Source organism: Phycisphaeraceae bacterium (assembly GCA_015709595.1).
Lineage (GTDB): Bacteria > Planctomycetota > Phycisphaerae > Phycisphaerales > SM1A02 > CAADGA01.
In genome coordinates, this window is the sequence record CP054178.1 from 2,073,384 (window position 1) to 2,187,346 (window position 113,963).

Sequence of the window (113,963 nt, forward strand, 5' to 3'; positions counted from 1 at the left end):
CGGTTGCCGCCAGCAGCAGCATGGGCCACGGTTCGCGGTCGTAGAGGTCGTAGCGATAGACCAGCAGCGCCGCCAGCAGGCCCGTCACGATGAGGGTCGAATAAAGAACCACGCCGGGTCAGATATCGGCCCAAGCCACGACACTCGCGCAGGCAAAGCGACAGGATCGCGGGAATTGTTCTATCGCAGTGGTCGTCCGTGCAGGGTGATCCGCTGAGGTCGGGACTTGGCGGGCCTTCCGCCCGAGCCATGACACCCGCCGTGTCCAGCGGCCCACGAGCGCCACCAACGCCGCGCCAGGTACGTCGCGGCGGTCAGGACGATCAGGATGACCAGCGCGGCTTCCAGCATGGGTGGGCGTCATGGAATTGAAAGACCGGCGCAGGAAAGCGCTTGGAATGAGTGTATCTCCATACCGCGCTGGTGCGAGGCGATGCGCTGAACCCGTGCCGACGGGCCGTCGTAGCACTCCTAGGATTGCCGCATCCGGGAGCCCCCCATGCTCTGGCAGCCCGCCCTTCCCGAACGCTACCGCACCATGTCCGATGACGATCTCGCCCGCGCCATCCAGGCGCGAAAGCGGGAACTGGGAAACGACCTGCTCATCCTCGGCCACCACTACCAGCAGGACGACGTGATTCAGCACGCCGACCTGACGGGCGACTCGCTGAAACTCAGCCAGCTGGCCGCCGAGGAGTCCGTGAAGCGGGGCACGAAGTACCTCGTGTTCTGCGGCGTTCATTTCATGGCGGAGACCGCCGACATTCTGACGGACGAATCGGTGCGCGTGATTCTGCCCGATCTGTCCGCCGGCTGCTCGATGGCCGACATGGCCGAGTACGACGACGCGGTGGAGGCATGGGAGACGATCGAGCGGGTGGTGGGGGAAGGCCGTCAGCCGTCAGCCGCCGGCCGGAAGCCGCGTGCCGGCGGTCCGCGCGCCCGGCTCATTCCCATCACCTACGTCAACTCCTCCGCGGCGGTGAAGGCCTTCGTGGGCCGGCATGGCGGGGCGTGCTGCACCAGTTCCAACGCGAAGCGCGTCTTCGAGTGGGCGCTGAAAGGCGGTGAGGCGGATGATGGTGCGGAGAACATCAAGATTCTCTTTCTCCCCGATCAGCACCTGGGGCGCAACACCGCCTCGTCGTTCGGCCTGCTGACCGAAGTGGACGAGGCCGCGGGGCGCGGGCGCTCGCAGACGCGCGTGTGGAACCCGAAGAAGCCGGGCGGCGGGTTGACGGATGACGAGATCCGCGAGGCGAAGGTGCTGCTCTGGGCGGGGCACTGCTCCGTCCACAAGCTCTTCCGGCCCGAGCATGTTGACCAGATTCGCGCCGCCTACGCCGAGAGGGGCGGCATCACCGTGCTGGTGCATCCCGAGTGCTGCAAGGAAGTGGTGGACAAGGCCGATCTTTCCGGTTCAACCGAGTACATCATCCGACAAATCGAGAAGGCGAAACCCGGCTCCAACTGGGCGGTGGGCACCGAGTTTCACCTGGTGAACCGTCTGGCCGCCGCCGCGAAGCAGCGCGGCGTCAACGTGCGCATTCTCAGCGAGTGTCAGTGCCTCTGCACCACGATGTACCGCATCGACCAGCCCCACCTGCTGTGGACGCTTGACAATCTCGCGGAAGGGCGCGTGGTCAACGAGGTGCGCGTGCATCCCGAGGCCCGTGAGTGGGCGCGGGCGGCGCTGGAACGGATGCTCTCGCTGGTGGGCGAGCGCCTGGCGTCTCCCGCATTGGTGGACTGACGGGGGACTTCGGAGCCGCGTGAGCCAGGTCGCGCTCCGCGATCATTCGCCTTTCACGCGCCTCCGGCAGACAATGCAGGGCGGGCGCCGGGGAATCAACCGATCAGGAGGGGTGTGACGCATGTCGCAGCCGCCGCGAGGGAAGAGTCGTTTCAAGCGGGTCATCACATGGTGCGCCGCGGGGCTGGCGGCGCTGGTCGTCTTCGTCGTGCTCCTGCCCACGCTCATCTCGTGGGGGCTGTTCCAGGGGTTCATCACCGACGCCATCCAGTCCCGCATCGACGGGCGGGCCGAGATCAAGGGGTTGTCGCTGGGCTGGTTCAGCGGACAGCGCGTGGAAGGGCTGTCGATCGTCTCGGCGGACCGGGACACCACCATCGACGCCAATGTATCGCTCGACAAGGGGCTGCTGGGGCTGATGTTCGCCGGCGGCGATTATGGCGCCATCCGCCTCTCGGGGGAGATGAGCGCCATGCGCTACGAGGATGGAACGACCAGTTTCGAGCGCCTGCTCAAGTCCGCTGACCCCGGCAAGCCCGCGCCGCCCGAAGCATCATCGTCCGGTCCGCCCCATCTGCGGGCGCGGCTGCTGGTCGAGGGGCTGACCATCAAGGTGCGCGACCGGACGATCGACCAGAACCTGGCGCTCAACGACCTGCGGGCCGACGTGGACCTTGATCTTGCGCAGGCGATCACGTTTGACCTGCGCTCGGGCACGCGCGTGGGGGCGACGGAGGGCCGCCTGGAGGCGCGAGGCAAGGTAGTCGATCCCTTCACGCCCGAAGGGGCGTTCAACGTGGACGGACTGATCGTCACGGTGGACGCCACGATTCAGTCGTTTCCCGTGGCCATGCTCGAAGCGCTCACGGGCCTGGGCTCGCGGCTGTCCACGGTCGCGGGCGACGTGCTGGAGCGGGCGACCGTCAACGTCGACGGCGATTTGGAGCGCGCCGCCGTGGTCTTCTCGGTCGCGGCGCCCCGGCTGAACGTGGACGGCAAGGCGAACCTGCAGGACGGGCGGCTCATCGTCAGGCAGGGCAGCCCCGTGACCATGCGGCTGATGCCGCGCGACGACACGCTCGGCGCCTGGCTGCCCGCCGACCTGGCCAGGACGATGGGGCTGCACAGCCGCCCGTCGCTCGCGCCGGGCGCGGGGGGCGAGCCGACCAGCATCGAAGTGCGCATCGACGCGGCGTCGATCAACGTGCCGCGGAGCGGAGGCGGACTCAACCTGACGCGCGGCAGCGTGGATGCGAGCATCATCACGCGCAGCGCCCGCGTGGACCTGCCCGGTCACCCGGACGTGCAGGTGATCGATCTGAGCGGGCTGACCCTGCGCGTGAGCGCGTCGGACCTGTCCAGGCAGGTGGATGTCTCGATCGACCTGAGCGCCACCGTCAACCAGTTCCAGCCGACCACCGTCACGGCGTCGCTGGCGGCGATCGAGATGCTCTCGCCCGCCGGCGCGTTCGCGTTCGATCCGGCGCGGCTGGCGGGTACGTTCAAGGCCACGCGCCTGCCCGCGGTGATGGCCCAGCGCTTCCTGTCGGGTACGCCGGTGGTCATCGAGCGCGACCTGGGCCCGACGCTGGACGTGGAGGCCGCCTTTGCGCAGGGTGAAACGCGGGCGATTTCGCTCAGCGCCGCCGCCGCCAACCTGGTGGCGCGGGTGGAGGCGGACGTGGACTCCAAGGGAGGGTTGAACGGACGCACCCTGGTGGTGGAGACGGACCTGCGACCCGAACTGGTGGCGGGTTTCGCGGGCGAGCGGGGCCTGCGCCTGCCCCGGCGGCTTCGGGCGTCATTCGATCAGTTCACACTCCCCGCGATGGGAGGAGCCGCCGCGTTTGATCCCTACGTCATCGCGGCGCGGGGGGAAGTGACGCTGACCGGCCAGCCGATCATCGTCAACCCCGCGCTGCCGCCGGTGGATGTGACGTCGTTGCGGCTGGGGCTGAGCACGCCGGGGGCGCGGCAGCGGGTGGGGCTGACGGGTTCGATCGTCGCGGAAGGGGCGACAATCAACCTGGATCAGTCGATCTCGGGCCTCATCAACGCCTCGGGGGCGGTGGATGCGCTCAACTGCACCCCGGTGGGCACGCTGTCGGTGGCCAACATCACGCCGGGGCTGATCTCGCGTTTCGCGCCGGACCTGCCACCCGTTGTGGCGGCGCACCTCAACGGCGCGCTGGGATTGACGGTGGAGACCCGGCCAGCGGGGCGCGACCTGCTGGCGGTCGTGCGCGTGGAAAGCCCCGGACTGGGCGCGAACCTGACCACCCGGCGCACCGAGACGGAAGTGCTGCTGGAGAGCGGCACAGTTCGGACCGCGCTGCGGCCCGAAGTGGTGTCGATGGTGCTCAATCCGGCGGAAGACGAGGAGGCGGGAGGCGCCGGGGGGGCGCCGCCCAACCCCATGCAGGTGTCGTCGGAGAGCATCGTGGCCACGTTCAAGCCCGCGCGGCTGTTCACACGCGCGGGGGGCTCGTATGCCGCCGATGTGGGCGGGTTCGAGGCCGATCTGCGCGTCTCGGACATTCGGGTCGCCAACGCGCCGGGGCTGCCGGAGACAGAGGTGCTGCTGCTGCGGCGCATCACCGCCGCGGTAACCGGAGTTCTGGGCGAGCGGATGTCGATCGGCGTGAAGGGCGACGCCCTGGTCCGCGCCGACGCCCGTCAGCGCAAGGTGGCGGACGTGGCCTACGACCTGCGCGTGGCCCGCGACGCGGGGGGCGTGTTCCGTCCCGCCGCCACGCTCAACTTCACCGAGTTCGACGTGGTCATGCTGGAGCCGCTCCTGGGGTATCCGTCCGGCGACCTGCGCCGCTGGCTGGGGGATGCCGGCGCCCTGCGGCTGGAGGCGACGGTGCTCGACAACGGTGGCTACCGCGCGATCCTGGCGCCGGCCTTCCCGCACTTCACGGGCACGTTCACCGCCAGCGCCGACGCCGACACCGTGCGCGTCACCTCGGATCGAACGGCGATCACGCTGACGGCGGCGGCGGCGGCGTCCCTGCTCAACCCCAGCCACGCCGAGGGCGCGCCGGCGCCGACGGTTCAGCATTCGGTGGCGGCGGACGTGCCGATGTCGCTGACCATCCGTGAGTTCTCACTGCCCGCCCAGGCGCTGTCGCTGCTCCGTCCGCAACTGCCCTCGACCCGCGCCAAGATCGACATTCAGCTCAATGCGACGCGCCCCGTGTCGATCACCCGGCGCGACCTGGCCGCCGGCGCGTCGGACACCATCACGCTCAACCGCTTCGACGTCAAGGTGCTGTGCGACGATCTGGCCATCGGTCCGAAGGTGCAGCTGCTGGGGGTGCTGCGCGGCACGGGCGACGAATCGACGATCCCCGAATCGGAGCGATCCACGCTCAACGCTACGCTCACGCTGCGGCGGCTGGTGGACGAGGAGCGGCGGCTGGTCTTCGAGAAGGGCGCGCTTGACGCCGACATTCGCGTCAACAGGTTCCCCACATGGCTTGTCGATGCGTACTCGGGGCGCAACTCGCTGCTGGTGGACGCCCTGGGGCCGACGGTCAGCGCCGATATCCGCACGCGTGGCCTGTCGGCGACCACGGGCCGCATCAACGCTTCGCTCGACGCGGCCAACGGCTCCACGGCGCGCACCGCGCTGGCGGTGGGGGAGAAGCGGTACATCCTGCAGCGGGACCAGCCCACCACCGCCTCCCTGGAGTGGACGGAGTCGCTCCGCAAGCGGGTGCTGTACCAGATTCACACCATCTTCGCCGACATCCGGACGGTGGAGAAGCCCATCCAGGTCACGATCACGCAGGCGAGCGTCCCCTCGGACAACGACCTGTCGAAACTCAACGCCGACATCACGATCTCGGTGGGCGCGGTGGAGTTCGAGAGCGGCTCGCAGTTCCTCAAGATTCTGCAGTACGTGAACACGCAGCGGCGCGACACGATCCCCGGCCACGTGGGCGACCTGGTCGTCCAGATCCGCAACGGCGTGCTGGCTTACGAGAACTTCGTCATTTCCATCGGCGGCGACCGGGGCGACCGGCAGCGGCTGGTCTTCGCCGGCAACGTGGACCTTGGCCGGAAGGTCGTCAACGCCATCGTGGCGGCGTACCCGGTGGCGGACATCCGCAACTCGATCGAAGGCCTGCGCTTCGTGCCCGACGGCGTGAGCGTGGGCGTCAAGTTCTCCGGCCCGTTGTACGACGCCAGGGGCGAGCCGCTGCCGCTCAAGACCGAACCCATCATCGACGTGAAGATGGAGGACATCATCAAGCAGCAGGTGAAGGACAAGTTGCCGAAGCTGCCGGACGTGCCGGGTCGCCTGGGTGACCTCTTCAGACGCGACGGGGGCGGATGAGCGCAAGGCGATCAGCGCCAGGAGCGACGCCGCCGTTCGTCGTCGGCGTGAGGTGATCGTGTACGTTCCCGACCAGTGATGTGCCTCCCACGTCGGTTATCCGGTCGACCAGCGTGAATCGTCCAGCCCGCCTGAACCGTGTCCCCGCGGGGCGCGGGTGTCGGATGAGTCAGCCCGCTGGCGATCGGAAGGCAGCCAGAGGATGAAAAGCGCGCCTCCCTTCGCCGCGCCGTCACCCTCGGCGGGCGGCGCGAGCGTGATATCGCCCCCGTGCTCGCGCGCCAGTTTGCGGGCCACGGCCAGGCCCAGCCCCGTGCCGCGCTGGCCCTTGGTGGACTGGAACGGTTCGAAGATGAGATCCCGCATCGGCTCGGGCACGCCCGGGCCGTTGTCGCCCACGTGAATCTCGGCCCGGTGCTGGGCGGCGTCGAACCGCGTGCGCAGCGTGATCACGCCCTTGCGGTCGGACACGGCTTCCATGGCGTTGGTCAGCAGGTTCATCAGCGCCTGGTGGATCATGCCGGGGTCGGCGGGGATGGGCGGCATCGACTCGTCCAGATCCTGGATGATGGCGATGCTTCGCTTGCGGCACGCTTCCTGCACCAGCTCCACCGCCTCGGCGACGATGGCGTGCAGGTTCTCCAGCTCGATCTCCGGCTCGCGGTGCTTGGAGAAGGCGAGCATGTTCATGGTGAGCGAGTAGATTCGGTCGAGGTTGCGGGCCACGATGGGCCAGGCGTCGCGGGCCATCTTCAGGTCGCCCTTGTTCAGGGCCAGTTCCACCGCGTCGGCCCCGCCGCGCAGCCCCTGCAGGATGTTCTTGGTCGAGTGGCTCAATGAAGCGACGGTCTCGCCGATCGCCGCCAGTCGCTCGGTGCCCACGCGGGCGCGGATGAGTTCCGCGGTCTGCAGCGCCAGGCCGGTGTGCATGCCGATGGCGGCCATGAGCCGCAACTGCTCCTCGCTGAAGGAGAAGTTGGCGACGCTGGAGTCGATGTGGATAACGCCGAAGATTCGGTCGCCGGTGCGGATGGGCACGCAGATGGCGCTGCGGATGCCGTAGCGCATCACCGAGTCCCCCGAGCGGAATCGCTGGTCGTTCATGGCGTTGGTGGCCAGAATCCCTTCGCCCTTGCGAAGCGTGTGCTGCACGATGGTGCGGCTGACGGGAATGTGGCCCTCGTCCAGCGTGCGCGGCCGCTCACGGTAGCGGATCACCACCGGGTCGGGCCTCGCCGCCGGGTCGCTCTGCAGCAGGATGAAGCCGCGGTCGGGCGTGAACTCGCGGAAGATCAGGTCCATCACCTGGTTGAGCAGTTCATCGCGATCGACGGTGCGGCTGATGATCGCGGTCACGTCGTAGATGATGCGCAGGTGGCGGATGGCGCTGCCTCGGGCCTCGGCGAGCGCCTGCTCGGCGGATTGGTCCGGCGCCGCCAATCCGTCCAGCCCCGCGTCGCCGGGCACGGTGCGCTCCACGGTGGCGTCCATGTCCTCCGGTCCGACCACGCGGATGGGGCTGGAGGGGCGCGTCTCGCCCGGTTCGAGCCCGAAGAGGAAGAGCGTCGAGCCGCAGCGGATCTGGTCGCCGGGCGCGAGCTTCACCCGCGTGGTGATGCGCTCGCCGTTCACCCAGGTGCCGTTGGCGCTGTCGATGTCGCGCACGTACCAGTCGCGTCCGTCCGGCGTGAGCTCGGCGTGACGTCGGCTGACGCTCCGATCGGTGATGGGCAGCGCCTCGGTGGAGCGCCCGATCAACTGCGGCTCGTTGTCCGGCAGCGTGAAGCGCTTGCCTCGATCGGGGCCTTGGAGGACGTGGAGGGAGAGCATCGACGGGATTCTAAGCGTGGCGCATTCCAGCCGACTGGCGGCCGCGCCCCTGCCGGGTACCATCCGCGCATGGCCAAACGGTCCGCCGCCAAGTCGGGCTCGCTCACCGGCGACATGCGTCTCGTGGTGCTCTCCGGCAAGGAGCACTTTCTGCTCACCGAGCGCACCCGCCAGCTCACCGCCGCGCTGGAGGAGAAGCATGGCGACGTGGGCGTCTTCCGCTTCGACGGCGCCGCGGCGACCCTTGCCGACGTGCTCGATGAACTGCGAAGTTACGGGCTGATGCAGGGGTACAAGCTGGTCATCGTGGATGACGCCGACGAGTTCATGAAGAAGGGGGACGGCGAGTACCGCAGGGCGATGGAGCGATACGCCGCCGCCCCCGTGGACCACGCCACGCTGCTGCTGCGGGCGGACGTGTGGTACGCGGGCAACTTTGACAAGTCGTGCGACGCGGTCATCAAGTGCGAGGAGCTCAAGCCCGACGCCGCCGCCCAGTGGTGCGTGGAGCGGGCGAACGGCGAATACGGCATCACCATGCGGCTCGAGGCCGCCGTCCTGCTCGTGGACCGGCTCGGGTGCGGCCTGGTGCGGCTGGACACCGAGATCGCCAAGCTGGGTTCGATGGTCGAGCCGGGAGCCGTCATCACCCGCGATCTGGTCGCCCAGATGGTGGGCAAGAGCCGGGAGGAGCAGGGGTGGGAGATTCAGTCCGCCGTGCTTTCGGGTGACCCGGGCCACGCCCTGGCCAAGACCCGCGAGCTGCTGGAGGTTTCCCGCGCGCCCGTGGAGCTGCTGATGTGGTCGCTCATGGACCTCTGCCGCAAGCTGCATGGAACATCCCGCCTGCTGGCGGAGCGCACTCCGCCGTTCGAAGTCAAGAAGCGGATGAAACTCTGGGGGCCGGGCGGCGACGCCTTTCTTGATGCCGCCCGCGCGGGCACGCCCCACCGATTCGCGCAACTTCTGCGTCAGGTGGTCGAACGCGATGTGAAGGTCAAGACCGGCCAGTTGACAGGCGAGCGGAATGTTGAAGCATTGGCGACCCTTCTGGCCGATCGACTGTCAGGCGCTTCGGCCGTCGCGTCGCGATGATGTCGCGTGCGCGGCGGTTCCCGATCCGGAGGATCGGTCCCAGGTGCAGGAGGCACAGCCGTGATCCGCTCGCTGTTCAATCGTCACTCGGGCCGCCTGTTCGGGGCGGCCATGGTCGCGCTCATCGCCGGATGCGGAGGCGACAAGCAGTCATCCAGCCGCCCGATGGGCGAGGCCAGACCGCTTGACCTCGAGGCCGCGGCGGCGGGCGGCTCGCGCACGGCCGCCGGGCCGGCCAATGCGGACCAGTCCGGGCCGCTCACCCCCGAACAGATCGCCACCCAGTTCGAACGCGATCAGCAGGCGTTCCTCGCCATGCGGCGCCAGCGCGAAGGGCAGGTGGATGGCGCCGCGGGCACGACGACCGGCGCGCTTCCCGCCGCGCCGCAGACTCCACCCGTGTCCTCCGGCTCCAGCCGCGTGGTCTTCAACGACCAGGCGGGCGGCTCGTCCGGCCAGTCCAGCACGGGTTCAGCCGTCGCGTCGCCGTCGGGCATGGCTTCGCCGACCGGCGCTTCGCCTGGCGCGTCAGGCGGCCCTGCGTGGAACCCCAACAACCCCTTCGGACGCCCCTCGGGGTCGGGTGACACGGTCGCCGCCGGCGCCGTGGAGGAGATGAACGCCGGGGGCGGCAGCGTGGAGGAGCGTCTGCGCACCGCGATGGTGTCGCTGCGCCGGGAGTTGTCGCAGCACGCCTCGTACGATGAATCGCCCCTGCGGCACTATCTCGTGATGGCGGCGCTCTCGCTGGTGGACCCGGAGCGGGAGATCAATCCGGAAGCGCTCTACGACCTCGACGGGCAGGAGCGCGACCTGCTGCGCGCCTATCAGGCGTTCTTCCGGAAGCTGGGCACGGAACTGAAGGGCAGCCGCAGCGACGCCGCGCTGGTCGCGCTGCTCGATGAACTCAAGATGGCGATCACGGACCAGGGACCGCTGAAGATCGCCCGAGCCGAACTCTGCACCAGCGTGGAGGGCTTCGGACGCTTCGAGACGTTCGACAAGTACGCCTTCCTGGCGGGCACGGCCCAGCCGGTGGTCATCTACACCGAGATTGAGGAGTTCACCAGCGTCCAGAACCAGAAGGGCGAGTGGGTCACCGACCTGTGGCAGGAACTGGTCATCTACAACACCCACGACAACCTGCCCATCTGGCACCAGGAGTGGCGGGCCGCGCCGGACGTGTCATCGAGAAAGCGGACGGACTTCTTCATCTCCTATGTCATCACGCTGCCCGAGCGGCTCACCGTGGGGCAGTACACGCTGAAGGTGCGCGTGCGGGACGAGAAGTCGGGGCTGATCGCCGAGTCGGGCATCCCGTTCTCCATCGTGGCGGATCCGAAACTGGCGGCGAAGGTGCCGCGGTAGTTGATCAGGGACTCTCCTCCACCCCCCGATCCTTCAGATACGCCAGCAGCGTCGATCGCTCCGGGTGGCCATCAATCCAGGCGCGGATGCGGCGGATCTCGTGGTACACTTCGGTCCCGAGTTTCCGCTCGTAGATCGCCTCCAGCGCCTGCTGTGCTTCCTCCTGCCGAAGTCGCAGCTGCCACGGCTCGGAGAAGACCCGGTGCAGGTCGCGGTGGAGACCCTGCCTCCGCAGCACTTCCCACTCGTCCCGGTCCAGCCACACCCCGTTGCAGTGGTTGCAGCGATCGACCTGAAAGTCGATGTCGTGGGCCACGCGGTAGCGGATCATCAGGTGCCCGCACTCGGGGCAGAGTTTCGCCTTGCGCGACCCCGCCACGGTGACGCCAGAGGAGGGTTTTCGCGTCACCGCAGATTCGCCCGACAAGCGAGCGGCGGTGTTCGCCGTCGGAATCCGCCCGGACGTGGGGGAAGGCGACGGCGCGGACTCCTCCTCGGCCGTCTCGACCGCCTGCGGGCGGTCATCCGGATCGGACGGGGGGGTCGGCGGCCGTGCCGAGCCGGGTTCGTCGAACGTCGCCACCCAGTCCAGGTAGGCCGCGCTCGCCACCCAGTGACCGCCGCATCCGGCGCAGGCATGGGCGGGCGGACCGGCGTCCAGGCGAACCGGCTGCAGGGGGGCGGACTTGCATGATGGGCACTGCATGGACTTCTCCGACACGGCGGATACGGGCGTGAACAGCCGGATCACGTCATCATCCACCGGCGACCCGAGGCGAGGGCGGCGCGTGTCATCCGACCACCTTCAGGATACCATCCGCCACCATGCCGCTGACGCTCAGGCGATCGGGCCACCTGCTGGGACTGGACGGCGTCTCCCGCGACGAGATTGTCGCCCTGCTGGATGACGCGGTGCGGCTGTCCACGGTCGCGTCGGGCCGGCAACCGCCGCTGGACGTGCTGCGCCACCGCACCGTCGCCAACATCTTCTTCGAGAACTCCACGCGCACGCGATGCAGTTTCGCCCTTGCGGCGCGGCGGCTTGGGGCCGATGTGCTGGACATCATGGGGGAGACCACCAGCCAGAGCAAGGGCGAGACGCTGCTCGATACCTGCCGCAACCTGGAGGCGATGGGCGTGGACGCCTTCGTCATTCGCACCTCGGCTTCCGGCGCGCCGCACCAGGTGGCGGCGCGGCTTTCCAAGCCCGTCATCAACGCCGGCGACGGGCGGCACGAGCACCCCACGCAGGGCCTGCTGGATGTGATGACCCTGCGCGAGCGCCTGGGCGATCTGGCGGGCCGCACCATCACCATCGTGGGCGACATCGCCAACAGCCGCGTCGCCCGATCGGCTCTGTTCGGTCTGACCACGATGGGCGCGCACGTGGTGCTGGTGGGTCCGCCTCCGCTGGCCCCGGCCTCGATGGAGCGGCTGCCGGTGCAGGATGGCAGCATCAAGGTGCTCCGCGACCTGGACGCCGTACTGCCCGCGTCCGACGCGGTGATGATGCTGCGCGTGCAGTTCGAGCGTGCGGCGGGCGAGGCCATTGCTTCCGTGGACGAGTACCGCCGTCGCTACGGATTGTCGCCCGACCGCGTGCGCACGCTGCCGCCCCATGCGGTGATCCTGCACCCCGGTCCCATCAATCGCGGGCTGGAGCTGGAGAGCGAAGTGGCGGATGACCCGGCGCGCAGCGTGATCCTGCAACAGGTGGCCAACGGCGTGGCGGTGCGGATGGCGGTGCTGAAGTCTCTGCTGGCGGACGACCCTGCTGGCCGATAGCCCTCACCCTCGCCCATTCCCAGGTGTGGAGTGTGTGTGCGGCGCTGCAAGCGGTTGATGATCACGCCGCCGCGCATCGCATGGTGATCATGGCGATCTCCGGCGGGCAGTTCACCCGCAGCGGAAACCACGCGCCGACCCCGGTGGTGACGTACAGGTGGCTGCCGTTCTCCTCGAACAGGCCGGCGCGGCGTTTCTGCGTGAAGGCCAGGTTGGCGTTGGGACGGTTCTTGATGGCGATCTGACCGCCGTGCGTGTGACCGGAGAGGGTCAGCGGGATGCCCATTTTCGACGCCTGCTGGAAGGCGCGGGGATTGTGGGCCAGCAGCAGGTCGCGTCCCGCACCCAGACGCTCGACGTGCGCGGCACAGGCCTTCTGCGAGCGGGCCCAGTCAATGCCGCCCACCGACAGCCGCGCGCCGCGGCGGCTCAATTCAATCGAGCGGTTGCGCAGCACGGTCATGCCGGCCTTCTCGGCCATGCGCACCACGACCCGCTCATCATCCAGTTCATCGTGATTGCCGAGCACCAGCAGGGAGCCCATCGGCGCGCCGGTCTCGGCGAGGGCCTTGAGCAGCGGCTCCGCGCCGGCGGCGTGAAGATCCACCACGTCGCCCGTGCAGGCCACCAGGTCGGGCGACTGATCCGCCAGCAGCGAGACTATTTCGATGCCTCGCTCCAGGGGCAGCAGGTCGCCGAGGTGGAAATCGCTCACGTGAGCAATGCGCAGTCCGTCCAGCGCCGCAGGCCAGCGCGGATTGACGATCTCAATCTCGCGGATCGCCACCGGGCGGGCGATGTGCCGCCTGGTCAGCCGACCACCGGTCAGCCGGTGCGGGCCGCTCGTGAACAGAAAGTGCCGCAGACGCGCGCGGTGATACTTGGCGCTCTTCTTCCCCGGTTGCTGCGGTCGGGTGCTCATGCAGGTTCCATCGGCATGACAGAATCGAATCAACAGGTCTACGCTCTTCGGACCAGCCCTGTTCGACCCGCGAGGAACGGTATGACCGACGACCACGACGCACAACCGGTGGGGGATGGCGGCCACCTTGCCCTGGCGCCGGGTGTCACCGTGCCCCGCAAGGCCTTGCGGTTCGCGTATTCCCGCTCCTCAGGCCCGGGTGGACAGAACGTCAACAAGGTCAACACCAAGGCGGAAGTTCGCGTGTCCCTGCGGGACATGCAGGGGTTGGACGCGGCGGGGTTGGAACGGCTCCGCGCCGTGGCGGGCAGCCGCGTCACCCGCGACGATGAACTGGTCCTGACCTGCGATGAGTCGCGCTCGCAACGGATGAATCGGGAGATCGTGCTGGAGCGGCTGCGCCTGCTGGTGGTGCAGGCCGCACGCCCGCCGCGCATGCGCAAGAAACGCAGGCCATCGCGGGCCGTGAAGCAGCGCCGACTGGAGAGCAAGCGACGGCGCGGCGAAACCAAGGCGCGGCGAACGTGGCGCGACCGCGCGGATGGGTGAGGGGCATGCGCGGATCACCACGTGTTCACCGGTATGCGTGTGTGTGTGGGGGCGCCAGACTGTCCGTGATCGGTTGTCGGGGGCCGATCCGTCTCGTTCTGACGGGATGAGTCGTGATGGTCCGCGCGGACTCGGTTCCCCCTTCTCGCAGCGCCGACGACGCGGCGCCTGATGCCTCGTGCTTACTCCCTACATCCGATACTCGTCTCCGTACTCATCCGGTACTCTGCGATCGTCGTCCGTGTCGAACGGCGCATCGTCGTTGCCGACCAGGGCTGGGGCGTCGCCTGATTCGTCGTTCTGGAAGATGGTGCCCTCGGCCTCCTGCTGGGCTTCAAGGCGTTTCATCTCCTCCCACTCCTCCAGCGTGATGAGCACATCCCGCGCCACTGAGCCGCGGTGCTCGCCCAGGATGCCCGCCAGACCCATCTGATCGACCAGGCGCGAGGCCCGCGAGTAGCCGATGGCCAGCCGCCGCTGCAGCAGCGAGACGGAGCCGCGGCCGGACTCGATCATCACCTTCACGGCTTCGTCGAAGAGCGGGTCGCGTTCGTTGGCGTCCAGTCCGCCCTCGCCCGCGTCGCCATCCCCACCCTGACCGGGTCGGATGGTGAGCAGCGCCCGCTCGAAGGTGGGAGCGGCGACCTCCTTGAGGAACTTGGCCACCTTGCGGATCTCGTTGTCGGTCACGAGCGTGCCCTGAGCGCGTTTCACCTCGCTGGTGTGCGGGGCCAGGAACATCATGTCGCCCTGCCCCAGCAGCAGCTCCGCGCCCTTCTGGTCGAGCACGATGCGTGAGTCCATGCCCGAGGCCACCTTGAACGAGACGCGGCAGGGCATGTTGGACTTGATCAGACCCGTCACCACGTTGGCCTGAGGCCGCTGCGTCGCCAGCACCAGGTGAATGCCCACCGCGCGGGCCTTCTGCGCGATGCGCACGATCGAGTGCTCCACTTCCTTGTTGGTCATCATCAGGTCGGCCAGTTCGTCGATGATGAAGACCATGAAGGGCAGCTTCTTGGGAATCTTGGCCCGCTCCAGGTCGTTCTGCGGCTGGAAGCGCTCGTAGAGCTCCTCCTCGGTCAGCGCGTTGTAGCCGCCGATGTCGCGCACGCCCGCCTCGGAGAGCAGTTCGTACCGTTCCTCCATCTTGGTGACGGCCCATTCGAGGATGGCCGCCGCCTTGCTCATCTCCGTCACCACCGGGCACATCAGGTGGGGGATGTTCTGGAACTGGCTCAGTTCGACCATCTTGGGGTCCACCAGCACCAGTTTCAGTTCATCCGGGCGCTTGGTGTAGAGCCACGACATGATGATCGAGTTCATGCACACGCTCTTGCCCGAGCCGGTGGTGCCGGCGATGAGCATGTGGGGCATGCGGCAGAGGTCGGAGACCAGCGGCTCGCCCGAGGCGTCCTTGCCGAGGAACATGGGCAGGCCCATCTTGTCGGCGTGTCCGCCGGACATGAGCTCCTTCAGCCGGACCTTCTCCTTCTGCAGGTTGGGCACCTCGATGCCAATGGCCGTCTTGCCCGCGATGTTGGGCACGATGCGGATGTTCTGCGCCCGCAGCGACCGGGCGAGGTCCGACGCCACCGCCGTCACCTTGGCCACCTTGGTGCCGGGAGACAGTTCAACGGCGTACAGCGTGACCACCGGGCCGGAGTCGATGCCGACCACCTCGCCGTCGATGCCATAGGTGCGCAGCGACTCCTCCAGCACCTGCGCCTGGTCACGGACGAACTTCTCCAGCCGCTCGGAGTAGTTGGTTTCGGGATCCTCCAGCAGGGAGAGCGGCGGGAACTGGTAACTCTCGAAGTTGGGTTCCTGCGGCTCGCGGGGGATGTCGGCGTCCTTGGCGATGGCGGTGTTCTTGCCCGCCATGCGCACGGGCAGTCTGGCGATCTTGGCCTTCAGTTCCTCGCGGGAGAGTTGCTTGCGTTCCGGCCGCGCCGGTTCGATCAGGCCGATCGGCTCTTCCGCGTCGTCGTCCGGCTCCGAGGGAGCCGTCGCCGCCGGCTTCTGCTCGATGAGCGCCTTGGGCGCCTCGGTGACGGGGCCCACGGGCTCGTCGATCTCGTGCTCTTCGGGCACGAAGGATTCGACCCCCCCGACGCCCCCGGCATCCGGGTCGATGGCGACGGGATCGGTGGGTTTCTTCTTACCACGCCTGTTCCTTGTTTCGCTGGCGGTTTCCTCCGCCGAGCCGTCCGTTGAGGCGGCGCGGGCGTCCACCCCGCCGAAGCCGGGGATCGACAGCCGGGGCATCGATACCTGCGGCAGCGGGATCGACCGCACCTTGCGCGTGAACTTGAGCGTCCGCCACACGGCGCGGGGCAGGGCGAGCACAACTTCATCCATGGCCACGATCGCGCCCACCAGGAACGTGGCGGCGACGAACAGAAACGTGCCCAGCACGTTGAATCGCCCCGCAAGCTCCCCCGTCACGTAGATGCCGAAGAACCCGCCCGAGACCGACCCCAGCGGTCCAACCGTGGGCGCGATCAGGGCGTGCAGCGCGGCGAAGGCGATCGACATGAGCACCAGCCCGATCGCCCGCAGCACCGGCTGGGTGACGCGCCGGCCCGTGGCCGTCACGCCCAGGAAGCCCGCCAGCCCCAGCAGCAGCACCCACGCACCCAGTCCGAGCACGAGGTAGCCGTGGTAGGCAATCGACGCCCCCACCGGGCCGCACCAGTTGCGCACCGGATCATTCCACGGGGCGGCGGCGTGCGTGGGTGGATCCGCCGGGTGAAAACTCACCAGCGACCCCAGCAGGAACAGCCACGCCCCCAGGCCGATCACCCAGCCGATGCGGCGGGCGATGGAGGGGGCCGGCAGGATCTCCGACTCCGGTTTCTTGCGCGCACTCATTGCGGATCAGGGCCTCACGTCGTCAAAGGTCTGATATCGGCGAGAGCCATGCGCGCCGGACAGAAAGGGGGCGGCATGGTGCGGCGCAGGAATTGCGCGGCGAAGCGATCAACCGACATGGCGCCGCATCTGATGACTGTCGAAGAGATGTCGGATGATCACAGGCGAGACGCCTGTGCCACTGAATGAGAGGCGGAACGCCAGTGCCGCCCCCAGGGGGTGGTCGTTGGGTGCTTGCGTTTCCGCCCCGCCGCCCCTACCGTCACCCCTTCCATGAAGTTCGTCCTCATCGACCACATCGTGGAGCAGACGGCCGACCGGATCGTGGCGGTCAAACAGGTGTCGCTGGCCGAGGAATACCTGCAGGACCACTTCCCGTCGTTCCCGGTGCTGCCGGGCGTGTTGATGATCGAGGCCATGACGCAGGCGGCGCGGGCCATGCTCGCCCCGCGCGGCAACCCGCGACTGGTGCTGGGCGAGGTGAAGGCCCTGAAGTTCGGCAACATGGTGCGCCCCGGTGAGCAACTGGAGATCGAGGTGGGACTGGTCAAGGACGCGGGGGACGGTTCGTACGTGTGCAGGGGTACCGGGCGTGTCCGACGTGCGGGTCAGGCCCAAACGGATGCCGCCGGAGACGCGACAGCCGTATCCGGTCGGTTTACCATGCGGCCCGTGAGCGAATGGGTAGCACGGAGGACTGAGGACTGATGGGTTCTCGGTTCTTGGTTTCAATATGGCCCAATGCCCGGCGCCTGATGCCTTCGTCTGACCGCTGATCTCCTTTACTCTCTGTGTCCTCCGTGCCCTCTGTGGTGAACAATCCCGCTCCAATCAACCGGAGATCGACTGCATGACGCGTGATGAAATCTATGAGAAGGTCAAGGGCGTCCTCGAGGAGGCCCTGGGCGTGGATGAGGACGAGATCACGCCCCAGGCGTCGCTGACCAGCGACCTGGGCGCCGAGTCCATCGACGTGCTGGACATCCAGTTCCGGCTTGAGAAGACCTTCTCGACGCCCGCCAGGCCGTTCAAGGTGGCTCAGGGCGAGCTCTTTCCCGAGAACCTGATGGAGAACCCGGAGTGGGTGGCCGGCGGCAGGTTCACCGATGCGGGCATGAAGATGCTCCGCGAACGCATGCCCCACGTGGACTTCTCAAAGTTCGAGGGCGATCGAGAGGTGGCCAAGGTCGCTGAGCACATCACCGTGGAATCGCTGGTGGACTTTGTCGCGCGAAAACTGGGGTGACGCCCCATGCGCTGGATGTGGATCGACCAGATCGTCGCCTACGAAGCCGACCGGCGCCTGGTCGCGGTGAAGTGCGTCTCGCTGGCGGAGGAGCATCTGCACGACCACTTCGACGCGGCGGGCGGCCTTCCCGCCATGCCCATCATGCCCGCGTCGCTGATGATCGAGGGCATGGCCCAGACGGCGGGCATCCTGGTCGGCTCCGTCAACCGCTTCCGCGAGAAAGTCATCCTCGCCAAGGTGGTGCGGGCGGAGCTGGACGCCGACGTGACGCCCGGAATGAACATTCAGTACGACGCGACCATCGAGCGAATGGACACGCTGGGCGCCTCGACCACGGGCATCGTGCGCGTCACCACGCCGGTGTCCGGCGCTTGGGCCGAGATCGGGCGCGTGGACCTGATGTTCAGCCACATCGACCGCAACCTGGCGGGGATCGAGTTCCCAGAGGAGAACTTCGTGTTCAGCGACAACTTCCGCACCATCTTGCGCACCGCAGGGCTTGAAACGCTGGCTGATGGCTGAAGGGTCTTGCCGGAGAGTCAACCACAGGACAAAGACGGCGGCCGTCGCTCACGCGAGGGCCGCCGTCGGGACCGGAACACCCCCGGAGTGGCCCGGAGTTCCCCCGGAACTCCCCGGCATCTCCGGCCGTCCGGCGTCGCAGAAAATGCCCCGATCGAGGAGGCGATCCGACCGGGGCCGATCCAGGGCTCATGCCCACCCGATCACCTCCATCATCCAATCCCCGATCCCCATCTCCAAACGCTGCGCATGGTTTGCGCCGCAACGGCGCCGGCCGCATGGGTTCGGCAAGTTGCGCGGACTGGAAGGGCTTGGGCGGCGCCTTGAGCGGGTGGGTGCGACTGGTCACGGACGCCCAATTCACCGCCGCCTCACGTACAATCCGCCCATGCCCACCAGCACGCCCCACGTGGCGGTGTATCCCGGTTCGTTCGACCCCATCACGCTGGGGCATCTGGATGTGGTCCGGCGCGCCCGCCGCATGTTCGACGGGCTGGTCGTCGCCATCGGCCACAACCCCGACAAGCCCGCCCTCTTTTCCTACGAGGAGCGACTGGACATCGCCACCCGCCTGATCCGGGAGATGCTGGAAGTCGAGCCGCAGGGCTGCCCCGTGCGCGTGGAGCACTACACGGGGCTGACCGTGGACTTCGCCCGGCGCACCGGGGCGGTGGCGATCCTGCGGGGCATCCGCAACGTGAGCGACGTGGCCTACGAGTGCCAGATCGCCATCACCAACCGCCACGTGGCGGATGTGGAGACGGTGTTCATCGTCACCGGCGAGGCGTACGCCTACACCAGTTCGTCGCTCATCAAGCAGATCGCGGCCTTCGGCGGCCCGCTGGAGCGTCTGCGGTCGATCGTCCCGCCGCTGGTCATCGAGCGACTGCGCGAGAAACTCAACGACCCCAAGCACCCGATCCGGCGGATGGCGCAGGATCAGATGACGGATTCGTGATTCCGCGCCGGCAAGGTCGTCGTGAGCGATCCCAGTTGACGCAGGGGCGACCCCTACCATCCACCCCCATGGACGCCACCTACCGCATCATCTCGATCGGGGCCTTCGCCGCCCATCCGCTGTGGAACGAGCAGGGCGCACAGCGCACCGCGCACGCCACCACCACGCTCATCGAGGCGGGCAAGGCGAGGATTCTCGTCGATCCCTCACTCCCGACCCAGGTGCTGGCGGCGCGTCTCAGCGAGCGGGCCAATCTCACCCCCGGCGACATCACGCACGTGTTTCTGACTTCGTTCGAGCCGATGCGCCGCCGCGGGCTGGCGGCGTTCGAGCAGGCGGCATGGCTCGTGAGCGAGCGTGAGCGCGAGGCGATCGGCGTGGCGATGATCGAGCGTCTTTCCGTCGCCGAGGAGGCGGGCGATGCGCCCGTGCGCGACCTGCTGCGCTCGGAGATCGCGATTCTGCAGCGCTGTCAGCCCGCGCCGGACTCGATTGCTCCCGGTGTGGACCTGTTTCCCCTTCCGGGGGTTACGCCCGGCACGTGCGGCCTGCTGCTGCCGACCTCCCGCGCTACGGTCCTCATTTGCGGCGACGCGGTGGCCTCCGTCGAGCACCTCGAGCAGGGAAAGGTGCTGCCCACCTGCGCCGACCGCGAGCAGGCGCATGAGTCCTTCCGCGAGGCGATTGAGATCGCCGATGTGCTCGTACTGGGGCGCGACAACTATGTTGTCAACCCGTTGCGCCGGGGGGTGTGACCCAGAGCCCACCGCCTGAGGGACGCTCCGGCGAGCAACGTCCGTGTGGAAGACGTACTCCCCCGATGTGACAGTGAGCCGCGACCGTGAGGGAGCGGTCGGTCGAACATCAGCGCGCCAAGCCGCTTCGATCCTGTTCACGCTCCGTGCCGTATCATCGGTCATGGGCGTCTCTCAGATGTGCTGCGCGGTTTTCGCCCTGCTTGCCGTGGCGCCCGCCGCAGCAACTCAGGTCGCGCCGCCTGACTGGGTGGAGCGTCTGTCGGCACGACTACGGCAGACTGACGCTCGGCAGACGATCGTCGATCAGGTCGTGCTCGTCACCGACGAGCGCGAGTTCATCAGCGAGATCGCCCGTTGGACGCCCGAGCGCCGCTGGCCGGTGCTCTTTCAGGATGACGTGTACGCGCCCATGTTCATCCGGCGATTCCAGCCGCGAACCGTGCTGCTCAGCGAGTCGCGCTCCGAGCCGGACGTGCCGCCCGAGGAGTTGAAACGGCTGCTGGAAGAGGCGCTCCTGAAGTCATGGGGAGGCGATCCGAGGCGGGACACGCTGGCCCGATGCTTCGCCGAGCGCGGGCACGCACCGGCGGGAGCGGCCTTGGCCTCGCCCCGCGATCCCGCATGGCCCGCGGCGCTGGCGCTCGCGGCGGGTCGGGGCCAGCCGATCCTGTGGCTGGAGGACGACCTGGGTCGCATCAATCAGTCGATGGACCGGCTGACCGCCGAGCGGCTGTTCGCCCGCCAGGTTGAGTTGCTGCGCCAGGCCGGCTGGTCCTTCGACGCGCTGGGGGATGACATCGAAGCGATCACCATCTGCCGCTCGATGTCGCCGCGCGTCGAGGTGGGAGTCGATGGCGCGGGCGATCAGGATCACCGCGCCATCACCGACCTGATGGGTCGCCTGCCGGACGGCTCGCGGTTCGCCTTTGCGGGATGGATCTTCGGTGACGAAGCGCGCTCCGCGTATGCGGCGATGTGCTCGCTCTTCCTGCCGCGCGAGCGCGCGGTGCTGGCCAACACCTACCCCGTCGATCAGGGGGCGTGGGGCGCGTATGACACCGCGCCGGCGGGAGCGGCGCTTCAGCAGGCGGGATGGCGGATCACGGCACATGGCGGACGCGACATGACGGCCCAGGCGTGGATCGCGCGCCTGCCCGGCGGGATGAGCGGCGACGTGCTGCTGATGAACACCAAGGGCAACTCGACCTTCTTCGAGATGGTCGGCGGCGATCGATGCCACAGCGTCGATGCGCCCGTGCTCAACGAGCCGATGGCCGTCCACTTCATTCACAGCTGGTCGGCGATGCAGCCCGGCGGCGGCGCGACGGTCGGGGGGCGCTTCCTCGAACATGGCGCCTACGCCTACGTGGGTTCGGTGCAGGAGCCGGGACTGGGCGGGTTCGTGCGGCCGCGCGAGGTGGCGGATCGACTGATCGCGGGCGTGCCGTTCCTCATCGCGGCGCGTCACTGGGGGGCAACGGTGTGGCGCATCAATACGCATGGCGATCCGTTGATGACCTGCGGGCCGCGATCCACCGCGCGAGCCGATGGGACCCCGCGGGATGGGTTGATCGACCTGCGCGAGCGCTTGAAGGACGTGCTGCGCGAGGCGGAATCCAGTCGCAGCGCGGCGAAGTTCGCCGAGGCGGTGCGGCTCGCCCACCTGCTCGGCGAGGATCAGATCGCGTTTCGCACCTGGCAGCACGCCCGCGAGCGTCGGCTGGAAGGCGACGCCTCGCGCTGGGTGCTGCCCGCGCTGTTTCGACTTCGCCGAAGTGCGGACTTCCTCGACGCGTGGGATATGACGCTGCAGCCCACCGACCTCGATCGCGACATGCTCTGGCACCTGCTCACGCCTCGCCTCGGCGGCAACGTGGATGAGCGGCTCCTGACCACGCTTCGGAACAACATCCGCGGTCCGATGACCCATGCCGACCTGGCCCGGCTGGCGCCCGTTCTGCGGGCCGCGTTCGGGGCGGCGTATGTCAACACCCTCATTGACCGTGAACTGGCGAACACGAACAACCCCATGAACCGTCGGGAGCTGGAGCGGCTGAAGCGGGGGAGATGAGTGATCCGGCGAGCGGGGCGATCATCCGCCGTCACCCGTCACCCGTCACCCGGCGGTCCTTCCGTTCGTTCTTCGCCTGCCGCCGATCGTTTGGGCGTCTGTACAATCAGTCGATGTGCGAATGCGAGTGCACTCCATGATGCGATCCGCTCGTTGCGTCGGTCTGGCAATGGGGCTGCTGTGCGCCGGCACGTGGCTGACGTGGCCTGTCCTGTCGCAGAATCCGCCGCAGCGCACGCCGCCCGCGAGACAACCGGAGAAGCCCCCGGCTGAGCCGCGCGAGGCGCCTCCGATGGATGCGCCGCCGGCCTCTTCCACCGAAGCCGACGATCCCAACGTCGAGCGCCAGTGGTGGCGCGAGGCCGACGTCGAGGAGAAGGCCGTCATCGGCGAGATGCTTCGCAGCGATGACTGGGCGTTCCGGGCGCTGGCGCTGATGCGGCTGGATCGCTTCCGCGGGCCGGAAGTGGACGCGATGCTCGCCGACGCGCTGGATGATCCGACGTGGCAGGTGCGGTGCTTCGCCATCCGCCATGCGTGGAAGCACGGCGTGGCCATCGACGGATCACGCTACGCGAAGGAGGATGACCCGCGCGTCCTGCGCACCGCGCTGGCGTTCGGCGTGGAGGCGCCGGCGAAGGTCGTCGAGCAGACGGGATCGCGCCTGCTGCGGACGCGATCGGTGGACGCGCTGATCGTGGGCATCGAACTGGGCGCCGCCTGCCGCAGCGACGAGGTGCGGCGCGAGGCGACGCAGCGGGCCCTCACGCTGGTGCGCAACATGGACCCGGTGGTGGCGGGCGTCATCGGGCGGCGGCTGGCGCGGGTGTTTCAGATTGATCCCGCGCCGCCCGACGCCCTGGCGTGGCGACGCTGGGTGGCGGGCGCGCCGAAGAACTACGTCCTCCCGCCTCTCGCCGCCCCGGGCCAGCGCACGGACAAGTCGCTGGTGTCGATGGTCGACGCCGACACGTTCGTGCGGCTGCGCGACTACATGGGCGTGCTGCGGCGGCGCAACCTGGAGATGGTCATCGCGGTGGACGCCACCAACTCCATGACGCCCGTCATCGACGAAGTGAAGGCCGACGTGGATGCGCTGATCCTGTTTCTCACCGACATTTCATCCACCCTCAAACTGGGCATGGTGGCGTACCGTGATCACGACAACCCCGGCAAGCTCATCGAGGGGCATCCCTTCACGACCAATGTCGATTCGCTGCGCCACTTCCTCTTCGGGCTTCAGACGCCGGGTGGTCCGACGTTTCCAGAGGCGGTGCTGGCCGGCGTGCAGGCGTGCGGGCCGCGACAGTTTCCGTGGAGTGAACGGGCGGAGCGCGAGATCATCCTGATCGGCGACGCGCCGCCCCACGATCACGAGAGTTCGGAGCTGCGGGCGACCCTGGAGTGGTATCGCCAGAACGGTCTGACCGTGCACGCGGTCCACGTGCCCATGCAGTGGCCGGCGGGGTACCTGCGGTCGCTGCCGCGGGCGCAGGCGGAGCAGCAGGAGGCATGGCGTCAGGATTACAACATCGCCACCCGCCGGGCGTTCAGCGACATCGCCAGCATCGGCGGCGGGCAGCTGGTCGAGTTCGACGCCTCGCGGCAGACGCACCTGGTGCGCTCGATCATGAAGCTGACGCTCGAGCCGGAGTGGTGGCCCTACTTCGATGACTTCTATGACGGCTACCTCGATCTGTGTCGGTAGGAGGCGCCCGATCGAGGGACTTTCCCGCCGCTGGGTTGATTGGGCGGCGCGGTATCATCCGCCATGCCGTTCCTGCAGCCGATGCTCGACACCCCGTTCGGCGAGATCGCCGCGATCCTGCTGATCGCGGCGGTGGTGGGCGTGATCGGCGCCCTGATGCGCCAGCCGCTCATTGTGGCGTTCATCGCGGTGGGCATTCTCGTCGGTCCCTCGGCGCTTCATCTGGTCCGCCACGCCGAGGAACTGGAGCTGCTCGCCTCCATCGGCATCGCGGTGCTGCTGTTCCTCGTGGGGCTGCGGCTGGACGTGAGCGTCATCCGCACCATGGGTCCGGTGTCGCTGGCGACCGGTCTGGGGCAGGTGGGCTTCACGTCGATCATCGGGTTCTTCCTGTGCCTGCTGCTGGGGATGAGCGTCGCGGCGTCGGTGTACGTGGCGGTGGCGCTGACGTTCTCGAGCACGATCATCATCGTGAAGCTCCTCAGCGACAAGCACGAGATCGACGCGCTGCACGGGCGAATCGCGGTGGGGTTCCTGATCGTGCAGGACATCGTGGTGGTGCTGGCGATGATCGCGCTGTCGGCCTTCGGCGGCGCGGGGGCCGACGGCGACGGGCAGCCGCCGCTGGGGCGCGCCCTGCTGGTGCTGGCCCGAGGACTGGGGATGCTGGGCGTGGTGGCGCTGATGATGCGATACGTGCTGCCCCATCTGACGCGCATGATGGCCAGGCACCAGGAACTGCTGATTCTGTTCGCCATCGCGTGGGCGGTGGCGCTGGCGGCGACGGGAGAGGCGATGGGCACCTCGCGCGAGGTGGGCGCCTTCCTGGCTGGGGTGTCGCTGGCCTCCACGCCCTACCGCGACGCCATCGGCGGACGCCTGGTCAGTCTGCGCGACTTCCTTCTCCTGTTCTTCTTCATCAACCTCGGCGCCACGCTCGACCTGTCGCAGATCCGGGGCGACCTGCTGCCGGCGGCGGTGCTGAGCATCTTCGTGCTGGTGGGCAACCCGCTCATCGTGATGGTGATCATGGGCGCGATGGGCTACCGGCGGCGCACCGGCTTTCTGGCCGGGCTGACCGTGGCGCAGATCAGCGAGTTCTCGCTGATTCTCGGCGCGCTGGGCGTGTCGCTCGGACACATCGACCCGTCCGTGATGGGCGTCATCACGCTCGTGGGGCTGATCACCATCGGGCTGAGCACGTACATGATCCTCTACTCCCACCCGCTGTTCGAGCGCGTGGCGCCGCTTCTGGGCGTGTTTGAAAAGGCACAACCGTACCGTGAGTCGGCTGATTCAGACCAGATGGCCGTGCAGCCGGATGTCATCGTGTTCGGACTGGGACGGTACGGTTCGAACATCGCCCACCGGCTCGAGCAGCGCGGACTCCGGGTGCTGGGGGTGGATTTCGATCCCCAGGTCATCCGGCGCTGGCGCGATGAAGGCCGGTCGGCTCAGTACGGCGACGCGGAGGATCCCGAGTTCGCCGCCACGCTGCCGCTCGCGCGGGCGACGTGGGTCATCAGCACCATGCCGCAACTGCACGTGAACCAGGCGCTGCTTTCCGCGCTGCACGAACAGAGGTACGCCGGCTCCGTGGCGGCAACCGCGCACCACCACCACGACGCCAGGCGGCTGGAGCAGCTCGGCGCCAAGGTCGTGCTGCTGCCGTTCTCCGATGCCGCGGAGGAAGCCGTGGACCGAATTCTCGGCGAAGCGCCGCAGGACAACAAGCCGCGACCGTGAGGGATCGGTTTCCTCCTGTCCGCGTCACGCTGCCGGTGGACTCTCCGGGATCGGATTCGCCTTGAACAGCCGCGTATCCAGCGCGAAGATCTTGTCGGTGAAGTGCGCGTCGGAGCCATTCTCCGGCTGGTTGAGCCGGGTGTGCTGAATGGCCATGGCGGTGCGGGCTTCGAGGTTGTCGAGCATGGAGACGAAGACCGCCTCGGGCGTGCTGGGGCGCTTGGCGGCGCCGTACTCCGGCTCGTTGTGGTGGCTGATGATGATGTGCGAGAGAATGACGTGGGTGCGCGCCGGCAGCACCGGTCCGCCCTTGGCGGCGACCTCGCGGATCTTGCGCTCCAGCCACAGCGCCCCGGTGACGATGTGTCCGATCAGGTTGCCGGTGATGGTGTAGTTGAAGCCGCGCTCCCACTCCAGTTCGTTGGTCTTGGCCAGGTCGTGCAGGAACAGCCCCATCAGCACCACGTCGCGGTTGAGTTCCGGGTAGAGAGGCAGCATCCGGTCGGCGAGTTTCAGCAGTTGCAGCGTGTGCTCCAGCAGCCCGCCGATCCAGGCGTGGTGCAGGTTGACCGCCGCGGGCGCCTCCTTCAGGTTGCGGATGAGTTTCTCATCGTCCAGGTAGGCCTGGGCCAGGGCCTTGAGGGCCGGATGCTCCAGCGTGCCGAGAATGGCGGTCAGTTCGGCGAACATTTCCTCCACGTTGAAGCGCGTGCAGGGCAGGAGTGCTCGCAGTTCCTCCGCGCTCACCTCGACGGGCTGGATCTTCTCGAGGATGAGCTGAATCTGGCCGTTGAACTCCTGCGTGTGGCCGGCCACCCAGACGAAGCCGGTGGAGCCGGTCTCGTTGGCGGTGCGCTCGTCGATGGTCCACTGCCGCGCGGGGCACTCGCCGGTGGCGTCACGCAGGATGCACTTGAGGTAGGGCTTGCCCGCCCGCGTGGTGCCCACCTGCGGGTTGTAGACGGCGTAGATGCCGTCCACGAACATGTTGGGCGTGAGGGAGCGGATGTCGAGGTGCGGCCTGGCCTGCGTGCTGCTCATGGGGCCATGCTAGCACGGACGAGGGCGGAATCGGGCTGGTCATGAATGAAACCTCCCCCCACGGGCGGCATCGGACGGAGAGCGACGGCACGCTTCGCCGCGCGGTCGCGCGCCGTGCCGGGGCATCCAGCCCCGCGATGGCGTCGAAGTCCAAGAAAACGATGGCGGGACGCGCGGCCATCCCGTAGGATCGCATTGCCACGCCGCTGGAAGGGGACGAGCCATGTTCATGCGACCGAGACCGAGGGTTCTGGTGGCCATCCCCGTGTACAACGAGGAGCGGTATGTGGCGCGCGTGCTGGGACGGGTGCGCGAGTTCGCCTCCGACATCCTGGTCATCGACGACGGCTCCACCGACAAGACCCCCATGCTCCTCGCCCAGCAGCCGGTGGAGGTGATCCGCCATGCCCGCAATCGGGGGTACGGCCGCTCCATGCAGGACATGTTCCGCTGGGCGGCGGTGGACGGCTTCGACTGGCTCATCACCATGGACTGCGACGAGCAGCATGAGCCGGAGGCGATTCCCCGGTTCATCGAGGCCATCGAATCCGAGGATGCGGATGTGATCTCCGGCAGTCGCTACCTGGCCAATACCCCGCTGGATGACGCCCCGCCGGGCGACCGACGGGCCATCAACGCCACCATCACCGAGGAACTGAACGCCCGGCTGGGTTTGACTCTGACGGATTCCTTCTGCGGGTTCAAGGCGTATCGCGTCGAGGCGGTGAGCCGGTTGCGCCTGAACGTTGACGGCTACGACTTCCCCATGCAGTTCTGGGTGCAGGCGGCGGCGCAGGGGCTTCGCATCAGCGAGATTCCCGTGCGGCTGATCTACAACGACCCGTCGCGCAGTTTCGGCGGGCCGCTGGATGACCCGGCGCGTCGGCTGGCGCACTACCGTCGCACGATGCACGCCGAGATTCTCCGCTGCGCCGACCAGCTGCCACCCGGTGCGGCGGATGGACTGGGGCCGTCAGACGAGCGGCCGTGCGAATCCTGCCGCTGTTCCTGATTCAGGGCGTTCAGTCGTCGATGTCGAGCCCAGTCAGCATCACGCTCGAGCCGGAGGCGCGAACCTGGGCCCAGGCGGCGGGCGCGTGGCATGACGCCATCGCGTTGCGGGATGATCTGGTTTTCCAGGGACGCCCGCTGGCGGCGTGGCGCACGCAGACGCGGCGCGAACTGGGGTTGCCGGAGCAGGCCGTCATCATCGCCACCGGGCACCAGGCGGCGATCTGGCATCCCGGCATTCTCGTCAAGTACATCGCGGCGGATCGGCTGGTGAGGACGATCAGGCGAGAGGCGATCGCACTGGACGTGATCGTCGATCAGGACGTCAACGACGTTGCTGCGATCGAAGCGCCCGTGCGGCCCGGAGCGGGCCGGCTCGCCGCGCGGCGCGTGGCGCTGCTGCCTGAGGCCGCCGGCGATGACAGCCGACCCGTGGAATCGAGGGCGGCGTCGCAGCCGCTTCCGCTTCCCGCGGGCGTCGCCTGGGCGCTGCCGAGCGTCGAGGCGGGGTTGGGGCGGACGAGGGAGGCGCTTGCTTTGCAGGCCGGTGCATCCAACGCGGCAATGCAGTTCGCCGGCGCGGCGGCGGAACTGCGGTCGCCGTGGGTCGGTGCGATGCCTCGCGTGTTCGCCAGCGGGCTGCCGAGGTCGTCGTTCAGTCAGGCCCTGGTGAGTGCGATGTTACTCGACCCGCGCGGGTGTGCCGGCACGTACAACGCGGCGGTTGCCGAGGCCAGCGACGCCGGTCTGACGATGCTGGAGGTGACGGGATCGAGCGTGGAACTGCCGCTCTGGCGCCTCGACGAGGCGGGGCGTCGCACGCCGGTCTTCGCCCACGAACTGGAGTCGGTCGATCCCGCTTGGCTTCGGCCCCGCGCCCTGACCATGACGGCCATCATCCGCCTGGCGGTCGCAGACCTGTTCATTCACGGCCGGGGCGGCTTCATCTACGACCGGGTCATGGAGCGCTGGATCAACGCCTGGCTGGGTCTGCCTGCGGCCCCGATGACCCTGGCCACGGCGGACGTGCGGCTGCCGCTGCCCACGGCGACCGATCAAGGTGTGGCGGAGGCGATCGCGTCGTATCGGCGCGTGTGGCACGATCCGCCTCTGGCTGATGCGGTCGAAGAGAAGTCACCGAGCCGTGACCGTGAGGGAGCGGTCGATGGGCCGTCGATCTCGCCCGCCAAGCGCGCCCTGCTCGACCGGGTGTACGCCGCCCCCCGGCGCAGTCCGGCGCGACGCGCCGCCTTCGACGCCTATCAGCGGTGGCTGCGACAGGCGCGAGCGGCGCGGCCTGAAGTCATCGATGCGGCAAGACGAAGCATTGACCTGGCGATCGCGGATCGAGCTGAGCGTGAGATCGCGATACGGCGCGACTGGCCGTTTCCGCTGTATCCGCGCGAAGTGCTCGACGAGTTGGCCCGCGCGGTGGAGCACGCCATCGACCGGGCGGGCGAATCGGGTGTGGTGGGCGTCCGCTCCCTCCCGGTCGCGTCTCACTCGACCGAGACGATCTCCAGCCGCTCGACTTTCGGATGACCCTGCGCGCCCAGCACGGTGACGCGGCGGGATCGTTCCTCGCGCACCACGCCGACGCCGGGTACGATCCACTGCGTGGTCAGCGTGTCGGCGTCGGCGAACGTGAGGTCAGCGAGAAACGTGATCTCCACGCGGTGGGCGTCGAACGATCCCGCGGGGGTGGTGACATGCTCGACGCCCACGTGTGAAATCGTCCTTCGAGCCGTGCCCTTCTCGCGCTGGCGGCCGGGGTTGGCGTCGCTGACGACGCGCATGGACGACTCGCTGGCGAACGGTTCGCCCGCGGAGAGGGTTGGCGGGCAGACCACCAGTGGGGGGTCGAAGAGCGCCAGCGAGCCGTCATCGCGCTCGACGGAAGCATGAAGCCGCAGCGAACCGTCCGTTCCGGTGCTGAGGTACTCGATTCGCCGCTCTCCCTCGTGGATGGCGAAGGCGGCGCCATGTTCTGACGTGTCGAGGCGGCGCCGCGTGAGACGCTGCGATGGTTCGGATGAATCACCTGTGAAGAGGTCGAACTGATGCGCGGCGCTGCCCGATGGAAGAAAATCATCCGGGGTCAGGGCGCGCGTCGAGGGTCGCAGATCATCCTGCGGCGGCGCGTGGGTGCGTTCCCGGACGGCGCAGCCCAGGGTGAGTATTCCCCAGGCGACGATCAGCGCGGCACGGAGCGCTGAAGGCGTCACGAACGCCCGCCCGTGGGAAGACCCTTCCGCCGCCAGAGGTCGAGCAGACGCTGCGGCTCGATCGGTTCGGTCACCGTGCCGTCGGTCTTGGTGCGTCGGATGAGTCTGCCGTTGCGATCGTACACGGCGGTGATGGGCGGCAGGTCGGGCAGCAGACGCGACTGAAGAACCCAGTTGCCGGTTCCATCGGACGCGGGCTTCCAGGAGTCGATCCGCATGGGGAGCGCTTCGGCTTCCTCCAGGGACGCTTCGTGGTACCGGAAGGCCATTTCACCGACGATCGAGCCGTCGCGGGGCAGCAGCGATCCGAGCAGATAGACCTCCGCCTGGGAGAGATAGGGCTCCTCCACAACGTACTCGAACTCATTGCGGGCGCGGGTCTGCACGCCGTTCTTGATGATCTTGAGCTTGCTGTAGCCCAGCGCGGGAGGCGTGCGCACCCCGTGTTCGCCCTCGGTGCGGGACGCCTCACCCTGGCGCTGCGTGGCGACGGCGGACCAGGTCTCCTCCGTGCGGTCCCAGTTGAGCCAGAAGCGAATCTGGCTGTCCACGATCAGCCCTCGTTCGACGTTGGCGAGATAGCGGGCGTCCACCAGCACCAGCAGACCCAGCTCCTGTTCGCTTGGCGTATAGCGGGCGGGCTCACGCGAGGGATTCACTTCACCTCGTCGCCCTTCGCGGACGGTGACGCGGTAGAAGCCGACTTCGGCGTCCTGCGTGGAGTCGCCCGCCGCGCCGGGTCGGTAGATGCGATACCACTGCTCCGGCGCTACGAGCTTGCGCAAGTGGTCGGCGGAAAGGCGGGAGATCAACTCCGCGCCAAGTCGCTCCTGTTTCTGCCGCGTGGCGCGGAGCTCCTCGGTGGACACCACGCGCACGGTGCGGAATGAATGCTCGATGACCTGAAACACGCGGCTGAATTCGGTGGCCAGGCAGGTCAGGCGGAAGACGAGATAACGATTTTCGCCGGTGCCGACGATCAGGAAGCCGCCGACGCCCTCGCCCGATTCGATGGCCAGCAGGTGTCCGACCCTCGCGCCCAGGGCGATGGGCTCGTTGCGCAGCACCTTGGCGCCGGGATCATCGCGCTGGAATCGCCGTTGCAGGAACGTCGCCACCCCCTTGGCATCCGCGGTGTCGAGCTCGCCGAGCGTCATCTGCTGGATGCGCATCTCCCACAGTGGCGGCGTCGCGGAGTCCTGCATGGCCACTTCGACGTGGGCTGGTGTGACCGTGGGAACCACAAGGGCACCCAACGGGTAGTGCATGGTGAGTCCGAGTCGGTCAATTGATAGTGGTGTGGGATCGAGTCCGACTGCCCGCGGATCGAAGGTGGGATCGTCCGGCGATTGAGCCAGCGCGGAGCGGGCCGCACCGAGCGTCACCACTGCGATCATCCATGACCACCAGGCGATATGTCGCATGACCTGTCTCCGTCCGAGCGTAAGCGAAACCCGGTAAGGATATCGCTTCGACGCCCGCAGGCGGCGGGTGGAACGCAAAATGGGCGACGTCCGACCGTCGCGGCGCGTTGACAGCGTGCAGGCGCCGCGTATCATGGCCGGTTCGCAACTCGACAGACGCATCGTCCGGCACCGTCGTGCCCGTTCGATATCCCCGCGGGGATCGAATGCAGCAGGGCACGGCACGGGGATGCATTCTCCCGAGTTTTCCCGTTCGTTTCGTTGGTTCGCACCCAGGGCTCTCCCATGACCGGCGGCAAGATTCGCATCCGACTCGAGTCGTACGACCACCAGGCGCTTGACGCCTCGGCGCGCGAGATCGTCGATCACGCCAAGCGCACCGGCGCCCGCGTGGCCGGTCCGGTCCCGCTGCCGACGCGCCGCGAGATCTACACGGTCAACCGTTCGACGTTCAAGCACAAGAAGTCGCGCGAGCAGTTCGAGATTCGCACCCACAAGCGCATCATCGACATCATGGAGCCCAACGACCGCACCGTCGAGGCCCTCAACCGTCTTGTGGTTCCCGCCGGCGTGTTCGTGAAGATCAAGGCCTAGCCCCGTTGTGTCCTCACGGCCTTTCGCGGAAGCGGAGGGCCGTTTCGTTTCCTGAATGTCCCAGCAAGGGTTTCCCGCATCCGCCATGTCGGCCTTCGCACGACGACGAGCCCACCTCTGGCGATTCCTCGGAGCACTGCCATGCCGGCCGCCATCATCGGGCGCAAGATCGGAATGACGCGGTACTTCACCGAAGACGGTCGCAACGTTCCCGTCACGGTGATCCAGGCCGGTCCCTGCGCCGTCACCCAGGTGAAGACCGAAGCGACGGACGGCTACTCCGCCGTGCAACTCGCTTTCGAGGACGTCAAGCCCCGTCGCAGCACGATCCCGGTCATCGGGCACGATCACAAGGCGGGCGTGAGCCCCAAGCGCGTACACCGGGAATACCGCCTGCCCAACGACAAGGCCGCCTCGGGATACGAGCTGGGCCAGACGGTGAACGTGTCGGCGTTCGAGAACGTCAGGTTCATCGACGTGATCGGCACCAGCAAGGGCAAGGGCTTCCAGGGGGTCATGAAGCGGCACCACTTCGCGGGGCAGGAAGCCAGCCACGGCTGCGAGCGCAAGCATCGCTCGCCCGGCTCGATCGCCAGCCACGCCACCAACCGTGGTCGCGGGCCCAAGCCCAAGAGCGGCAAGCGCATGGCCGGCCACATGGGTCACGAGCGGGTCACGGTGCGGTCCCTTGACGTGGTGTCCATCGACCCTGCGAAGAATCTCATGCTGGTGCGCGGTTCGGTGCCCGGCCCCAACAGCGGCCTGGTCTTCATCCGCGAAGCGATCCGGCTCAGCCGGGCCAAGTCCAATGCCCTCAAGGGCAAGAAAGGCAAGTGACCTGATCGGCGGGTTCCCATGGAGGCCCGCCGCGACATTCCGGTCAACCGAGTCGGATCCCGACCCCGCGTCCCCGAACAACAGACGCGCGGCGGGTGAGGCGGAACGCGGCCAGCGCCGCGAAGGTGACGAACGATGATTGAACTCGCTGTCTACAACCAGACGGGGAAGCAGGTCGGCACGCTTCCCATCGACGAAACCCTCCTTGGAGGCGAGGTGCGCCCCGCCCTGCTCAAGCAGGCGTACGTGCGGCTGCACGCCAACCAGCGACAGGGCTCGGCGCGAACCAAGAATCGCAGCCGCATCGAGGGCTCGACCAAGAAGATCTACCGCCAGAAGGGCACCGGCAACGCCCGCATGGGCGCCAAGCGGACCAACCTTCGCAAGGGAGGCGGCGTGGCCTTCGCCAAGCTCAAGGAGCGCGAGGAGTACCGCCTCGACATGCCCCGCAAGATGCGGCGGCTGGCCAACCGCAACGCCCTGCTGGCGAAGCTCGTTGACGGCGAAGTGAAGTGCATCGACCAGCTGGCCTTCGCCGAGCCGAAGACCCGGGCCTTCAAGTCGGTGCTCGACGCGGTGGGCGTGGACCGGACATGCCTGGTGGCGCTGGACCCCGCCAACGTGAACGCTCTCAAGAGCGCCCGCAACCTGGACGGCGTATCCACCGTGCGGATTCAGCAGCTCAACGCGTTTGATCTGCTCAATCACCGCTACCTGGTGGTGGACAAGGCCTCGCTGCAGGCGTTTCTGGACGGCAGCGCGTGGAACGGCGACGACAAGGAGGCCGCGTGATGGAACTCACCACGATCATCCGCAAGCCGCTGATCACCGAGAAGTACACGCAGACGGCGGACGAGCACAACCGGTACGCCTTCGAGGTGGATCGCCGCGCCAGCAAGGACCAGATCCGCCAGGCGGTGGAGGCCATCTACAAGGTGCGCGTGCTGGACGTCTCCACGCTCAACCGCAAGGGCAAGACCCGTCGTCACCGCTTTGGCGTGACGCAGCAGCCCACCGTCAAGCGAGCCGTGGTGAAGGTGCATCCGGAGGATCGGATCGAACTGTTCTGATGACGAGCGTCGCGTCCGCGGCGAACTGACGAGCCACTGCCATGCCCACACGAATCTACAAGCCGGTGACCAACGGACGGCGCAACGCGTCGGTGAACCTGCACGCCGAGGTCACGAAGAAGAACCCTGAAAAGGCCCTGCTCCGGCCCCTCAAGAGCCAGGGAGGCCGCAACAATCAGGGCATCGTGACGGTGCGCGGGCGCGGCGGCGGCCACAAGCGCCGCTACCGAGTCATCGACTTCCGTCGCAACAAGGATGACGTGAGCGGGATCATCGTGGGCGTCGAGTACGACCCCAATCGCACCTGCCATATCGCGCTGGTGGAGTATGCGGACGGAGAGAAGCGGTACATCCTCGCCCCCAAGGGGCTGAAGGACGGCCACGACGTGATGAGCTCGTCCCAGGCGATTGAGCCGAAGGACGGCAACTGCATGCCGCTCAAGTTCATCCCCACCGGCCTGGCGGTGCACAACATCGAGTTCGAGCCGGGTCGCGGCGGCGCCATGTGCCGCAGCGCGGGCATGAGTGCCCGGCTGACCAACCGCGAAGGCCGCTGGGCCACGCTGGTGCTTCCCTCGGGTGAAATCCGCCAGGTGTCGGTCGACTGCCGGGCCACCATCGGCGAGATCGGCAACGCGGATCACCAGAACATCAAGCTGGGCAAGGCCGGTCGCAACCGCTGGAAGGGACGCAAGCCCAAGACCCGCGGCGTCGCCAAGAGCCACCACGTTCACCCGATGGGCGGCGGCGAGGGTCGCAGCAAGGGCAACCGTCCGCCGGCGAGCGCCTCGGGCACGCTGGCCAAGGGCGGCAAGACCCGCGCCCGCAACAAGTGGAGCAACGCCCGCATTCTGCGCCGTCGCTACAGCAAGCGGTACGGGCAGCTCACCCTCTGACGAAGCACTCGGAACCCGGAACTGACTCATGGGACGTTCACTCAAAAAAGGCCCGCACGTCGTGGAGAGTCTCTACCGCAAGGTGGAGCGACTCAACGCGCAGAACAAGCGTTCGCCCATCAAGACCTGGGCGCGGTCATGCACCATCGTCCCCGAGTTCGTGGGACACACCTTCCAGGTGCATAACGGGCGCCACTTCACCGACGTCTTCTGCACCGAGGACATGGTGGGTCACAAGCTGGGCGAGTTCAGCATCACGCGCGTGTTCCGCGGGCACACGAACAAGAAGGAAGCCATGAAGACCGGCGAGGGTTCGGAGTAATCCGCCCCGCCTGCTGGAAACCGCCATGTCGTACCGATCCACCCATCGATTCGCCCGCATCGCCCCGCGCAAGGCGCGGCTGGTGGCGGACCTGATCCGCGGCCGCCGCGTGGACGACGCGATGACGCAGCTTCAGTTCTCCAAGAAGCGCGCCGCGTACTACTTCCGCAATGTGCTCAAGTCCGCCATCGCCAACGCGGAAGAGCAGGACGCGGACGTGACCTCGCTCTACGTCACCGAGTCGCGCGTGGACGAGGGGCCGACCATCAAGCGCTTCCAGCCCAAGGATCGCGGTCGGGCGCACCAGATCCTCAAGCGAACCAGCCACCTGCACGTCGCCGTGGACGAAAGGAACTGACCCCGTGGGACAGAAGACGCATCCATTCGGTTTCCGCGTGGGCGTGACGGAGGGACACAAGTCCCGCTGGTTCGCCCCCAAGGCGCTGTACGGCGAGCTGCTGGTCGAGGACTACAAGATCCGCAAGTACGTGGACAAGCGCCTCAATCGCACGCCCCCATTCGCAGCGGTGAGCGATATTCTCATCGAGCGCACCCGCGAGGAGCTGACGGTCATCGTCCGCACCGCCCGTCCGGGCTTGGTCATCGGCCCCAAGGGTCAGGAGGTGGAGAAGCTCACCGCCGACCTGCAGGCGCTCACGGGCCGCAAGGTGGTCATCAAGATCATCGAGATCAAGAACCCCGACACCGAGGCGGTGCTGATCGCCGAGGCCATCGCCGAGCAGCTCAAGAAGCGGGCCAACTTCCGCCGCGTGCTCAAGCAGCGGTGCGACGCGGCCATGCAGAACGGGGCCAAGGGCGTGCGCATCGTGCTGTCAGGTCGCCTGGGCGGGGCGGAAATGTCCCGCATGCTGGACACCCGGCTGGGCTCGATTCCGCTGACCACGCTGCAGGCGCAGGTGGATTACGGCTTCGCCCCCAGCCACACCACCTACGGCACCATCGGGGTGAAGGTGTGGGTGTACAAGGGGATGTACTCGGACGTGGTGGAGGAGGAGTCGAAGGCCGCCGGCGCCCGGGCGCGGGCGCGCGGTCGTCGCTGACCCGCTGTCCCGCGGGCGGTTGGTCGCGGGACGTTGAGCAAGTTCGAAGGAGTCTGGTTCGATGCCTCGGATGCCCAAACGAGTGAAGTTCCGCAAGCAGCAGCGCGGCAAGCTGCGCGGCAAGGCGACGCGCGGAAACTACGTCGCGTTCGGCGACTTCGGCCTGCAGTCGCTGGAGGCGCACTGGGTGTCGGCGCGCCAGCTGGAAGCGGGCCGCATCGCCTGCCAGCACTATCTGCGCCGTCAGGGCGTGGTGTTCATCCGCGTCTTCCCCGACAAGCCCATCTCCAAGAAGCCGCTGGAGACTCGAATGGGCAAGGGCAAGGCGGAGACGGACTTCTGGGCCGCCCGCGTCAAGCCCGGCACCATGCTGTTCGAGGTGAGCGGCGTGCCCGAGAACGTGGCCAAGCAGGCCCTGGCCCGCGTGGCCCACAAGATGCCCGTGAAGTGCCGCTTCGTGGGTCGGCGTCTGGCGGTCTGATTTGATCGAGGAACTGGTTCCATGGCCAAGAAGGCGAAGAACATCAGGAAAATGAGCGACGAGGATCTGATCCTCGAGGTGACCGACGCGCGGAAGCGGCTGTTCGACCTGCGCAGCCAGGCCGTCACCGAGAAGATCGAGGACACGTCGCAGTTCGGCAAGATCCGCAAGCACATGGCCCGCCTGCTCACCGAGCACTCGGCGCGGAAGCGGGCGAAGGCAGGGATGACGTCGTGAGCCACCTGAAAGAGATCAAGGTATCGGACAAGGCGCCGCGCCGCGTGGGCGTGGTGGATTCCGCGCGGCGCGACAAGACGCGCACGGTGTCCATCCCCTACGCCGTCAAGCACCCCAAGTACGGCAAGTACGTGCGCCGACGCACCGTGCTTCACGTGCATGACGAGCACAACGTGAGCAAGGTGGGCGACCGGGTGGAGATCGCCGAGTGCCGACCCATTTCCAAGACCAAGTCGTGGGTGCTCCTGCGCGTCGTTGAGGCGGCGCCGGAGGACGTGGGCACCCACGTCACCACCGCCGGCGGCTACGGCGCCGAGAGCGAGGAGGGCCAGCGATGATTCAGAAGGAGACCCGACTCGACGTGGCCGACAACAGCGGCGCCAAGATCGCCTACGTGATCGGCGTGCTGGGCGGCTCCACCGGCCGCGGACGCTACACCCGCAAGGCGGCGGGGGTGGGCGACACCATCGTGTGCTCGGTCAAGAAGGCCCTGCCCAACTCGGACATCAAGGCCGGCGACAAGGTCAAGGCCGTGATCGTGCGGACCAAGTACCCCACGCGCCGGGACGACGGCTCGTACGTCCGCTTTGACACGAACGCCTGCGTGCTCATCGACGCCGAGGGCAACCCCAAGGGCACGCGCATCTTCGGGGCGGTGGCCCGCGAACTGCGCGAGCGCAACTACATGAAGATCGTGTCTCTGGCATCGGAGGTGGTCTGACATGGCCCGTCACGTCAAGAAGGGCGACCAGGTGATCGTCACCGCCGGCAACGACCGCAACACGGTCGGCGAGGTGCTGCACGTGCTCACCAAGAGCAACCGGGTCGTGGTGAAGGGCGTCAACATCCGCTCGCGGCACGTCAAGCCCAGCCAGACCAATCCGCAGGGCGGCGTCATCCGAAAGGAGATGCCCATCCACATTTCCAACGTCAGCCCGGTCGTGGACGGCAAGCCCACCCGTGTGCGTTTCGTCACCAGGCCGGACGGCGCCAAGGTCCGCGTCGCGGCCCGGAACGGGGCTGAACTCCACACCCTGCGAGGCCCGAGCAAGAAGTCCTGAGACCCCGCCAGGTCTCCGTCGGAAAGAGATGATCCATGGTCGCTCAAGCGAAGCAGACACCCCGGTTGAAGGCCCTGTACAAGGGCGAGGTCGCGAAGAAGACGCTGACCCAGTTCAAGCTGTCCAACGCGCATCAGATGCCGCGCCTCACCAAGATCGTGGTGAACGTCGGCGTGGGCAAGCAGCTGGAGAACCAGAAGCTCAAGCCCGAGATCCGCGACGCGGTGATCTCCACCCTGAGCACCATCACTGGACAGAAGCCGGTCATGCTGGTCGCCAAGAAGTCGGTGGCCAACTTCAAGGTGCGCGAGGGCGCGCCCAGCGGGTTCATGGTGACCCTGCGAGGCGACCGCATGTGGCACTTCCTGGATCGGCTGATCCACCTGGCGGTGCCCCGCATCAAGGACTTCCGCGGACTCAAGGACACCGCCTTCGACCGGCAGGGTTCGTACTCGATCGGGCTCAGCGAGCAGGCGGTGTGGCCCGAGATCAACATGGCCAACGTGAACTTCACGCACGGCATGAACATCAACATCGTCTTCGAGAACTCCACGCCCGACATGAGCCGCTTCGTGCTCCGGGAGCTGGGCGTGCCGTTCGTGCGCAAGGACGAAAAGTAAGAGGATTCGGTTCGTTCGCCCGCGGCGCGTCGCCGCGAGCCCAGGAAGGATGATGCATGGCCAGCAAACGTGTCTTCGCCCGGATGAAGCAGAAGCCCAAGTTCTCCACCCGCCATCGCAATCGCTGCGAGATCACGGGTCGGGCGCGGGGCGTGTACCGCAAGTTCCGCGTCAGCCGCATCGTGCTGCGCGAGCTGGCGCTGCGCGGCATGGTGCCGGGCATGCGAAAGGCCAGCTGGTGAGTCGAAGCGAGTTGGGTCTCTCATGGACCCGGAGTTGATCGGGAGTTTCTCCGCATGTCATTGAACGACGTCACCGCCGACCTGCTCACGCGCATCCGCAACGCGGTCCGCAACCGCGCCAAGCGCGTCAAGTGCCTTAACAGCAAGCTCAACCGCGGCGTGGCCCAGGTGCTTGTGGATGAGGGCTACGTGGAGTCGTACCACGTCATCGACGACGGTCGCCAGGGCATCCTCGAGGTGCATCTGAAGTACGGCCCGCGCGGCGAGGCGCTGATCAACACCATCGACCGCTTCTCCAAGCCCGGCTGCCGCGTCTACAAGGGCGTGGACGACCTGCCCCGTCCCCTGCAGGGGCTGGGCGTGGCCATCGTCTCCACCTCGCGCGGCGTGATGAGCGACCGCAAGTGCCGCACCGAGCGCGTGGGCGGCGAAGTGGTCGCCATCGTCACCTGAGAGGCGTCCGTCACAGCGATCGAATCAGAGGATTCAGTCATGTCCCGCATCGGCAAACTTCCCATCCAGGTGCCCGCCAACGTGAAGGTGGCGCACGACCCGGCCAGGCGCACCGTCGCCTTTGACGGGCCCAAGGGCAAGAACTCGTTCACCTACCGACCCGAGGTCACCGTGCAGTGGGACGAGAGCAAACGCGCCCTCACCTGCTCCGTGCCCGAGTCGAAGCTCGAGGACGGACGCGCCAAGGCCTACTGGGGCACCACGCGCGCCCGCATGCAGAGCATCGTGCAGGGCGTGACCAGCGGCTACTCGCGCAAGCTGGAAGTGATCGGCGTGGGTTGGTCCGCCAGGGTGACGCCCAAGGGCCTGACGCTCGCCGTGGGCTACTGCAACCCCATCGAGCTGCCGCTGCCCCCGGGCGTCGCCTGTACGGTGGAGAACAACGTCATCACCATCTCCGGCCACGACGATCAGGCGGTGGGGCAGTTCGCGGCGGAGATCCGCTCCAAGCGCAAGCCGGAGCCCTACAACGGCAAGGGCATCAAGTACGCCAACGAAGTCATCCAGCGGAAGCAGGGCAAGGCGTTCGGCGCGTGATCCCGTCCCCCGCGCCGCGGGGGATGACGCGACGGAAGGAACAAGGCATCATGAAGAACGCGATTGTCAGACAGCAACGACGCACCCGCCGCAAGCGCGGCCTGCGCAAGACCATCTTCGGCACGCCGGCGCGTCCGCGGCTGACCGTCTATCGCTCGCTCAAGCACATGTACGCCCAGATCGTCAACGATCTGGAAGGGCGCACGCTCGTGTCCGCCTCCACCAACGAGAAGGGCGCCAAGGTCAAGGGCAGCAACAAGGGCGGCGCGTCGGAGGTCGGCAAGCGACTGGCGCAGCGCGCCAGGGAGGCGGGCGTCACCGCCGTCGTCTTCGACCGCAACGGCTACCGCTACCACGGACGCGTGAAGGCCATCGCCGACGCCGCCCGCGAGGCGGGCCTGCAGTTCTGAACCGCCCGCTCACAGGAAAAGAGCAAGCACCATGGTTGACGTGATCGACGAGGTTTCCGAGTTTGAATCGACGACGGTGGGCGTGTACCGCACGTCCGCCACCGTCAAGGGCGGCCGGCGCTTCAGCTTCAGCGCGCTGGTGGTGGTGGGCGACCGCAACGGGCGCGTGGGCATCGGCTACGCCAAGGCCAACCAGGTGCCCAACGCCATCGAAAAGGCGCAGAAGGAGGCGCGTCGCAAGACCCGGCGCTATCCGCTGCAGGGTCGCACGCTTCCCCACACGGTGGAAGGCCGCTTCAGCGCCAGTTCGGTGCGCCTGGTGCCGGCCTCGCCTGGCACGGGCGTCATCGCCGGGGCCGCGGTTCGGGCGGTGCTCGAAATGCTGGGCGTTCAGGACTGCCTGACCAAGGTGTACGGGTCGTCCAACCCCAAGAACCTGGTGAAGGCGGCGCTGGATGGGCTGTCGCAGCTTCGATCCAAGGACACGGTCGCCGAACTGCGCGGTCAGGATCTGGGCAAGTCCGCCATCGAGGAGGCCATCGAGAAGGGCGCCGCCTTCATGCCCGCCCGAAGCGGCGGGGAGAAGGCCGAAGCCCCCGTCAACCGCGTCGGTGAACGCACCCGCAAGGGAGGCGGTCGAGGCGGGGAGCGCGGCGGTCGCGGACGATCGCGGCGCGGCGCCGAGGGCGCGGACGAGTCGACCGGCGCGGAGGTCGCCGCCGAGTAAGCGTCGTCTCCCACGAACAGGCATGATCCCGCGTCGGCACCGGCGCGGGCGATCGGTGAAAGAGCATCCGCCATGATGATTCACGAGATTACCGAACAGGTCGGCCGCAAGAAGCCCCGCAAGCGCGTGGGTCGCGGCGAGGCCAGCGGCCTGGGCAAGACCTCCGGTCGCGGGCACAAGGGCGCCAAGTCACGCTCCGGCTGGACCTATCGCCCCCACTTCGAGGGTGGGCAGATGGAGCTCTTCCGTCGGCTGCCCAAGCGCGGGTTCACCAATGCGCCATTCCGCAAGGAGTTCGCGGTGGTGAATCTCCACGTTCTGGAGAAGCACTTCAAGGCGGGCGACGTGGTGGACGCCGCCGCGCTTTTCAAGGCGCGCCTGATCCGTGACGCCGCCGAGCCGGTCAAGGTGCTTGGCGAGGGCGACCTGACCAAGAAGCTGACGGTGACGGCGGCGAGGTTCTCAGCCAGCGCTCGCGACAAGATCGAGAAGGCCGGCGGCACCGCCACGGTGCTGGAGCGTCGCCCGGCGGCGACCGGCGAGAAGGCCGCCGGCTGATCCCCAAGAAGATTCCATGCTGCAGGCATTCCTCAACATCTTCAAGATTGCCGATCTTCGCAAGAAGGTGCTGTTCACCCTGGCGATGCTGGTGGTGTACCGCGTCGGCTTCTTCGTACCCCTCCCCGGCGTCGATCAGACGGCGCTGGCGGAGGCGGCGGCCAACGCGCGGGAGTCCGGGTCCGCCTTCGGGGCGTTCCTCAACTACACATCCATCTTCACCGGGGGCGATTTCGGACAGTCCACCATCTTCGGGCTGGGCATCATGCCGTACATCACGGCGGCCATCATTTTCCAGCTCTTCCAGAGCGCCATCCCGGCGCTGCAGCGGCTGAAGCAGGAGGGGGCGACGGGGCAGCAGAAGATCCAGGAATGGACGCGCTACGCCACCGTGGGGCTGTGCCTGATCCAGGGGTTCATGTGGATGCAGTATCTGCGGGCCACCGGCCTGCTCAACGCCGAGATGATCAGCACCCGGGGAGGCGTTCTCATCGTCTTTCTGGCCGGGCTGACGGGTCTGACCGCCGGCAGCATGTTCCTGATGTGGCTGGGTGAGCAGATCGACAAGTACGGCATCGGCAACGGCGTGTCGCTGATTCTCACCGCGGGCATCATTTCGCGCATGCCGGACGCCATCCTGTACCTGGCGAACCGCTGGGATCCCGCCAATGCCGCCGATGAGTCCGCCATCGGGCTGGGCGAAGTGCTCTTCCTCGCGGCGGCGTTCGTGGGCGTTGTCGCCGGTGCGGTGCTGCTGACCGTCGCCCAGCGGCGCATTCCCATCCAGCAGGCCAAGCACACCCGCGGGCGTCGCGTGTTCGGCGGGCAGAAGCACTACCTGCCCCTGCGCGTCAACCACGCGGGCGTGATGCCCATCATCTTCGCCAGTTCGCTCATGGTGATCCCCTCCGTCGCCTTCGGCATGCTCGCCGGGCAGGCGTCGGGCTCCGGGGCGCCGGGCTGGTGGCAATGGCTGACGGGACTCCTGGCCAGCAGTTTCGAAATGGGATCGTTCCCGTACATTCTCTGCCAGATCATTCTGATCTACGTGTTCAGCTACCTCTGGACGACGATCCAGTTCAGCCCGGAGGACATGGCCAAGCAGCTCAAGGATCACGGGAGTTTCATCCCCGGCCTGCGCCCCGGGCCGCGTACGGCGGAGTACCTCGAATCGGTGATGGAACGCATCACCTACGTCGGCGCCGGCTTCCTGGCGATCATCGCCATCATTCCCGAACTCGTCTCCACCCGCATGAACATTCCGTTCAACGTCGCGTCGTTCCTCGGCGGGACGGGACTGCTCATCGTGGTCGCGGTGGGGCTGGACCTGGTGCAGCGCATCGAGGCCAATCTGCTCATGCGCAACTACCAGGGCTTCCTGGGCACCGGCGGCAAGGTCCGCGGGAGGCGCGGCTGACATGGGCGTCATGGCGCGAACGCTGGTGAATGACGGTCGCGGCGCCGTCCCGGCGGAGCCGGCGCTTCCGGCGCGCGCCCGGTCGGGTTCACGCTGGTTCGGTCGTTCACGCCGCCCCCGTCAAACAGACCGCCCCGGACCGGAGTTCAAGTCGCCCGCCCAGATCGAGTCGATGCGGGCGGCGGGACGCGTCGTGCGACGCGCCCTGGAGGCCGCCTCGCGGGCCTGCGTGTGCGGCGCCACCACCGGCGACGTCAACGAGGCGGCCTGCCGCGTCATCCAGGCGTCGGGAGGCGATGGGCTCTTTCGCAACTACCCCACCTACCGCGCCGGGGAGGGGTTTCCCGGCGATGTCTGCGTGTCGGTCAATGAGGAGATCGTGCATGGCATTCCCGGCGCCCGGGTGCTGTGCGACGGAGACATCGTTACGGTTGATTGCGGCGTGCGGCTCAACGGCTGGTGCGCCGACGCGGCGGTGACGGTGCCGGTGGGCCCGGTGTCGCGCCCGGTGGAGAAACTGGTCCGGGTGACCCGCGAGGTGCTGGCGGAGGCGATCGAGGCGATTCGACCGGGCCGCCGCTGGAGCGAAGTGGCCCGGATCATGCAGGGGCTGGCCGACAGCGCCGGGTTCGGCGTGGTGCGGGAGTTCGTGGGTCACGGCATCGGCCGGGTGCTTCACGAGCTGCCCCAGGCGCCGGCCTACGTCAACCGCGCGTTCACCCGCTGGCATGACTTTGACCTGGAGGTGGGGATGACGCTGGCCGTGGAGCCCATGCTGACGCTGGGAAACCCCTCGCCGGTGACGCTGGAGGACGGTTGGACGGTGGTGACGGCGGATCGGCTGCCCGCGTGCCACGTCGAGCATACAATCGCAGTCACACCACGAGGCGCGGATGTTCTGACCGACGGTCGGTGAGGCGGCCAACAGGGATCGTATGGCGAAAGAAGACAAGATCACGCTTGAGGCCGAGGTCACCGAGGCGCTGCCGGACGCGAAGTTCCGGGTGCGCCTGGAGAACAATCAGGAGATTCTGGCCTACGTGAGCGGCAAGATGCGGAAGTTCTTCATCCGCATCCTGCCGGGAGACCGGGTGACCGTGGAGCTCAGCCCCTACGACCTGACCAAGGGCCGCATCATTTTCCGCAAGTAGGCATTCGCGCAAGGCAGGACAGCAACGATGAAGGTTCGAAGCAGCATCAAGCGACGCACGAAGGATTGCCAGATCATCCGTCGGAAGGGCAAGCTGTTCGTGATCAACAAGAAGAACCCGCGTCTGAAGCAGCGCCAGGGTTGAGGATGGCCGCGCCCGTCCCGCGGGCCGGTTGAAGGAAACGCAGACATGCCACGTATCGCCGGCATCGACATTCCCGAGAAGAAGAAGATCCGCTACGCCCTGCAGTACATCTACGGCATCGGGCCAAAGTTCGCGGACAACATCCTGGCGGAGGCCGCCATTGATCCCGACCGGCGCGCCAACACGCTGTCGGACCAGGAAGTCTCGACGATCGCGCAGATCATCGACTCCGGGTACATCGTGGAAGGCGCGCTGCGTCGCCAGGTGTCGCAGAACATCCAGCGGCTGCGCGACATCCGGTGCTACCGGGGCGAGCGGCATCGCAAGGGCCTGCCCGTCCGCGGGCAGCGCACCCGCACCAACGCCCGCACGCGCAAGGGCCGCAAGAAGACCGTGGCCGGCAAGAAGGGCGTGAAGGGTTGATGAAGTAGGCATCGAGGCGTCCAGAAATCGAGGCAACAGAGTCAGGCACAGTCATGGCGAAGAAGAAGAAAGTCCGCAAGAACGTCTTGAAGGGAATCGCCCACGTGAAGGCGACCTTCAACAACACCATCATCACCATCACCGACATGAACGGTGAGGCGCTGTGCTGCGACTCGGGCGGGTCGATGGGCTTCAAAGGCGCCCGCAAGAGCACGCCATTCGCCGCCACCCGCGCCGCAGAGCGCGTGGCGTCCAAGGCCAAGCGACTGGGCATGCGCGAGGTGGAAGTGCGGGTGAAGGGCCCCGGCAGCGGGCGCGAGAGCGCCATCACCGGGCTCGAGCACAACGGGCTTCGCGTGACCGCCGTGGAGGATCACACGCCCATTCCGCACAACGGCTGCCGCGCTCCCAAGCGGCGCCGCGTGTGAGCGGCTGGCGAGAAGCGCCGAGGGCTGGGTCGTGAGTGCTGAGTGAGACCTGATCGGGAAACTTCCGGCCAGAACCAGGAGCCGAGAGTCAACCGCCTTTCAAGATCGTTTCCCGCGGGACAGCAGGGGCCGCCGAGTGTCGCAGCAGCATCGGCGTTGCATCCGTTCCCCCGCGGCGCCGTGTTCGGCAATGCTGCACGTCTGGAGTGAATGTCATGCATGTTCGATGGCGCGGACTGGAACTGCCCGCCCGGGTGGAAGTGGACCGCAAGTCGCTCACCAGGACGTTCGGCCGATTCACGGCCGAACCCTTCGAGCGCGGGTTCGGCACCACGGTGGGCAACTCGCTTCGTCGCATTCTGCTCTCGTCGCTGGAAGGCGCCGCGGTCACCAAGGTCAAGATCACCGGTGTGACCCACGAGTTCTCCACGCTGCCAGGCGTGATGGAGGACGCCACCGACATCATCCTCAACATCAAGAACCTCGTCGTGAGCATGGACAGCGACGAGCCCAAGACCATGCGGCTGGCCGCCACCGGGCCCGGCGAAGTGACGGCGGACCTGATCGAGGCCGACACCGCGATCACCATTCACAACCCCGAGCTGGTCATCTGCACCCTGACCAGCGAGCGCGACATCGAGATCGAGTTCACCGTGGCCAGGGGCCGCGGCTACGTGCCCGCCAGCGAGCAGTATTCGCGTCATGACGACCAGGTGATCGGCGAAATCCCCATCGACGCCATCTACTCGCCCGTGCAGCGCGTGCGCTACAAGACCGAGGACACGCGCGTGGGCCAGAAGACCAACTACGACAAGCTGATCCTCGACATCTGGACCGACGGGACGATCACCCCGGAAATGGCCCTGGTCGAGGCCTCGAAGATCCTGCGCAAGCACCTCAACCCGTTCGTGCAGTACTTCGAGATGGGCGACGCCACCGTGTCCGCCGAGGCCCGCGCCGCCGCCGGCGTGGACGAGGAGCTCATCCGCAAGCTCAACATGGTGCTGGCGGACATGGATCTTTCGGTGCGTGCGACCAACTGCCTGGCCTCCGCCCAGCTGCGCACCGTGGCCGACCTGGTGCAGAAGACCGAGGCCGAGCTGCTCACCTATCGCTCGTTCGGCAAGACGTCGCTGCGCGAAGTCGTCAAGAAACTCGAGGAACTGGGGCTTCACCTGGGCATGAAGCTGCCCGAGGGCTACGCGCCCGCTCAACCGACCGCCTGATCCCGCCGCGCTCCGCAGCGCGTCGACCATCCCCGGAAGGGGGAACCCACCATGCGACACCGAATCAACGGACGACGACTCAACAAGGACAGCGAGCATCGCACCGCGATGTTCCGCAATCTCGCCGCCGGGCTGTTCGAGCACGGCGAGATCCGCACCACCCTGCCCAAGGCCAGGGCGGTGCAGCCCTTTGTTGAGCGCCTGATCACCATCGCCAAGCGCGGCACGCTCGCCGCCCGGCGCGAACTGGAGAGCCGTCTCAACGACCGCGTCATTCACGCCTGGGTCGCCGACCCCAACGTGAAGGATGAGCACAAGGAGAACGCCTGGTTCGATCTTCCCGCGGCGGAGGACATCAAGTTCAACCGCTATGGCGAACTCAAGAAGGGCCCCCGGCTCATCCAGCACATCATGACCAAGGTCGCGCCCATGTTCCGCGATCGCGACGGCGGCTACACCCGCATCGTGAAACTGGACGCCCATCGGCTCGGCGACGGCGCGGATTACGTACTGCTGCAGCTCGTCGGACGCGAGGAAGGCCCCCAGGTGGGCGGGCGCAAGTCCACCCGTCGGGCCATCGCCAATCGCCGCGCCGCCTACGCCGCCAAGCTCCGCAAGGGCGCCGCGACCGAGGCGAAGTCGGAGCAGCCCGTCGAGACGGCAAACACAGAATCCGGCTCGGAGCCGGCCGCGTCCTGAACCGTGGTCATTCGATCATGAACAGCACGCACCGCCTGCCCGGGCGGTGCGTTGTTCTTGCAAGGACCGGTGAAACGAAGATTCCGCGCGCCGTTGGCGACACCGTCCACGGCGCACGGGGTTTCATCTCCACCCGTCGCTCCGGTTCCGGTAGGATGGTCGGCCCCATTGGAGCATCGCGCCCGTGTCATCCACCGCCAGGATCGCCGCGCCGTCGATCATCGAGGTCCGCGACCTCGTGAAGGTGTACCCCGCCGTGCGGGCGCTCGACGGCGTGTCGCTCTCGATCACGCCGGGCGAGGTGCGGGGCGTCATCGGCGAGAACGGGGCCGGCAAGAGCACGCTGATGAAGATTCTCTCGGGCGTCGAGCGGCCCACACACGGCCACGTCCTGCTGCGCGGCGAGGAGGTGCAGCTGCGCTCGCCCCACGACGCCCAGCAGCGCGGCATCGCCATGATCCACCAGGAACTCAACCTGGTGGATGAACTCTCGGTCGCGGACAACATCTTCCTGGGGCGCGAGCACACGCGCGGCGGACTGGTGGCGGCCTCCGCGCAGCGCGACGCGGCGCGTCAACTGCTGGCCCGCGTGCGCTCAACCGTCGATCCGCGTCGCAAGGTCCGCGCGCTCTCCATCGCCGAGCAGCAGCTCGTGGAGATCGCCAAAGCCCTTTCGGTAGAGGCCTCGATTCTCATCATGGATGAGCCGACCGCGGTGCTGACGGAGCGCGAGACGGCCTCGCTCTTCGACCTCATCGCGCAGCTCAAGTCGCAGGGCGTCACGATCCTCTACATTTCGCACATCCTGCCCGAGGTGCTGCGGGTGTGCGACCGAGTCACCGTGCTGCGCGACGGGCGGCTCGTGACCACGATCGACGCCGCCGACGCCACCGAGTCGGACCTGGCACGGCTCATGGTGGGACGCGAAATGAAGGACTATTACCCGGCGCGCGAGCCGGCTGGGCGTGAGGTCGCCCTGCGGGCGAGCGACGTCACGGTGCCCGGTTGGGTCGAAGGCGCGACGTTCGAGGTGCGCCGGGGTGAGATTCTGGGCTTCGCCGGTCTGATCGGCGCGGGGCGCACGGAACTGGCCGAGGCCGTCGCCGGGCTGCGTCCGATGCGATCCGGCACGGTGGAGCGGAATGGGAGGCCGATCGTCATCCGCTCGCCGCGCGACGCGCTGCGGCAGGGCATCGCCTACCTGTCCGAGGATCGCAAGGGCCGTGGTCTGACGCTCGACATGGGCGTGGCGGAGAACATCACGCTGGTATCTCTTCGTGCGTATTGCCGTCCGCTGATCCGCCGGAGCATGGAGGCCCGCGCCGCGCGCGAGCATGTGCGGCGGCTGGGCATCCGATGCGGACCGATCCGGCGGGCCGTGCGCACGCTCTCGGGCGGCAACCAGCAGAAGGTGGCCATCGCCAAGTGGCTTGAAATGTCGCCTGACGTGCTGATTCTCGACGAGCCCACGCGAGGAGTGGACATCGGGGCGAAGAAGGAGATCTACGAGTTGATCCGCGACTTGGCCAGACAGGGCCGGGCGTGCGTGTTCATCTCGTCTGAACTGCCGGAGCTGCTGGGCGTGTGCCACCGCATCGCGGTCATGCGGGCCGGGCGCATCGTGAACGTTCTTGACGGACCATCCGCCACGGAGGAACAGGTGATGCATCTGGCGGCAGGGGTGGAGGGAGGCGAGGCGAAGGCGTCGAACGCGTCGAAGGAGGTCGCGGCGTGAGCGAATCAGCGACACAGCGGGGCGCGATCCGGCGCAGGTGGACGGAGTTCATCCCCCCGTGGCTCGCCCCGCTGGTCGCGCTGGGGCTGCTGGTGGCGTTCACGGCCACGTTCAGCGACGCCTTCCTGCGTCCCGAGAACCTGATCAACATCCTGCGTCAGTGGTCGTTCGTCGGCATCATCGCCATTGGCATGACGTTCGTCATCACCCTGGGCGGGATCGATCTCTCGGTTGGCTCGCTGGTGGCGCTGGTGGGGGGGCTGGGGATCGTCACGCTCAACTCGATGATCGGCGCTCCGGAGACCGTCGCGCTGTGGGAGGAGACGCTCAAGGCCCGCCAGGAGGGGTTGTTCGAGCCGTTCAACGCGCCATCGAGGTTCACCGCGTGGTGGGCGGGCGTGTGGATGATGCTGGGCGTGGGCGGCAGCGAGGCGTGGAGCGTGGCGGCGGCCTTCATCGTCATGCTGCTCGCCGGCACCCTGGCCGGACTGTTCAACGGCGTTCTGGTCGCCAAGGGGAAACTCGCGCCGTTCATCGCCACGCTGGGCGGGTTGGCCGCGTTCAGGTCGCTGTCGCTGGCGATGGCGGACGGGGGCGAGTACCGCTCCGCCAGCCGGGAACTGTTCGGCGCCATCGGACAGGGGGGGATCCCGATTCCGGGCACGAACATCGCCCCCAACGCTCCGGAGCCCGTGCCTCTGCTCGTCCCCTGGCCGGTTCTGGTTTTCGCGGCGGCGGCCATCGTTGGCTGGGTGGTGCTCAACCGCACGCGGTACGGGCGGTACGTCACGGCGATCGGCTGCAACGAGCGGGCGGCGGTCTACTCCGCCATCACCGTGTCGCGGGTGAAGTGGCTGACCTACACGCTCGTCGGCTTCTGCACCGGGCTGGCGGGCCTGCTGCTGGCGTCACGCATGAACTCCGTCTCCAGCGCCCAGACCGGCATCATGTACGAACTGGACGTGATTGCGGCGGTGGTGATCGGCGGCACGCGCATGCGGGGCGGCTCGGGCACCATCTTCGGCACCATCGTGGGGGTGCTGATTCTGGGCGTCATTGGTAACATGCTCAACATGCTGCAGGTGAGCGTGTACCTGCAGGGGCTCGTCAAGGGCACGATCATCATCGTCGCGGTGCTGGCGCAGCGCGCCGAGAGGAACTGAGAAGGAGATGACCATGCGACGGCTGACCTCGATTCTCGCTTCATTGGGCGCGGCGGCCCTGCTGGCCCTGCCGATGGCCCGCTCCACCGAGCCGGTTCCGGCCCCCACGCCCGAGCCAGGCGCTCAGCCCGCCAGAGTTCGCATCGGCGTGTCGGTGCCAGCCGCCGATCACGGGTGGACGGCGGGCATCGGCTGGTGGGCGCAGCAGGTGATGCGGATGTACCCGGATATCGAATGGGTCTACGCCACGGCGCAGAATCCTGAGAAGCAGATCGCCGACATCGAGGACATGATGGCCCGCGGCGTGACGGGTCTTGTCGTGCTGGCCACGGAGAGCGCTCCGATCACCCCGGTGGCCAAGAAGGCCAAACAGCGCGGGATCTACATTGTCAACGTCGATCGCGGCTTCCTCGAGCCCGTGGCCGACATCTTTCTCGAAGGCGACAACAAGGCCTTCGGACGCCGGAGCGCGGAGTACATGGTCGAACGACTGGGAGGCAAGGGGCAGATCGTGATTCTGCGGGGCATCCCCAGCACCGTGGACACCGATCGCTACGAGGCGGCCATGGCCGTCTTCAACAGGTACCCCGACATCAAGGTGCTCGCGGCGCAGCCCGGCATGTGGAACCAGCAGAAGGCGCTGGAAGTCATGCAGTCATACCTGGCCCAGTTCAAGAAGATCGACGCCGTGTGGGCGAGCGATGACGACATGGCGCTCGGCTGCGAACGGGCCATCCGCGAGGCGGGACGCGCCAACGAAATGTGGATTCTCGGCGGCGCGGGGATGAAGGACATCGTCAAGCGCGTCATGGAGAAGGATCCCCTGTACCCCGCGGACATCACCTATCCGCCCTCCATGATCGGCGCCGGCATTCACCTGTGCGTGGCGTCGCTGCGCGACGGCAAGCAGAAACAGGTGAGTCAGTTCATGCCCAAGCACCTGATTCTCGATGTCGAGCTCATCACGCCGGAGAACGCGAAGGAGTACTATTTCCCCAACTCGGTGTATTGAAGTGCGGGAGGTGATCGGCGCCAGGCGCCAGGCATTCGCTACTTCCACGGACGCTCCCATGACGTTGTCACTTCTGGTTTCTCTCGTCGCAGTCGCTGCGCTGGCCGAACCTGCGGCAGCCGTCGATGACGGCCCGCCGCGGGCGTACATCAACGCCACCATCATTCCGATCGCCGGACCGGAGATCGAGAAGGGCACGCTGGTGGTGGATGACGGCAAGATTCTCGCCGTGGGTCCGTCGGATCAGGTGGTGATTCCGGCCGGCGCCCAGCGGATTGACGCCGGGGGCCGCGTCATCATGCCGGGACTGGTGTGTACGCACAGCCACATCGGGGGCATCGGCGGGGCGGATGGATCGCGGCCCATTCAGCCGGATGTGCGCATTTACGACTCCATCAATGTGCGCGACCCCGGTTTCAAGCGGGCCCTGGCGGGTGGTCTGACCACCCTGAACATCATGCCCGGCTCCGGGCACCTGATGAGCGGGCAGACCGTGTACGTGAAACTGCGCGAGGCCGACACCATCGACGACCTGTTCTACCTGGATGCCGAGGGCCAGCCGATGGGCGGCATGAAGATGGCCAACGGCACCAACCCCATGCGCAGCGCCCCCTGGCCGGGCACGCGGGGCAAGGCCGCCGCGCTCGTGCGCGAAACGTTCGTCAAGGCCCAGGAATACCGCGACAAGGTGGCTCGCGCGGGGGGCGATCCCGCCAAGATGCCGCCGCGCGACATCGGCATGGAGGCGCTGGTCGAGGTGCTGGAAGGCGCCCGCATCGTCCACCACCACACGCACCGGCACGATGACATCATGACGGTGCTGCGGCTGTCGAAGGAGTTCGGCTTCCGCGTGGTGCTGCACCACGTGAGCGAGGGATGGAAGGTGGCCGAGGAGATCGCCGCCGCGGGCGCGCCCTGCTCGATCATCCTGGTTGATTCACCGGGCGGCAAACTCGAGGCGATCAACCTGATCTTCGAGACGGGCGGCGTGCTGGAGAAGGCGGGGGTGTCGGTGGCGTTCCACACCGACGACTGGATCACCGATTCGCGCGTCTTCCGCCGCATGGCCGCTCTCGGCGTGCGGGCCGGCATGTCGCGCGAGGCGGCGCTCAGGGCGCTCACGATCGAAGGGGCGAAGATGCTCGACCTGGGCGACCGGATCGGTACGCTCGAGCCGGGCAAGGACGCGGACTTCATCATCCTCAGCGGCGACCCGCTGAGCGTCTACTCGATGGTGCTGGAGACGTACGTGGAGGGCGTCAAGGTCTTTGACCGAAGCGACCCGAAGGATCACCTGTACGCCGTGGGCGGCAAGGGCGCCGGCAACGACCGCGAGTACTACCTGTGCTGTCAGCAGCTCAAGGATGGGGAGTCGGACCAATGAGCCGCATCCGGATGCAAGGCGGGATTCGTCGATTGGTTCGAGGCGCCGCCGCGATCGGGGTGTGCCTCGTCTCCCTTCATGCCGGGGCGCAGATCGCCGTCCGGGGCGGCACGGTCCACACCATGGACGGGCCCGCGATCAAGGACGGCGTCGTCATCATCCGCGACGGCAGGATCGCCCAAGTCGGTCCGGCCTCGCAGGTGCGCGTGCCCCAGGGGTACCGCGTCATCGAGGCGGCGGTGGTGACGCCCGGACTGATAGACGCGCGGTCGGTGGTTGGGCTGGCGGGTCAGTTCAACTACGAGCATGACCAGGACCAGTTGGAGTCATCGTCGCCGATTCAGCCCGACCTGCGGGCCAGCGACGCCTACAACGCGCAGGAACGATTGATCGAATGGCTGCGGTCGTTCGGCGTGACGGCCATTCACACCGGGCACGCGCCTGGCGAACTGATTTCCGGACAGACGATCATCGTGAAACTCACCGGGGAGACGATGGAGCAGGCATTGGTGCGCGACGGCGCCATGGTCGCCGCCACGCTGGGCGAGAGCGCCCGCAAGCAGGGAAGCAGCTCGCCCGGTACGCGCGGCAAGATGATGGCCATGCTCCGCGCCGAACTCATCAAGGCCCGCGAATACGTGCAGAAACGCGAGCGAGGCGAAACGCCTGACGCCGATGACGCGGACGACAAGAACGAGGGGGACGACCGCAGACCCGGCCGGGGCGGCGGGCGCGACCTGAAGCTGGAGGTGCTGGCCTCGGTACTCCAGCGTGAGCGCCCCATGCTCATCACCGCGCACCGGGCGCAGGACATCATGAACGCCATCCGGCTGGCGCAGGAGTTTCAGTTCAATCTCGTGCTCGACGGCTGCGCCGAGGCCCACCTGCTCCTTGATGAGATCAAGGCCTCCGGATATCCCGTGCTGCTGCACCCGACCATGCAGCGGGCCACTGGCGAAGCCGAGAACCTGAGCATGGAAACGGCGGCGAAGCTCCGCGCCGCGGGCATCCCCTTCGCCATCCAGGGCGGCTACGAGAGTTACGTGCCCAAGACGCGGTGCGTGCTCTTCGAGGCGGCGCTGGCGATGGCCCACGGGCTGGCCCATGAGCACGCGCTGGCGGCGATCACCATCGACGCCGCGCGCATCCTCGGGCTGGCCGATCGCGTCGGCTCGATCACCGCGGGCAAGGACGCCGACCTGGCGCTCTACGACGGTGACCCCTTCGAGTACACCACGCACTGCATCGGGGTGCTCATCAACGGCCAGGTGGTCAGTGAGGCGAAGCGGTAGGGCGGACGTTTCCGCCTGTCCTGCCTCACCGACGGTGCTGGCTCCACCCAGTGGCGTGGGCGTCGCGCCCGCGAACCTCATTCCCCAAGGTTGCGGCGACGCGCCTGGCGCGTAGGATGAAGTCACCCACCCGCGAAACGCACGGAGGTTGCGCATGAAAGTCGGATCAGCACCCACGACGCCGAAGATCAACCCGAACCCGCAGTCGATCGCCAAGGGCGGGCCGGACAAGGGGCTTGGTCCTGTTCCAACGGGCAATGCGCCGGGCCAGCCCAAGCAGAAGGGCGGCACGGTGGCCAAGAAACGCCCCGGCAAGGAGCGCAAGCGTCAGTCCCGGTAGGTCGTGAATCCCCGTGCGGCGTGGTTAGCGCGTCAGCGGTTCGTTGAGTTCCGTGGCGATATGTCGGTCGCGCGCCTTTTCGAGCCGCGCGATGGCCACCTGCTCAACGAAGAGCGCCTCGCCCAGCGAGTCGCCGGCGCCGAGGCAGAACACCCGCGTCCTGGCGTCAGCCGAGGACGCGATCGGGCCCAGCGTTGTCAGGTAGATCTGGTCATCCAGTTCGATGACGCTGGTTTCCACTGAGGCGCACCCGCTCGCCAGCAACATGACACCCAATCCGGCCGGACCAAGAAAACGCCTCATGCCGCGCTCCTTCGCTCATGCATTGCGGGATCACCCCGATTCACGGGATCGAACGCCCGCTCGATGATCGGCATGGGAGCATGAGACGATCATGACGCGGCGGGAATCTGGGGAACATTGGCGGGAACCTGTGACAGATTCCCGGCCTGACCGATAAAGTCCGTCCAGTCCCTTTGTTTCCCCAGATTGCCGGAATCACCCGGATGGCGCGGTTCCGGTATCATCTTTCAGCAACGAGAAGCGTCGCAGGAGCGAATGGTTCTTCGGCATCCATCGGGTCTGAGGTCCGTCCGCATGATGCGACGGATCGCCGCGCGTCGAACCGTCGGTATCCCGCGGGTCGAGTCCGGGAGAGAGTAACCGTGTGCAGGAGCATCGGAACCATCCGACGACGACGGGCCGCCCTGGCCGCGGTGCTCGGCCTGTTGGCCGCTGTGGTCTCGGGCGGGCAATCGAGCGGTGACGATCCGGCTGCTTCGCCGCCGGAGTACCGGGTGACGGCGTTCTCGTTGTCGTACATCCGCCAGAGCGTGGCGGCGCCGACGATCGAACAGATGGCCGCTGTCGTGGTGCCGCTTTCGATCGTGAATGGCGCCTACGCGGCGCCGCAGCCGGATCAGGAGGTGATCGCGATCCCCTTCGCCGATCTGGGGCGGACGGGCGTGGACCGCTTCCGGGCCGACGCGCTGCAGGCGATCAGTCAGGCCCTGGTGGGCGAACTGCGGCGGCGCAGCTTCATCAGCGTCTTCGCCGCGCCAGACCCGGAGCAGATTGACGAGCAGGGTGTCGATCATCGACCCGACGGGGAGACCACGCTGCGATACCTGGTGCTGGTGGGCGTGGTGACTGAGGTGCGCACGATCGCCTCGGGCGACCGCGTGCCGGAGCAGGAACGGGTCAATCACCCGGTTCACGAACGGATCCGGCGCGACTCCCCGATCCAGCCGGCGGGTCAATCCGCGGCGGACGATCGCTACGACGTGATCCGCAAGGATCTGCTGGATGCGTACGTCCATCGGCTCAGCCGCCATCCGGGGCGGCGCGTTGATGTGGCCCTTGGTCCGTCCGGCGAGCCGGGCGGGGTGACGCTGGACTACCTCATCAGTGAGAACAGGCCGCTCATGCTCTACGCGCAGGTGTCCAACACCGGCACCTCGCAGACGGGCTACTGGCGTCAGCGATTGGGGCTGGTGCATCACCAGGTGACGAACCGGGACGACATTCTCTCCTTCGACTACGCCACGGCCGGGTTTGACGACTCGCACGCCGCGTCGATGTCGTACGAGGGGCCGCTCACGGACCGCGGCGACGTGCGATGGCGGGCGTACGGCTCGTGGAGCCAGTACCGCGCCTCGGAGATCGGGCTGTTCGACGACCGTTTCCGCGGCGAAACGTGGTCAGTCGGGGCGGAAGTTGCGGCGACCATCCACCAGCGGCGCGAACTGTTCATCGACTTCGTGGCGGGGGCCAGGTTCGACGAGTACCACGTGCGCAACGATGGCTTCGCCATCGACGCGCTGGAGAACTTCATCACGCCGTACGTCGGCGTACGCCTGGAGCGCGTCAGCGAGACGTTCGCCACGCACGCCTCGGCGATGTTCGAGTTTCAGCAGGAGTGGTTCTCGTCGGTCGATGATGACGAGATCGTGGGGCTGGGCCGGGTGCGCCCGGATGGCCGCTGGACGGTCTTCCAGTGGAACATCACGCACTCATTCTTCCTGGAGCCGCTTCTCAACCGCGCCGCGTGGGAAGACCCGACCACGCCCGAGTCGTCCACCCTGGCGCATGAGATCGTGCTCGCCTTTCGCGGGCAGCACTCGTTCAACAACCGGCTGATTCCGCAGGTTCAGGACGTGCTGGGCGGGTTGTACACGGTGCGCGGCTACCCGGAGTCGGCGGTCACCGGCGACAGCACCGTGCTGGCCAGTGCGGAGTACCGCTTCCACCTGCCCCGCGCCCTGGGGCTCCAGCCGGAGCCGGGTCGGCTGTTCGGGCAAACCTTCCGCTTTGCGCCGCAGACGGTGTACGGCCGCCCGGACTGGGATCTCGTCCTCAAGGCCTTCGCGGACGTGGGATGGACGGACGTGAACGCTCCGGCGGCATTTGAACGCGATGAGCAGTTGGCGTCGATCGGGCTTGGGGTAGATTTGATTCTGGGACGGAACGTGCAGGTTCGCTTCGACTGGGGCTACGTGCTCTCCGGGCTCGAGACGGCCCGCGTCGAGCATGGGTCCAACCGGGCGCACCTGGTGGTCACGTTCCTGTTCTGATCCGCGCGGAGTAGTGGAGAGGTTTGGTCGCGCGGGGGGCGTCACGAACGCTGGAGGCGGGAGCCATCGCGAGACGCGAGAAAGGTGAGGGTCATGGAGAACCGGAAGATGCGACGGAGGGCCCGCGCCGCTGGCCGCGCGGCGGTGGTCGCCGCGACGACGGCCGTTTTCATGGGCGGCGTGCTCACCGATGTCGCACGGGCCGACGTGGACGGCGCCCGGGTGCGCCGGGGCGATGTGAGCATTACGCAGCGGAACGGCCGCACCATCATCCGCGCCAGCGACGGCAGCATCATCGACTATCGTTCGTTCAACATCGGTTCCGGCGAGATGGTGCGGTTCATCCAGCCGGGCGAGTTCGCGCGCGTGCTCAACCGCATCACCGGCGATTCGCCCACGGTCATCGAGGGCGCGCTGCGCGCCAACGGGCAGGTGTACCTCGTGAACCCCGCGGGAATTTCCTTCACGCGCGGGGCCACCATCAACGTGGGCGGACTTCACGCCGCCGCGGGGACCATGACCAACGGGGCCTTCCTGCGCGGCGTCTCGCACTTCACCAATCTGGAGGGCGAGGTCTTCAACGCCGGTTCGATCCGCGCCGGGCAGGTGCATCTGGCGGGACAGCGCGTCGTCAACGAAGGCGCCATCGCCAGCCCGCGCGGCATCGTCACAATGGTCGCGGGGGATGAGGTGCTCATCCGCCAGCACGGCGAGCGCATCACGGTCCGCGTGGATGGCAGGACGCTGACCGATCAGACGCAGCCGCACGCCGGCGCGACCCGACCTGATGAGCAGGCCGCACCGGGCGTGTCCAACAGCGGCACGGTGGATGCCCGCCGCGGGCAGGTGGTGCTCGGCGCGGGCGACCTCTACGCCCTGGGGATTCACAACACCGGCTCACTGCGCGCGGCGGGGGGGCGGGTGACCGCCGCCGCATCGGACGGCGCGATTATCAACGAGGGCGACATTTCCGCTTCGGTGGCCGCGGGTCGTGCCGGACGGGTGACGGTGCAGGCGCCGAGCGTCTCCAACAAGGGCCAGATCAGCGCGGATGCCGATCAGGGCGTCGCCGGCTTTGTCGAAGTCACCAGCCGCAACCACACGCTGCTGCACGGCGGCAGCCGCGTCTCCGCGGCGGGCGGCGCGGGCACGGCCCACGGCGGCGAGGTGCTGATCCACAGCTACGACGGGCTGACCGTTCACGGAACGGGGGCGATGGTGGACGTGTCCGGCGGCGCGATCGGGGGGCGGGGCGGCTTCGCCGAAATCTCCGGGCTTTCACTGGTGATGAACGGCGGCGTTGACCTGAGTTCCGTCGAGCCCGGTATGGCGGGCACGCTGCTCATCGACCCGTGGGACGTGCGCATTTCCAACACCGGCACGCACGATGGCTTCCTGCTCGATGGCTTCGTCGACTTCAACGAGGGCGGCATGATCAACATCCGCCTTTCCGCGGCTGCGATCGAGGCCATCGTCGGCGACATCATCATCCAGGCGACGAACGACCTGTTCGTGAACTACCGCGTCAACCTGGTGCATGGCAACAACGTGCGGCTCGAGGCGGGGCGGCATCTGGTCTACAACAAGCCGATTCGCGGCGCCAACGACCTGACGCTCCATGCGAACGCACTGGGCGGCCTTGACGGCGACATCACGATCAACGCGCCGCTCGAGGTCGCCGGGGGTTTGCGCCTGCAGGGAGCGCGGACCTTCTTCCTCAATCATGCCTCGCTGCTGGCGGGCGGCGACATCGAGATCGGGTCGGCCATTGACAGCCGCGTCGTGATGGGCGCCCACCTGGGGCTGACGGCCCCCATGACCCGGTTCCTCTCGCCGATCGACGGTCATGGCTTCGACCTGACCATCAGCGGAGCGGCCCGGTTCGACGATTCGGTGGGCGAGCTTTCCCCGGTGCGGATTCTCACCGTCATCGGCCCCGCCCAGGTGCATGGCGAGTTGATGCAGGCGGACCTGTCCATCCGCATGCGAGACGACCTGTCGATCGCCGACACCGTGATGTTCCGTGCGCCGCAGGTCGTGTTCGCCGGCGCGGTGGATTCACTCGGCGGTCCGCATGGGCTGATGGTGGAGGGCTCCACGTTCTTCATCGGCCCCGTCGGCAGCGCCTCGCCGCTGCGCTCGGTCATGGTGCAGGGGCCGCTCTCCATGCGCGGCCACCTGGTTCGCACCACCCGGTCGCAGCACTATGCCGGCCCCGTACAGGTCGGCGGTCCTGGTGTGTTCGAGGGATACTCCATCCGGTTCTTCGATCGGCTCGATGGCGCCACGTTTCTGTCCGACTCGATTCACGTCCGCGGCAACGCCTTCTTCGGCGGCGCGGTCGGTGAGATGTACGACCTGGAATCGCTCACCGTTGACGGATGGGCGCGGCTCAACGGCGGGCTGGTCCGCACGCTGGGCGACCAGCACTACGGACGCAACGCCCTGCTTGGCGCCGACACCGTGCTGCGCAGCGTTGATAGCGGCTCGATTCGCTTCGCCGGCGCGCTGGATGGCCCATTCGACCTCGCCATCGAGACGGCCGGAACAACCCGATTTGATCGATCCGTCGGCGGGCGGGCGCCGCTTGATCGGCTCACGACCGATGCCGGAGGCAGCACGCAGGCCCGCGGGCGCATCAACGCCCGCGCCATCGAATTGGGTGATCGGCTGACGCTGAGCGGCGACCTGGCGCTGGCGGGCATGAACTGGGTTGACATCGGCGATGGTGCGGACGGCGCGGGAGCGGATCTTCGAATCCTCTCGCCAGAGACTCGCCTCAGAGGCGACCTGCTCGACCTCGGACGTTTCACCACGGACGCCGCCGGTTCGACGTGGATCGATGCGGATCGGATTCAGGCGCGGTCGATTCGGTTCGGCGACGCCGCGCTCCTGGTCCGCAATGGCGTGATGGAGGCAACCGAGTTCATCCGCTTCGGTTCGGTGCTGGATGGGCCGTTCGCGCTGACGCTCCAGACGCCAGGCGTAACGCGGTTCGACGGGCTGGTCGGGAGCGTGACCCCGCTCGATGCGATCATCACCGACGCGGGAGGTGTGACGCGGCTGCCGCTGGCGATGAACGCGAGGATCGTGGACCTCGGCGACCGGGTGATCCTGTCCGGCGACTCCACGCTCACCGGCGCGGATTCGATCACGCTGCGCAGCGGCCTCCGGGGGCACGGAGGCGACCTGCATCTGGCTTCGCCTCAGACACGCCTGCACGGTGTATTCAGCGATCTCGGGTTGCTGGAGACCGATGCCGACGGCATGACCATTCTCGACGCGCCGCTGATCCGGACGACTGAGGCACAGTTCCACGACATGGTCATGCTGGGCGGCGCGACGCGGATCAGATCAACTGGCGATACGACCTTCGCATCGACGCTGGATGGCGGCTTCGACCTCGATCTGACCGCCGCCGGGCGCGTGATGCTGGGCGGCGCCGTGGGTGGCATCGAGTCGCTGCGGTCGCTTGACGTGGCGTCAGGCGGCGTGATCCATCTCGACGGAGGGCTGGTGCGGACGCTGGAGAACCTGTCGCTGCGCGGCGGGGTTTCTCACGTCGGACCGGCCGTGGCCACGATCACCGGACTTGGGCCGGATGGCTCGCTGGTGTTCCGCTCGGCGAACGGCTGGGTTTCGCTCGGCCGTGGCTCGCGGGTGACGGCCCTGGGCGACCTCATCATCGAGGGCGGCGCGGGCGTCGCCGTGGGTGATTTGAGCGCGCTGGGCGACATTCGCGTCACCGCGCCGGTGATCGAGGTTCACACCCGCGTGGGCGGCGACGTGCTCAATCGCGACGGCGGCGTCACCCGCGACTCGCGCGTGGACATCATCGCAGGTGGCGGCATCGACTTCAGCGTCGAGCCGGCGCTGCTCGGGTTCGGGCGCGAGCCGGTGCTGGCCACGACGACGGGCGAGGGCATCAGCGCCACACTGATGGGCTTCTCGGCGCGTTCGTTTGAGGATCTGGACGCCTCGTGGTTCACGTTTGGCGACACGGTGCTCGACCTGATTGCGCCGCCGCCCGCGATCATTCCACCTCCGCCTCCTCCCCCGCCACCGGTGACCGGCGCCAATCCCGCCACGGTGGAGCCGAGCGACGGGCCTGAGCCGGATGGCGGCCGCGCCCGCGATTTGCTGCTGCTTGACCCCGTGGTCCGGCGCAACCTGGAGCGTCTGGCCATCTACACGCGCGAACTGGATCGTGCGGAACTCGTCACCACCGCACAGGCCAGTGCGTTGATGGATGACGCCAGTCGGGTCGGTCCGTCCGGCGTCATCGACCGCGCGCCCACGGTGGTCAACCGCCTCTCACGTGACCTGGTGCTTGAGGCGCTGGCCGCATACGCCACGCTGTTCTTCGCCGAGCCGACGACCGTGGACACCGACTTCGCCCAGCGGGCCGACCGCGCGGCGGAGATTCGCGCGGCGCTCGCATCCGCGATTCAGCGGGACGGAGCCACGGCGGACGAGGTTGACGCCCTCCGGCGAATCCTGACCAACCTGCGGGCCAGCGGGCTCACGCGAGCGGAGTATGAGCGCTCCCGCCGCGCCGTACTCGCCCCCATCACGCCCGAGGGCGTGAGCGAAGCCCGCATGCTCGAACTGGTGGAAGGCCCTGTTTCCGCCACGTTCTGACGGATCGGCTCGCGTCGATTGTCTCACGGCCCGCGGCCAATCCGCGGGCCGTGTGCTTGGGGCCGCGGCGCGCCCCGTCTACCATTGGCTTTCCACCAACGGAACGGGACAACGCATGGCCGACAAAGTGGTGCTGGCGTATTCAGGCGGGCTGGACACGAGCGCGATCATCCCCTGGCTGATCGAGAACTACCGCTGCGAGGTGATCGCCATCTGCGGCGACGTGGGGCAGGGCGAGGGTGAGCTCGACGGGCTGGAGGAGAAGGCCCGCAAGTCCGGCGCCAGCGCCTGTTACGTGGTGGACTTGCGAGAGGAGTTCGTGGAGGAGTACGTCTACCCCACGATCCTCTCCGGCGCGGTGTACGAGGGCAAGTACCTGCTCGGCACCTCGATGGCCCGCCCGGTGCTGGCCAAGCATCAGGTGGAACTCGCCCTGCAGGTCGGCGCCGACGCGCTGGCTCACGGCTGCACGGGCAAGGGCAACGATCAGGTGCGCTTCGAGAGCACCTTCGCCGCGCTGGCCCCGCATCTGCAGGTGATCGCCCCGTGGCGGGAGTGGAATCTCAAGTCGCGCGAGGATCTGATCCGCTACATCCGCGAGCGGAACATTCCCTGCACGGCGTCGCTGGAGAAGATCTACTCGCGCGACCGAAACCTCTGGCACATCTCGCACGAGGGCGGCGCGCTGGAAGACCCGTGGAACGCCCCGCCCGAGGACGTGTGGATGCTTACACGCTCCGTGGCCGACGCCCCGAACGAGCCGGAGAACGTGACCCTGGGCTTCGAGCGCGGCCGCGCCCGCACGCTCAACGGCAAGCGCATGAAGAGCCACGAGATCATCGCGGCCCTCAACGTCGTCGCCGGCAGGCATGGCGTGGGGCGCGTGGACATCGTGGAGAACCGTCTGGTCGGCATGAAGTCGCGCGGCTGCTATGAGACGCCCGGCGGAACGGTGCTCATGGAGGCCCTTCGCGGGCTGGAGCAGCTCTGCCTCGACCGCGAGACGCTGCACTTCCGCGAGCACATGGGGCTTCGCTTCGCGGAAATCGTCTACAACGGCCAATGGTTCACCCCCCTTCGCGAGGCCATGCAGGCGAGCATCGACGTCATCGCCCAGCGGCTCATCGGCGACGTGGTCGTGCGTCTCCACAAGGGGATGGCGACCGCCACCCAGCGCCGCAGCCCCAACTCGCTCTACTCCGAGGACTACGCCACCTTCGGCGAGGAGGCCGTCTACGACCAGAAGGACGCCAAGGGCTTCATCCGCCTCTTCTCGCTGCCCTCGCGAATCGCCGCCATGCAGAAGATGCACCGTGAGGGGATGGTGAAGTGATGAAGCGTGAAGTGATGAAGTGATGTGTGCCAAGTCGTAGGGTGAGTCGAGTTCGCGGGGCCCACCACTCGGCTCCTGATTTCCTGTTCTCCTGCTCTCCTTCTCCTCCCCATGTCATCACCGACCACAATGTGGGGCGGCCGCTTCGAGGGTGACGCCGATCCTCTTTTTCGCGCCTTCAACGATTCGCTGCCCGTCGATCGCCGTCTGGCGCACGATGACATCATCGGGTCCATTGCCTGGGCCCAGGCGATCCGCGACGCGGGCGTGCTGACGGCCGCCGAGTGCGACCGACTCACCGCCGCCCTGCGCGAACTGGATGACCACGTGCGGGACAACCCGGGCGTCTTCGATGACGCCGCGGATGAGGACATTCACGGCTGGGTCGAGCGCGAGCTCATCGCCCGCGTGGGCGACCTGGGCAAGAAGCTCCATACCGGGCGCAGCCGCAATGACCAGGTGGCCACGGACTTCCGCCTGTGGACCCGCCGGGCCGTCGACGCCCGCATCGAGGAATTGCGCGACCTCGCTCGCGTCCTCATCGATCTGGGCGAGCGCGAGTTTGGCACGATCATCCCCGGCTACACGCACCTGCAGCGGGCCATGCCGGTGCTCTTCGCCCACTGGTGCCTGGCCTACGTGGAAATGTTCGAGCGCGACATCGAGCGGCTGCACGATGCCCGCCGCCGCGTCAACCGTTGCCCGCTGGGCTCCGCCGCGCTGGCGGGCACGTCGTTCCCCATCGACCGCGAGGCGCTGGCGAAGCGGTTGGGCTTCGACGGCCCCACGCGCAACTCGCTGGATGGGGTCTCCGATCGGGACTTCGCCATTGAGACCCTCGCGGCTCTCTCGCTCTGCTCGCTCCACCTCTCGCGGCTGGCGGAGGACCTCATCATCTACTCCACCGCGGAGTTCGGCTTCGTGGAGATGAGCGACGCCGTCACCAGCGGCTCCTCGCTCATGCCGCAGAAGAAGAACCCGGACGCGATGGAGCTGATCCGGGGAAAGTGCGGGCGCATCGTCGGCGCGCTCACCGGGCTGATGATGACCGTCAAGGGCACGTCGCTGGCGTACAACAAGGACTTTCAGGAAGACAAGCCGCCGCTCTTTTTGGCGATGGACGAGGTTTCCATGTGTCTTCGCATGGCGGCGCGGGCGCTGGTGGATCTGAAGACGCGGCCGCAGGTCGCCCGACGCGCGGCCGAGGGCGGCTACGCCAACGCCACCAGTTTCGCCAACTACCTGGTGTCGCGGGGCGTGCCCTTCCGAGAAGCGCACGAGCAGACCGGCCGGGCCGTGCGGCGAGCGATCGAACAGGGCGTGGCGCTTGAAGCACTGTCGTTGGCCGATCTGCAGCGCCTCGCGCCCGCGGTGGACGGCGGCGTGTACGACGTGATCCGGCTGGACCGGGTGATCGCCTCGTGCGACGTGCCGGGAGGCACGAACCCGGGTCGCGTGCGCGAGGCCCTTGCCGCGGCGCGTGATCGGCTGAAGTGAAACGCGGAGGACGCCGAGGGGCGCGGTTGGACTCGGATGAAGAAGATGGCGCCAGGGCTGTCAGCCGCCGGGAACCAGACCGTTCAGCCGTTTCCCCCATTCGCCGGGTCCGTGTGCACCCCGGTCGGCGCCACCGGCACGGGCGTCTCACCGAGGTGCAGCACGGCCCGCCAGATGTGGTACCCCAGCCGATCCACCCAGCGGGCGGCTTCCAGTTGATCCGTGGCCTCGTCGGGCGTCAGCCGCCCGTGGGCGGTGTCTTCCAGGATCCGCGGACGATGCTGTTTCCGCTGCTCCGCCAGCGACTTGGACATCGCTTCGAGCACGCCTGCGGGGGCGGGCTTCTCGACATCCTTCAGCCACGCCAGCGTGGCGTCGAACTCATCGAGCATCCCGCGGGCCATGTCGCGCAGCGCGGGGTCGCGCGCCGCGGTGCGGGCGCTGCGCGGCTCTCCAGCGGCTTCGATCAGCCGGTCGAGGTGATCCACCGCGTGCAGGGTGGACAGATGCCGCTGATATGCCGCTCTGGCCGCCTCGGGCGTGCGTACATTGGCCAGGTAGAGCCGCGTCTCCGCCAGGGCGCGATCGGCGGCTTCCAGTCGTGGCCGCATGGTTCCCGCCGCCCCGTGTGTGACGTAGTCTCGGAGGGTTTCGATGACGACGGCGGCGACGTCGATGGCGGTGCGCCGCGCGGCCTCGACAGCGGTGGGGGGGTCGCGCAGCAGCGTCACATCAAGGCGACGGATCAGGTCCGGTTCGTGCTCCGGCAGCAGTCGCTCAATCAGCCGCGCGAAGGGCTTGATGATGGGCAGGAAGAGCAGCGCTCCGCCCAGGTTGAAGACGGTGTGAAAGGCGGCGAGCGTGACCGGACCAGGCGCTGGCTCGAGCGCGGGAGAGCCCGCCTTGACGATGGCGATGAACGGTGTCAGCAGCAGCGTGGCGGCCAGGCAGGTCGTCAGGTTGAAGAGAATGTGCGACGCTGCGGTGCGGCGCGCCGCCGTCGAACCCCCCAGCGACGCCACGCCCGCGCTCACCGTGGTGCCGACGTTCTGTCCGATGATGAGCGCGGCGGCCTGGTCGAAGTTCAGGTTTCCCGCGTGCAGGGCGGCGAGGGTGGTGGCCATCGCGGCGCTCGAGGATTGCATGACCAACGCCATCACGAAGCCGATGCCCACCAGCACCCATCGGCCCAGCCAGGTCGGCTCCGGAAACACCGACGGGTCGATGCGGTTCACCAGCCCCGCCATGCCCGTGGCGAGCAGGTCGATGCCCACGAACAGCAGGCCGAACCCGGCGATGGCCTCGCCGATGGCGGCGATGCGGTCACGCGAGACAAGCCGGATCATGGCCCCCACGGCGATGAGCGGCATGGCCGCAGCGCCGATGCTGAGTTTCAAGCCCAGCAGCGAAACGATCCAGCCGGTGAATGTGGTGCCGACATTCGCCCCCAGAATCACTCCCACCGACTGCTGGAACGTCATGATCCCGGCGCTGACGAAGCCGATCGTCGTCAGCGTCACCGCCGCGGAGGATTGGACGAGGGCCGTCAATCCGGCGCCGGTGGCGAAGGACAGGAAGCGATTGCCGGTCGCCCTGGCCAGCCCGGCCCGCAGCGACTGGCCCGCCAGCGCCTTGAGCCCGCCGGTCATGAGGATCATGCCCAGCAGGAACATGCCGATGCCGCCGAGTGAGGTTGAGATCATGGCCGGGCATCGACTCCAAGGACGCTGAGAGGGGTGTCGATGATAGAACAGAGCACGCATGGGACAGGCCGAGGCGGTTCGGCTACCGTTGTGCCACCTCAGGCGAAGGAGCGCGCATGGCTGAAGGCGATCGACCAGAATCCCACGATTTCGACGTCGCCATTGTGGGCGGCGGGCCGGCGGGCGCCACCGTGGGCACGCTGCTGCGCAAGTACGCTCCGCGCCTGCGCGTGGTGATCCTGGAAAAGGAAGGATTCCCGCGCGAGCACGTGGGCGAGAGCCAGTTGCCCCTCATCAGCACGATCCTTGATGAAATGGGCGTGTGGAACCAGGTGGAGGCGGCGGACTTCCCCATCAAGCTCGGCGCGACCTACACGTGGGGACGCGATCCCACGCCCTGGGACTTCAACTTCATTCCGCCCGAGAAGTTCGAAATCACGCCCCGGCCCGCGAAGTTCGAGGGGCAGCGACGCTACACCGCGTTCCAGGTGGACCGGGCCGTGTACGACGACATTCTGCTCAGGCACGCCGCGGGCATGGGCTGCCAGGTGCGGCAGAACACGCTCGTCCGCGACGTGAAGCGCACCGGCGACCGCATCGACGGACTGACGCTGGCCGACGGCTCCACCGTGACCGCCCGCTACTACATCGACGCCTCGGGCAACGTGGGCCTCATCCGTCGGGCGATGGGCGTGGGCATCGACTCCAACGAGCGGCTCAGGAATGTGTCATTCTGGGATTACTGGGAGAACGCCGAGTGGGCGGAGACCATCGGCATCGGCGGCACTCGGGTGCAGGTTCGCTCGCTGCCTTACGGGTGGATCTGGTTCATCCCGCTGGGCCCGACACGAACCTCGATCGGGCTGGTCTGTCACGGCGAACACTACAAGTCGATGGGGCTGACGCCCGAGCAGCTCTATCGCAGGGCGCTGGCGGATGAGACGTTCATCGCTGGTCTGATCGCCAACGCCACGCCCGAGGGCCGCGTGCGCACCACGAAAGACTGGTCCTACGTGGCCGACCGGCTGTACGGCGAGAACTGGTTCCTGGTAGGGGAGGCGGCGGGTTTCGCCGACCCGATTCTCGCCGCCGGGCTGACGCTGGCCCACGCGGGGGCGCGCGACGCGGCCTACACCATTCTGGAACTCGATCGAGGCGAGCATCCGCGCCAGTGGCTCCTCGATCGCTTCAACGAGAAGAACCGGGAGTCCGTCGAGCACCACATCAAGTTCGCCATCTACTGGTATTCCGCCAACGGGCTTCAGACCGACCTCAATGACTTCTGCAAGAATCTCGCCGCCAGCGCGGGGCTTCGGCTCAACGCCCGGGACGCGTTCCGCTGGATCAGCCAGGGCGCATTCACCACGGAGCTTCTGGGCAACCCGTCGATCGGCTTCTTCGACCTGACGAGCATTCACGACCTGGCCAACCGTTTCGCTGAGAACGGACGACGGCACGAGTGGCTCATCCACGGGCACAGCGTGTTTCAACTCAACGTCCACGGAGCGACGCAGGGGTACGTGGGTGACTTGAAGAACGGGCGCATCCACCGCGTGCCATGCCTGTTCAAGGGGAAGAACAAGCTACCCCTGCACGAGTTCTTCGGCCTGGCCGTGGACGTGCTGAGGCAGACCAGCGACGCCGAGCGATTCATGCAACTGGCGATGAACGCGGTGAGCATGATTTTCCCGCCGGAACACGCGCGATTCGCCATGTCTCGTGTGGTGGAGGCATTGGAGGCCATGGCGCTGGATGGCTGGGTCATCTGCCGACACGACCGGAAGCGTCCACCCCTGCTGATGGAGCGCGAGGCGGAGACGATCAGGCGAAAGTAGCGGCGCCAGCCCGGTTCGAACGACTCGGGCGACTTCCCTCGATCGTGCGGATCGGTTGACCTGCCCCGCCATGCCGTCCCGACCGATAACCCCACTCGGACTTTCGTTCGAGTCGTCACCCAACCATGCCGATAGACATGCCCGGCGGGGAATCTTCGCAACCGCGCGGGGGTCTTTACGAATGGAAGTGTTGGCCCGGTCGAACCTTACGTCGAACGGGAAGGGAAACTGACCCCATGGCCCGAATGCCGCGAGAGCCCGAAGCGTTCGGCGAGCAGGTGGCTCGCATTCTCGAACGCCACTACCCCGACCGACCCGCCGAACTGGCGGGCCCGCTGGAGCTCATCCTCAACGGCAAGCGGCTGGGGCTGGAGAACCTGTACCGCATGGTGCTCTTCGACCCCGACCGGGGCGTCGAGATCGTGGAGAACTACCTCGAGCACCTGATCGAGGGCGACTCCCTCACCACCACGCCGCTGCCTCTGAGCGTGGCCAAGCCGCGCATCATGCCGCGCATCCAGCCGGTGTCGATCTTCGAGCACCTGGACCGCGAGAACGTGGCCCACACCGAGTTCGTCAACGGCACGGTCATCGTGTACGTGATCGACATGCCCCACCTGACGGTGAGCATCACCACCGAGCAGATGATCAAGTGGGGCCTGCAGGTGGATGACCTGGACACCATCGCGCGCGAGAACCTGTCCAAGTACGCGCCCGACCTGCAGATTCAGCTGGTTGAGTCGTTCGAAGGCGGCAAGGCGGCCATCGTCGCCAAGCAGGACGGCTACGACGCCGCCCGCCTGCTGCTGCACACGCTCTACGACCGGCTGGCCCCGGAACTGAACGGCGACTTCTACGTGGCCCTGCCCGCGCGGGACATGTTCATCGCGGTGAGTTTCCAGCCGGACGCCTTTGTGCACCGGATTCTGGAGCGGGTGCGGACCGACTACCGCCGCATGCCCTACCCCATCTGCGACAACTTCTTCGTGGTCACGCAGGACGGCATCGCGGGCACGCGCGAGGCGGCGTGAGATTCCTGGTCCACGGATGAACGCGAACGGACGGGGATTCGGCTTTGGGGTGAAACAAGTGGGCCGCGACCGTGAGGGTGCGGTGTCCGCGTGCGGTCCAGGCGCACGGCGACCGACTTCAGTTGACCGATGAGTCGGCCGGCCACGTCGCCGCGAGCCGGTGCGTCGCCTTGCTGTTGTCCTCGCCCCGGCGCGTGCGCTTCACGTGAATCTCCACGCGCTCGACCTTTGTTGTGCCCGCGGCGAAGCGGCCTTCGAGCGTCTCCAGCGCCATGGTGACGATCTCGCCCTTGCCGGGCGCTTCGAGCGTCAGCCAGACGGTGAGCACGCCGCCCTCGAACGTCTCGCGGTCCTTGATGAGTTTCCACCCGCCCGAGTTGACGGTGACTTCATAGTTCACCGCGTACTGAACGGGGAATGACTCCATCTGCAGCACATCGACGGTGAACGCGGGGCCATCGTACTTCGCGTCACTCGGCGGCATCGCGTTTCCTCCCGAGCCCCCGGAATCCCCGGACCCCCCGGACCCGCCTGGACCCCCGGCTCCGCCATCATCCGCCACAGGCGGCGCGGGATCACTCGACTGGCATCCGCCAATCAGCGTGAGCGCGCCGAACAGAACGGCCAGTGCCGCAACGGCGGGACGTGAACGTGACATGGCAACCTCCGGTTCAGAGCCCGAGGGCCCGGGCCATGGTGGTCCCCATGTCCGCCGGGCTCTCCGCCACAAGGACACCGCAGCGGCTGAGCGCATTCATCTTGGCGTCGGCGGTGTCATCCGCCCCGCCGATGATGGCCCCGGCGTGGCCCATTCGTTTGCCCTTCGGCGCGGCCCGACCGGCGATGAACGCCGCCACGGGCTTGCGCATGTGCCGTTTGACCCACTCGCCCGCGAGCGTTTCGTCGGCGCCGCCGATCTCACCGATCAGAATGACGCCGTCGGTGTCCGGGTCGTCGTTGAACAGGGCGAGCAGTTCGATGAAATTGAGCCCCTTCACCGGGTCACCCCCGATGCCCACGCAGGTGGTCTGGCCGATGCCGACGCTGGAGGTCTGCCACACGGCCTCGTAGGTGAGCGTGCCGGAGCGGGAGATGATGCCCACGGCCTTGCCGGTCTTTGCGTCCTGCTTGGCGGTGTGAATGTATCCAGGCATGATGCCGATCTTGCATCCGCCGGCGAAGGTCGCCGATGCCCCCTCGCCGCTCACGCGCTTGCCGGGTGTGATGACGCCCGGGCAGTTGGGGCCGATGAGGACCGAGTTGGGGTAGTCGCGCAGGGCGGCCTTGGCGCGGATCATGTCCTGCGCCGGGATGCCCTCGGTGATGGCGCAGATGACGCGGACGCCCGCGGCGGCGGCCTCCAGGATCGCGTCCGCCGCGAAGGGCGGGGGGACGAAGATCATGGTGGCGTCGGCTCCGGTGGCCTGCACGGCGTCGGAGACGGTGTCGAAGATGGGCAGGCCGTTGTCGTCCTTGGCGCCGCCCTTGCCGGGCGTGACGCCGCCCACCATGCGCGTGCCGTAGTCCAGGCAGCCCTTGGTGTGAAATGCTCCGGCCGAGCCGGTGATGCCTTGGCAGATGACCTTGGTGTCGCCGTTGACGAGAATCGACATGGGGCGACAGGATAGGCGGCATTGACGGGCGCGGGCGATGCTCATGGGCCTCGAACCATCGCGAGAGGGCTGAAACACGGCCCACCGGCCCCCGGTACAATCGCCGCATGGGAGGTGCGCCATGACCCATCGAACGAACGTGGGGTTGCTGTGGATCGCGGGGCTGTTGGGCGCTCCAGGCCCCATGGCGGCGGCCCAGGTTGTCGACGCGGGGCAGAATGTGGCGGCGAAGTCGGTCCCCTCCCGACCCGCGGGTGTGGAAGACGTCATGGCTGCCGTGTCGCACGAAAACCTGCGCCGGGTGATCGACCACCTCGTGACCTTCGGCACGCGGCACACGCTGTCGGAGACTGAGTCGGACACGCGGGGCATCGGGGCCGCGCGGCGCTGGCTGCGGGATGAACTGCAGGAGATCGCCGATGCGTCGGGTCGCTCGGACATCACCGTGGAGCTGATGGTTCACACCCAGCCGCCTCAGCAGCGCGTGCCCAACGAGATTGAGATCGTCAACGTGGTGATGACCATCCCCGGTACGCTGGCGGAATCCAAGGATCGGCGCTTCGTGGTGCTGGGGCACTACGACTCGCGTGCCGCCGGCACCAATGACGGCACGAGCGACGCACCCGGCGCCAACGATGACGGCTCAGGCACGGCGCTGGTGCTGGAGCTGGCGCGGGTGCTCTCGACGCGGCCGTGCGAGGCGACCACGGTCTTCCTGATGACCGCGGGGGAGGAGCAGGGATTGCTCGGGGCCCGCTGGTATGCGCGGACGGCCAGGGAGAACGGCTGGCGGGTCGAGGCCGCACTGAGCAACGACATCGTGGGCGACCCCACCGGGCCGGGTGGCAAGGTGGATCGGCATCGCGTGCGGCTGTTCAGCGAGGCGATTCCGCGCGACCTGGAGGCGCAGCAGATCGCCCGTATCCGCACACTGGGGATGGAGAACGACTCACCCTCGCGTCAACTGGCCCGCTACGTGCATGAAGTCGCGCTGCGCCACGACACGTCCGTCAAGCCGTGGGTGATCTACCGGGTTGATCGCTTCCTGCGGGGGGGCGACCACACGGCGTTCAACGAAGAGGGCTTCCCCGCGGTGCGCTTCACCGAGGTCGAGGAGAACTACGACCGTCAGCACCAGAACGTCTCCACCCGCGACGGGAGGCCCTATGGCGACGTGGCCGAGTTCGTGGATGAACGATACCTGGCGGACGTGACCCGGCTCAATGGGGCTGCGTTGTTCACGCTGGCCAACGCGCCGTCGCCGCCCGGCAACGCGCGGCTGATCACCGCGGGGCTGCGCAACGACACCACCATTCGCTGGGAGCGCTCGCCCCAGCCGGACGTGGCCGGGTACGAGGTGGTCTACCGCGACACCACAAGCCCGTTCTGGGAAGTGACCATCGACGTGGGCGACGTGACGGAGCACACGCTCGACCTGAACAAGGACAACTACTTCTTCGGCGTGCGCGCCTATGACCGCGATGGTCATCGCTCGCTCGTCAGTTTTCCCGTCGCCGCCGGGCGGTGACGTCATCAATGCCCTCTGATCGCTGACCCCTGCCCTGGAGACCTTCATGCCTCGTCGTCTTTCCCCGTCACTCGCACTGTTGACCGCCGGCGTGCTGTCATTCGCGGTAAGCGCTCAGAATCGGTTTGAATCGCTGCCCGGTTATGACCGGTTCCGGGAGACGCAGCAGAACATGGCCCGCTTCGTCACAGGCGGCACGGTGACGGAGGTTGTATGGACGAAGGACGGCCGTCGCGTGCAGTTCAAGCGGGGCGGCACGGTTTTTGTCTGCGATGTGGCCACCGGCGAGATCACCGAGACGCCGGAGGATCAGATCGAGAAGCCCGAACCGGCGGCGGGCGGCAATCGAACCGGCGGACGCACGCCCGGCGTGGCTCGCGGGCGTCAGGCGGCGCGCGTCGAGTCGCCCGACAGGCAGTGGGTCGCCGAGCACCGGGAGTGGAACCTGTACGTCAAGAAGGCCGACGGCGAGGAGGTTCCCGTCACCACCACGGGTACGCGCGAGCTCAAGTACGGCACCGGGTCGTGGGTGTACGGCGAGGAGCTTCGCCAGAACAGCGCCATGTGGTGGTCGCCCGATTCCACACGGCTGGCGTTCTACGAGTTCGATGAGCGGAACGTCAAACCTTTCTATCTGACGACCCGGCTGACCGAACTCAACACCGAGCTGGACATCGAGGGCTACCCCAAGGCCGGCGCTGACAACCCGATCGTCGGGCTGCTGGTGTATGACCTGGCCACCGGACAGACCACACGCGTCCAGATCGGCGATGACAAGGAGCAGTACGTCTTCAACATCCGCTGGCGGCCCGATGGGTCGGAACTGCTCTTCAACCGCACCAATCGCCACCAGAACGTGCTGGACGTGATGGCCGCCGATCCCAAGACCGGCGTGGTGCGCACCGTGCTCACCGAACGGCAGGACACGTGGCAGGACAACCTGCCTGAGTTCCGCTGGCTGGCGGACAATCAGCGCTTCATCTGGGAGACGGAGAAGACCGGCTGGAAGCACTACGAACTGCGGTCGATCGACGGCTCGCTCCTCAACCCGCTGACCACCGGCGACTATCCGTGCGACTCGATCGTGCTGCTGGACGAGAACGCCGGCTGGATGTATTACAAGGCCGCCAGCGGCCAGAACCCCCTTCACTGGCAGCTCCACCGCGTGAAACTGGATGGGACCGGCGCGGCCCGACTCTCCCGCACCGAGCTCAATCACACCAGCATCAACATCGCGCCGACGCATGACTACTACGTGGCGGTCACCGAGTCGATCGAGACGCCCCCCTACACCGCCGTGTATGACGTGCAGGGCAGGCGCCTGGCGATCCTGGCCGAGCCGGATCTGTCGCGCATGATCGGTCGGCCCATGCCGGAGCTGTTCACCTTCAAGGCCGACGATGGCGTGACCGACCTGTACGGCGTGCTCTTCAGGCCCTCCAACTTTGATGAGACGAAGAAGTACCCGCTCGTCATCGATGTGTACGGCGGGCCGCAGTCGCACGGCGTGCCGGCGCGGTTCGTCCCGGCCAATCCATACTGCGAGTTCGGGTTCCTCATCGCCAAGATCGACAACCGCGGCACCACCAATCGCGGCAAGGCCTTTGAATCAGCCAACTACCTGAAGCTCGGCTCCGTCGATCTGAAGGATCAGGCGGATGGCGTCCGTCATCTCGCCCAGCGACCCTACGTGGATGCTGACCGCGTGGGCATCACCGGACATTCCTACGGCGGGTACATGGCCGCGCTGGCCGTGCTCAAGCATCCGGATGTCTTCCACGTCGCGGTCGCCGGCGCGCCGGTGACGGACTGGCGGCACTACGACACCATCTACACCGAGCGCTACATGCGCACCCCGCAGGAGAACAAGGAAGGGTACGACGCGGGCTCCTGCATCACCTTCGCCGAGAACCTCAAGGGCAAGCTGCTGCTGCTGCACGGCATGGTGGATGACAACGTGCATCCCAATAATTCGTGGCAACTGGTCCACGCCTTCCAGCAGAAGCGCATCCCCTTCGACATGATGTTCTTCCCCACCGCGGCGCACGGCATCGGCAGTCCGAGCCACAATCCGTTGAAGTGGGAGTATCTGTGGGACCATCTGATCGGGAAATGAGCCCAATCCGACATGGGGGGCGTTCACTCGCCGGCAGCGGAACGACGGCGTGCGATGGTCTGTAACTCCAACCCGTCCGGCGACTCAAACGCACCGACGCCCCAGTGCGGCGTGGGCGTAATCGCGTGACGCGGATCGAGCGGGCGAACGTCGTACGCCCGGCCTCGCCAGGCGTCGGTGACTCCCGCCAGGATCGCCCCGCCGAGCAGTATCGCCGGTACGGTGCGGCAGGTAAGCCACCCGGGACGGCGTGAACCCGCGGCGGACCAGGCCCGCTCGATGGCCAGCGCCATGAAGAACAGAAACGCCGGCTGAATCGACATGGCCTGACGTGCGTAGCCGTAGAAGGCGATGGTCACGATGATCTTCGACAGAATGACGACGGCCCACGCGCCGCCGCAGCGCCGCTTCGCGGCGATGAGCACGCCGCCGCCAAGCATTCCCGCGGTGAGCACGCTCCAGACCCACCAGGCCGGGCCATGACGGGGCGTCGCCGCGTCCACCGCCCGGCGGATGCCGTCACGACCCAGCGGCAGGTTGTACGCCGCGACGCCAGGCGCCGCGCCATCCGCGAAGACGGTCAGCTTGCGGACGACCAGCCCGAGCCAAGCGCCGGGCGATTCCTGAATCCAGCCCCAGCCAACGGAATACCCCTGGGTCACAAGGCGATTGTGATCCGGGTGGCCGAAGGTCAGGTTGCCCTCCGGCGTCAGCGGGCCGATGAGGAGCTGTTTGCTGAAACCGCCATCGCCATCCGGGTCGTTGGCCAGCGCGAAGTCCAGCGGTCCCTTCAGCGAAACCAGGTGGTATCGGGCCAGTCGCCGCGGGATGAATCCGAACTCACGTTCGAAGAAAGTCTCCACGTCCGAGCGTGTGATCTCCGACTGACCCCGCTGCCTTGCGAGGTGGGTCAGGTACAGGGCGTTGCCTTCGCGCGCGAAAGCGGGAAGCGACTCCATGAACGCCGCCGCCTCCGTCGTCCAGCGCGGTCGCAGCAGTTCGTAGCGCACCGGCTGGGCGGGGCGATCGTTGAATCGCTGGATCGCATTGGAGCCCGCGATGATCCACGGCATGCATGCCAGAAGTGCAATCACGCCCACCGTGGCGGCGCGAAGCGGCAGGAGGTGAAGCCAGCGGATCGCGGCGCGGCGGGTCGTCTTGTCCGGGCGCGGCAACGATCCAGAACGTCCGCGCCACCACACCCACGCCTCAAGAAGCACCAGGAGCAGCAGGTGTTCGGCGCGCAGCAGCATCGCCGCTCCGTGCAGCACTCCGAGCGCCCCGATGAGCCACCACGCCGGTCGGCGCGCCGCCCAGAGCGTCAGCCACACAATGGCCATGATGAGCGTGCCGTAGGGAGTTTCATTGTTCAGCGAAGTCGCCAGCACCAGTCCGCCGTACGAGCACGCCCAGAGTGACGCGGCGATGAGTGCGCATCGCCGACCGATGGTCTCGCGGCAGGCGAGGTAGAACAGCCCGCACCCCAGTGAGGCGATCAGGCACCAGCCGACTTTCCACGCCATGAACGACGGTCCCGGTCCGTGGACCGACAGCCAGCTGAGCAGATGCGCCACACCGGGCGTGCGCACGGGCAGGTCGAACTCGAAGGGTTGCCCCCGGTGCAATGCATCGGCCCACCGCGCCCAGGTCGGAGCGTCTCCCTCATACAGCGTCGAATGAGGCCAGGCGCGATCGGGCGACCCCAGGAGAAACAGCAGCCGGAGGAGAGACGCGAACAGCGTAAGTCCGAGCGCCGCCGAGCAGTCCCGCCTGGTGAACGTCGCGGGGCCGTCGTCCGGATGGCTGATGACCCCGCCGTGCATGTCGCAGGCCAGACCGTGCGCGGGAGAGTCGCCAACGGACCGATTGGAAGCAGCCCTGGGCCTGTGACTGGGGGACGGGGCATCGGCCTCACGACTGGGCCGGTTCGGCGCTCTCTCACCACCGGGGGTCTTCACAAGCCGCCGAGGGGAGTCGAACCCCTGACCTCAAGATTACAAATCATGTGCTCTGCCAACTGAGCTACGGCGGCGCTCGTCAACCGGAGAGGATACGACCCGGAACCCGGTGGGGCCAATCGACCTGACTCCGGGGAGATGCATGTGACAACGTCAAGGGCGATGCGGCTACGCTTTCCACCGCATGGATCCCTCCGCAAACGCCGCCGTCATCATCGTGTTCATGCTCGTCTATGCGGGCATGATTCTCGGCGGCATTCCGGGGCTGGCGATTGACCGCACGGGTGTTGCGCTGCTGGGGGCGATCGCTCTGCTGGCGTTCGGCGCCGTCTCCATCGATGACGCCTGGCGCGCGGTGGACGTGCCCACCATCGCCCTGCTGCTGGGTTTGATGGTCGTCTCGGCCCAGTTCCGCCTGGGAGGGGTGTACACGCGGCTGACCCAGCGCATCGCCGGCGCGAACATGCCGCCTCCGCGACTGCTTGGCGTGCTGATCGGCGTGTCCGGCGCGCTCTCGGCGGTGCTGGCCAACGACATCGTCTGTCTCGCGGTCGCCCCGATTCTCATCGATGGCTGCCTCAGGCGTCGTCTCAACCCGCTGCCGTTCCTGCTTGGGCTGGCATGCGCCAGCAACGTCGGCTCCGCCGCCACCCTGATCGGCAACCCGCAGAACATGCTCATCGGGCAGACGCTGCGACTTTCGTTCGGGGGGTACCTCATCGACGCCCTGGCGCCGTCGATGATCGGACTGGGCATCGTGTGGGGCGTGATCGCGTGGTGCTACCGCGGTCGATGGATGCTCGACTCGATCGGGACGCCGGTCGCGGGCGAAACCGTCATCTCGCCGCAGCCCTTCGACCGCTGGCAGGCGGCCAAGGGCGTGGCAGTCGTGACGGCGCTGATGGGGTTGTTTCTGTTCGCCCCCTGGCCGCGCGAGGTGGTGGCCCTGGGGGCGGCGGGCGTGCTGCTTCTGAGCAGGAAGATGGCGTCGCGCCAGATGCTGTCGCTGGTGGATTGGCAGCTGCTGATTCTGTTCGTGGGGCTGTTCATCGTCAATCACGCGGTCGCCGCGAGCGGCCTGCTTGACACACTGATGGGTGGCGTGGGTCACGCGGGCATTGACCCCGCCCGGCCCGCCTGGCTGTTCGTCGTGGTGGCGGTGCTTTCGAACCTGGTCTCCAATGTGCCCGCAGTAATGCTGCTGCTGCCCGTGGCGGATCACCCGATGTCCGGCGCGGTGCTGGCGCTCTCCAGCACGCTGGCGGGAAACCTCATCATCGTCGGCTCGATCGCCAACATCATCGTGGTCGATCAGGCGGCCCGGCTGGGCGTGCGGGTGTCATGGATCGAGCACGCGCGCGTGGGCGTGCCGGTCACGATTCTGACCCTGGGCGTGGCGGGCGGCTGGCTGCTGCTTCTTGCGACGCTGAGGTGACGCGGCGCGGGGACGCGCCCCTGCGGCTCTCGTCAAAGCGGGCGACCGGATTCGAACCGGCGACATACAGCTTGGAAGGCTGTCACTCTACCAACTGAGTTACGCCCGCGCGTGGTCGATGCTAGGGGGGGAGCATGCGGGCCGACAACAGAGCGGAGGAGCTGCAGCTACGGGCCGATCGCATCCAGGATGACCTGCCAGGTTGTCTCGTCCAGGGCGAAGGGCGTCACGCCGCGCGACAGCCACCCCTGCACCGCCTCGGTGGTCGCCGCACTGACCAGGACGTTGACTTCCGCGCGGCTGTCGCTGGTCCACCCATCGGGCAAGAGCAAGGCGCCGGACGGGTACGCAAGTGGAGCGTGAGATACGTCATCGGCGTCGGGAGCCGTGGGCGTGGCGCCGGCGGGGCTGACGACGACGACGTGCAGGGGCGTGGCCTCCCGAATCGCCTGGGCCAGCGCGAGAGCCGCCTCGCGGTGGCCCGGCGCGTCGGCGTGCTCCAGCCACAGTTCATGGATTCCCGATGCCGCCAGCGGGCGAGCCACCTGGTCGATGGCCAGACGTCGATGCCGTGCGTTGCCGGGGTCGAAGGGTTCAAGCGGGGCTGCCGAGCTGGCGTCAATGGATTGCCACGACGCGGGGATCATCGCGCCCATGGCCACGCCCACGGTCGCGCCGGGGTGCTCGTTGACGAACCGCGCCGCTTCGTCGAGAAAGATGCGGCGACGCCAGGGGTGCTTGTCAACCCACGTTCCGCTGACGAGCTGCCGTCCGTCCAGGGCGCTGAGACCGGCCAATCCACCCCCCGGATCCGCTCCCATCGCGCCGCCCGGACGACGCCAGATCACCCGCACGAAACCCACCCGCTGGTGAAAGCGATCCGCCTGTTCGTATCGACGCCGGAGGAAGTCGCGTGACGCCGCGGCGCTGCGCCACTGATCCTCGATCAACCCGAAAGGATTGGCGGCGGTGGGGGCGTCGCCGGCGCAGTCGAAAACCAGCCCCGGTCGTCGATCCGGTCGCCAGTCCGGTGTCGCAGCTTGGATGTCGCGGGTGGAGCCGCGCTCAACCAGCCGCTGCTCCAGGGCGTCGAGGCGAGACTCGATGCTCCGCATCGCCTGGCGCAGTTCACTCAGAACCGCCGTGTCCGTCGTGCGAGGGCCGCTTGCGCCGCCGGGATGCGTGGGCGGGTCGATGGCGTTCAGTCGCTCCTCGATGCGGGCGAGGCGGCGTTCCTCCGCGGACGCCTCCCGCCGCGACGGACTGACGCCGGACTCGCAGCCCAGCGGCAGCACGAGCACGATCGCGCCGAGACAGGTCATCCACGTGGATCGCGTACTTCCCATGATTGCCATGTGATCATCGCACTCCGCGGGCATCATACTCGGATGAACCGACCAGCCGTCGCCGTCGCGGACTGTTCACTCAGGCGGCGACTTGGTCTTCGCCACCAGCCGCACACCCTCGATCGACATGCCCTTGTCCACCGCCTTGGTCATGTCGTACAGGGTGAGGGCGGCGACCGCGACGGCGGTGAGCGCCTCCATCTCCACACCCGTCCGCGCGGTGATCGTGGCGCGGGCGATGATCCGCACCCGGTCCGGCGCGGCTCGCTCGAAGTCCACCGACACCGCGTCAAGCGGCAGCGTATGGCAGAGCGGGATCAGTTCATCGCAGCGCTTGGCCGCCTGGATGCCCGCGACCCGCGCGGCGGCCAACGGCTCGCCCTTGGGCAGGTCGCCCGAAAAGAGGCGGTCGAGCGTGCCTGGTTGAGCGACGAGGAAGCCCTCCGCCACCGCCGTGCGGTGCTGGACCGGCTTGCCCCCCACGTCCACCATGGTGAGCCGGCCGCGATCATCGAGGTGCGAGAGCCGTTCGGTCATGTGGTGGTGGTTCGGCCGACAGATCCGGCGCCGGGGGGCAATCCGGACGAAAAAAAGGCGGACGCCGCCCGGCCACTCTGCGCCGATCCAGGCAGCGCCGCCTTCGTTCGGGACACGCCAGGCGAACGTCGCGGACAACACCCCTGGAACACTCGGAATGTAGCATGATGGGTTCGATTCGTCCAGACAGGTGAGAGGTCTTCCCGCATGTGAACGAGGTGGCGAGGTCTGGCGGTGGGATTGATGTCCGACCTACAGTCCCGGTTCATGACTCGACCTTCCCCGGCCAATCCTCGGATACCGCCGCGACAGGCCCGGGACGCCGTGGCTCAGCGCCTGGCTGACCGCTGTCGGTGCTTCCCCGACCTTCCGCTTGAACCGATGGATGTGGGGGGCCTGGATGACCGTGAGCAGGCGCTGGCGCGGGCCATTGATCATGCCGTCACCCGACACTGGCTGACGCTGGTGGCCGTTGTTCAGTCCCGCCTTTCACGCCCGTGGGAGGAACTCGAACCGGATTTGCAGGCGATTCTGCTCACCGGGGCGGCCCAGTTGCTCACGATGGACCGGCTGCCCGACCACGCCGTGGTCAACCACGCCGTCGAATGGACGCGCCGGCACGGCCAGGCGCGGGCCGCCGGGCTCGTCAACGCCGTTCTTCGGGCGGTCGTCCGGTTACGCGCCGGCCACGAAACCCCCGCCGCAGGCGCCGCCATCGGCGAGGTGGACGAGTCGGCGCAGCGATCGACGTTTCCGCTGTCGGATGGTCGCCTGGCCCAGCTCCACGAGCCGGTCTTCGCCCGTGAGCCGGTCCGCCGTCTGGCGCAGCGGACAAGCCACCCTGAACCGCTGCTGCACGAGTGGATCAACATGTTCGGCGTGGACCAGGCCACGCGCCTGGCGTGGCACGATGTCACGCAGCCGCCTCTGCTGCTGCGCCGCGATGGCGACCCGTCCGCCGCCTCCGAGACGCCGCCTGGCACACGGCCCCATCGTGAGCCGGGCTGTCTGATCTACACCGGGCCGCACGGCGGTCTGTCGCGGCTCCTCGAAGCCCACCCGAACCTGTCGGTGCAGGATCCGGCCAGCGCCATCCCCGTCACCCTGACTGGCGGCCTGCGACCCGCGCTCATCGTGGACCTGTGCGCCGGGCTGGGCACCAAGACGCGGCAACTGGCGCGGCTGCACCCGGAGGCGCGCATCGTGTGCAGCGACGCCGACCCCGCCCGATTGGACGCGCTGCGGTCCACCTTCCGGGGGAGCGACCGAGTGGCCGTTCTTGCGCCGGGAGACCTGCTGCGCTTCGCCGGGCAATGCGATCTCGTCGTGCTGGATGTGCCGTGCAGCAACACGGGCGTGCTGCCGAGACGGCTGGAGGCACGGTACCGCTTCAACGCCGAGCGACTGGCGGAACTCGTCTCGCTGCAGCGGGGGATCATCGCCGACGGGCTGCGTCTGCGTGCGCCGGGCGGCTCGATTCTCTACGCCACCTGCTCGCTGGAGCCGGCGGAAAACGAGCGGCAGGCCGCGTGGATCGAGCAGTGGCACCCACTGAAACGCGCAAATGAGCGGTTCACCCTGCCCCAGGGCCTGCCCGGCGCCGACCCGGCCGAGTACCGAGACGGCGGGTACGCGGCACTGCTGGGGCCGGTGTGATGCGACCGGTCAATCAACGCAAAACGCCCCCGGCTCGTCAAGCCGGGGGCGGGTGCTGCCGGATCGCGTCTGGATCAAGAGGCCATCGGGGTGGTGGTGGTGGGGGGAGTCAGGCGCGGGCGTGGGCGTCATTGATGGACGCGAATCTCCAGGATCGCCTCGTTGGACTGCCAGAGTTCGGGATCCCACCACGATCCCATCGAGTAGATGCCCTCGGGATCCTGATGCTCCAGCGTCAGCGTGCCCATGTACACCACCACCGCGCTGGCCTCGTTGGGCGTCATGGTGATGGTGATCGTGTCGCAGAAATCGACGAATCGATGTGTCAATGACAAGCAGCATAGATCGTTCATCCTACAGGCAGTAGAATATTATGTTCGACGTGCTCGGGCCGAGGCCACGGCGGTTTCGTTGACTGGCTTGTTGGGCGGTCCCATGGAGATCAACTGGGTGCCGGAGGCCGTCGGTGGATTGAATCCGTAGCCGATGACGGGGGCGAGGAGTGAGGCGACGCACGCAATGGTTCCATTGATGAACATGATGCTCTCCCGAGAAAAAGAGGATTGACGACATCCCTGAGCCGCTGTAGATTACTGAAGTCCTCCAATCGGTCAAGCGCGTCGAACGGGCTCTGTGGAAGGATTGAAGGATTGTGGAAATGTGGATCCGCACATGTCTTTGCGTCACAGGTGCTGCCACCAGCATGGCCTGCGCCCCAATCGGTTCAGCAGATGTGTTGTTGAACCAGCCCCATGACGGACTGAATGACATCTTGTCGTTCTGGCACCCTGTGGCAGGGTTCCAGACAGGCGATGACTACACACCAGCACGCCCGACACGAGTCACTTCGGTCACGTTCTGGATGATCGCCACATGGCCCAACGTGCCGCACAACTGGTCCTTCGCCGTCCATCGGTCAAATGAAGGCGAGCATCCGCTTGGCTTTGCGCCCGTGTACCCGTGGTTCCACTTCCAGACGGGGCCATCGAGCGTCACCGACCTGGGTGACTGGGCGGGGCGCGCGGGTACGCACCTCTTCGAGGTGCGATTCGATGATGTGAATCTGCTCCTCGACCCTGCGGACTCCGTGCAGGGCACCTTCTGGTTCTCCCCCGGCGGGTGGACGCAGAATACGAACATCACGAAGTCGTGGTGGATGACAGCAGGAAATGGTGTCATCAACGGCAACGAGACGTGGGGAAAGCAATATCCGATTTTCCAGTATCCTGGGTGGTTACCAATCAGTTTCTACGGCGATCCTCCCAGCGACTACGCCATGCGGATCGAGGGGGTGGTGATCCCCGCGCCATGGTCCGTGGCGGCCCTGGGCTTCATGCTCTGGGGCACGCGATCGGCCCGGCGGCGGAGCGAGGGGTACTGACGTCGTCCAAGCCGTCAAACGGTGAGAATGATCGCTGTGGAAGGATTGTGGACATGTGGATCACCATTCTTCGTACCATGATTCTGTTCATTGGGGTCTTGTACGGAGTCTCAACCGGCGCGGATGTGCTCCTGGAGCAGCGCCACGACACGAACAACCAAGTGCTTTCCTTCTGGCATCCAGTCGCAGGTTTCCAGGCAGGCGACGACTACATCCCTTCCCGCCGCACGCGCATCACCTCGGTCACCTTCTGGATGATCGCCACGTGGCCTGAGGTGCCCTACAACTGGTCCTTCGCAGTTCACCGGTCCACGACCGACCATAGTTTCTTCGACTTTGCGCCCGAGTACCCGTGGTTCCACTTCCAGACGGGGCCAACGAGCGTCATCGATCTGGGCGATTGGGCGGGCCGGGCGGGCACGCACTTGTTCGAGGTGCGATTCGATAATGTGGACCTGATCCTCGACCCCGCGGATTCGGAACAGGGCACCTTCTGGTTCTCACCCGGCGGATGGACGCAAAACACCAACATCAGCAAGTCGTGGTGGCTGACGGCTGGAAATGGTGTGGTCAACGGGAATGAGACGTGGGGAAAGCACTACCCGTTGTACCAGTTCCCGGGGTGGCTTCCATTGAGCAATTACGGCCCCCCCCCCCCAGCGACTACGCCATGCGGATCGAGGGCGTGGTGATCCCCGCGCCATGGTCCGCGGCGGCCTTGGGCCTCATGCTCTTCGGCGCGGCCCCCGCCCGGCGGCGGCGCCGTCAGTGGGCGGATCGGCCATCGATCTGACGATCCACGCTGCCTCAGCCGTAGAATCCGCCGATGAAGCACACCGTGGCCCTGGTGGGAGGCGATCGACGGCTGGCGCGCGACCTGGCGGCGGCCTGTGCCGCGCTCGAAGCGGAACTAGTTGAACTCGCGTCAGTCGAGGCGCCCGAGGGCGACGCTCTCGACCCCGACCTGGTCGTGGTGCGCGACCGGGCCTTCGCCGCGGCGCGCGTGAGATGGCCCTCGGCGGGGGCGATCATTTTCGGCCCCGCGGCGGACAGCGGGCAGGTCATCGAGGCCATCAAGCACGGGGCCATCGACTGCATCGTCACGCCCGCCACCCCCGAGTCGCTGGCGCGGCAACTGCGCGAGGCGCTGCGCGTCAGCCGCGGCATCCAGATGCCGGTGGTGGCCCAGGAGCCGGAAGCCCGTCCCAGCCGGCGCGTGGACGAGATCGTGGGCCAGTCGCCCGCGATGAAGCAGGTGTACAAACTCATCGGGCTGATCGCGCCGCGCGACATCAACGTGCTCATCACCGGCGAGAGCGGCACGGGCAAGGAACTGGTGGCCCGCGCCATCCTGCAGCACAGCCCGCGGCGCACGCGGGCGTTTCTGGCGGTGAACTGCGCGGCGATCCCCGAAACGCTGCTCGAGAGCGAACTCTTCGGCCACGAGCGGGGCGCGTTCACGGGCGCCGACGCGCGGCGCATCGGCAAGTTCGAGCAGTGCGACGGCGGCACGATCTTCCTCGACGAGGTGGGCGACATCCCCCTGCCCACGCAGGCCAAACTGCTGCGCGTGCTGCAGGAGCAGGCGTTCCAGCGGCTGGGGGGCAGCGCGACCATCCGCACCGACGTGCGCATCATCGCCGCGACGCATCAGCCGCTGGAGAAACTCATCGCCGAGCGCCGCTTCCGACAGGATCTGTACTACCGGCTCAAGGTGGCGACCATCCACGTGCCTCCACTGCGCGAGCGCGAGGTGGACGCGGTGCTGCTGGCGCATTACTTCGTGACGCGCTACGCGGCGGACTTCGGCGCGGGCATCCAGTCCTTCTCGCCCGAAGTGCTGCCCATGCTGCTGCGATATCCCTGGCCCGGCAACGTGCGCGAACTGGAGAACACCATCAAGGCGGCGCTGGTGATGGCCCGCGGCTCGGTGATGCTGCCGGAGTTTCTGCCCGAACACATCCGCTCGTGGCGCGGAGACAGTGCGACGCCATCGGTGTCACCCGCGAACGAGGCGATGATCGCCGCACACGCGCCGGCGACGCCGGGCGGCATCGACGACGCGCTCGGCGAATGGTCGCGCTCGCTGATCGGCCGCGGCGATCTGGAGGGGCGGGTGATGGAGCACGCCGTGGCGCAGGTGGAGCGCGAGGTGCTGCTGGCTGCACTGCGCGAGTCGCGGGGGCGGATCGCTCCGGCGGCGAGGCGTCTGGGCGTCAGCCGGGCCACGTTGCGCCGGAAGATGGAAGAGCACGGCATCCAGATCGGGCCGTCGGCTTGAGCCAATGGGACGGCAGGCCGATCGCCGATTTGTGTCTAGATGAACCATTCTGAAACATGATGTTCCACTTCTGGATGATGGATCAGGCAGGCGGGTCGGTCGGTAAAGATATTGCAGGTCTTTGTTTTTCAATGATTTGCACGATTTTTGCGAGTCGATCGATTCCGGTTGGACTTGGCACGTCCCTTGATACTCCTCCTCGTACCACCACGGAGGTTGCGAGGACGTGTCATGGAAGCCGAACGCCGCGTCATCGAGAGTCAGCGTGATCCCGACTCCGCCCGGTCCGGGGCTCAAGGGCCTCGGGAGCCCGTCATGTCGAACCTGCGGCGGTTTGGCGCTTCCGTCCCTTCGCCCGCGCTGGGGTTGCGCCTGTCGCAGGTCCACCGTCCGGAGTCGGCGGGTTTCGTACCCTCGCCCTACCTGTGGCGGATCGCGTTCTGAATGTTCACCCACCCCAAGGATGGCCGCACCGCGCTGTGCGGCCGGAGGTACTCCATGCAACTGCTGATTCAAGGAACGAACGTTCGCCTGACCGACGCCATCCAGGTTCACGCCGAGCAGTCGTTGCGCGGCGCGCTGTCGCGCGTGATGGATCGTGTGCAGGGCGTGATGGTGCGCGTGATGGACGTGAACGGGCCCAAGGGCGGCATCAACAAGCGCTGCAAGGTGCGCGTGGACCTGCTTGACGGACGGTCCATGCTGCTGGAGGAGACGGACGACGACCTCTACCGCGCCATCGCCCGCGTCGCGGGACGGGCGAAGCGCGTGGTCATCAAGGAGATTCGGCGGCTGCGCGACCTGCGCCGGCGCGCGGCGTGATGCGCGCGATGAGGGGGGATCATCGGATCGGGTGGGACGTCCGATCCATTGGTCGCGGGCGATGCGCCCGCACCGCCGCAGACGGGGCGCCTACGCCACCCAGTGATTTTGGCGGCGCGGGCGTGCCCGTCTGCAGCGCAATCTATGAGGCAGGCCTCTTTCCTGTTGTCCCTGTTCCAGCGGTCACTTCCGCAGAAAGACGTAGACGTTGCCGATCAGCTTGTCGCCCACCTGCTCGCAGTTGCCCACCAGCAGGTCGAGCTTGCCGTCGTTGTTCCAGTCGGCGGTTTCCACGCGAACGCGGAAGCCGGGGACAAGGTTCTTCTCCTTGCCCGGCACGATGGGCACGCCCGGCTCGAAGGTGGGCAGGCCATCGCCATCGCGCTGGCCCGTGCCGCGGAAGAACGTGACGCCGGCCCACTCGTCGCCCACGACCAGGTCGAGCACGCCGTCGCCGTCCCAGTCCACCGGCAGGGGGTCGGACTTGTGATTCACCTTCACCGGCTTGCCGGTCGAGAGCATGAGCGGCCTGCGCAGCCCGAACTTGGGCTTCTTCGCGTCGCCGGTGTTGAGGTTGTAGAAGACGTCGCCCGAAACGTTGCCCACCACCATGTCCAGGTCGCCGTCGCCATCCAGGTCGGCGAAGTTGGCGCAGGCCATCCACGTGCGCATCTCGTTGTGATCGACGCCGATTTCCTCGATCGGCGCGCCCTTCTTGAAGCCGCTCGTCGAGCCGGCGAAGAAGGTGACCACGCCGGGGGAATAGCGGCCCGAGATCACGTCCACGTGTCCGTCGCCGTTGAGATCCACAAACTGTGGATCGAACCCGATGCATCAGCTGGGGGGTACGTGGGCATCCACCCCGCCCGCCTGCAGCCATGTGAAGTCGCTGAAGGCGGGCTGGTCATCCGTCCCCACGTTCAGGTACACGCGGGCCTTGCCGCTGGCGAACTGGCCGACGACGAGATCCTTCTTGCCGTCCTTGTTGAAGTCGATGACGAAGGGGGCGGCGTGGCCCACGTCCACGGCGATCGGAGCGCCGGAGGCCTCGACCTTGAACGGCTCGGCGAGGACGGGGAGCGGTCTGGCCGACTCTGATGCGGCAGGCGGCTGCTGCGCGAGAGACTGCGACGCGAGCGCCGATGTCCCGAGCACCAGCGGCAGACGAATGAGGGTTGGAACGCTCCGCATGATGGATGTCTCCCGTTATCCTGGCGGATCGGAGAGCGGACAGGCGTACCGACGCGACATGCGATCGGTCACGGGCCATAGTCTAGCATCATATCGTTCGTCCGGTCGATCAGCGTTGCACCCGGCGTCGCCTCGTGACGCCGAACCCACCCATGACCCGCATCGCCATCTATTCCGTCAAACGCTACGAGCGACCCTACCTCGAGGCAGCCAACGCCTTGCCGGGGGCCGGGCACGCCCTCACGCTGCTCGAGCACCGGCTGGAGGCATCCACGTCGCCGCTGGCGTCGGGCCATGAGGCGGCGGCCATCTTCGCCAATGACGACGCCTCGGCCCCCGTGCTGCGGGCATTGCATGCGGGGGGCGTGCGGCTTCTGGCGCTGCGCTCCGCGGGATTCAATCATGTGGACATCGAGGAGGCGGAAAGGTTGGGGCTGACCGTCCTGCGCGTGCCGGCCTACAGCCCCTACGCGGTCGCCGAGCACGCGGTGGGGCTGATGCTCACGCTCAACCGCAAGTTCCACCGCGCCTACGCCCGCGTGCGCGAGCAGAACTTCTCGCTGGACGGACTGATGGGCTTCGACATGCACGGCCGCACCGCGGGAGTGGTCGGCACGGGCAAGATCGGAGAGGCGGTGTGCCGCATCCTCACCGGGTTCGGCTGCCGCATGCTCGCCAGCGACCCGGCTCCGAACCCGGCGTGCGAACGGCTGGGCGTGCGATATGTCCCGTTGGATCAGCTGCTGTCAGAGTCGGACATCATCACGCTCCAGTGTCCGCTCACGCCGGGCACGCGCCACCTCATCAACGAGCGCACGCTCGCCCGCATGAAGCGCGGCGTGATGCTCATCAACACCAGTCGCGGCGCGGTCATTGATACGCGGGCGCTCATCGCCGCGCTCAAGCGGGGGCACGTGGGGTCCGTCGGGCTGGATGTCTACGAGGAGGAGGCGGACCTCTTCTTCAAGGATCTTTCCGACCAGGTGATCCAGGACGACGTGTTCACCCGCCTTCTGACCTTTCCCAACGTGGTCATCACCGCTCACCAGGGGTTTTTCACGCACGAGGCGGTGAAGGCGATCGCCGAGACGACCATTGGCAACGTGACGGACTTCGCGGCGGGGACTATCCGCGAGGAAAACCGTGTGACCACGCGGCTGGTCGTCGGACGCTGAGCGCTCCTGACGAGGGGGCGTCGATGTCCGCGACGGAACCACCTACCCTCACCCATGCTCCGCATCCTCGGCGGCGAGTTCCGATCCCGCGTCATTGCCGGCCCCATCGGCGACCAGACCACGCGGCCCATGGCCTCGCGCGTCAAGGAGTCGATCTTCAACATCCTGCGCGGCTGGTTCGACGACGCCAACGTGCTCGACCTCTTCGCCGGCGTGGGCACGATGGGGCTGGAGGCGGTCAGCCGCGGCGCCAGGCGCGTTCTCATGGTCGAGCAGAGCCGCCAGAGTTTCCGCGTTCTGGAGCAGAACATCGCCGCGCTTCAGTGCGCCGACCGCGCCGAGGCGGTGCAGGGCGACGCCTTCTCGCCGCTGGTGCTGGCCCGCGCGCCCAGGCCCGTTCACGTGGTCTTCGTCGATCCGCCCTACCGGATGATCGAGGATGATCGCGATCGCGAGCGCCTGCTGGCGCGGCTGTCCTCGCTTCGCCCGATCATGGCGGACAAGGGGTTTCTCGTTCTCCGAGCCCCCGGCATGAAGCGGGAGGTGCCGCTGGCGATCGAGGGGTTCAATGGGCCGGAGACTCACGCGTACGGCAGCGATATGCGGGTTCACTTCTACATGCCGCATACCCACGCGGAACTGTCGGAGTGACGAGAGGTGACCCCGGGCCGTGTTGCATGCAGCATGACGACCCGTGAGTGGATCGCCGTGCTCCCGGCGCACCATGTCTGATGGGAGTCGGCGGGAATGACGGCTCGCCCGCCCTACCCTTGGCCCATGATGAACGCACGCCCGTTGCGCACGGATGTCCGCCCGCGCCGACGCGCGTGGCGTATGTTCGCGTCGGGCGCCGCGCATCTGCTGGCGGCGGTGCTCTGGGCCGGATTGCTCGCCTGGCTGGCGGGTCGTGTTCTGAACGACCGTTTCGGCTGGAGTCAGTGGTTGTGGTTCGTCCCCACGCCGGCGGCCCTGGCGGCGTCGATGACAGGTCTGGTGCTGGCATGCCGACCGGGCCCATCGCGGGCGAGGCGGAAGCGTCGAATGGCGCTCTGGGCGTGCGTCTTCATCGTTCTGACGGGCTACCTGCTGTTCATCGAGCATCGGTTCCAGCGATCCGACGCCTCGCCGGAAGGCGGCCTGCGGGTGGCGTTCTGGAATCTCTCCTCGCCTGTGGAAGAAGAGGCGGACGCCCACGCCGAGGCGGCGCGGCGACTGACGGGCGACGTGGTCATCCTCGCCTCGCCGTCGGGCATTCCCTGGCGCCGGTTCACCGCCCTCACCAGACCGCCAGGCGTGACGCTCGTCTCCACGGGGCTCTTCGCCATCGAAACCCGCCGCGCGGTCACGCGCATTCGTCCGGTGATCCAGCAGGAACGAATGTACGCGGTCATCGTGGAAATCGAGGCCGAGGATTGGCTGGGGCGACCCCTGGTGGTCTGCCTGGCGGACCTGCCTTCCGAGCCGCACGTGTCGAGGATGGGCGTGGCGCAGCGGTTGCACGCCGCACTGGAGCGCGCTGGTGAGCCGGCGCCGGATCTGATCGTGGGCGACCTGAACACCCCGCGAGGCGGGGGAGCGATCAGGCGGCTCTTTCCGACGCTGCGCGAGGCCTTCGACGAGGCGGGGCACGGATGGGGGGCGACCTACCCGCGTGAGCGCCCCCTGTGGCACATTGACCGCGTGTTGCTGGGGCCCGCGGTGAAGGCGATCGACTACGACATCATCGATCCCGGCGTCGGGAGACACCGGGCCCAGGCGGTGACCATCATCAAGCGCTGAACATCACTCGGAGTCGAGCAACCACGCCCACTGACGGACCAGCCCTTCCGCCAGCGGGGTGCGCGGCTCGAAGCCCAGTTCCGATCGGCTGCGTGAAAGGTCGGCGAAGGTGCGCTCCACGTCGCCGGGCTGAGGCGGCTTCCGCTCGATGACGGCGCGGAGTCCGCTGACGCGTTCGATGGCCGCGACCAGGTGCGCCAGCGTGATCGGCGCGGAGCCGCCGAGATTCCAGATGCGGTAGTTGCCGCAGTCCGGCTGCTCGATGCGATCGGCGGCTCGGAGCACACCTTCGATGATGTCGTCGATGAAGGTGTAGTCGCGGCTGGTGGATCCGTCGCCGAAGAGGGTGATGGGCTGGCCCTTCCGCATCCGCCGCATGAAGGTGGCGATGGCCAGGTCAGGCCGCTGCCCCGGTCCGTAGACCGTGAAGAAGCGCAGGCACGCCGCGCGCAGGTTGAACAGGTGCGCGTAGGTGTGCATGAGCAGTTCGCCCGCCTTCTTGGTGGCGGCGTAGGGGCTGATGGGGTGATCGACCGGATCATCCTCGGCGAAGGGCGTCTTGGGGTTATTCCCGTACACGCTGGAACTGGAAGCGAACACGATGGCGCCGCAACCCGCGGTGCGAGCCGCATCCAGCACGGACACCAGGCCGTTGACGTTGACGTCGGCGTAGCGGTGTGGCTGTTCGATGGACGGCCGCACGCCCGCCAGCGCGGCGAGGTGATAAAGGCGCCGGGGTCGATGCGTCGCCATGAGGTGGAACATGGCGTCCCGGTCGCGGATGTCGGCTTCGACGAAGTGGAACCCGTCGCGGGCGATCTCGCGGAGCCGGCGCTCCTTCAGGTCGCGTGGATAGAACGGATCGAAGTTGTCCACGCCGACCACACGCTCGCCACGCCGCAGCAAAGCGGCAGCCAAGTGCGAGCCGATGAAACCGGCGACGCCCGTGATGAGAGAGACCGACGAGGGCATGGAGTGGTCAGGAAGATCGACTCGGTCGGACGATCAGTCGTCGATGATCTCCCAGACCCGCTTGTAGACGGCCTGGCCTGACTCACCGTCCATGGGAGAAATGGGGAGCATGCGGTAGAGCACCTGCCGGTCGTCAAACCGCCAGAAGACCGATCCGTCGCCCATGAGCGAGTTGAAGCCGTTGCGGTGGTTGAAATCGCGCCGGGTGCGCATGCCGTCCACCACGAAGACGCGATAGGCGTCACGATCAAAGTTCATCGCTCGCATGCGGTCGAAGGGATCGACGTCGCCGCGATAGTGGTAGTTGCCGTAGATGATGTCGTCGAGCGTCTCCCACTCGTTGCGGTATCGCTCGAAGTGGTGATCGCCCCGGTGTGCGGGGCAGTAGAAGATGTTCGGCACGTCCACGTACTTGTAGGCGTACAGCAGCCCCAGCCCGTCAAACCCTGAATCGTCGATCTGCAGCGAGTAGGGGCCCAGCATGAAGCGATCGACGTTTCCGTGGCCGATGTGGACGGCCATCATCTCCTGCATGAGGCCCGGCTCGGGCAGATGCACGAACGCGCTGTACGGCAGGCGCCGGTCGCGGTCGGTGGAGTACATCATCATGCCCATGCCCAACTGTCGCATGTTCGAGGCGCTGATGACGCGCTCGGTGTGCTCACGCAGCCCCTGAAGGGCGGGCATGAGAATGGCCGTCATGATGAGCGTAACCGAAATGACGACAACGAGTTCGATGAGACTGAAGGCGCGACGACACCCGGAGCGCAATGCGCCATGCTCCACCCGGGTCATGCTCTTCGGCTCACGTCCCGACATCGACCCACACCCCGTTCCTGCGATATGCACCTGCGACCAACCCCGGCCCACCCCGACTTCCCCCACATCCCTTGATCCTACCACGAGAAGGCAGGGAAGGGTTGCTTGAAACCTGATTCCCCGGGTTCCGTTGCCTTGGATGCGTATCCACGGCGCCAGTTCCGGTCGTCAGGCGGCTCTCAGACCTTGGCATCATACCAGAGTCAAGGGGTCCGTGGCGGAAAAAATCCATTCTTGTCCGCCATCCGCTATACTACCAACATCCTGTCAAGCTGGGTTGTTCGCCCGTCTGTGTGGAAAACAGCCCGGTGGAGCGGCAACCGATGCCCCGGCCCTTCCGAATAGATGATTCGAGGAACCCCGACGCCGTTGAGCAGGGGGACTGGACCCTCATGCAGCGCGTCGCGGAAGGCGACGAGCGGGCCATTGAGGCCCTGTATGACCGGTTCGGCTCCCTCGTGTTCAAGGCGGCGAGGCAGGTGCTTCCCTCGGTCGCGGAGGCCGAGGATGCGGTTCAGGAGGTGTTTGTCCGGCTCTGGCAGTCAGCCGACCGGTTTGATCCGCGCCGGGCGCGGCTGGTGACGTGGGTGATGCTCATCGCCAGGCGTCACCTGATCGATCGTCTCAGGCGTCGGGCCGTCCGACCGACGCCCGGCTCGCTGGAGCAGGAGTGGCAGTCACCGACCGCCGTTCAACCACCGCCGGATCAGGTGCGGGCGACCGACGACCGGAACGCGGAACTTCGCCGGAGGATCGAGGAATTGCCCAAACTTCAACGGGAAGTGATCGAAAAGGCGTATTTTCAAGGATACACGCTCCGGGAGATCAGCGAACAAATGGGGGCGCCGCTGGGCACGATCAAATCGGCTCTCAGCCGAGGGCTCGCCCGGCTGCGGGAGACCACGGAGGCCGATGGGCAGACCGGATAGGTTCGTCGAGTTGGAACCGGGATGGCTTGGGGGAATGGACCAGTAGACCGCTTTGATGACGACACGATGAGATTGACCGGGGAACTCCATGACTGACACCAACCACATTCTGAACCGTGAGGAGCTGCTTCGACTGGCGGCCTTGGATGCGCTTGGACTGCTCGATCAGTTCGAGGCGGAGCACTATTCCCGCTCCTTCCACCACGCACCGGCGGCGGTTCAGGACGAGATTCTGGCTCTTCAGGCCACTGTGGTGAGCGACGAATCGTTCCTTTCGTCCGATAACCCAGACCCTTCGCTTCGTGAGCGGGTGTTGGCCCGAGTCGCCATGGCCATCGAGGAAGAGGCCATGCGGCTGGCGCCGATCGCGTCGATCGGACGCCGCGCCGGGGGAGCGGGTTCCGAGGCCGACCGGGCGTTTGCTCGATCAACCACCCGATGGCGAGCGGCATCGTTCGCCATGGCGGCCTGCCTGGTGGTGGCGCTGTTGCTCTTCCTTGACCTCAACCGTGACTACAAGCAACTGGCGCAGGCAGCCCTCAACAAGGACACGGTGGATCAACTCAAGGTCCTCATCGGTCCGGATTTTGAGTCGTTCATCAGCAACCCCAACGCGGCCCCCAAGGCGATGGTCTCGGTTTCGCCGACCTTCCAGGGCTCGGGCGCCATCTGGGTCAATGGTCAGGCCAGGCAGGCCTTCGTGCTCGGGCTTGGCTTGCCCGAGGGGGGCACGTATACGCTGCGGGCCAGGCGCTCCGATGATGGCGAAACCTTCACCGTCGCCACCTTCTCCAGCGACGGTTTCGTGGCCGGCGTCCGCGTGCCGGGCATCGAGCCCGAACGGTTCGGCGTCGGCGCTCTGGCCGCCGTCACCTGGGAAGTGGTCAATCAGGCCGGCGTGGTGATCCTGACCACCTCGGTGTGATTCTCGCTCATTTCGTCTGCAAGACGTCAGCCGGCGCCGCGAGGCGCCGGTTGTCATGTCGGGCGCCTGGCGTGCCACCATCGCGATGGCGAAATCGTCACTCCGCGGCGCGGCGCGACCACTCAAACTCCAGCGGCTCAAGCTGCGAGGCCAGCTCATCCCGCTGCGATTGCAGGGCGCGGCACTTTCGGCCATCCGTGTAGACGTCCGGATCGAGCAGTTGCGCGTCAATCGCCCTGATGCGGTTCTCCAGCTCCTCGATGCGCGACTCGAGTTGCTCCATTGACCACGATTCCGGATCATCGGACTTGCCGGGCCGCCTGGCGGTCGAGGCGGCGGCTGGGGCGGGGCTTGACCGTGAGGCGGACTTTCGCGCGGCCTTCTCGGCCCGGTCGCGCTCCGCCCTGGCCGCCGCGTCGCGCTTCTCCACCCACTCGGAATACGTGCCGTCGAAGACCGTCGCGCCGCCGTGACCGTCGAGAATGATCAGCCGCTCGCAGCTGCTGTCGAGCAGGGCGCGGTCGTGGGTGATGAGAATCACCGTGCCCTCGTAGCCGCTGTCGCGCGAGAGCGCCTGCTCCAGCCGCTCCGAGGACGGGATGTCGAGATGGTTGGTCGGCTCATCCAGCACCAGCAGGTTGTGCGCGCTGCCGATCAGCCCCGCCAGCACGCAGCGGCTGCGCTCGCCGCCGGAAAGATCGCCCAGCGCCTTTTCCTGATCGCCGCCGGAGAACAGGAACGCTCCGGCCATGTCGCGGGCCTGCTGCTCACTGGCGCGGGAGACGCCGTCCGGCCCCACGATGCGCGAGCGGATGTACTCCCACACCAGCATCGTCGGCTCCAGGTGATCGTGGAGCTGCCGGTAGTACCCCACGTTGAGGCGGCTGCCGATGCGGACGGCGCCCGCGCTCGGCTCGATCTCGCCCAGCATGGTGCGCACCAGCGTGGTCTTGCCCGCGCCGTTGGGCCCGATGATGCCGATGCGCTCGCCGCGCTCGATCACGAGATCAAGATTCTCAAACAGCACCTTGTCGTCGTACCGCTTGGTGAGCCCCTCGGCCACCACCACCAGGTCGCCCGAGCGCTCCACCTTGGGCAGCCGCAGGTTCATCACATCCAGCTCGATGGGACGGTCGATGAGTTCATCGCGCTTGTAGCGGTCCAGCCGCGTCTCGCGCCCCTTGGCCTGCCGCGCCCGCTGCCCCGCCTTGTAGCGGCGGATGAACGCCTCCTCCTGACGGATCTTGTCCTGCTGCTTCTCATAGACGCGCGAGTGCGTCAACTGCCGCTCGCGCCGCAGTTCGATGTACTTCTCGTAGTTGCCGGGGTACTCGCGCACCGAGCCGACTTCGATCTCGATGATGCGGTCCACCACGCGGTCGAGCATCCAGCGGTCGTGCGACACCATCAGCACCGCGCCGTGATACTCGTTGGCGAGGAAGTTCTCCAGCCACTCGCGCCCCGCGATGTCCAGGTGATTCGTCGGCTCATCGAGCAGCAGCAGGTCCGGCTCCTCCAGCAGCAGCCGCGCCAGCCCCAGCCGACCTTTCTGTCCCCCCGAGAGGTTGGCGACCTTCAGCGTGAACTGGTCGTCCGTGAAGCCCAGCCCGTGCAGCGTGGCATCAATCTTGTGGTCGATGGCGTAGCCGCCTGCGGCTTCGATCGCCGCATCCAGTTCCGCCTGGCGGCGCATCAGGCGCTTCAGGTCATCCCCCTGCGCCTCGGCCATGTCGTGGTAGACCTGATGCAATTCCACGTGGAGCCGGTGGAGCTCGGCGAAGGCGCCTTCCGCCGCGTCGCGCAGGGTGTCCTGCGGGTCAAAACTGGGATCCTGGCTCAGATACCCCGCCCGCGCCCCGCGCTGGAGCTGCACCTGCCCGGAATCGGGCTTGATCTGCCCCAGGATGACCTTCATCAGCGTGGTCTTGCCGCACCCGTTGCGCCCGACCATGCCCACCTTCTCCCCCGGCTCGATGGACAGCGTGGCTCCATCCAGCACGATGCTGGAGCCGTAGGCGTGGGAGACGTTGACCAGTGTGAGCAGGGGCATGGGGGTTGGGGGGCAGGGGCTGGGGGCGGAAGTGTATGGGGTATGCACACCCTGCCGTAGTGGATTCCGCGAGACCCCTGGAACACCAGTGCCCCAGGCGTCCCGCCTGTGTCTCGGATCACCAAGCCGATCGTCAGGTGTCCCCCGCCCCGCCCGCGACTGGATGAAATGTGAAGATTCCCTTGACATGGGGGGGGCGCGCCTGTGGTATGCTTGGGTGGTGGTGATCCGCCGCCCCGTTCAGGGGTGATGGCGGGGGGTGATGTTGGTGAGCGGGGGTCAGTCAGTTGGGGTGGTCGCGTGGGGGGGCAGGGGAGGCCGTCGTGCCGATTGCGGCGTTCCAGTTCGACACCTTTCAGAGCATCGCCTCCGATGTGGGTGAGGCGTCGTGGTCGAACCCCGGCAACGGGCAGGAGAGCGATAACGCCTACGCCGCGGCGTTGCTGAGCAGCTTCAGCGCCGCGGTCGTCACCGAGTACCTGGTCTGCACGGGGGCGGACCTCTCCGCGCTGCCCCGGAACATCCGGTTCACGAAGATCGAGGTGAACATCGAGGCCTAGGGCGCGAACAGCGAACTCTTCGAGATTCTCGGCTGCGAGTCGGACGGCTCGGGCGGGCTGACGCTGGGCGGGCTGAACCTGCTGCGGGCCGCCGGCGCGGGTCCGATCGACCTGACCGGCTCGGACACGGTGTACCCCCGTGGCCGCAACAACTGGAACTTCTGGTGGCGCGACCGGCTGGAGAACCCGGACTTCGGCGTGGCCATCCGGGCGCGGCTCAAGTCCGGCTCACTGAGCGGGAGCGTCTCGATCGACCACGTGGAACTGGTGGTTCACGACGAGACCTTCATCAACCCGTTCTTTCGGAAGGACACGCGGCCGGTGATGGAAGTTCGTGTGGCCGGCGTGAACGGCAGGCAACTCCAGAACGCCGCCGCTGAGGTGTATCAGCCGGGACGGTCGTGGATCAACCGCTATGACTGGCACCTTGAGTCGCAGGTCGGCGAATTCCTCGACGAGCACATCGGGCTGCGCACAGCCACCGGCGCCAAGCGTCTGTGCCTGCGCATGCCTGCCGGACGCACGCCCCTTCAGGGGCTCATCCCCAGCGGTCAATGGGAACCCATGTACGACTATCAGCGCGATGCGTTGATCGATCGGATCGGCGCCTGGGTCCGGAGCGACCCCGAGCATGAAGTGTCGCTGTACATCGGCGCCTGGATCAAGGATCCGGGCAAGGTTGACATGTCAGGCACGCCCGGCGAACCGGGCGGTCCCTGGCAGCCGGATGTTCAGGACGCCGAGGATGTCGCCATTCTCGAGCGCATTTTCTTCCCCTACCGCGACTTGGTCGGGGTGACGCGTTTCTTCCTCGACAACTCCGGCGTGCATGACGAGTCCCTCTCTCTGGCGCTATTCACCTGGGGTCGCCGGAACGGCATGGAGTTCGTGTACGAAGCCATTCCGGGGATGCGCTTCCCACCGCACCTGCCGGACCTCGACCGGGTCGGCCCCTTCGATGCGTATGCCAACGCGAAGGAGTTCATCCTCCACCATGATCCGGACTTCAAGGCGAGATTCGAGCGTGGTGACTGCACGGCGCTGTTCCGGATTTCAGACTTCGAGGAAGAACCCTGTGGCCCCGAGTGCTGGCCGAGACGCCTGAAGGACTTCGCGCGTGCGGGATACGCGTTCCAGACGCATGATCGCGTCAATGGCGTGTCGGGTCTGTACGAAAGCATCGACGATTTCGCACTTCAGGTTGGTTCGCAGTTCGAGCAGCGGCGCATCCATCACCCGGTTGCATATTCCATCGCGTCGCCGGTGGCTCGCTCGGTGCGGCATCTTGTCCGCCACCCGACGGCGCCCGCTGCGCAGAATCGGGGAATGGTCCCCGGCTCCGTCGTGGTGAGTGTTGCGCATGCCATCACGTTCCCCCTGTCGGGAACGTGAACAGGAAGGAGACGACAGCATGAATCGTCACGTATGTCGAGCATTCATCGCCGCCATTGCGTTCAGCGCGGCATTCGTCTGGAACGCTTCTGGCGGTATCGTCCACTTCGTCAATCCCGCCCCCGGCGAGCCGGGGCACTTCAACTGGCACTGGCAGCAGCGATTCGACCCGCCGTCGTGGGAGCACTGGCTCAACATCACCAAGCCCTCGACGGACCAGCAGGAGTCGCGCACGGGCAACAGCGTCGGCCAGCATTTCGCGGGGGGCGGGGACATGTTCAACGCGACGTCCGAGGCCGCCTGGATCGCATCGTACTCGGATCTCGTGGTCACGAGAGCGCTCGAACTCGACGACGACGTGAGCGCCAGTTTCTTTCGAGATGGCGCTGAGCATTCAGGCGATTTCAAGGGATGGGAGAGCGACTTCCCTCGCGGGGTTGTCCGTTACATGGGCGTCCTGACGCAGTCCGGCAACCACGGCTGGATCGCGGTGATCCGCGCCGGTGAAGGGCATCACCGATACTCGTTCCTCGCATTGGCGTGGGCCTACGAGACTGTCCCCGGCAAGCCGATCCTGGCGGGTCAGGTGCCCGGCGCTGGTGGCCTCGCCCTTCTGCTACCCGCGATGTTCCTCACGCGTCGGCGCCGGCACCCCGCTCGCTGACGCGACCGGGCGTCGTCCGTTCTCCTGCTTCCTCGTCACCCTTTCATCATGGGGGCATCATGGCTCGCTTCATCAATGAGCAGCTCACCGCCAACGGCAGCACGACGGGAATCGACTGGCCGGGCGGACCCGGCACGTTCATCGTCATCGGGACGTTCGACGGGCGACCGTCAAGGTGCAACTGCAGATCGAGGGGTCGTCGTGGGTAGACCTGTCCACCGACACCACGGTGACTGCCGACAAGGCCGTGGGCTTTCAGATCTGCCCGTGCAAACTGCGGATCACCCTCTCGGGCGCCGGCGGGGGCACATCGGTCAAAGTCCGCCTCGCCCCGGCGTGGCAGGGGTGGTTTCCGCAGGAAGCGTTGCCGGACACCGGCGCGTCACCACCGCATTCGGTCGTTTCAACCCATTTCATCAATGAGATTCTCAGCGCCGACGGTGAGAGCATCAGCATCAAGTGGCGCGGCGGGCCCGGCACGTTCATGGCTCACGCAGTTCCGGTCGCTTCCGAGGATGCTTGGGATGGAGCGACCGTCCGCATCGAGTTCAGCATGGACAGTAACAATTGGGTTCAGGTTCCGGGCATGGAACTCGCGTTCAACGCCGACGACGCGGGTGGCTTTCACTTGGGACCGTGTCAACTGCGAGCGGTCATGGATGATGCCGGCGCAGAGACGGAAGTGCGCGTGCGCGTCCTGCCCGCCTACCCCGGCTGGCTGATGGACGTGGCGATCCCGGACACCGTGGAGGACTGATTCGCCAATCCGAAGCGGGTCGCGCTCCGTGGCGGGGCCTCGTCCACATCGTCAGCGCCGCACTGAGGTCATCAATCGCGCTCGGGGTTCTTCGGCCTCGGCATCGCTGCCCCGGTCCTCTCGCGCCACGCGATCAGCATGGCATGGAGTTCCCTCACCTTCTCCGGCATCGTCGAGGCGAGGTCGTTCCTCTCGCCGATGTCCTCGCGCAGGTTGTAGAGTTCCAGCCGCCCGTCCTCGAGGAACTCGATGAGTTTCCAGTCGCCCGCGCGGATCATGCCGACGGGGGTGGTGCGCCACACGCCCTCGCCGAACCCCTGCAGATAGCCGGGGAAGTGGCCGTAGATGGCTTCCCGTTCCAGTTGACCGGCGGGATCGCGCAGCAAAGGCACGATGCTCAGCCCGTCGAGTGTCTGAGTCTCCGGTGCCGCAGCGCCGGCGGCTTCGAGCGTGGTTGGGAAGAAGTCCACGTGCGTCGTGACCGCCTCGCAGGTCGCGCCTGCGGGCGTCACGCCCGGCCAGCGGACGATCAGCGGGGCGCGAAGGCCGCCTTCGTAGAAGGTGCCCTTGCCGCTACGAAGCGGGGCATTGTCTGTGTAGTTGTCGAACCGATCGTCGTAGCCCCCAACACCGCCATTGTCGCTCGTGAAAATGACCAGCGTGTTTCCCGCAAGTTGCAATTCATCCAGTTTCGCCATGATTCGCCCGACGCTGTGATCGACATACTCGATCATCGCTGCATAGACGGGATTGGAGTGGCCGCCAATCGGTTCCTTGCCCCGGTACTTCTCGGCCAGGTCGTGAGGCGCTTCGAGCGGCGCGTGAACGCTGTAATGCGCCAGGTACAGGAAGAACGGCCGGTCCTTGTGCCGCTCGATGAAGTCCACTGACCGCTCGGTGAGGAAGTCCACCAGGAACTGGTCGCCGGGGTGGTCCACTTCCGGCATCGTGGTGAAGTTCACGTGCTCCCCCATGGAGACGATGGCCTCATCGAAGCCGCGCTGCGAGGGGTGGTAGCGCGGCCCTGAGCCGAGATGCCACTTGCCGAACATCCCCGTGGCGTAGCCGGCGGCCTTCAGGGCGTCGGCGATGGTGCGCCGGTCCAGCGGCAGCCGCGTCACGTTCTCCGGCACCTCCATCTTGCGGTGCGCTTCGTCGCCCCGCGCCAGCGTCCCCACCCCGTAGATGCCGGTGCGCGTCGGGTACTGGCCCGTCATGATCGCGGCTCGCGTGGGCGTGCAATTCTGGGCGTGATAGTGGTTGAGGAACCGCACGCCTTGTGCGGCCAGGCGATCGATGTTCGGCGTCTCGTAGTAGCCCGACCCCTGGCAACCCAGGTCGGTCCAGCCGAGGTCGTCGATCAGGATGAAGACGATGTTGGGGGCGGGGTCGGCTCCGCCGGGGGCTGAGCCGCGTCCTGCGCCACGGAATGGCTGGCGATGGCGAGTAGCAGGGTCCAAAGGATCGGCCAAGATGGTCGCGTCATGACGTGTCCTCCGAGTATCATCCTACTCGTCGCGTTCCCCGTCCCCAATGCACAAGGAAGGTTCAGGATCGGTTCTATCGTCCCGCCGCCGCCCTCACAATCGCAATGAACTCATCCGCCTTCAGCGAGGCCCCGCCCACGAGGAAGCCGTCGATGTCCGGCTGGGCCGCCAGGGCGGCGGCGTTGGATGGCTTCACCGACCCGCCGTAGATGATGCGGATCGCCCCAGCCGCCTCGTGGCCGCAGAGAGATGCCAGTTCGCCGCGGATCACTCGGTGGGCGGCCTGGGCATCATCCGGCGTGGCGGTGCGGCCCGTGCCGATGGCCCAGACCGGCTCGTAGGCGATGATGACCTGCCGCGTGGCCTGCTCGGGCGGCACGCCTTCCAGCCCGGCCCGCAGTTGACGCAGGTTGATGGCGTCCGTTTCGCCCCGCTCGCGCTGCTCCAGCGTCTCGCCGATGCACAGCACCACCCACAACGCGCCATCCAGCGCGGCGAGGGTCTTGCGGTTCACCAGATCATCATCCTCGCCGAGAATGTGCCGCCGCTCGCTGTGGCCGGTGAGCACCACGTTGACGCTCAGGTCGGTGAGCATGTCCACGCTCACCTCGCCAGTATACGCGCCGTCGGGTTCGTGGTAGACATCCTGGGCGCCCAGGATGACCCCGCCGTGGCCCAGCGCCTTGCCCACAGGCAGCAGGTAGGGAAAGGGGGGGAAGAGCGCCACATCCACGTGCTGAATCAGTTCGGCGCAGCCCGCGTTCACGTCGTCGGCGAGCTCCACCGCCGAGGCCAGGTCGGTGTTCATCTTCCAGTTTCCGCCCACGAAGGGCATACGATGCGGCATGGCTGGTGTTCCTTGCGGGGAGTACGCCTGAGCGCCGGGAGGTGACGATACGAGTGCCCGCGCCGACTGACCAGCCGAGGCGGAAGTGATCGAACCACGCCACCGGAATCGCTCTTGTGACAGCATCCACCGACCAAGCGCCTTGCTGCACCGTTCGCTGCATCGTACTCTGTGCGCTGCCGTTTCTCATCGTGGGCGTGCTGACGGCGATGTACCTGATTGCGCCGCGCTTCTACCTGACATACATCATCGAGGAGGCCAATCGCGAGCACGGGGCGGTGGAGATCGTGACGTTCTCCTCGGCGATACTGGGGGGGCTGTTGCTCCTGGGCGCGGGGTGGCGCCTGTTCGGGCGCGAGGGGCGGCGCCTCACGCCCCGCAGCGGGGCGGCCATCGTGGGCGTGGTGGGGTTGGCGGGCGTGTTCTTCGCCGGCGAGGAAGTCTCGTGGGGTCAGACGTGGTTCAAGTGGAAGACGCCGCCGGCCATCCGTGAGCACACCATCGAGACCAACCTGCACAACACCGACATTCCCGTGCAGGCCATGGGCAGCGTGTTCATCGCGGGCGTGTTCTTCGGTCTGCCGCTGGCGTGGCGTCTGCGCCGCGGGTGGCTGCCGGAGCGGTGGGGCGCGGCCATTCCCGCGGCGCCGGAAATCACCACCGTTGCGGTCGGGTTCGCGTGGAAGGAAGTGAAGACGGTGGCCAAGTTCTTCATCGCCGAGGAGGATCGGTTGACGACGCCCGTCTGGCGTGACTTCCTTGACCAGTTCAATGAGCACAAGGAGATGCTCATCGCCATCGGGCTGCTGATGTACGGCGTGTCACGGTGGCGGGCGCTGAGGTCGGGCGGGTGAATGGGCGGCGCGACATGGGTGGCGCGACGCTCCACCTGGCGCGTCTGCGCGATTCCCCGCACTTCAACGGAAGCAATACAGCGCCTGCTGGGTGCGCACGAAGAGACAGCCGTCCGCGATGGCGGGCGTGGACCAGATGTCGCCTTCGACTTCGACCTCGGAGAGCAACTCCCAGTCTCTCCCGGCCCGCAGCAGTTTCACCGACCCCCCGCGACCAGCCAGAACCAGGCGCCCTCCCGCCGCGACGGGCGAAGCGGCGTAGGCGTCGGTCGCGCCGGTGCGGTCCTGCTTGAGGACCTCGCCGTTCTGAGGGTTGAGGGCGGTGAGCAGGCCGCCATCCTTGATGAGGTAGAGCACTCCGTCGTAGAGCAGGGGCGATGGCATGTCGGGCATGCCGCGCCGGTTGGTGTACGTCCATTCCACGTGGCTGTCCGACACGTCGCCCTCGCCGCCCAGGCGGATGGCGAAGACGCCGCCGGTGGCCGTCTGGCGCTTGAGGGCCATGGCCCACTCCGATCCGTCCATGAAGGTGTCGTTGTCCAGGTCGTAGAGGAACCAGAGTTCCTTGAGGGCGGGGAACTCGAACTCATCGACGACGAGTTTCCCGTCCGCGTTCCTGTCGCGCGCGGCGAGGGATTCCTCCCACGTGCCGCTCAGCTTGGGCGCGCCGAACTCATTGGGCGCGCCGAACGCCGCGTGGATGAAGACGTGCGAGTGGTTCTCGTCCATCACGGGAACAGTCTTGGTCTGCCACGCCATGCCGTTCACCCACCAGAGTTTTTCGCCGGTCTTGACGTCGTAGGAAACCGTCTCGAACGAGCCCGCGACGATGACCTGCTCCGGGCCGTCCTTGGGTCGCGCGATGGCGGGCGTGGCGTAGCTGTGCGCGAAGCCGGGCCGCTCCGCCCGCCAGCGCGGCTCGCCGGTGAGCGCATCCAGCGCCGCGACGTGCGAATCGGTGTCCTGGTCGCATTGCACGATCACCAGCCCACAGGCCAGCACCGGCGATGACGACATGCCGTGCGGCACGTTGAACGGCGCCATCTCGCGCTTCCACAGTTCTCTGCCCGACAGGTCATAGCAGACCAATCCGAAATGCTCGTAGAGCACGTACAGGCGCTCGCCGTCGCTGGCGGGCGTGGATGACACCGGCGAGTTGGGCGTGCCACGCTTGGCCGGCAGGGGCGTGGGGGCCTCGACGCGCCACATCGGCTCGCCGGTGGCGCGGCTGAGGGCCAGGGTGAACGACTTGCCGTCCGCGTGCGTGGTGAGGATGACCATGTCACCCACCACGACCGGGGAGGAGTACCCCTTGTCGATCTCGCGCTTCCACAGCAGGTGGCTGTCGAGGTCCAGTGCCTCGGGCAGCGTGGATTCCGTCACCCCCGACCCGTTGGGGCCGCGAAAGCCCGGCCAGCCGGGCTCGGCCGCCGCGCCCGCGAGCATGGCGCAGCCCGCGAAGCCAAGGAGCACGGAGACGAACCGTACAGTGGAAGCGGCCGACGACGAAGAGGAGCGTGGCATGTGGAACAGCACCCCGCGTGAGGTTGGGCGGATGGACGATGCAGGGTGTATGAGCGGGGAAGGGCGCGGTTGCGGGAGGCATTCAAAGGATGGCGGCATGACACCCCGATCCTCAAGGCGTTGAGCCGCGAGGATCGAATCGGTGCAAGGACGCACCGGCTTGCGGAGGGGTGGCGCGACGCTCCGCGTCGTGCATCCTCACTGGTCATCAATCGGGCTGGTATCCGGCACGGTGATCTCACCGGGCGGCTGGTCGTCGCCCTCATCATCCTCGCCGCCGCGCGGCGTGCCCAGCCCCTCGGGACGGGGAGGTACGGGGCGGCTGACCCACTTGAGTTCGCCCTTGAGCGCGGGAATGACCGCCTTCTGAGCGAGGATCGCCGTCAACCGCCTGGCTCCGTGGACGTTGAGGTGCGAGAGGTCGCGGAAGACCGTCTCATCGAACGTCTCGCCGAGATCCTCGATGTGGAGATATGGGGCACGGTACTTGTTCGTCAGCCGCTGGGCGATGCGGCGCATCTGCTCCAGCGTGCCGCGGGGGTAGTTGCGGCGGAGAGTTTCGGAGAGCGGCACCTCGTACACGATGATGGTCACGCCCGCGTCCCGGCACTGTGACAGGATCGACTCGAAGCGCCGCGACGCCTCGCCCCCAAGCGGATGGCGGTTGCCCTGCATGCGAGGACGCAGGTAGCGTTGCACGAAGGCGTCTCTCACCGGGTGATCCGCCAGCCGCCGGTCGGGTTCATCCACCTGCTGGAAGGTCAGGTCGCCCGCGATAGGGTTGGAGTGGATCGATTCCCAGCCGAGCAGAGCCCGCAATCTGATCCACGCGATGTCGCGGTAGGCGTAGAGGCGGCACCACCGGCCGGCTTCGTTGTGCATGGCCATCGCCCGCAACCGACGGGCGGCGTTCGCCGGCAGGGTGGCGGCCTCGCGTTCCCAGTCGTCCAGCGTCCACAGCCGCCCGGCGTGACGCGCCGCCGCCGCCTTGGTGGAAAGTTGCAGCGGCGAGATGCCGTAGAGGATCAACTTCGGCTTTCGCCGCTGGGAGAGCAGCACGCGGACGATGGAATCGACTTCATCTGCGCCGGCGGCCGGTGATGCGTAGTTGCCCACGGTCACGGTCCGCCCCAGGGCGGCCTCGCAGGCGGCGCGCAGGTCAGGGGCGGCGATCGACTCCCGTGCACGGCTGGAGCCCACGACCGCCACCTCCGCCGGGCCGTCCTTCTCGATGAAGTGCCGCACCGCCGGGTAGGTGCTGTCGCCCGCGTTGACGTAGGGAATCACCCAGCGCGACGGCGCCACGCGCACCGCGCCTTCGCACGCCAGGACCACCAGCAGCGCGGCGACCAGCGCCCACGGTGCGGCGCCCACGTCGAAGGGCTGCTCAGAACTGGAAGTAGATGAACGGGGATTCACCGAATGCTCCAAACAGCACGAAGCCCAGCATCAATGCCGCGTACACCGCCGCCCGCGCCGCCAGCGGCCAGCGGAAGACGATCATCAGGTCGCGCGAGCGGTACTGGATGAACTGTACGACGAAGAGGAAGATCATCAGCGCCGCCAGCGAGATGCCGCCGCTCGGTCCCATCAGATCCACCTGGCTGCCCAGGTCAGTGAACATGGCCCTGGCCATCGCCCACAACTGGTCCATCGACCGGGCGCGGAAGAGCAGCCAGCCCAGGCACGTCAGGTGGAAGAAGAAGACGATCATGATGACCTTCCACAGGTCGCGCATCCACTTCGCCTTGAAGGCGTACCAGCGCTCGAAATGTCCCTGCAGCATGCGGTGGATCGCCAGCAGCCCGCCGTGATAGATGCCCCAGAGTACGAACGTCCATGCCGCCCCGTGCCACAGCCCGCCGAGCACCATGGTGGCCATCAGGTTGACGTAGGTGCGCACCGGTCCCTTGCGGTTGCCTCCAAGCGGGATGTAGAGGTAGTCCCGCAGCCACGTCGAAAGCGAAATGTGCCAGCGCCGCCAGAAGTCGCTGGGATTGACCGCGAAGTAGGGCAGGTTGAAGTTGAGCATCAGGTCGAAGCCCATCATCCGGGCCGTGCCCCGCGCGATGTCGGAATAGGCGGAGAAGTCGCAGTAGATCTGGATGGCGAAGGCGTAGACGCCCAGCCACGCGGTGAAGCCCGCGCCTTCAGGCGGCTTGTCGCCCGCGAAGGCGGCGAACACACTGTCGCAAATCAGCGCCGCGTTGTCCGCCAGCACCACCTTCTTGAACATTCCCCACCCCAGCAGCCAGAAGCCCGTGTACACGTGCCACCGCGTGATGGGCAGCACGCGAGACATCTGCGGCAGCAGGTGGCTGGCGCGCTCGATCGGCCCCGCCACCAGTTGCGGGAAGAACGCCACGTAGAGCGCGAAGGAGAGCAGGTTGCGCTCCGCGCCCATCTGACCCCGGTACACGTCGATGGTGTATGAGAGCGTCTGGAAGGTGTAGAACGAGATGCCCACCGGCAGCACGATCTCCAGCACGTGGGGATGGGCTTCGATGCCGAACCGCTGCAGCACCTCCACCGCGCTGGTGACGAAGAAGCCGTAGTACTTGAAGAAGCCCAGCAGCCCCAGGTTGGCGACCAGAGAGGCCAGCAGGAAGGCCCGTCTGCGCCCCGCTTCGCCCAGCCGGAACATGCCCTCGTTGATGAATGGCCAGAGCAGCGCGACGACATAGCAGGCGATGATCGCCGGGCGCGCCCCCGTGTGCGATGGCCAGAGAATGTTGCCGAGCGACCAGTCGTATGTTCCGGCGCGCACCGACTCCCAGTTCACACCGACCAGCGCCAGACCCGACAGCACCAGCAACGCCGAGATGCCCGCGCGCCTGAGCCACGAGAGCCGCTCGCCAACAATGCCCAAGGCGGCCACGTAGTCGATCGCCGTGCTCAGGTAGATGAGCACCAGGAACTTCGCGTCCCAGTAGCCGTAGAAGTAGTACGACGCCCCCAGCAGCAGCACGTTGCGCCCGGTGATCCACCGGCGCAGCAGCAGCGTAAGCGCGTACACCACGACGAAGAAGACGACGAACTCGAAGCTCTTGAAGTTCAAGGGGCGGCGGATTCCGTCGTCTGAATGGCTGGGATGCGGCGCACGAGATTGGGAACCTGCGATCGGTGAACCTATCGAGCGGGGGGAAGGTCGTCAACCGGTGGAGCAGTTCACGTCGCTCGCCGGGGCGGATTGATCCAGCCGCTCCGTTCGTCGAACTCGACCGGCGAAGCGGACCACGTGGTCGTACCCCGCTTCGCGAAGTCGTTCAGCCCCCCGATCAAAGTCCCGCAGCAGATCCGCCGGCTTGTGCGCGTCGGCGGCCAGCATGGTCTCAATGCCGCGTTCACGACACGCGCGGAGCAGGTCCAATGATGGATACGCATCCGCGCAGGGCTTGCTCCACCCGGCGGTGTTGAGTTCCACCGCCAGCCCGTGCTCGGCGATGGCGTCCAGGGCGGGCTCGATCACGTCCCACGGCTGGGCGCGCGGGAGATGGCCGAACTTCTTGGGCAGATCGAGGTGGGCCACGATGTCCACCAGCCCGCTGCGGGCCATGCGGGCGAGCCGCTCCCAGTAGCCGCGGTGGAGGGCGTCGATGTCGTCCTGGGTGAGTTTACCCCAGCGCGAGGGGACGCCGTCCACCGGGAAATCACCAACGAAGTGGACGCTTCCAAGGACATAGTCAAAGGGATGCGCCGCCACCGCCCGCGCGAGGACCGACTCATGGCCATCGAACCAGTCCAGTTCCAGTCCGAGGCGCACGACGATGTCGCAACGGCTCATCTCAGCGCGAACGGCCTCCACGTAGTGAGTCAGTTGATCGGGCTTCATGCTCCACGGCACAACCCGCCCCCCGGGGTGGAGCGTCAAGTGGTCGGACAGGCCGACCTCGCTGACGCCCATCGCGGCGGCGGCGTCGATCATCTCCTTCACCGACGCCTTGCCGTCGCTGAAAGTCGAGTGATTGTGGTACGTGACGACCATGAGCGATGGTAGGAGGGAGATCTGGTGAGTCCCGTTCAGACCCGCGCCCCGCGCGAGAAGCGGTGCAGGCACACCGCCGCCGCCACGCCCACGTTGAGCGAATCCACGCCCGGCGCCATGGGGATGCGCGCCGCATCATCGCAGGCCGCGATGGTCTGCGGGGTCAGTCCCGACTGCTCTGAGCCGACGATCAGCCCCACCCGCCGCGGCGCGTTGATGGCGTCTATCGACCGGGCCTGTCCGCCCGTCGCGGCGGCGATCAGCGTCACGCCCCACTCGCGCCGCAGTCGCTGCAGGTCGCCAAGCCAGTCCGTCGAGCGCGCCCAGGGCGTGGTCAGTACGTGGCCGATCGACACACGCACGCTCTTGCGGTAGAGCGGGTCGTGGCATCGCGGGCTGAGGATGACCGCATCCACCCCGAACGCCGCCGCGTTGCGGAAGAGCAGCCCGATGTTGTCGATGTTGGTGATGTCCTCGCACAGCAGCAAAGTGAGATGATCCCGCCCGCGCGGCACAACGTGGTCAAGCGTGCGTTCGCTGGCGGGCGGGCGATGGCCCACCGCGATGACGCCTCGGTGAATCGGGAAACCCGCCACCCGCTCGATCGCCGCGGGCGACACCACGTACACCGGAACGGGCGCGGCGGCGGGGGGCTGCGACGGCGCTGCGGCGGCGCGCCCGATCTCATCCACGTGGGCCGCCGTCGTCATGATCGACTTCGTCATGCCGGGTATCGCGAGCATCTTGGCCACCGTCTTGGCCTGCTCACCCATGAACAGCCCCGGCCGCCCGGATTCACCCTTCAGATCGCGGTCGCGGATGTGCCGATAGTCCTCCAGCCGCGGGTCGGCGGGGTCGTCGATGGGGATGAACTCGAGACGAGGCGATTGTCGCACGATGCAGGATAGCTTGAACGATGGTGTGCCACGGCTCGGTGAGCCGCGCTGATCTTCTGAGACGGGAGATCGTGTGTAGAGTGACCGGCTGCCGGGAGATCGCGACACGCCCAGGCATTGAGGAATGAGCATGATCGGTCGTTTCGTCACTGCGGCTGTCTGGGTGGCGCTGGTCGCTGACCCGCCCGCGTTCATTCATGAGCCGGTCGAATCGTACGAGGAGCGAACGGTTCACGGCTTCCGCGTGCTGGTGAGCGCGGCGGCGCGGGCCAACCCCGACACCACCGACCCGGCCCTGCGCGTGCTGGAGGCCCAACTCGCGGCAGTGGTTGAAGTGATCCCGCCCAAGGCGCTGGGAACGCTGCGGACGATCCCCGTATGGGTGGAGCACATGAACCCCGACCGTCCCTGTGCGTGCTACCACGTCAGCGCGCGGTGGCTCACCGCCAACGGGTACCTCGCCCAGAAGGAGCGTTCGGTCGAGATCTCCAACCCGGTCAACTTCGTGCGGTGGGTTGAGCGCACCCAGCCGTGGATGACGCTGCACGAACTGGCCCACGGCTATCACGACATCGTGTTCGGCTACGGCGATGCGTCGATCCGCGCTGTGTTCGAGAAGGCCCGCGACGCCGGGCTGTATCAGCGCGTCGCCTACATCCACGGCGGCGAGCAGCGCCACTACGCGCTCACGAACCAGATGGAGTATTTCGCCGAATTGACCGAGGCGTACTTCGGCAGGAACGACTTCTACCCGTTTACACGCGAGGAGCTGCGCGAGTACGACCCGGACGGCTTCGCCATGATCGAGCGCTGCTGGGGCGTGCGCGAGGGCAGGCCAGTGGAGTCGGTTGGTGATCGGACCTCAGCACTGCCCGAGGGGTTCGAGCGGCGATGGGGCGTGCCGGTGCGGCGACCGACGCGCTGAGTGCGATCTGTGTGTGGTCAGTGGTCGGACGAAGATGTCGCGGCCAAAGAATTGGAGTCACAGGCGAGACGCCTGTGTCACTATTGATGAGCCGATCCCGGCTCAGTTGTGAATCATCCGACCCTCGGTGGCCAGGGCCGCCTCGTGGATGCTCTCGGCCATGGTCGGGTGGGCGTGGACGGTGGAGATGATGTCCTCCGCCGTGGCTTCCAGCCGCTTGGCCAGTCCGAGTTCGGCGATGAGTTCGCTGGCGTCCTCGCCGATGATGTGGGCGCCGAGGATCTCGCCGTACTTCTTGGTGGTGATGATCTTCACCAGGCCGTCCGCCGCACCCACCGCGATGGCCTTGCCGTGCGCCTTGAGCGAGTACTTGCCCACGTTGTACTCGATGCCCTTCTCCTTGACCGCCCGCTCGGTGAGCCCGATGGAGGCGATCTGCGGGTTGCAGTAGGTGCAGCCGGGAATGGCGTCGTAGTCGATGCCGATAGTGTGGTGGCCGAACATGCGCTCCACCGCCACGACGGCTTCCTCCGAGCCCTTGTGGGCGAGCGCGGGCGGGCCGATCACGTCGCCGACGGCGTAGATTCCCGGCACGCTGGTCTGATACGTGGGCTCCTTGGCGGTGCGGTAGTCGGTCTTGATGCAGCCCTTCTCGATCTGGATGCCCAGTTTGTCGCTGAACAGTCCATCGAAGCGGGCCGCCACGCCCACGGCCACCAGCACCACGTCCGCGTCGATGGTCTGCGTCTTCTTCTCGTCCTTCACATCGACGATGGTGACCTTGGCGCCGCCCTTGGACTTCACATCCACGGCCTTCACGGTGTGGCCCACGTGGAAGGTGATACCCTGCTTCTCGAACGCGCGCTGGGCGAGTTTGCTGATCTCATCATCCTCCACCGGCAGGATGCGATCGACCATCTCGACCACCGTCACCTTGGTGCCGAAGGCGTTGTAGAAGTAGGCGAATTCCATGCCGATGGCGCCCGAGCCGATGATGACCATGTGCCTGGGCTGGTCGGGCAGGATCATCGCGTGATACGAGGACACGATGGTCTTGCCGTCGAACTTGGCGAAGGGCAGCTCGCGCGGGGCCGCGCCGGTGGCGATCAGCACGCGGTCGGCGGTGAGCGTCTTCTTGAGATCCTTCCCGGTGCCGTGGTAGTAGTTGTCGTCGGGTGTGCGTACTTCGACTGTGCAGGGCTTGCCGCCTGTCTTTCCGGAGACGATGGTGGCGTGCCCCTCGTGGTGATCGATCTTGTTCTTCTTGAACAGGAAGGCCACGCCCTTGTTGAGCTGGTCGGTGACGCCGCGGGAGCGCTTGATGATCGTCTCCCAGTTGACCTTCACGTTGTCGAATTCGATGCCCCATTCCTTGCCGTGCTTGACGGCCTCGGTGTAGAGCTCGGCGTTATGCAGCAGGGCCTTGCTGGGGATGCAGCCCCAGTTGAGGCAGACGCCGCCCAGGCGGTTGCGCTCCACGCAGGCGACTTTTTTGCCCAACTGGGCGGCCCGGATGGCGCCCACGTACCCCGCGGGACCGGCGCCGATGACGATGAGGTCGTAGTGCGTGCTGTCTGCCACGGTTGATTCCTCGCAGCGATGTGAATGGTGGGCGGGATTGTAGCGGCGGAGCGCGGGGGGACGAGGGGTCACTCGCGCTCGCGCGGTCTCAGGGCGCGGTCCCGATGGCGAGGCGCGCGCATGAGCAACGGCTCGGTCGCGGGGTCCGCCGATCTGAACTCCCGCCTGGGGCGACCTACCCTTGGGCTCCCGGCCGCTCGGTGCGACCGACACCCAGGGTCCGCCATGCCCATTCTTGCGCTCAAACGATACCTGCGACGATGGCGTCTCAAGCGTCACGGCGTGTTCGAGGAGATCGAGGTCAATCGCCTCGCGCTGGCGTATGAGCACGGCGGCTGGATGATCTGCCCGGACGGCATCGGGCCGGACAGCGTCGTCTATTCCTTCGGCGTGGGCACCAACGTGGCGTGGGATCTGGCCATGATCGAGCGCTTCGGCTGCACCATTCACGCCTTCGACCCCACGCCGCGCAGCGTGCAGTGGGTTCGGTCGCAGCAGCTGCCCGGTCAGTTTCGGTTTCATGACCTGGGCATCGCCAACGTGGATGGCGAGAAGGCGTTCTTTCCCCCGCGCCGGGCGAGTTCGACCAACTATTCACCCATCGACCGCGGGCAGGCCTTCGACGGCAAGGAAGTGGTGAAAGCGCCGGTCGCCCGTCTGGCGACGATCATGCAGCGCCTGGGCCACGATCGGCTCGATCTGCTGAAGATGGACATTGAGGGCGGAGAGTACGACGTGATCGACGACATGCTCGCCAGCGATCTGGACGTGCGGCAGTTCATCGTGGAATTTCACCACAACTTCCGCACTGTCCCGCTGCAGCGCACGCTGGACGCGGTGGCGGGGCTTCGCAGGGCGGGGTTCCGGCTCTTCCACGTGTCGGATCGGAGCTACGAGATGTCGTTCATCCGCGGGGTGGCCTGACCGGGTAGAATCCATTGCTTGTGGACGGGCCTGCGGGGTCGCTGGGGGGGGACTGGGAGGTTCCCGTGCAGACCCACAAACGACATCATTCCACGCATGAGTTCATTTGCGAGCGTTTCGGTTCTCCCGAAGCCGCGGAGAAGTACGCCGCCGCGCAGGTGGGCACGGCGATGCATCGGCGCGAGGTGCGCTGCATCAAGCGCGTGCTGGGCGATCTGCCGGCGGGCGCCGCGGTGCTTGATCTGCCGTGCGGGACGGGTCGGCTGCTGCCCGCTCTCCTTCGGCGCGGGTATCGGGTGACGGAGGCGGATTCCTCGCCTCACATGGTGGAGAAGGCGAAGGAGACGCTCGCCCGCATCGGGGGCCGCGAAGAGCAGGTGCGATATATCGTGGCCGACGCCCTGAGCACGGGGCTGCCCGACCGCTCCTTTGACGCGGTCATCTGCAACCGACTGCTGCATCATTTTCCCGATTCGCAGACGCGGCGTCGCGTGCTGGCGGAACTGGCCCGCGTGGCGCGGGGACGAATCGTGGTGTCGTTCTTCTGCAGCGCGGCGTGGGATTCCGCGGTCTTCTTCGCACGCAATGCCCTGCGGCGCGTGCACCCGGATGACCGAGTGCCGATCTCGTACTCGACGATGTCGGCGGACGCGCGGGCCGTCGGGCTGCGTGTGGCTCGTGTGGCGGCCGTGCGGCCCGGCATCTCGAAGCAATGGTATCTCGGGCTGGAGCACGCCGAGGCGATGACCATGCTCAAGGCCGGATGAGCGCGGGAATCTCCCGGTCCGCATCAGGGTGGCGGCGTCGCAGCCGCGCCACGTCGAAGGTGGATTCGATCTCCGCCGCCGGCTCGCGCGACAGGGCGAAGGCGAGCGCGGCCCGCGCCACCGCCTCGGGGGCGACCGTGCCATCCGGGCACCACAGGTTGTAGTCCGCCCAGGCCAGCCGCATGGTGAACGGCCAGGCGCGGCCTCGCGGGTCGGTGGCGCGGGCCTCGAACGTCCAGCCGGCGCCCTGCTCGGTTTCGCGGAGGATCTCGATGCGCACGCGGGAGTGTACGCGGCGCGGAACCGGCGGCGGCTTCGTCGGTATACACCCACCCGACCCGGCGACCGGGCGCGAAGTCGTCGCGGCACGGGGCCTACACTGAACCCGCGGGCACGACGCCTGCCCGGTTCACCGCCCGATTCTCGTCGCCATCACCCGTTCACCCGTTCCACGACGCTGGTCATGACCTTTCTGCTCGAGATCATCCGGCTCGGACTGAGCAACCTGCGGCTGCACAAGCTGCGGTCGCTGCTCACGTCGCTGGGCATCATCCTGGGTGTGGCGGCGGTGATTTTGATGGTCTCGATCGGCGAAGGCAACAAGCAGGCCGCCCTGCGCAGCATCCAGGCGCTGGGGGCTTCCAACATCATCGTGCGCTCCGCCAAGCCGGCCCAGTCCAATACCTTCGCGTCGGGGCAGATGTCGATGGTGGTGAAGTACGGGCTGTCGTTCGCCGACTTTCGGCGCATCGAGCACAACTTTCCGGACGCGGAAGCAATCGTTCCGCTCAAGGCGGTGGCCTCGGAGGTCTCGTACAGCTCACAGCGCGACGTGAGCCAGGTGTTCGGTACGACGCCGCAGCTGATCGGCGTGACCAACCTGCGGCTCGAGCCGGGCAGTCGCTACCTGACCGACGAGGACATGGCGTCACGGGCGCCCGTGGCGGTGATCGGGTCGGAGATCGCCAAGAAGCTCTTCCGGCTGGATGAACCGATCGGGGCGGAGTTCCGCATCGACGACCGCGTCTTCCGCGTGGTGGGGGTGCTGCGGCCGGTGGGCCTGGCGGGCGGCTCCGGCTCGGCCCTGGTAGGGCGCGACCTCAACCGCGACGTGCATATTCCGCTCACCACCGCCGAGGCGCTCTTCGGCAACATCCTCTTCCGGCGCACGGCGGGGCAGTTCACCGGCGAGGAGATCGAACTGTCCGAGGTGTACGTGACGGCGCCGTCCACGGACGAGGTGACCAACCTGGCCTCCCGCGTGGAGCGCGTGGTGCGCGTCGAGCACCCCGACATGGCCGATGTGCAGATGATCGTGCCCTGGGAGCTCATCGAGAACGCCAAGAAGACGCAGCTGGTGTGGGACATCGTGCTGATCGCGGTGGCGGCGATCTCGCTGCTGGTGGGCGGCATCGGCATCATGAACATCATGCTGGCCTCGGTGACGGAGCGCACGCGCGAAATCGGCATCCGACGCGCGCTGGGGGCGACGCGCCGGCACATCACCGCCCAGTTCCTGGTTGAGACGGGCACGCTTTCCACGCTCGGCGGGCTGCTGGGCATCGTCCTCGGCGTGAGCGTGTCGGTGGGGCTGGAGCGCGTGCTGCCCGCGGTGCTGAAACTGCCGATCGTGGCCCGTTTCGTCAACGCCGAGTTCAAACTGGAGACGCAGGTGACCGGCTGGTCGATCATCGCGTCGTTCATCGTGGCGGCGTCGATCGGCCTGATCTTCGGGCTCTACCCCGCGATCGTGGCCAGCCGCAAGGATCCGATCGTGGCGCTGCGGCACGATTGATCCGGGGATCCGCTTCCGCATCACCGGTCGAGCCGGTACACCCGCACCTCGCCGCGTCCCCAGTC

At 67.2% G+C, this 113,963-nt stretch carries 111 protein-coding genes and 2 tRNA genes (2 of these 113 cut by a window edge); 79 read left to right on the forward strand and 34 right to left on the reverse strand.

Translation table 11 applies throughout. From position 1 onward, the window contains the following. Positions 1-112: the 5' portion of a PrsW family intramembrane metalloprotease gene (locus tag HRU76_08700; GenBank protein QOJ17654.1), read on the reverse strand. Its footprint begins 653 nt before the window's first position; 112 of the gene's 765 nt are visible here — the first part of the coding sequence; it begins with the start codon at positions 110-112; its stop codon lies beyond the left edge, outside the window. A 68-nt stretch (positions 113-180) separates the two neighbouring features. Beyond that, on the reverse strand, positions 181-351 hold the full coding sequence (locus HRU76_08705) for a hypothetical protein (protein ID QOJ17655.1): 171 nt from the start codon (positions 349-351) through the stop codon (positions 181-183). A gap of 148 nt (positions 352-499) precedes the next feature. On the opposite strand from HRU76_08705, the gene nadA reads away from it, so the two are divergent. Together nadA and HRU76_08715 are read left to right on the forward strand one after the other, a co-directional pair. Next, positions 500-1,753, forward strand: coding sequence for a quinolinate synthase NadA (gene nadA, locus HRU76_08710; GenBank protein ID QOJ17656.1), 1,254 nt, complete (start codon positions 500-502; stop codon positions 1,751-1,753). A 121-nt stretch (positions 1,754-1,874) separates the two neighbouring features. Then, entirely contained in the window at positions 1,875-6,098 is a 4,224-nt protein-coding gene (locus tag HRU76_08715; protein ID QOJ17657.1) for a hypothetical protein, read from the forward strand. Positions 6,099-6,194: 96 nt separating this feature from the next. Here HRU76_08715 and HRU76_08720 read toward each other — a convergent pair whose 3' ends face one another. Beyond that, positions 6,195-7,928: an FHA domain-containing protein gene (locus HRU76_08720; protein ID QOJ17658.1), complete on the reverse strand. Its 1,734-nt coding sequence runs from the start codon at positions 7,926-7,928 to the stop codon at positions 6,195-6,197. A 69-nt stretch (positions 7,929-7,997) separates the two neighbouring features. On the opposite strand from HRU76_08720, the gene holA reads away from it, so the two are divergent. Then, positions 7,998-9,023, forward strand: coding sequence for a DNA polymerase III subunit delta (gene holA, locus HRU76_08725; protein QOJ17659.1), 1,026 nt, complete (start codon positions 7,998-8,000; stop codon positions 9,021-9,023). 60 nt (positions 9,024-9,083) lie between these two features. After that, entirely contained in the window at positions 9,084-10,391 is a 1,308-nt protein-coding gene (locus HRU76_08730) for a hypothetical protein (GenBank protein ID QOJ17660.1), read from the forward strand. A 4-nt stretch (positions 10,392-10,395) separates the two neighbouring features. Here HRU76_08730 and HRU76_08735 read toward each other — a convergent pair whose 3' ends face one another. Continuing rightward, entirely contained in the window at positions 10,396-11,097 is a 702-nt protein-coding gene (locus tag HRU76_08735) for a zf-TFIIB domain-containing protein (GenBank protein ID QOJ17661.1), read from the reverse strand. Between the two features lie 119 nt (positions 11,098-11,216). Between HRU76_08735 and HRU76_08740 the strand changes: the two genes are divergently transcribed. Beyond that, positions 11,217-12,176 carry an aspartate carbamoyltransferase catalytic subunit gene (locus HRU76_08740; GenBank protein ID QOJ17662.1) on the forward strand — a complete coding sequence of 320 codons (960 nt, stop codon included), beginning with the start codon at positions 11,217-11,219 and terminating at the stop codon, positions 12,174-12,176. Between the two features lie 61 nt (positions 12,177-12,237). On the opposite strand, the gene HRU76_08745 is transcribed toward HRU76_08740, so the two are convergent. Beyond that, on the reverse strand, positions 12,238-13,098 hold the full coding sequence (locus tag HRU76_08745) for a metallophosphoesterase (GenBank protein QOJ17663.1): 861 nt from the start codon (positions 13,096-13,098) through the stop codon (positions 12,238-12,240). Between the two features lie 81 nt (positions 13,099-13,179). Between HRU76_08745 and arfB the strand changes: the two genes are divergently transcribed. Continuing rightward, positions 13,180-13,647 carry an aminoacyl-tRNA hydrolase gene (gene arfB / locus HRU76_08750; GenBank protein QOJ17664.1) on the forward strand — a complete coding sequence of 156 codons (468 nt, stop codon included), beginning with the start codon at positions 13,180-13,182 and terminating at the stop codon, positions 13,645-13,647. Positions 13,648-13,836: 189 nt separating this feature from the next. Here arfB and HRU76_08755 read toward each other — a convergent pair whose 3' ends face one another. Beyond that, positions 13,837-16,521 carry a DNA translocase FtsK gene (locus tag HRU76_08755; protein QOJ17665.1) on the reverse strand — a complete coding sequence of 895 codons (2,685 nt, stop codon included), beginning with the start codon at positions 16,519-16,521 and terminating at the stop codon, positions 13,837-13,839. A 273-nt stretch (positions 16,522-16,794) separates the two neighbouring features. On the opposite strand from HRU76_08755, the gene HRU76_08760 reads away from it, so the two are divergent. From HRU76_08760 to HRU76_08795, 8 genes are all read left to right on the forward strand, one after another. Continuing rightward, positions 16,795-17,229 carry a beta-hydroxyacyl-ACP dehydratase gene (locus HRU76_08760; GenBank protein ID QOJ17666.1) on the forward strand — a complete coding sequence of 145 codons (435 nt, stop codon included), beginning with the start codon at positions 16,795-16,797 and terminating at the stop codon, positions 17,227-17,229. A 142-nt stretch (positions 17,230-17,371) separates the two neighbouring features. Continuing rightward, positions 17,372-17,767, forward strand: a complete 396-nt coding sequence (locus HRU76_08765) for an acyl carrier protein (protein QOJ17667.1) — start codon at positions 17,372-17,374, stop codon at positions 17,765-17,767. A gap of 6 nt (positions 17,768-17,773) precedes the next feature. Beyond that, positions 17,774-18,292 carry a beta-hydroxyacyl-ACP dehydratase gene (locus HRU76_08770; GenBank protein QOJ17668.1) on the forward strand — a complete coding sequence of 173 codons (519 nt, stop codon included), beginning with the start codon at positions 17,774-17,776 and terminating at the stop codon, positions 18,290-18,292. Positions 18,293-18,680: 388 nt separating this feature from the next. After that, positions 18,681-19,250 (forward strand): pantetheine-phosphate adenylyltransferase, encoded by a 570-nt coding sequence (coaD, locus tag HRU76_08775; protein QOJ17669.1) that lies wholly within the window; start codon positions 18,681-18,683, stop codon positions 19,248-19,250. 68 nt (positions 19,251-19,318) lie between these two features. Further along, on the forward strand, positions 19,319-20,005 hold the full coding sequence (locus HRU76_08780; protein ID QOJ17670.1) for a hypothetical protein: 687 nt from the start codon (positions 19,319-19,321) through the stop codon (positions 20,003-20,005). Between the two features lie 163 nt (positions 20,006-20,168). Next, on the forward strand, positions 20,169-22,079 hold the full coding sequence (locus HRU76_08785) for a hypothetical protein (protein QOJ17671.1): 1,911 nt from the start codon (positions 20,169-20,171) through the stop codon (positions 22,077-22,079). A gap of 136 nt (positions 22,080-22,215) precedes the next feature. Beyond that, positions 22,216-23,787, forward strand: coding sequence for a VWA domain-containing protein (locus tag HRU76_08790; protein QOJ17672.1), 1,572 nt, complete (start codon positions 22,216-22,218; stop codon positions 23,785-23,787). Between the two features lie 81 nt (positions 23,788-23,868). Continuing rightward, complete coding sequence (locus HRU76_08795) at positions 23,869-25,533, forward strand: cation:proton antiporter (protein QOJ19149.1); 1,665 nt, start codon at positions 23,869-23,871, stop codon at positions 25,531-25,533. A 24-nt stretch (positions 25,534-25,557) separates the two neighbouring features. Here HRU76_08795 and HRU76_08800 read toward each other — a convergent pair whose 3' ends face one another. Further along, complete coding sequence (locus HRU76_08800) at positions 25,558-26,574, reverse strand: HD domain-containing protein (GenBank protein ID QOJ17673.1); 1,017 nt, start codon at positions 26,572-26,574, stop codon at positions 25,558-25,560. A gap of 229 nt (positions 26,575-26,803) precedes the next feature. Between HRU76_08800 and HRU76_08805 the strand changes: the two genes are divergently transcribed. Continuing rightward, positions 26,804-27,586, forward strand: a complete 783-nt coding sequence (locus HRU76_08805) for a glycosyltransferase family 2 protein (protein ID QOJ17674.1) — start codon at positions 26,804-26,806, stop codon at positions 27,584-27,586. After that, on the forward strand, positions 27,562-29,127 hold the full coding sequence (locus HRU76_08810) for a hypothetical protein (protein ID QOJ17675.1): 1,566 nt from the start codon (positions 27,562-27,564) through the stop codon (positions 29,125-29,127). Before HRU76_08805 ends, HRU76_08810 begins: the two co-directional genes overlap by 25 nt. Here the strand turns inward: HRU76_08810 and HRU76_08815 are convergent. Both HRU76_08815 and HRU76_08820 read right to left on the reverse strand, forming a co-directional pair. After that, positions 29,085-29,810 (reverse strand): hypothetical protein, encoded by a 726-nt coding sequence (locus HRU76_08815; GenBank protein QOJ17676.1) that lies wholly within the window; start codon positions 29,808-29,810, stop codon positions 29,085-29,087. The genes HRU76_08810 and HRU76_08815 overlap by 43 nt on opposite strands. Further along, complete coding sequence (locus HRU76_08820; GenBank protein QOJ17677.1) at positions 29,807-31,234, reverse strand: hypothetical protein; 1,428 nt, start codon at positions 31,232-31,234, stop codon at positions 29,807-29,809. Before HRU76_08820 ends, HRU76_08815 begins: the two co-directional genes overlap by 4 nt. A 285-nt stretch (positions 31,235-31,519) precedes the next feature. Here HRU76_08820 and rpsJ point away from each other — a divergent pair, with 285 nt between their 5' ends. From rpsJ to HRU76_08990, 34 genes are all read left to right on the forward strand, one after another. After that, positions 31,520-31,828: a 30S ribosomal protein S10 gene (gene rpsJ / locus HRU76_08825; protein QOJ17678.1), complete on the forward strand. Its 309-nt coding sequence runs from the start codon at positions 31,520-31,522 to the stop codon at positions 31,826-31,828. A 141-nt stretch (positions 31,829-31,969) separates the two neighbouring features. After that, positions 31,970-32,665 carry a 50S ribosomal protein L3 gene (gene rplC / locus HRU76_08830; protein ID QOJ17679.1) on the forward strand — a complete coding sequence of 232 codons (696 nt, stop codon included), beginning with the start codon at positions 31,970-31,972 and terminating at the stop codon, positions 32,663-32,665. Positions 32,666-32,800: 135 nt separating this feature from the next. Further along, complete coding sequence (rplD, locus tag HRU76_08835) at positions 32,801-33,457, forward strand: 50S ribosomal protein L4 (GenBank protein ID QOJ17680.1); 657 nt, start codon at positions 32,801-32,803, stop codon at positions 33,455-33,457. After that, on the forward strand, positions 33,457-33,735 hold the full coding sequence (rplW, locus tag HRU76_08840; GenBank protein ID QOJ17681.1) for a 50S ribosomal protein L23: 279 nt from the start codon (positions 33,457-33,459) through the stop codon (positions 33,733-33,735). Before rplD ends, rplW begins: the two co-directional genes overlap by 1 nt. A 41-nt stretch (positions 33,736-33,776) precedes the next feature. Next, complete coding sequence (rplB, locus tag HRU76_08845; protein ID QOJ17682.1) at positions 33,777-34,631, forward strand: 50S ribosomal protein L2; 855 nt, start codon at positions 33,777-33,779, stop codon at positions 34,629-34,631. 28 nt (positions 34,632-34,659) lie between these two features. After that, positions 34,660-34,953, forward strand: coding sequence for a 30S ribosomal protein S19 (gene rpsS, locus HRU76_08850; protein ID QOJ17683.1), 294 nt, complete (start codon positions 34,660-34,662; stop codon positions 34,951-34,953). A gap of 25 nt (positions 34,954-34,978) precedes the next feature. Continuing rightward, positions 34,979-35,311, forward strand: a complete 333-nt coding sequence (gene rplV, locus HRU76_08855; GenBank protein ID QOJ17684.1) for a 50S ribosomal protein L22 — start codon at positions 34,979-34,981, stop codon at positions 35,309-35,311. A 4-nt stretch (positions 35,312-35,315) separates the two neighbouring features. Continuing rightward, on the forward strand, positions 35,316-36,014 hold the full coding sequence (rpsC, locus tag HRU76_08860) for a 30S ribosomal protein S3 (protein ID QOJ17685.1): 699 nt from the start codon (positions 35,316-35,318) through the stop codon (positions 36,012-36,014). 61 nt (positions 36,015-36,075) lie between these two features. Further along, a complete protein-coding gene (gene rplP, locus HRU76_08865; GenBank protein QOJ17686.1) occupies positions 36,076-36,495 on the forward strand; it encodes a 50S ribosomal protein L16 in 420 nt (139 codons plus the stop codon). Between the two features lie 21 nt (positions 36,496-36,516). Continuing rightward, on the forward strand, positions 36,517-36,732 hold the full coding sequence (rpmC, locus tag HRU76_08870) for a 50S ribosomal protein L29 (protein QOJ17687.1): 216 nt from the start codon (positions 36,517-36,519) through the stop codon (positions 36,730-36,732). A gap of 14 nt (positions 36,733-36,746) precedes the next feature. Beyond that, complete coding sequence (gene rpsQ, locus HRU76_08875) at positions 36,747-37,070, forward strand: 30S ribosomal protein S17 (GenBank protein ID QOJ19150.1); 324 nt, start codon at positions 36,747-36,749, stop codon at positions 37,068-37,070. Continuing rightward, the gene (gene rplN, locus HRU76_08880; protein QOJ17688.1) at positions 37,067-37,453 is read left to right on the forward strand and encodes a 50S ribosomal protein L14; all 387 of its coding nucleotides are present in this window, start codon (positions 37,067-37,069) and stop codon (positions 37,451-37,453) included. Before rpsQ ends, rplN begins: the two co-directional genes overlap by 4 nt. 1 nt (position 37,454) lies before the next feature. Then, positions 37,455-37,793: a 50S ribosomal protein L24 gene (gene rplX, locus HRU76_08885; GenBank protein ID QOJ17689.1), complete on the forward strand. Its 339-nt coding sequence runs from the start codon at positions 37,455-37,457 to the stop codon at positions 37,791-37,793. 35 nt (positions 37,794-37,828) lie between these two features. Next, positions 37,829-38,413 (forward strand): 50S ribosomal protein L5, encoded by a 585-nt coding sequence (gene rplE / locus HRU76_08890; protein ID QOJ17690.1) that lies wholly within the window; start codon positions 37,829-37,831, stop codon positions 38,411-38,413. Positions 38,414-38,469: 56 nt separating this feature from the next. Then, positions 38,470-38,655 carry a type Z 30S ribosomal protein S14 gene (locus tag HRU76_08895; protein QOJ17691.1) on the forward strand — a complete coding sequence of 62 codons (186 nt, stop codon included), beginning with the start codon at positions 38,470-38,472 and terminating at the stop codon, positions 38,653-38,655. A gap of 54 nt (positions 38,656-38,709) precedes the next feature. Continuing rightward, complete coding sequence (gene rpsH / locus HRU76_08900) at positions 38,710-39,108, forward strand: 30S ribosomal protein S8 (protein ID QOJ17692.1); 399 nt, start codon at positions 38,710-38,712, stop codon at positions 39,106-39,108. Positions 39,109-39,147: 39 nt separating this feature from the next. Continuing rightward, complete coding sequence (gene rplF, locus HRU76_08905; protein ID QOJ17693.1) at positions 39,148-39,705, forward strand: 50S ribosomal protein L6; 558 nt, start codon at positions 39,148-39,150, stop codon at positions 39,703-39,705. Positions 39,706-39,755: 50 nt separating this feature from the next. Next, positions 39,756-40,115: a 50S ribosomal protein L18 gene (locus HRU76_08910; protein ID QOJ17694.1), complete on the forward strand. Its 360-nt coding sequence runs from the start codon at positions 39,756-39,758 to the stop codon at positions 40,113-40,115. Positions 40,116-40,146: 31 nt separating this feature from the next. Next, a complete protein-coding gene (gene rpsE, locus HRU76_08915) occupies positions 40,147-40,842 on the forward strand; it encodes a 30S ribosomal protein S5 (GenBank protein ID QOJ17695.1) in 696 nt (231 codons plus the stop codon). A 72-nt stretch (positions 40,843-40,914) separates the two neighbouring features. Next, a complete protein-coding gene (rplO, locus tag HRU76_08920; protein QOJ17696.1) occupies positions 40,915-41,400 on the forward strand; it encodes a 50S ribosomal protein L15 in 486 nt (161 codons plus the stop codon). Positions 41,401-41,416: 16 nt separating this feature from the next. Next, complete coding sequence (gene secY / locus HRU76_08925; protein ID QOJ17697.1) at positions 41,417-42,817, forward strand: preprotein translocase subunit SecY; 1,401 nt, start codon at positions 41,417-41,419, stop codon at positions 42,815-42,817. A 10-nt stretch (positions 42,818-42,827) separates the two neighbouring features. Continuing rightward, on the forward strand, positions 42,828-43,733 hold the full coding sequence (gene map, locus HRU76_08930) for a type I methionyl aminopeptidase (protein ID QOJ17698.1): 906 nt from the start codon (positions 42,828-42,830) through the stop codon (positions 43,731-43,733). 19 nt (positions 43,734-43,752) lie between these two features. Beyond that, the gene (gene infA, locus HRU76_08935; protein QOJ17699.1) at positions 43,753-43,968 is read left to right on the forward strand and encodes a translation initiation factor IF-1; all 216 of its coding nucleotides are present in this window, start codon (positions 43,753-43,755) and stop codon (positions 43,966-43,968) included. Positions 43,969-43,995: 27 nt separating this feature from the next. After that, positions 43,996-44,112: a 50S ribosomal protein L36 gene (gene rpmJ / locus HRU76_08940; protein QOJ17700.1), complete on the forward strand. Its 117-nt coding sequence runs from the start codon at positions 43,996-43,998 to the stop codon at positions 44,110-44,112. A 45-nt stretch (positions 44,113-44,157) separates the two neighbouring features. Continuing rightward, on the forward strand, positions 44,158-44,535 hold the full coding sequence (rpsM, locus tag HRU76_08945; protein QOJ17701.1) for a 30S ribosomal protein S13: 378 nt from the start codon (positions 44,158-44,160) through the stop codon (positions 44,533-44,535). Between the two features lie 53 nt (positions 44,536-44,588). Then, complete coding sequence (rpsK, locus tag HRU76_08950; GenBank protein QOJ17702.1) at positions 44,589-44,963, forward strand: 30S ribosomal protein S11; 375 nt, start codon at positions 44,589-44,591, stop codon at positions 44,961-44,963. 215 nt (positions 44,964-45,178) lie between these two features. Then, the gene (locus HRU76_08955) at positions 45,179-46,189 is read left to right on the forward strand and encodes a DNA-directed RNA polymerase subunit alpha (protein ID QOJ17703.1); all 1,011 of its coding nucleotides are present in this window, start codon (positions 45,179-45,181) and stop codon (positions 46,187-46,189) included. A gap of 51 nt (positions 46,190-46,240) precedes the next feature. Further along, positions 46,241-46,888, forward strand: coding sequence for a 50S ribosomal protein L17 (gene rplQ, locus HRU76_08960; GenBank protein ID QOJ17704.1), 648 nt, complete (start codon positions 46,241-46,243; stop codon positions 46,886-46,888). A 184-nt stretch (positions 46,889-47,072) separates the two neighbouring features. Next, positions 47,073-48,623 carry a sugar ABC transporter ATP-binding protein gene (locus HRU76_08965; protein QOJ17705.1) on the forward strand — a complete coding sequence of 517 codons (1,551 nt, stop codon included), beginning with the start codon at positions 47,073-47,075 and terminating at the stop codon, positions 48,621-48,623. 26 nt (positions 48,624-48,649) lie between these two features. Continuing rightward, positions 48,650-49,786, forward strand: a complete 1,137-nt coding sequence (locus HRU76_08970; GenBank protein QOJ19151.1) for an ABC transporter permease — start codon at positions 48,650-48,652, stop codon at positions 49,784-49,786. Positions 49,787-49,799: 13 nt separating this feature from the next. Then, a complete protein-coding gene (locus HRU76_08975) occupies positions 49,800-50,798 on the forward strand; it encodes an ABC transporter substrate-binding protein (GenBank protein QOJ17706.1) in 999 nt (332 codons plus the stop codon). A 58-nt stretch (positions 50,799-50,856) separates the two neighbouring features. Next, entirely contained in the window at positions 50,857-52,182 is a 1,326-nt protein-coding gene (locus tag HRU76_08980) for an amidohydrolase family protein (protein QOJ17707.1), read from the forward strand. Positions 52,183-52,193: 11 nt separating this feature from the next. Beyond that, entirely contained in the window at positions 52,194-53,474 is a 1,281-nt protein-coding gene (locus tag HRU76_08985; protein QOJ19152.1) for an amidohydrolase family protein, read from the forward strand. 154 nt (positions 53,475-53,628) lie between these two features. Then, positions 53,629-53,814, forward strand: coding sequence for a hypothetical protein (locus tag HRU76_08990; GenBank protein QOJ17708.1), 186 nt, complete (start codon positions 53,629-53,631; stop codon positions 53,812-53,814). 24 nt (positions 53,815-53,838) lie between these two features. Here HRU76_08990 and HRU76_08995 read toward each other — a convergent pair whose 3' ends face one another. Further along, positions 53,839-54,117 (reverse strand): hypothetical protein, encoded by a 279-nt coding sequence (locus HRU76_08995; protein ID QOJ17709.1) that lies wholly within the window; start codon positions 54,115-54,117, stop codon positions 53,839-53,841. Positions 54,118-54,479: 362 nt separating this feature from the next. Between HRU76_08995 and HRU76_09000 the strand changes: the two genes are divergently transcribed. The 4 genes from HRU76_09000 to argH all read left to right on the forward strand — a co-directional run bounded on the left by HRU76_09000 (position 54,480) and on the right by argH (position 63,858). Then, positions 54,480-56,387: a ShlB/FhaC/HecB family hemolysin secretion/activation protein gene (locus HRU76_09000; GenBank protein ID QOJ17710.1), complete on the forward strand. Its 1,908-nt coding sequence runs from the start codon at positions 54,480-54,482 to the stop codon at positions 56,385-56,387. A 108-nt stretch (positions 56,388-56,495) separates the two neighbouring features. Next, a complete protein-coding gene (locus HRU76_09005; GenBank protein ID QOJ17711.1) occupies positions 56,496-61,028 on the forward strand; it encodes a filamentous hemagglutinin N-terminal domain-containing protein in 4,533 nt (1,510 codons plus the stop codon). A gap of 115 nt (positions 61,029-61,143) precedes the next feature. Next, complete coding sequence (locus tag HRU76_09010) at positions 61,144-62,361, forward strand: argininosuccinate synthase (GenBank protein QOJ17712.1); 1,218 nt, start codon at positions 61,144-61,146, stop codon at positions 62,359-62,361. Positions 62,362-62,490: 129 nt separating this feature from the next. Next, positions 62,491-63,858 (forward strand): argininosuccinate lyase, encoded by a 1,368-nt coding sequence (gene argH, locus HRU76_09015; protein QOJ19153.1) that lies wholly within the window; start codon positions 62,491-62,493, stop codon positions 63,856-63,858. Between the two features lie 83 nt (positions 63,859-63,941). Here argH and HRU76_09020 read toward each other — a convergent pair whose 3' ends face one another. Then, on the reverse strand, positions 63,942-65,561 hold the full coding sequence (locus HRU76_09020) for a Na/Pi cotransporter family protein (protein QOJ17713.1): 1,620 nt from the start codon (positions 65,559-65,561) through the stop codon (positions 63,942-63,944). Between the two features lie 116 nt (positions 65,562-65,677). Here HRU76_09020 and HRU76_09025 point away from each other — a divergent pair, with 116 nt between their 5' ends. Then, positions 65,678-67,396, forward strand: a complete 1,719-nt coding sequence (locus HRU76_09025) for a tryptophan 7-halogenase (protein ID QOJ17714.1) — start codon at positions 65,678-65,680, stop codon at positions 67,394-67,396. A 236-nt stretch (positions 67,397-67,632) separates the two neighbouring features. Beyond that, entirely contained in the window at positions 67,633-68,427 is a 795-nt protein-coding gene (locus tag HRU76_09030; protein ID QOJ17715.1) for a DUF1444 family protein, read from the forward strand. A gap of 118 nt (positions 68,428-68,545) precedes the next feature. Here HRU76_09030 and HRU76_09035 read toward each other — a convergent pair whose 3' ends face one another. Together HRU76_09035 and sucD are read right to left on the reverse strand one after the other, a co-directional pair. Next, positions 68,546-68,911 (reverse strand): hypothetical protein, encoded by a 366-nt coding sequence (locus HRU76_09035; GenBank protein QOJ17716.1) that lies wholly within the window; start codon positions 68,909-68,911, stop codon positions 68,546-68,548. Positions 68,912-69,098: 187 nt separating this feature from the next. Continuing rightward, the gene (gene sucD / locus HRU76_09040) at positions 69,099-70,040 is read right to left on the reverse strand and encodes a succinate--CoA ligase subunit alpha (GenBank protein ID QOJ17717.1); all 942 of its coding nucleotides are present in this window, start codon (positions 70,038-70,040) and stop codon (positions 69,099-69,101) included. Positions 70,041-70,161: 121 nt separating this feature from the next. Between sucD and HRU76_09045 the strand changes: the two genes are divergently transcribed. Then, positions 70,162-71,568, forward strand: a complete 1,407-nt coding sequence (locus HRU76_09045) for a M20/M25/M40 family metallo-hydrolase (protein ID QOJ17718.1) — start codon at positions 70,162-70,164, stop codon at positions 71,566-71,568. Between the two features lie 46 nt (positions 71,569-71,614). Then, entirely contained in the window at positions 71,615-73,684 is a 2,070-nt protein-coding gene (locus HRU76_09050; protein QOJ17719.1) for a DPP IV N-terminal domain-containing protein, read from the forward strand. A 23-nt stretch (positions 73,685-73,707) separates the two neighbouring features. On the opposite strand, the gene HRU76_09055 is transcribed toward HRU76_09050, so the two are convergent. Together HRU76_09055 and HRU76_09060 are read right to left on the reverse strand one after the other, a co-directional pair. Beyond that, positions 73,708-75,507: a glycosyltransferase family 39 protein gene (locus tag HRU76_09055; protein ID QOJ17720.1), complete on the reverse strand. Its 1,800-nt coding sequence runs from the start codon at positions 75,505-75,507 to the stop codon at positions 73,708-73,710. Between the two features lie 136 nt (positions 75,508-75,643). After that, positions 75,644-75,716: transfer RNA gene (locus HRU76_09060), tRNA-Thr, on the reverse strand. Positions 75,717-75,826: 110 nt separating this feature from the next. Between HRU76_09060 and HRU76_09065 the strand changes: the two genes are divergently transcribed. Next, positions 75,827-77,077, forward strand: a complete 1,251-nt coding sequence (locus HRU76_09065; protein QOJ17721.1) for an anion transporter — start codon at positions 75,827-75,829, stop codon at positions 77,075-77,077. Positions 77,078-77,113: 36 nt separating this feature from the next. Here the strand turns inward: HRU76_09065 and HRU76_09070 are convergent. From HRU76_09070 to moaC, 3 genes are all read right to left on the reverse strand, one after another. After that, a tRNA-Gly gene (locus HRU76_09070) sits at positions 77,114-77,186 on the reverse strand. A 58-nt stretch (positions 77,187-77,244) separates the two neighbouring features. Beyond that, a complete protein-coding gene (locus HRU76_09075; GenBank protein ID QOJ17722.1) occupies positions 77,245-78,432 on the reverse strand; it encodes a hypothetical protein in 1,188 nt (395 codons plus the stop codon). A 66-nt stretch (positions 78,433-78,498) separates the two neighbouring features. Beyond that, the gene (gene moaC, locus HRU76_09080) at positions 78,499-78,960 is read right to left on the reverse strand and encodes a cyclic pyranopterin monophosphate synthase MoaC (protein QOJ17723.1); all 462 of its coding nucleotides are present in this window, start codon (positions 78,958-78,960) and stop codon (positions 78,499-78,501) included. Positions 78,961-79,227: 267 nt separating this feature from the next. Between moaC and HRU76_09085 the strand changes: the two genes are divergently transcribed. Then, the gene (locus HRU76_09085; protein QOJ17724.1) at positions 79,228-80,616 is read left to right on the forward strand and encodes a hypothetical protein; all 1,389 of its coding nucleotides are present in this window, start codon (positions 79,228-79,230) and stop codon (positions 80,614-80,616) included. Between the two features lie 128 nt (positions 80,617-80,744). On the opposite strand, the gene HRU76_09090 is transcribed toward HRU76_09085, so the two are convergent. Continuing rightward, positions 80,745-80,951: a hypothetical protein gene (locus HRU76_09090; GenBank protein QOJ17725.1), complete on the reverse strand. Its 207-nt coding sequence runs from the start codon at positions 80,949-80,951 to the stop codon at positions 80,745-80,747. Between the two features lie 527 nt (positions 80,952-81,478). On the opposite strand from HRU76_09090, the gene HRU76_09095 reads away from it, so the two are divergent. The 5 genes from HRU76_09095 to HRU76_09115 all read left to right on the forward strand — a co-directional run bounded on the left by HRU76_09095 (position 81,479) and on the right by HRU76_09115 (position 85,100). After that, positions 81,479-81,997: a hypothetical protein gene (locus HRU76_09095; protein QOJ17726.1), complete on the forward strand. Its 519-nt coding sequence runs from the start codon at positions 81,479-81,481 to the stop codon at positions 81,995-81,997. Between the two features lie 53 nt (positions 81,998-82,050). Beyond that, positions 82,051-82,689 (forward strand): hypothetical protein, encoded by a 639-nt coding sequence (locus HRU76_09100; protein ID QOJ17727.1) that lies wholly within the window; start codon positions 82,051-82,053, stop codon positions 82,687-82,689. Between the two features lie 134 nt (positions 82,690-82,823). Further along, the gene (locus HRU76_09105) at positions 82,824-84,278 is read left to right on the forward strand and encodes a sigma-54-dependent Fis family transcriptional regulator (GenBank protein ID QOJ17728.1); all 1,455 of its coding nucleotides are present in this window, start codon (positions 82,824-82,826) and stop codon (positions 84,276-84,278) included. Between the two features lie 231 nt (positions 84,279-84,509). Further along, on the forward strand, positions 84,510-84,722 hold the full coding sequence (locus HRU76_09110; GenBank protein QOJ17729.1) for a hypothetical protein: 213 nt from the start codon (positions 84,510-84,512) through the stop codon (positions 84,720-84,722). 54 nt (positions 84,723-84,776) lie between these two features. Continuing rightward, positions 84,777-85,100 (forward strand): HPF/RaiA family ribosome-associated protein, encoded by a 324-nt coding sequence (locus HRU76_09115; GenBank protein QOJ17730.1) that lies wholly within the window; start codon positions 84,777-84,779, stop codon positions 85,098-85,100. A gap of 183 nt (positions 85,101-85,283) precedes the next feature. Here HRU76_09115 and HRU76_09120 read toward each other — a convergent pair whose 3' ends face one another. Both HRU76_09120 and HRU76_09125 read right to left on the reverse strand, forming a co-directional pair. Further along, complete coding sequence (locus HRU76_09120) at positions 85,284-85,910, reverse strand: VCBS repeat-containing protein (protein ID QOJ17731.1); 627 nt, start codon at positions 85,908-85,910, stop codon at positions 85,284-85,286. Between the two features lie 24 nt (positions 85,911-85,934). Next, positions 85,935-86,291 carry a hypothetical protein gene (locus HRU76_09125; GenBank protein ID QOJ17732.1) on the reverse strand — a complete coding sequence of 119 codons (357 nt, stop codon included), beginning with the start codon at positions 86,289-86,291 and terminating at the stop codon, positions 85,935-85,937. Positions 86,292-86,443: 152 nt separating this feature from the next. On the opposite strand from HRU76_09125, the gene HRU76_09130 reads away from it, so the two are divergent. The 3 genes from HRU76_09130 to HRU76_09140 all read left to right on the forward strand — a co-directional run bounded on the left by HRU76_09130 (position 86,444) and on the right by HRU76_09140 (position 89,245). Then, complete coding sequence (locus HRU76_09130) at positions 86,444-87,466, forward strand: 2-hydroxyacid dehydrogenase (protein ID QOJ17733.1); 1,023 nt, start codon at positions 86,444-86,446, stop codon at positions 87,464-87,466. A gap of 54 nt (positions 87,467-87,520) precedes the next feature. Further along, on the forward strand, positions 87,521-88,117 hold the full coding sequence (gene rsmD, locus HRU76_09135; protein ID QOJ17734.1) for a 16S rRNA (guanine(966)-N(2))-methyltransferase RsmD: 597 nt from the start codon (positions 87,521-87,523) through the stop codon (positions 88,115-88,117). Between the two features lie 126 nt (positions 88,118-88,243). Continuing rightward, positions 88,244-89,245 (forward strand): hypothetical protein, encoded by a 1,002-nt coding sequence (locus HRU76_09140; protein ID QOJ17735.1) that lies wholly within the window; start codon positions 88,244-88,246, stop codon positions 89,243-89,245. Positions 89,246-89,248: 3 nt separating this feature from the next. On the opposite strand, the gene HRU76_09145 is transcribed toward HRU76_09140, so the two are convergent. Both HRU76_09145 and HRU76_09150 read right to left on the reverse strand, forming a co-directional pair. Beyond that, positions 89,249-90,217 (reverse strand): SDR family NAD(P)-dependent oxidoreductase, encoded by a 969-nt coding sequence (locus tag HRU76_09145; protein QOJ17736.1) that lies wholly within the window; start codon positions 90,215-90,217, stop codon positions 89,249-89,251. A 33-nt stretch (positions 90,218-90,250) separates the two neighbouring features. Next, positions 90,251-91,036: a type II secretion system protein gene (locus HRU76_09150; protein ID QOJ17737.1), complete on the reverse strand. Its 786-nt coding sequence runs from the start codon at positions 91,034-91,036 to the stop codon at positions 90,251-90,253. A 323-nt stretch (positions 91,037-91,359) separates the two neighbouring features. Here HRU76_09150 and HRU76_09155 point away from each other — a divergent pair, with 323 nt between their 5' ends. Both HRU76_09155 and HRU76_09160 read left to right on the forward strand, forming a co-directional pair. Beyond that, positions 91,360-91,965 (forward strand): sigma-70 family RNA polymerase sigma factor, encoded by a 606-nt coding sequence (locus HRU76_09155; GenBank protein QOJ17738.1) that lies wholly within the window; start codon positions 91,360-91,362, stop codon positions 91,963-91,965. 88 nt (positions 91,966-92,053) lie between these two features. Next, on the forward strand, positions 92,054-92,890 hold the full coding sequence (locus HRU76_09160; GenBank protein ID QOJ17739.1) for a hypothetical protein: 837 nt from the start codon (positions 92,054-92,056) through the stop codon (positions 92,888-92,890). A gap of 97 nt (positions 92,891-92,987) precedes the next feature. Here HRU76_09160 and HRU76_09165 read toward each other — a convergent pair whose 3' ends face one another. Continuing rightward, the gene (locus HRU76_09165) at positions 92,988-94,940 is read right to left on the reverse strand and encodes an ABC-F family ATP-binding cassette domain-containing protein (GenBank protein QOJ17740.1); all 1,953 of its coding nucleotides are present in this window, start codon (positions 94,938-94,940) and stop codon (positions 92,988-92,990) included. A gap of 323 nt (positions 94,941-95,263) precedes the next feature. Here HRU76_09165 and HRU76_09170 point away from each other — a divergent pair, with 323 nt between their 5' ends. The 4 genes from HRU76_09170 to HRU76_09185 all read left to right on the forward strand — a co-directional run bounded on the left by HRU76_09170 (position 95,264) and on the right by HRU76_09185 (position 98,313). Further along, the gene (locus HRU76_09170; GenBank protein ID QOJ17741.1) at positions 95,264-95,500 is read left to right on the forward strand and encodes a hypothetical protein; all 237 of its coding nucleotides are present in this window, start codon (positions 95,264-95,266) and stop codon (positions 95,498-95,500) included. Between the two features lie 129 nt (positions 95,501-95,629). Continuing rightward, complete coding sequence (locus HRU76_09175) at positions 95,630-96,892, forward strand: hypothetical protein (GenBank protein QOJ17742.1); 1,263 nt, start codon at positions 95,630-95,632, stop codon at positions 96,890-96,892. Between the two features lie 19 nt (positions 96,893-96,911). After that, on the forward strand, positions 96,912-97,556 hold the full coding sequence (locus tag HRU76_09180; GenBank protein ID QOJ17743.1) for a hypothetical protein: 645 nt from the start codon (positions 96,912-96,914) through the stop codon (positions 97,554-97,556). A 175-nt stretch (positions 97,557-97,731) separates the two neighbouring features. Further along, positions 97,732-98,313 carry a hypothetical protein gene (locus HRU76_09185; GenBank protein QOJ17744.1) on the forward strand — a complete coding sequence of 194 codons (582 nt, stop codon included), beginning with the start codon at positions 97,732-97,734 and terminating at the stop codon, positions 98,311-98,313. A 71-nt stretch (positions 98,314-98,384) separates the two neighbouring features. Here HRU76_09185 and HRU76_09190 read toward each other — a convergent pair whose 3' ends face one another. Next, on the reverse strand, positions 98,385-99,788 hold the full coding sequence (locus HRU76_09190; protein ID QOJ19154.1) for a sulfatase: 1,404 nt from the start codon (positions 99,786-99,788) through the stop codon (positions 98,385-98,387). 85 nt (positions 99,789-99,873) lie between these two features. After that, complete coding sequence (locus tag HRU76_09195; GenBank protein QOJ17745.1) at positions 99,874-100,647, reverse strand: triose-phosphate isomerase; 774 nt, start codon at positions 100,645-100,647, stop codon at positions 99,874-99,876. A gap of 116 nt (positions 100,648-100,763) precedes the next feature. On the opposite strand from HRU76_09195, the gene HRU76_09200 reads away from it, so the two are divergent. After that, a complete protein-coding gene (locus HRU76_09200; protein ID QOJ17746.1) occupies positions 100,764-101,501 on the forward strand; it encodes a hypothetical protein in 738 nt (245 codons plus the stop codon). Between the two features lie 63 nt (positions 101,502-101,564). Here the strand turns inward: HRU76_09200 and HRU76_09205 are convergent, their stop codons facing one another. The 5 genes from HRU76_09205 to HRU76_09225 all read right to left on the reverse strand — a co-directional run bounded on the left by HRU76_09205 (position 101,565) and on the right by HRU76_09225 (position 107,906). Continuing rightward, the gene (locus HRU76_09205; GenBank protein ID QOJ17747.1) at positions 101,565-102,974 is read right to left on the reverse strand and encodes a PQQ-binding-like beta-propeller repeat protein; all 1,410 of its coding nucleotides are present in this window, start codon (positions 102,972-102,974) and stop codon (positions 101,565-101,567) included. Between the two features lie 249 nt (positions 102,975-103,223). Next, positions 103,224-104,399, reverse strand: coding sequence for a hypothetical protein (locus tag HRU76_09210; protein QOJ17748.1), 1,176 nt, complete (start codon positions 104,397-104,399; stop codon positions 103,224-103,226). A gap of 13 nt (positions 104,400-104,412) precedes the next feature. Then, on the reverse strand, positions 104,413-106,083 hold the full coding sequence (locus tag HRU76_09215) for an MBOAT family protein (protein QOJ17749.1): 1,671 nt from the start codon (positions 106,081-106,083) through the stop codon (positions 104,413-104,415). A 93-nt stretch (positions 106,084-106,176) separates the two neighbouring features. Next, positions 106,177-107,010 carry a histidinol-phosphatase HisJ family protein gene (locus HRU76_09220; protein ID QOJ17750.1) on the reverse strand — a complete coding sequence of 278 codons (834 nt, stop codon included), beginning with the start codon at positions 107,008-107,010 and terminating at the stop codon, positions 106,177-106,179. A 35-nt stretch (positions 107,011-107,045) separates the two neighbouring features. Next, complete coding sequence (locus tag HRU76_09225; protein QOJ17751.1) at positions 107,046-107,906, reverse strand: RNA methyltransferase; 861 nt, start codon at positions 107,904-107,906, stop codon at positions 107,046-107,048. Between the two features lie 130 nt (positions 107,907-108,036). On the opposite strand from HRU76_09225, the gene HRU76_09230 reads away from it, so the two are divergent. Further along, positions 108,037-108,831 (forward strand): hypothetical protein, encoded by a 795-nt coding sequence (locus HRU76_09230; protein QOJ17752.1) that lies wholly within the window; start codon positions 108,037-108,039, stop codon positions 108,829-108,831. 102 nt (positions 108,832-108,933) lie between these two features. On the opposite strand, the gene lpdA is transcribed toward HRU76_09230, so the two are convergent. After that, positions 108,934-110,412, reverse strand: coding sequence for a dihydrolipoyl dehydrogenase (gene lpdA / locus HRU76_09235; protein ID QOJ17753.1), 1,479 nt, complete (start codon positions 110,410-110,412; stop codon positions 108,934-108,936). 225 nt (positions 110,413-110,637) lie between these two features. Between lpdA and HRU76_09240 the strand changes: the two genes are divergently transcribed. After that, positions 110,638-111,336 (forward strand): FkbM family methyltransferase, encoded by a 699-nt coding sequence (locus HRU76_09240; GenBank protein QOJ17754.1) that lies wholly within the window; start codon positions 110,638-110,640, stop codon positions 111,334-111,336. Positions 111,337-111,401: 65 nt separating this feature from the next. Next, positions 111,402-112,103: a class I SAM-dependent methyltransferase gene (locus HRU76_09245; protein ID QOJ17755.1), complete on the forward strand. Its 702-nt coding sequence runs from the start codon at positions 111,402-111,404 to the stop codon at positions 112,101-112,103. On the opposite strand, the gene HRU76_09250 is transcribed toward HRU76_09245, so the two are convergent. Next, on the reverse strand, positions 112,090-112,383 hold the full coding sequence (locus HRU76_09250; GenBank protein ID QOJ17756.1) for a hypothetical protein: 294 nt from the start codon (positions 112,381-112,383) through the stop codon (positions 112,090-112,092). The two genes, HRU76_09245 and HRU76_09250, sit on opposite strands and share 14 nt — an antisense overlap. A gap of 183 nt (positions 112,384-112,566) precedes the next feature. Between HRU76_09250 and HRU76_09255 the strand changes: the two genes are divergently transcribed. After that, the gene (locus tag HRU76_09255; protein ID QOJ17757.1) at positions 112,567-113,898 is read left to right on the forward strand and encodes an ABC transporter permease; all 1,332 of its coding nucleotides are present in this window, start codon (positions 112,567-112,569) and stop codon (positions 113,896-113,898) included. A 20-nt stretch (positions 113,899-113,918) separates the two neighbouring features. On the opposite strand, the gene HRU76_09260 is transcribed toward HRU76_09255, so the two are convergent. Continuing rightward, a protein-coding gene (locus HRU76_09260; protein ID QOJ17758.1) for a glycosyltransferase family 39 protein crosses the window boundary here: on the reverse strand, positions 113,919-113,963 show its 3' portion. 1,653 nt of this gene lie beyond the right edge of the window; only the last 45 of its 1,698 coding nucleotides appear in the window; its start codon lies off the right edge, out of view; it ends in the stop codon at positions 113,919-113,921.

Bases quoted from the DNA above. Each gene is read 5' to 3' on its own strand.
- HRU76_08705 (QOJ17655.1), bottom strand. From the start codon at position 351: ATGCTGGAAGCCGCGCTGGTCATCCTGATCGTCCTGACCGCCGCGACG.
- nadA (QOJ17656.1), top strand. From the start codon at position 500: ATGCTCTGGCAGCCCGCCCTTCCCGAACGCTACCGCACCATGTCCGAT.
- HRU76_08715 (QOJ17657.1), top strand. From the start codon at position 1,875: ATGTCGCAGCCGCCGCGAGGGAAGAGTCGTTTCAAGCGGGTCATCACA.
- HRU76_08720 (QOJ17658.1), bottom strand. From the start codon at position 7,928: ATGCTCTCCCTCCACGTCCTCCAAGGCCCCGATCGAGGCAAGCGCTTC.
- holA (QOJ17659.1), top strand. From the start codon at position 7,998: ATGGCCAAACGGTCCGCCGCCAAGTCGGGCTCGCTCACCGGCGACATG.
- HRU76_08735 (QOJ17661.1), bottom strand. From the start codon at position 11,097: ATGCAGTGCCCATCATGCAAGTCCGCCCCCCTGCAGCCGGTTCGCCTG.
- HRU76_08740 (QOJ17662.1), top strand. From the start codon at position 11,217: ATGCCGCTGACGCTCAGGCGATCGGGCCACCTGCTGGGACTGGACGGC.
- HRU76_08745 (QOJ17663.1), bottom strand. From the start codon at position 13,098: ATGAGCACCCGACCGCAGCAACCGGGGAAGAAGAGCGCCAAGTATCAC.
- arfB (QOJ17664.1), top strand. From the start codon at position 13,180: ATGACCGACGACCACGACGCACAACCGGTGGGGGATGGCGGCCACCTT.
- HRU76_08755 (QOJ17665.1), bottom strand. From the start codon at position 16,521: ATGAGTGCGCGCAAGAAACCGGAGTCGGAGATCCTGCCGGCCCCCTCC.
- HRU76_08760 (QOJ17666.1), top strand. From the start codon at position 16,795: ATGAAGTTCGTCCTCATCGACCACATCGTGGAGCAGACGGCCGACCGG.
- HRU76_08765 (QOJ17667.1), top strand. From the start codon at position 17,372: ATGACGCGTGATGAAATCTATGAGAAGGTCAAGGGCGTCCTCGAGGAG.
- HRU76_08770 (QOJ17668.1), top strand. From the start codon at position 17,774: ATGCGCTGGATGTGGATCGACCAGATCGTCGCCTACGAAGCCGACCGG.
- coaD (QOJ17669.1), top strand. From the start codon at position 18,681: ATGCCCACCAGCACGCCCCACGTGGCGGTGTATCCCGGTTCGTTCGAC.
- HRU76_08780 (QOJ17670.1), top strand. From the start codon at position 19,319: ATGGACGCCACCTACCGCATCATCTCGATCGGGGCCTTCGCCGCCCAT.
- HRU76_08785 (QOJ17671.1), top strand. From the start codon at position 20,169: ATGGGCGTCTCTCAGATGTGCTGCGCGGTTTTCGCCCTGCTTGCCGTG.
- HRU76_08790 (QOJ17672.1), top strand. From the start codon at position 22,216: ATGATGCGATCCGCTCGTTGCGTCGGTCTGGCAATGGGGCTGCTGTGC.
- HRU76_08795 (QOJ19149.1), top strand. From the start codon at position 23,869: ATGCTCGACACCCCGTTCGGCGAGATCGCCGCGATCCTGCTGATCGCG.
- HRU76_08800 (QOJ17673.1), bottom strand. From the start codon at position 26,574: ATGAGCAGCACGCAGGCCAGGCCGCACCTCGACATCCGCTCCCTCACG.
- HRU76_08805 (QOJ17674.1), top strand. From the start codon at position 26,804: ATGCGACCGAGACCGAGGGTTCTGGTGGCCATCCCCGTGTACAACGAG.
- HRU76_08820 (QOJ17677.1), bottom strand. From the start codon at position 31,234: ATGCGACATATCGCCTGGTGGTCATGGATGATCGCAGTGGTGACGCTC.
- rpsJ (QOJ17678.1), top strand. From the start codon at position 31,520: ATGACCGGCGGCAAGATTCGCATCCGACTCGAGTCGTACGACCACCAG.
- rplC (QOJ17679.1), top strand. From the start codon at position 31,970: ATGCCGGCCGCCATCATCGGGCGCAAGATCGGAATGACGCGGTACTTC.
- rplD (QOJ17680.1), top strand. From the start codon at position 32,801: ATGATTGAACTCGCTGTCTACAACCAGACGGGGAAGCAGGTCGGCACG.
- rplW (QOJ17681.1), top strand. From the start codon at position 33,457: ATGGAACTCACCACGATCATCCGCAAGCCGCTGATCACCGAGAAGTAC.
- rplB (QOJ17682.1), top strand. From the start codon at position 33,777: ATGCCCACACGAATCTACAAGCCGGTGACCAACGGACGGCGCAACGCG.
- rpsS (QOJ17683.1), top strand. From the start codon at position 34,660: ATGGGACGTTCACTCAAAAAAGGCCCGCACGTCGTGGAGAGTCTCTAC.
- rplV (QOJ17684.1), top strand. From the start codon at position 34,979: ATGTCGTACCGATCCACCCATCGATTCGCCCGCATCGCCCCGCGCAAG.
- rplP (QOJ17686.1), top strand. From the start codon at position 36,076: ATGCCTCGGATGCCCAAACGAGTGAAGTTCCGCAAGCAGCAGCGCGGC.
- rpmC (QOJ17687.1), top strand. From the start codon at position 36,517: ATGGCCAAGAAGGCGAAGAACATCAGGAAAATGAGCGACGAGGATCTG.
- rplN (QOJ17688.1), top strand. From the start codon at position 37,067: ATGATTCAGAAGGAGACCCGACTCGACGTGGCCGACAACAGCGGCGCC.
- rplX (QOJ17689.1), top strand. From the start codon at position 37,455: ATGGCCCGTCACGTCAAGAAGGGCGACCAGGTGATCGTCACCGCCGGC.
- rplE (QOJ17690.1), top strand. From the start codon at position 37,829: ATGGTCGCTCAAGCGAAGCAGACACCCCGGTTGAAGGCCCTGTACAAG.
- HRU76_08895 (QOJ17691.1), top strand. From the start codon at position 38,470: ATGGCCAGCAAACGTGTCTTCGCCCGGATGAAGCAGAAGCCCAAGTTC.
- rpsH (QOJ17692.1), top strand. From the start codon at position 38,710: ATGTCATTGAACGACGTCACCGCCGACCTGCTCACGCGCATCCGCAAC.
- rplF (QOJ17693.1), top strand. From the start codon at position 39,148: ATGTCCCGCATCGGCAAACTTCCCATCCAGGTGCCCGCCAACGTGAAG.
- HRU76_08910 (QOJ17694.1), top strand. From the start codon at position 39,756: ATGAAGAACGCGATTGTCAGACAGCAACGACGCACCCGCCGCAAGCGC.
- rpsE (QOJ17695.1), top strand. From the start codon at position 40,147: ATGGTTGACGTGATCGACGAGGTTTCCGAGTTTGAATCGACGACGGTG.
- rplO (QOJ17696.1), top strand. From the start codon at position 40,915: ATGATGATTCACGAGATTACCGAACAGGTCGGCCGCAAGAAGCCCCGC.
- secY (QOJ17697.1), top strand. From the start codon at position 41,417: ATGCTGCAGGCATTCCTCAACATCTTCAAGATTGCCGATCTTCGCAAG.
- map (QOJ17698.1), top strand. From the start codon at position 42,828: ATGGCGCGAACGCTGGTGAATGACGGTCGCGGCGCCGTCCCGGCGGAG.
- infA (QOJ17699.1), top strand. From the start codon at position 43,753: ATGGCGAAAGAAGACAAGATCACGCTTGAGGCCGAGGTCACCGAGGCG.
- rpmJ (QOJ17700.1), top strand. From the start codon at position 43,996: ATGAAGGTTCGAAGCAGCATCAAGCGACGCACGAAGGATTGCCAGATC.
- rpsM (QOJ17701.1), top strand. From the start codon at position 44,158: ATGCCACGTATCGCCGGCATCGACATTCCCGAGAAGAAGAAGATCCGC.
- rpsK (QOJ17702.1), top strand. From the start codon at position 44,589: ATGGCGAAGAAGAAGAAAGTCCGCAAGAACGTCTTGAAGGGAATCGCC.
- HRU76_08955 (QOJ17703.1), top strand. From the start codon at position 45,179: ATGCATGTTCGATGGCGCGGACTGGAACTGCCCGCCCGGGTGGAAGTG.
- rplQ (QOJ17704.1), top strand. From the start codon at position 46,241: ATGCGACACCGAATCAACGGACGACGACTCAACAAGGACAGCGAGCAT.
- HRU76_08975 (QOJ17706.1), top strand. From the start codon at position 49,800: ATGCGACGGCTGACCTCGATTCTCGCTTCATTGGGCGCGGCGGCCCTG.
- HRU76_08980 (QOJ17707.1), top strand. From the start codon at position 50,857: ATGACGTTGTCACTTCTGGTTTCTCTCGTCGCAGTCGCTGCGCTGGCC.
- HRU76_08985 (QOJ19152.1), top strand. From the start codon at position 52,194: ATGCAAGGCGGGATTCGTCGATTGGTTCGAGGCGCCGCCGCGATCGGG.
- HRU76_08990 (QOJ17708.1), top strand. From the start codon at position 53,629: ATGAAAGTCGGATCAGCACCCACGACGCCGAAGATCAACCCGAACCCG.
- HRU76_08995 (QOJ17709.1), bottom strand. From the start codon at position 54,117: ATGAGGCGTTTTCTTGGTCCGGCCGGATTGGGTGTCATGTTGCTGGCG.
- HRU76_09005 (QOJ17711.1), top strand. From the start codon at position 56,496: ATGCGACGGAGGGCCCGCGCCGCTGGCCGCGCGGCGGTGGTCGCCGCG.
- HRU76_09010 (QOJ17712.1), top strand. From the start codon at position 61,144: ATGGCCGACAAAGTGGTGCTGGCGTATTCAGGCGGGCTGGACACGAGC.
- argH (QOJ19153.1), top strand. From the start codon at position 62,491: ATGTGGGGCGGCCGCTTCGAGGGTGACGCCGATCCTCTTTTTCGCGCC.
- HRU76_09020 (QOJ17713.1), bottom strand. From the start codon at position 65,561: ATGATCTCAACCTCACTCGGCGGCATCGGCATGTTCCTGCTGGGCATG.
- HRU76_09025 (QOJ17714.1), top strand. From the start codon at position 65,678: ATGGCTGAAGGCGATCGACCAGAATCCCACGATTTCGACGTCGCCATT.
- HRU76_09030 (QOJ17715.1), top strand. From the start codon at position 67,633: ATGGCCCGAATGCCGCGAGAGCCCGAAGCGTTCGGCGAGCAGGTGGCT.
- HRU76_09035 (QOJ17716.1), bottom strand. From the start codon at position 68,911: ATGCCGCCGAGTGACGCGAAGTACGATGGCCCCGCGTTCACCGTCGAT.
- sucD (QOJ17717.1), bottom strand. From the start codon at position 70,040: ATGTCGATTCTCGTCAACGGCGACACCAAGGTCATCTGCCAAGGCATC.
- HRU76_09045 (QOJ17718.1), top strand. From the start codon at position 70,162: ATGACCCATCGAACGAACGTGGGGTTGCTGTGGATCGCGGGGCTGTTG.
- HRU76_09050 (QOJ17719.1), top strand. From the start codon at position 71,615: ATGCCTCGTCGTCTTTCCCCGTCACTCGCACTGTTGACCGCCGGCGTG.
- HRU76_09055 (QOJ17720.1), bottom strand. From the start codon at position 75,507: ATGCACGGCGGGGTCATCAGCCATCCGGACGACGGCCCCGCGACGTTC.
- HRU76_09065 (QOJ17721.1), top strand. From the start codon at position 75,827: ATGGATCCCTCCGCAAACGCCGCCGTCATCATCGTGTTCATGCTCGTC.
- HRU76_09075 (QOJ17722.1), bottom strand. From the start codon at position 78,432: ATGGCAATCATGGGAAGTACGCGATCCACGTGGATGACCTGTCTCGGC.
- moaC (QOJ17723.1), bottom strand. From the start codon at position 78,960: ATGACCGAACGGCTCTCGCACCTCGATGATCGCGGCCGGCTCACCATG.
- HRU76_09085 (QOJ17724.1), top strand. From the start codon at position 79,228: ATGACTCGACCTTCCCCGGCCAATCCTCGGATACCGCCGCGACAGGCC.
- HRU76_09095 (QOJ17726.1), top strand. From the start codon at position 81,479: ATGATCGCCACATGGCCCAACGTGCCGCACAACTGGTCCTTCGCCGTC.
- HRU76_09100 (QOJ17727.1), top strand. From the start codon at position 82,051: ATGTGGATCACCATTCTTCGTACCATGATTCTGTTCATTGGGGTCTTG.
- HRU76_09105 (QOJ17728.1), top strand. From the start codon at position 82,824: ATGAAGCACACCGTGGCCCTGGTGGGAGGCGATCGACGGCTGGCGCGC.
- HRU76_09110 (QOJ17729.1), top strand. From the start codon at position 84,510: ATGGAAGCCGAACGCCGCGTCATCGAGAGTCAGCGTGATCCCGACTCC.
- HRU76_09115 (QOJ17730.1), top strand. From the start codon at position 84,777: ATGCAACTGCTGATTCAAGGAACGAACGTTCGCCTGACCGACGCCATC.
- HRU76_09125 (QOJ17732.1), bottom strand. From the start codon at position 86,291: ATGCGGAGCGTTCCAACCCTCATTCGTCTGCCGCTGGTGCTCGGGACA.
- HRU76_09130 (QOJ17733.1), top strand. From the start codon at position 86,444: ATGACCCGCATCGCCATCTATTCCGTCAAACGCTACGAGCGACCCTAC.
- rsmD (QOJ17734.1), top strand. From the start codon at position 87,521: ATGCTCCGCATCCTCGGCGGCGAGTTCCGATCCCGCGTCATTGCCGGC.
- HRU76_09140 (QOJ17735.1), top strand. From the start codon at position 88,244: ATGATGAACGCACGCCCGTTGCGCACGGATGTCCGCCCGCGCCGACGC.
- HRU76_09145 (QOJ17736.1), bottom strand. From the start codon at position 90,217: ATGCCCTCGTCGGTCTCTCTCATCACGGGCGTCGCCGGTTTCATCGGC.
- HRU76_09150 (QOJ17737.1), bottom strand. From the start codon at position 91,036: ATGTCGGGACGTGAGCCGAAGAGCATGACCCGGGTGGAGCATGGCGCA.
- HRU76_09155 (QOJ17738.1), top strand. From the start codon at position 91,360: ATGCCCCGGCCCTTCCGAATAGATGATTCGAGGAACCCCGACGCCGTT.
- HRU76_09160 (QOJ17739.1), top strand. From the start codon at position 92,054: ATGACTGACACCAACCACATTCTGAACCGTGAGGAGCTGCTTCGACTG.
- HRU76_09165 (QOJ17740.1), bottom strand. From the start codon at position 94,940: ATGCCCCTGCTCACACTGGTCAACGTCTCCCACGCCTACGGCTCCAGC.
- HRU76_09180 (QOJ17743.1), top strand. From the start codon at position 96,912: ATGAATCGTCACGTATGTCGAGCATTCATCGCCGCCATTGCGTTCAGC.
- HRU76_09195 (QOJ17745.1), bottom strand. From the start codon at position 100,647: ATGCCGCATCGTATGCCCTTCGTGGGCGGAAACTGGAAGATGAACACC.
- HRU76_09220 (QOJ17750.1), bottom strand. From the start codon at position 107,010: ATGGTCGTCACGTACCACAATCACTCGACTTTCAGCGACGGCAAGGCG.
- HRU76_09230 (QOJ17752.1), top strand. From the start codon at position 108,037: ATGATCGGTCGTTTCGTCACTGCGGCTGTCTGGGTGGCGCTGGTCGCT.
- HRU76_09240 (QOJ17754.1), top strand. From the start codon at position 110,638: ATGCCCATTCTTGCGCTCAAACGATACCTGCGACGATGGCGTCTCAAG.
- HRU76_09255 (QOJ17757.1), top strand. From the start codon at position 112,567: ATGACCTTTCTGCTCGAGATCATCCGGCTCGGACTGAGCAACCTGCGG.